92 protein-coding genes, 1 tRNA gene, 1 other RNA gene and 4 pseudogenes (2 of these 98 cut by a window edge) are annotated in these 115,343 nt (G+C 60.2%); 51 read left to right on the forward strand and 47 right to left on the reverse strand.

What is annotated here, in order from left to right:
• Positions 1–3,996, forward strand: partial view of a non-ribosomal peptide synthetase gene (locus CKW29_RS05450; protein WP_095148029.1) — the 3' end only. The gene continues 11,079 nt to the left of window position 1, outside the view; 3,996 of the gene's 15,075 nt are visible here — the last part of the coding sequence; its start codon lies beyond the left edge, outside the window; its stop codon occupies positions 3,994–3,996.
• A gap of 60 nt (positions 3,997–4,056) precedes the next feature.
• Positions 4,057–5,016: an alpha/beta hydrolase gene (locus CKW29_RS05455; RefSeq protein WP_095148030.1), complete on the forward strand. Its 960-nt coding sequence runs from the start codon at positions 4,057–4,059 to the stop codon at positions 5,014–5,016.
• Positions 5,017–5,595: 579 nt separating this feature from the next.
• Here the strand turns inward: CKW29_RS05455 and CKW29_RS05465 are convergent.
• The 5 genes from CKW29_RS05465 to pvdM all read right to left on the reverse strand — a co-directional run bounded on the left by CKW29_RS05465 (position 5,596) and on the right by pvdM (position 13,668).
• A complete protein-coding gene (locus tag CKW29_RS05465; protein ID WP_095148032.1) occupies positions 5,596–8,055 on the reverse strand; it encodes a TonB-dependent siderophore receptor in 2,460 nt (819 codons plus the stop codon).
• Positions 8,056–8,170: 115 nt separating this feature from the next.
• Positions 8,171–9,820: a cyclic peptide export ABC transporter gene (locus CKW29_RS05470; RefSeq protein WP_095148033.1), complete on the reverse strand. Its 1,650-nt coding sequence runs from the start codon at positions 9,818–9,820 to the stop codon at positions 8,171–8,173.
• Positions 9,821–9,944: 124 nt separating this feature from the next.
• Positions 9,945–10,832 carry a formylglycine-generating enzyme family protein gene (locus tag CKW29_RS05475; protein WP_095148034.1) on the reverse strand — a complete coding sequence of 296 codons (888 nt, stop codon included), beginning with the start codon at positions 10,830–10,832 and terminating at the stop codon, positions 9,945–9,947.
• A gap of 188 nt (positions 10,833–11,020) precedes the next feature.
• Entirely contained in the window at positions 11,021–12,301 is a 1,281-nt protein-coding gene (locus CKW29_RS05480; RefSeq protein ID WP_095148035.1) for an aminotransferase class V-fold PLP-dependent enzyme, read from the reverse strand.
• Positions 12,298–13,668 carry a pyoverdine-tailoring dipeptidase-like protein PvdM gene (pvdM, locus tag CKW29_RS05485; protein WP_095148036.1) on the reverse strand — a complete coding sequence of 457 codons (1,371 nt, stop codon included), beginning with the start codon at positions 13,666–13,668 and terminating at the stop codon, positions 12,298–12,300. The genes CKW29_RS05480 and pvdM overlap by 4 nt, the downstream gene beginning before the upstream one ends.
• 319 nt (positions 13,669–13,987) lie before the next feature.
• Here pvdM and CKW29_RS05490 point away from each other — a divergent pair, with 319 nt between their 5' ends.
• The gene (locus tag CKW29_RS05490) at positions 13,988–15,610 is read left to right on the forward strand and encodes a PvdJ/PvdD/PvdP-like protein (RefSeq protein WP_095148037.1); all 1,623 of its coding nucleotides are present in this window, start codon (positions 13,988–13,990) and stop codon (positions 15,608–15,610) included.
• Between the two features lie 227 nt (positions 15,611–15,837).
• Here the strand turns inward: CKW29_RS05490 and CKW29_RS05495 are convergent, their stop codons facing one another.
• The 3 genes from CKW29_RS05495 to CKW29_RS05505 are packed head-to-tail and all read right to left on the reverse strand — an operon-like array spanning position 15,838 to position 20,389.
• A complete protein-coding gene (locus tag CKW29_RS05495) occupies positions 15,838–17,232 on the reverse strand; it encodes an efflux transporter outer membrane subunit (protein WP_095148038.1) in 1,395 nt (464 codons plus the stop codon).
• A gap of 7 nt (positions 17,233–17,239) precedes the next feature.
• Positions 17,240–19,213 (reverse strand): MacB family efflux pump subunit, encoded by a 1,974-nt coding sequence (locus CKW29_RS05500; protein WP_095148039.1) that lies wholly within the window; start codon positions 19,211–19,213, stop codon positions 17,240–17,242.
• Positions 19,214–20,389, reverse strand: a complete 1,176-nt coding sequence (locus CKW29_RS05505; protein ID WP_095148040.1) for an efflux RND transporter periplasmic adaptor subunit — start codon at positions 20,387–20,389, stop codon at positions 19,214–19,216.
• Between the two features lie 318 nt (positions 20,390–20,707).
• Here CKW29_RS05505 and CKW29_RS05510 point away from each other — a divergent pair, with 318 nt between their 5' ends.
• Together CKW29_RS05510 and CKW29_RS05515 are read left to right on the forward strand one after the other, a co-directional pair.
• A complete protein-coding gene (locus CKW29_RS05510; protein WP_095148041.1) occupies positions 20,708–21,190 on the forward strand; it encodes a sigma-70 family RNA polymerase sigma factor in 483 nt (160 codons plus the stop codon).
• 135 nt (positions 21,191–21,325) lie between these two features.
• The gene (locus CKW29_RS05515; RefSeq protein ID WP_095148042.1) at positions 21,326–22,663 is read left to right on the forward strand and encodes a lysine N(6)-hydroxylase/L-ornithine N(5)-oxygenase family protein; all 1,338 of its coding nucleotides are present in this window, start codon (positions 21,326–21,328) and stop codon (positions 22,661–22,663) included.
• A 212-nt stretch (positions 22,664–22,875) separates the two neighbouring features.
• On the opposite strand, the gene CKW29_RS05520 is transcribed toward CKW29_RS05515, so the two are convergent.
• From CKW29_RS05520 to CKW29_RS05530, 3 genes are all read right to left on the reverse strand, one after another.
• A complete protein-coding gene (locus tag CKW29_RS05520; protein WP_095082590.1) occupies positions 22,876–23,847 on the reverse strand; it encodes a magnesium and cobalt transport protein CorA in 972 nt (323 codons plus the stop codon).
• A gap of 121 nt (positions 23,848–23,968) precedes the next feature.
• Positions 23,969–24,691 (reverse strand): 1-acyl-sn-glycerol-3-phosphate acyltransferase, encoded by a 723-nt coding sequence (locus CKW29_RS05525; protein WP_095143038.1) that lies wholly within the window; start codon positions 24,689–24,691, stop codon positions 23,969–23,971.
• 215 nt (positions 24,692–24,906) lie between these two features.
• Positions 24,907–25,596 carry a crotonase/enoyl-CoA hydratase family protein gene (locus CKW29_RS05530; protein WP_095143039.1) on the reverse strand — a complete coding sequence of 230 codons (690 nt, stop codon included), beginning with the start codon at positions 25,594–25,596 and terminating at the stop codon, positions 24,907–24,909.
• 308 nt (positions 25,597–25,904) lie between these two features.
• Between CKW29_RS05530 and CKW29_RS05535 the strand changes: the two genes are divergently transcribed.
• From CKW29_RS05535 to CKW29_RS05560, 7 genes are all read left to right on the forward strand, one after another.
• Positions 25,905–25,994: transfer RNA gene (locus CKW29_RS05535), tRNA-Ser, on the forward strand.
• Between the two features lie 767 nt (positions 25,995–26,761).
• Entirely contained in the window at positions 26,762–27,028 is a 267-nt protein-coding gene (locus tag CKW29_RS25430) for a hypothetical protein (RefSeq protein WP_143496839.1), read from the forward strand.
• Positions 27,029–27,488: 460 nt separating this feature from the next.
• Positions 27,489–28,055 carry a hypothetical protein gene (locus tag CKW29_RS05540; protein ID WP_095148043.1) on the forward strand — a complete coding sequence of 189 codons (567 nt, stop codon included), beginning with the start codon at positions 27,489–27,491 and terminating at the stop codon, positions 28,053–28,055.
• Entirely contained in the window at positions 28,055–28,357 is a 303-nt protein-coding gene (locus CKW29_RS05545; protein WP_095148044.1) for a hypothetical protein, read from the forward strand. The genes CKW29_RS05540 and CKW29_RS05545 overlap by 1 nt, the downstream gene beginning before the upstream one ends.
• Positions 28,358–28,727: 370 nt before the next feature.
• On the forward strand, positions 28,728–30,947 hold the full coding sequence (locus tag CKW29_RS05550) for a tape measure protein (protein ID WP_095148045.1): 2,220 nt from the start codon (positions 28,728–28,730) through the stop codon (positions 30,945–30,947).
• Positions 30,948–30,998: 51 nt separating this feature from the next.
• Complete coding sequence (locus tag CKW29_RS05555; RefSeq protein ID WP_095148046.1) at positions 30,999–31,277, forward strand: hypothetical protein; 279 nt, start codon at positions 30,999–31,001, stop codon at positions 31,275–31,277.
• Positions 31,278–31,596: 319 nt separating this feature from the next.
• Positions 31,597–32,670, forward strand: a complete 1,074-nt coding sequence (locus CKW29_RS05560; RefSeq protein ID WP_143496841.1) for a hypothetical protein — start codon at positions 31,597–31,599, stop codon at positions 32,668–32,670.
• A 419-nt stretch (positions 32,671–33,089) separates the two neighbouring features.
• Here the strand turns inward: CKW29_RS05560 and CKW29_RS25435 are convergent, their stop codons facing one another.
• Complete coding sequence (locus tag CKW29_RS25435) at positions 33,090–33,488, reverse strand: hypothetical protein (RefSeq protein ID WP_143496843.1); 399 nt, start codon at positions 33,486–33,488, stop codon at positions 33,090–33,092.
• Positions 33,489–33,865: 377 nt separating this feature from the next.
• Here CKW29_RS25435 and CKW29_RS05565 point away from each other — a divergent pair, with 377 nt between their 5' ends.
• Together CKW29_RS05565 and CKW29_RS05570 are read left to right on the forward strand one after the other, a co-directional pair.
• Positions 33,866–34,084, forward strand: a complete 219-nt coding sequence (locus CKW29_RS05565; protein ID WP_095148193.1) for a hypothetical protein — start codon at positions 33,866–33,868, stop codon at positions 34,082–34,084.
• A gap of 143 nt (positions 34,085–34,227) precedes the next feature.
• Positions 34,228–34,782: a tyrosine-type recombinase/integrase gene (locus CKW29_RS05570; protein WP_095148048.1), complete on the forward strand. Its 555-nt coding sequence runs from the start codon at positions 34,228–34,230 to the stop codon at positions 34,780–34,782.
• A 309-nt stretch (positions 34,783–35,091) separates the two neighbouring features.
• Here CKW29_RS05570 and CKW29_RS05575 read toward each other — a convergent pair whose 3' ends face one another.
• The 7 genes and pseudogenes from CKW29_RS05575 to phbB form a co-directional block, all read right to left on the reverse strand.
• A complete protein-coding gene (locus CKW29_RS05575; protein ID WP_095148049.1) occupies positions 35,092–35,466 on the reverse strand; it encodes a Rap1a/Tai family immunity protein in 375 nt (124 codons plus the stop codon).
• A gap of 879 nt (positions 35,467–36,345) precedes the next feature.
• Positions 36,346–37,830, reverse strand: coding sequence for a tyrosine-type recombinase/integrase (locus tag CKW29_RS05585; protein ID WP_095148051.1), 1,485 nt, complete (start codon positions 37,828–37,830; stop codon positions 36,346–36,348).
• A gap of 445 nt (positions 37,831–38,275) precedes the next feature.
• Positions 38,276–38,542, reverse strand: coding sequence for a hypothetical protein (locus CKW29_RS05590; RefSeq protein ID WP_095143040.1), 267 nt, complete (start codon positions 38,540–38,542; stop codon positions 38,276–38,278).
• A 384-nt stretch (positions 38,543–38,926) separates the two neighbouring features.
• Positions 38,927–39,043, reverse strand: a pseudogene (locus CKW29_RS05595) (AAA family ATPase); the annotation flags it as partial.
• Between the two features lie 110 nt (positions 39,044–39,153).
• Complete coding sequence (gene phaC, locus CKW29_RS05600; RefSeq protein WP_095143041.1) at positions 39,154–40,857, reverse strand: class I poly(R)-hydroxyalkanoic acid synthase; 1,704 nt, start codon at positions 40,855–40,857, stop codon at positions 39,154–39,156.
• Between the two features lie 161 nt (positions 40,858–41,018).
• The gene (locus CKW29_RS05605; protein ID WP_095143042.1) at positions 41,019–42,197 is read right to left on the reverse strand and encodes an acetyl-CoA C-acetyltransferase; all 1,179 of its coding nucleotides are present in this window, start codon (positions 42,195–42,197) and stop codon (positions 41,019–41,021) included.
• A gap of 65 nt (positions 42,198–42,262) precedes the next feature.
• A complete protein-coding gene (gene phbB, locus CKW29_RS05610) occupies positions 42,263–43,009 on the reverse strand; it encodes an acetoacetyl-CoA reductase (RefSeq protein ID WP_007988010.1) in 747 nt (248 codons plus the stop codon).
• A gap of 272 nt (positions 43,010–43,281) precedes the next feature.
• On the opposite strand from phbB, the gene CKW29_RS05615 reads away from it, so the two are divergent.
• Positions 43,282–44,409: an AraC family transcriptional regulator gene (locus CKW29_RS05615; RefSeq protein WP_095143043.1), complete on the forward strand. Its 1,128-nt coding sequence runs from the start codon at positions 43,282–43,284 to the stop codon at positions 44,407–44,409.
• A gap of 26 nt (positions 44,410–44,435) precedes the next feature.
• Here CKW29_RS05615 and CKW29_RS05620 read toward each other — a convergent pair whose 3' ends face one another.
• On the reverse strand, positions 44,436–46,874 hold the full coding sequence (locus tag CKW29_RS05620; RefSeq protein ID WP_095148052.1) for a DUF3141 domain-containing protein: 2,439 nt from the start codon (positions 46,872–46,874) through the stop codon (positions 44,436–44,438).
• A gap of 252 nt (positions 46,875–47,126) precedes the next feature.
• Between CKW29_RS05620 and phaP the strand changes: the two genes are divergently transcribed.
• Positions 47,127–47,702: a TIGR01841 family phasin gene (gene phaP, locus CKW29_RS05625; RefSeq protein WP_095143045.1), complete on the forward strand. Its 576-nt coding sequence runs from the start codon at positions 47,127–47,129 to the stop codon at positions 47,700–47,702.
• Positions 47,703–47,737: 35 nt separating this feature from the next.
• Here phaP and phaR read toward each other — a convergent pair whose 3' ends face one another.
• The 3 genes and pseudogenes from phaR to CKW29_RS05640 all read right to left on the reverse strand — a co-directional run bounded on the left by phaR (position 47,738) and on the right by CKW29_RS05640 (position 48,955).
• A complete protein-coding gene (gene phaR / locus CKW29_RS05630; RefSeq protein WP_095143046.1) occupies positions 47,738–48,271 on the reverse strand; it encodes a polyhydroxyalkanoate synthesis repressor PhaR in 534 nt (177 codons plus the stop codon).
• A 59-nt stretch (positions 48,272–48,330) separates the two neighbouring features.
• Positions 48,331–48,505, reverse strand: a pseudogene (locus tag CKW29_RS05635) (helix-turn-helix domain-containing protein); the annotation flags it as partial.
• 270 nt (positions 48,506–48,775) lie between these two features.
• Positions 48,776–48,955 carry a hypothetical protein gene (locus tag CKW29_RS05640; protein WP_256576993.1) on the reverse strand — a complete coding sequence of 60 codons (180 nt, stop codon included), beginning with the start codon at positions 48,953–48,955 and terminating at the stop codon, positions 48,776–48,778.
• Positions 48,956–48,968: 13 nt separating this feature from the next.
• Between CKW29_RS05640 and CKW29_RS05645 the strand changes: the two genes are divergently transcribed.
• Positions 48,969–49,151 (forward strand): hypothetical protein, encoded by a 183-nt coding sequence (locus CKW29_RS05645; protein WP_095143582.1) that lies wholly within the window; start codon positions 48,969–48,971, stop codon positions 49,149–49,151.
• A 123-nt stretch (positions 49,152–49,274) separates the two neighbouring features.
• On the opposite strand, the gene CKW29_RS05650 is transcribed toward CKW29_RS05645, so the two are convergent.
• Both CKW29_RS05650 and osmE read right to left on the reverse strand, forming a co-directional pair.
• Positions 49,275–50,840, reverse strand: coding sequence for a PAS domain-containing methyl-accepting chemotaxis protein (locus CKW29_RS05650; protein ID WP_095148053.1), 1,566 nt, complete (start codon positions 50,838–50,840; stop codon positions 49,275–49,277).
• A gap of 193 nt (positions 50,841–51,033) precedes the next feature.
• Positions 51,034–51,387 (reverse strand): osmotically-inducible lipoprotein OsmE, encoded by a 354-nt coding sequence (gene osmE, locus CKW29_RS05655; RefSeq protein WP_095143048.1) that lies wholly within the window; start codon positions 51,385–51,387, stop codon positions 51,034–51,036.
• Between the two features lie 369 nt (positions 51,388–51,756).
• Here osmE and CKW29_RS05660 point away from each other — a divergent pair, with 369 nt between their 5' ends.
• Positions 51,757–52,092, forward strand: a complete 336-nt coding sequence (locus CKW29_RS05660) for a hypothetical protein (RefSeq protein WP_095143049.1) — start codon at positions 51,757–51,759, stop codon at positions 52,090–52,092.
• Between the two features lie 46 nt (positions 52,093–52,138).
• On the opposite strand, the gene CKW29_RS05665 is transcribed toward CKW29_RS05660, so the two are convergent.
• Positions 52,139–52,333 carry a hypothetical protein gene (locus CKW29_RS05665; protein WP_095143050.1) on the reverse strand — a complete coding sequence of 65 codons (195 nt, stop codon included), beginning with the start codon at positions 52,331–52,333 and terminating at the stop codon, positions 52,139–52,141.
• Positions 52,334–52,455: 122 nt separating this feature from the next.
• Here CKW29_RS05665 and CKW29_RS05670 point away from each other — a divergent pair, with 122 nt between their 5' ends.
• From CKW29_RS05670 to CKW29_RS05690, 5 genes are all read left to right on the forward strand, one after another.
• Positions 52,456–52,776: a YbjQ family protein gene (locus CKW29_RS05670; protein ID WP_095143051.1), complete on the forward strand. Its 321-nt coding sequence runs from the start codon at positions 52,456–52,458 to the stop codon at positions 52,774–52,776.
• 141 nt (positions 52,777–52,917) lie between these two features.
• Positions 52,918–53,121 (forward strand): hypothetical protein, encoded by a 204-nt coding sequence (locus CKW29_RS05675; RefSeq protein WP_095143052.1) that lies wholly within the window; start codon positions 52,918–52,920, stop codon positions 53,119–53,121.
• 317 nt (positions 53,122–53,438) lie between these two features.
• On the forward strand, positions 53,439–53,792 hold the full coding sequence (locus tag CKW29_RS05680; protein WP_095143053.1) for a glycine zipper 2TM domain-containing protein: 354 nt from the start codon (positions 53,439–53,441) through the stop codon (positions 53,790–53,792).
• Between the two features lie 23 nt (positions 53,793–53,815).
• Positions 53,816–53,995, forward strand: coding sequence for a hypothetical protein (locus CKW29_RS05685; protein WP_095148054.1), 180 nt, complete (start codon positions 53,816–53,818; stop codon positions 53,993–53,995).
• A 71-nt stretch (positions 53,996–54,066) separates the two neighbouring features.
• Positions 54,067–54,759: an HAD-IA family hydrolase gene (locus CKW29_RS05690; RefSeq protein ID WP_095148055.1), complete on the forward strand. Its 693-nt coding sequence runs from the start codon at positions 54,067–54,069 to the stop codon at positions 54,757–54,759.
• 84 nt (positions 54,760–54,843) lie between these two features.
• On the opposite strand, the gene CKW29_RS05695 is transcribed toward CKW29_RS05690, so the two are convergent.
• Entirely contained in the window at positions 54,844–55,590 is a 747-nt protein-coding gene (locus CKW29_RS05695; RefSeq protein WP_095143055.1) for a 3-oxoacyl-ACP reductase family protein, read from the reverse strand.
• Positions 55,591–55,715: 125 nt separating this feature from the next.
• On the opposite strand from CKW29_RS05695, the gene CKW29_RS05700 reads away from it, so the two are divergent.
• Complete coding sequence (locus CKW29_RS05700) at positions 55,716–56,639, forward strand: LysR family transcriptional regulator (protein WP_095148056.1); 924 nt, start codon at positions 55,716–55,718, stop codon at positions 56,637–56,639.
• An 85-nt stretch (positions 56,640–56,724) separates the two neighbouring features.
• Here the strand turns inward: CKW29_RS05700 and CKW29_RS05705 are convergent, their stop codons facing one another.
• Positions 56,725–57,459: a phosphoadenylyl-sulfate reductase gene (locus tag CKW29_RS05705; RefSeq protein WP_095148057.1), complete on the reverse strand. Its 735-nt coding sequence runs from the start codon at positions 57,457–57,459 to the stop codon at positions 56,725–56,727.
• A 174-nt stretch (positions 57,460–57,633) separates the two neighbouring features.
• On the opposite strand from CKW29_RS05705, the gene thrH reads away from it, so the two are divergent.
• Positions 57,634–58,251: a bifunctional phosphoserine phosphatase/homoserine phosphotransferase ThrH gene (thrH, locus tag CKW29_RS05710; RefSeq protein WP_095148058.1), complete on the forward strand. Its 618-nt coding sequence runs from the start codon at positions 57,634–57,636 to the stop codon at positions 58,249–58,251.
• 52 nt (positions 58,252–58,303) lie between these two features.
• Here the strand turns inward: thrH and pabB are convergent, their stop codons facing one another.
• From pabB to CKW29_RS05730, 4 genes are all read right to left on the reverse strand, one after another.
• On the reverse strand, positions 58,304–59,647 hold the full coding sequence (gene pabB, locus CKW29_RS05715) for an aminodeoxychorismate synthase component I (RefSeq protein WP_095148059.1): 1,344 nt from the start codon (positions 59,645–59,647) through the stop codon (positions 58,304–58,306).
• A 167-nt stretch (positions 59,648–59,814) separates the two neighbouring features.
• Positions 59,815–60,801 carry an alpha-L-glutamate ligase-like protein gene (locus CKW29_RS05720; protein WP_095143060.1) on the reverse strand — a complete coding sequence of 329 codons (987 nt, stop codon included), beginning with the start codon at positions 60,799–60,801 and terminating at the stop codon, positions 59,815–59,817.
• Positions 60,801–62,333, reverse strand: coding sequence for an inactive transglutaminase family protein (locus tag CKW29_RS05725; RefSeq protein WP_095143061.1), 1,533 nt, complete (start codon positions 62,331–62,333; stop codon positions 60,801–60,803). Before CKW29_RS05725 ends, CKW29_RS05720 begins: the two co-directional genes overlap by 1 nt.
• 5 nt (positions 62,334–62,338) lie before the next feature.
• Positions 62,339–62,875 carry an ATP-dependent zinc protease gene (locus CKW29_RS05730; protein WP_095143583.1) on the reverse strand — a complete coding sequence of 179 codons (537 nt, stop codon included), beginning with the start codon at positions 62,873–62,875 and terminating at the stop codon, positions 62,339–62,341.
• Positions 62,876–63,148: 273 nt separating this feature from the next.
• Here CKW29_RS05730 and CKW29_RS05735 point away from each other — a divergent pair, with 273 nt between their 5' ends.
• The 6 genes from CKW29_RS05735 to prpD all read left to right on the forward strand — a co-directional run bounded on the left by CKW29_RS05735 (position 63,149) and on the right by prpD (position 71,778).
• On the forward strand, positions 63,149–63,868 hold the full coding sequence (locus tag CKW29_RS05735; RefSeq protein WP_172736608.1) for a GntR family transcriptional regulator: 720 nt from the start codon (positions 63,149–63,151) through the stop codon (positions 63,866–63,868).
• The gene (prpB, locus tag CKW29_RS05740; RefSeq protein WP_095143062.1) at positions 63,865–64,758 is read left to right on the forward strand and encodes a methylisocitrate lyase; all 894 of its coding nucleotides are present in this window, start codon (positions 63,865–63,867) and stop codon (positions 64,756–64,758) included. The genes CKW29_RS05735 and prpB overlap by 4 nt, the downstream gene beginning before the upstream one ends.
• 173 nt (positions 64,759–64,931) lie before the next feature.
• The gene (gene prpC, locus CKW29_RS05745; protein WP_095148060.1) at positions 64,932–66,059 is read left to right on the forward strand and encodes a 2-methylcitrate synthase; all 1,128 of its coding nucleotides are present in this window, start codon (positions 64,932–64,934) and stop codon (positions 66,057–66,059) included.
• A gap of 143 nt (positions 66,060–66,202) precedes the next feature.
• Positions 66,203–68,794 (forward strand): Fe/S-dependent 2-methylisocitrate dehydratase AcnD, encoded by a 2,592-nt coding sequence (gene acnD / locus CKW29_RS05750; RefSeq protein WP_095148061.1) that lies wholly within the window; start codon positions 66,203–66,205, stop codon positions 68,792–68,794.
• A gap of 54 nt (positions 68,795–68,848) precedes the next feature.
• Positions 68,849–70,039 carry a 2-methylaconitate cis-trans isomerase PrpF gene (prpF, locus tag CKW29_RS05755; protein WP_095148062.1) on the forward strand — a complete coding sequence of 397 codons (1,191 nt, stop codon included), beginning with the start codon at positions 68,849–68,851 and terminating at the stop codon, positions 70,037–70,039.
• Between the two features lie 254 nt (positions 70,040–70,293).
• Positions 70,294–71,778: a 2-methylcitrate dehydratase gene (prpD, locus tag CKW29_RS05760; protein WP_095143066.1), complete on the forward strand. Its 1,485-nt coding sequence runs from the start codon at positions 70,294–70,296 to the stop codon at positions 71,776–71,778.
• Between the two features lie 86 nt (positions 71,779–71,864).
• Here the strand turns inward: prpD and CKW29_RS05765 are convergent, their stop codons facing one another.
• The gene (locus tag CKW29_RS05765) at positions 71,865–72,683 is read right to left on the reverse strand and encodes a pyruvate, water dikinase regulatory protein (protein ID WP_095143067.1); all 819 of its coding nucleotides are present in this window, start codon (positions 72,681–72,683) and stop codon (positions 71,865–71,867) included.
• A gap of 176 nt (positions 72,684–72,859) precedes the next feature.
• Between CKW29_RS05765 and ppsA the strand changes: the two genes are divergently transcribed.
• The 9 genes from ppsA (at position 72,860) to CKW29_RS05810 (ending at position 81,318) form a co-directional block, all read left to right on the forward strand.
• Positions 72,860–75,235: a phosphoenolpyruvate synthase gene (gene ppsA, locus CKW29_RS05770; protein ID WP_095143068.1), complete on the forward strand. Its 2,376-nt coding sequence runs from the start codon at positions 72,860–72,862 to the stop codon at positions 75,233–75,235.
• A 192-nt stretch (positions 75,236–75,427) separates the two neighbouring features.
• Complete coding sequence (locus tag CKW29_RS05775) at positions 75,428–76,417, forward strand: alpha/beta fold hydrolase (protein ID WP_095148063.1); 990 nt, start codon at positions 75,428–75,430, stop codon at positions 76,415–76,417.
• Between the two features lie 99 nt (positions 76,418–76,516).
• Positions 76,517–76,816, forward strand: coding sequence for a Rieske (2Fe-2S) protein (locus tag CKW29_RS05780; protein ID WP_095143070.1), 300 nt, complete (start codon positions 76,517–76,519; stop codon positions 76,814–76,816).
• A gap of 90 nt (positions 76,817–76,906) precedes the next feature.
• Positions 76,907–77,398, forward strand: a complete 492-nt coding sequence (gene rraA, locus CKW29_RS05785; RefSeq protein ID WP_095143071.1) for a ribonuclease E activity regulator RraA — start codon at positions 76,907–76,909, stop codon at positions 77,396–77,398.
• A 27-nt stretch (positions 77,399–77,425) separates the two neighbouring features.
• Complete coding sequence (locus tag CKW29_RS05790) at positions 77,426–78,421, forward strand: zinc transporter ZntB (RefSeq protein ID WP_095143072.1); 996 nt, start codon at positions 77,426–77,428, stop codon at positions 78,419–78,421.
• Between the two features lie 63 nt (positions 78,422–78,484).
• Entirely contained in the window at positions 78,485–78,730 is a 246-nt protein-coding gene (locus CKW29_RS05795; RefSeq protein WP_095082672.1) for a CrfX protein, read from the forward strand.
• A gap of 2 nt (positions 78,731–78,732) precedes the next feature.
• Positions 78,733–79,557 carry a mechanosensitive ion channel domain-containing protein gene (locus CKW29_RS05800; RefSeq protein ID WP_008048604.1) on the forward strand — a complete coding sequence of 275 codons (825 nt, stop codon included), beginning with the start codon at positions 78,733–78,735 and terminating at the stop codon, positions 79,555–79,557.
• Between the two features lie 90 nt (positions 79,558–79,647).
• Complete coding sequence (sigX, locus tag CKW29_RS05805) at positions 79,648–80,238, forward strand: RNA polymerase sigma factor SigX (RefSeq protein WP_095082673.1); 591 nt, start codon at positions 79,648–79,650, stop codon at positions 80,236–80,238.
• Between the two features lie 108 nt (positions 80,239–80,346).
• Positions 80,347–81,318 (forward strand): OmpA family protein, encoded by a 972-nt coding sequence (locus CKW29_RS05810; protein ID WP_095148064.1) that lies wholly within the window; start codon positions 80,347–80,349, stop codon positions 81,316–81,318.
• A gap of 73 nt (positions 81,319–81,391) precedes the next feature.
• Here the strand turns inward: CKW29_RS05810 and cobA are convergent, their stop codons facing one another.
• From cobA to CKW29_RS05835, 5 genes and pseudogenes are all read right to left on the reverse strand, one after another.
• The gene (gene cobA, locus CKW29_RS05815; protein WP_095148065.1) at positions 81,392–82,150 is read right to left on the reverse strand and encodes a uroporphyrinogen-III C-methyltransferase; all 759 of its coding nucleotides are present in this window, start codon (positions 82,148–82,150) and stop codon (positions 81,392–81,394) included.
• A 10-nt stretch (positions 82,151–82,160) separates the two neighbouring features.
• The gene (locus CKW29_RS05820) at positions 82,161–84,878 is read right to left on the reverse strand and encodes a nitrate reductase (RefSeq protein WP_095148066.1); all 2,718 of its coding nucleotides are present in this window, start codon (positions 84,876–84,878) and stop codon (positions 82,161–82,163) included.
• 73 nt (positions 84,879–84,951) lie between these two features.
• Positions 84,952–86,155: pseudogene (locus CKW29_RS05825) on the reverse strand (NAD(P)/FAD-dependent oxidoreductase); the annotation flags it as partial.
• A 348-nt stretch (positions 86,156–86,503) separates the two neighbouring features.
• Positions 86,504–88,177: a bifunctional protein-serine/threonine kinase/phosphatase gene (locus CKW29_RS05830; protein ID WP_095148067.1), complete on the reverse strand. Its 1,674-nt coding sequence runs from the start codon at positions 88,175–88,177 to the stop codon at positions 86,504–86,506.
• Positions 88,178–88,183: 6 nt separating this feature from the next.
• Positions 88,184–89,395, reverse strand: coding sequence for a NarK/NasA family nitrate transporter (locus CKW29_RS05835; RefSeq protein ID WP_095148068.1), 1,212 nt, complete (start codon positions 89,393–89,395; stop codon positions 88,184–88,186).
• Positions 89,396–89,421: 26 nt separating this feature from the next.
• Here CKW29_RS05835 and CKW29_RS26255 point away from each other — a divergent pair, with 26 nt between their 5' ends.
• The gene (locus CKW29_RS26255) at positions 89,422–89,631 is read left to right on the forward strand and encodes a hypothetical protein (protein WP_095148069.1); all 210 of its coding nucleotides are present in this window, start codon (positions 89,422–89,424) and stop codon (positions 89,629–89,631) included.
• Between the two features lie 41 nt (positions 89,632–89,672).
• On the opposite strand, the gene CKW29_RS05845 is transcribed toward CKW29_RS26255, so the two are convergent.
• Positions 89,673–90,248 (reverse strand): ANTAR domain-containing response regulator, encoded by a 576-nt coding sequence (locus CKW29_RS05845; protein WP_095148070.1) that lies wholly within the window; start codon positions 90,246–90,248, stop codon positions 89,673–89,675.
• A gap of 15 nt (positions 90,249–90,263) precedes the next feature.
• Positions 90,264–91,475: a CmpA/NrtA family ABC transporter substrate-binding protein gene (locus tag CKW29_RS05850; protein ID WP_095143080.1), complete on the reverse strand. Its 1,212-nt coding sequence runs from the start codon at positions 91,473–91,475 to the stop codon at positions 90,264–90,266.
• A 245-nt stretch (positions 91,476–91,720) separates the two neighbouring features.
• Here CKW29_RS05850 and CKW29_RS05855 point away from each other — a divergent pair, with 245 nt between their 5' ends.
• Positions 91,721–92,746 (forward strand): quinone-dependent dihydroorotate dehydrogenase, encoded by a 1,026-nt coding sequence (locus CKW29_RS05855; RefSeq protein WP_095148071.1) that lies wholly within the window; start codon positions 91,721–91,723, stop codon positions 92,744–92,746.
• 192 nt (positions 92,747–92,938) lie between these two features.
• Here CKW29_RS05855 and rmf read toward each other — a convergent pair whose 3' ends face one another.
• On the reverse strand, positions 92,939–93,154 hold the full coding sequence (rmf, locus tag CKW29_RS05860) for a ribosome modulation factor (protein ID WP_003223300.1): 216 nt from the start codon (positions 93,152–93,154) through the stop codon (positions 92,939–92,941).
• Positions 93,155–93,700: 546 nt separating this feature from the next.
• Between rmf and rlmKL the strand changes: the two genes are divergently transcribed.
• The gene (rlmKL, locus tag CKW29_RS05865) at positions 93,701–95,971 is read left to right on the forward strand and encodes a bifunctional 23S rRNA (guanine(2069)-N(7))-methyltransferase RlmK/23S rRNA (guanine(2445)-N(2))-methyltransferase RlmL (protein ID WP_095148072.1); all 2,271 of its coding nucleotides are present in this window, start codon (positions 93,701–93,703) and stop codon (positions 95,969–95,971) included.
• A gap of 326 nt (positions 95,972–96,297) precedes the next feature.
• Positions 96,298–96,489, forward strand: a pseudogene (locus tag CKW29_RS05870) (hypothetical protein); the annotation flags it as partial.
• 64 nt (positions 96,490–96,553) lie between these two features.
• Here CKW29_RS05870 and dacB read toward each other — a convergent pair.
• The gene (dacB, locus tag CKW29_RS05875; protein WP_095143083.1) at positions 96,554–98,014 is read right to left on the reverse strand and encodes a D-alanyl-D-alanine carboxypeptidase/D-alanyl-D-alanine-endopeptidase; all 1,461 of its coding nucleotides are present in this window, start codon (positions 98,012–98,014) and stop codon (positions 96,554–96,556) included.
• 232 nt (positions 98,015–98,246) lie between these two features.
• Here dacB and CKW29_RS05880 point away from each other — a divergent pair, with 232 nt between their 5' ends.
• Positions 98,247–98,591, forward strand: a complete 345-nt coding sequence (locus CKW29_RS05880) for a YggL family protein (protein ID WP_095143084.1) — start codon at positions 98,247–98,249, stop codon at positions 98,589–98,591.
• 44 nt (positions 98,592–98,635) lie between these two features.
• Here the strand turns inward: CKW29_RS05880 and CKW29_RS05885 are convergent, their stop codons facing one another.
• On the reverse strand, positions 98,636–99,826 hold the full coding sequence (locus CKW29_RS05885) for a benzoate/H(+) symporter BenE family transporter (protein WP_095143085.1): 1,191 nt from the start codon (positions 99,824–99,826) through the stop codon (positions 98,636–98,638).
• 235 nt (positions 99,827–100,061) lie between these two features.
• Here CKW29_RS05885 and CKW29_RS05890 point away from each other — a divergent pair, with 235 nt between their 5' ends.
• On the forward strand, positions 100,062–100,826 hold the full coding sequence (locus tag CKW29_RS05890) for a GntR family transcriptional regulator (RefSeq protein WP_095143086.1): 765 nt from the start codon (positions 100,062–100,064) through the stop codon (positions 100,824–100,826).
• A 131-nt stretch (positions 100,827–100,957) separates the two neighbouring features.
• Here CKW29_RS05890 and guaD read toward each other — a convergent pair whose 3' ends face one another.
• The 4 genes from guaD to xdhA form a co-directional block, all read right to left on the reverse strand.
• Positions 100,958–102,262, reverse strand: a complete 1,305-nt coding sequence (gene guaD, locus CKW29_RS05895) for a guanine deaminase (RefSeq protein ID WP_095148073.1) — start codon at positions 102,260–102,262, stop codon at positions 100,958–100,960.
• Positions 102,263–102,285: 23 nt separating this feature from the next.
• On the reverse strand, positions 102,286–103,128 hold the full coding sequence (xdhC, locus tag CKW29_RS05900; RefSeq protein ID WP_095148074.1) for a xanthine dehydrogenase accessory protein XdhC: 843 nt from the start codon (positions 103,126–103,128) through the stop codon (positions 102,286–102,288).
• A 69-nt stretch (positions 103,129–103,197) separates the two neighbouring features.
• On the reverse strand, positions 103,198–105,597 hold the full coding sequence (gene xdhB, locus CKW29_RS05905) for a xanthine dehydrogenase molybdopterin binding subunit (RefSeq protein ID WP_095148075.1): 2,400 nt from the start codon (positions 105,595–105,597) through the stop codon (positions 103,198–103,200).
• Entirely contained in the window at positions 105,590–107,044 is a 1,455-nt protein-coding gene (xdhA, locus tag CKW29_RS05910) for a xanthine dehydrogenase small subunit (protein WP_095148076.1), read from the reverse strand. Before xdhA ends, xdhB begins: the two co-directional genes overlap by 8 nt.
• Positions 107,045–107,310: 266 nt before the next feature.
• On the opposite strand from xdhA, the gene CKW29_RS05915 reads away from it, so the two are divergent.
• From CKW29_RS05915 to ffs, 5 genes are all read left to right on the forward strand, one after another.
• The gene (locus CKW29_RS05915; RefSeq protein ID WP_095082707.1) at positions 107,311–107,970 is read left to right on the forward strand and encodes a GntR family transcriptional regulator; all 660 of its coding nucleotides are present in this window, start codon (positions 107,311–107,313) and stop codon (positions 107,968–107,970) included.
• Between the two features lie 2 nt (positions 107,971–107,972).
• Positions 107,973–111,461: a chromosome segregation protein SMC gene (gene smc / locus CKW29_RS05920; RefSeq protein WP_095148077.1), complete on the forward strand. Its 3,489-nt coding sequence runs from the start codon at positions 107,973–107,975 to the stop codon at positions 111,459–111,461.
• 256 nt (positions 111,462–111,717) lie between these two features.
• Positions 111,718–112,572 (forward strand): cell division protein ZipA, encoded by an 855-nt coding sequence (zipA, locus tag CKW29_RS05925; protein ID WP_095143091.1) that lies wholly within the window; start codon positions 111,718–111,720, stop codon positions 112,570–112,572.
• Between the two features lie 91 nt (positions 112,573–112,663).
• A complete protein-coding gene (gene ligA / locus CKW29_RS05930) occupies positions 112,664–115,021 on the forward strand; it encodes an NAD-dependent DNA ligase LigA (RefSeq protein WP_095143092.1) in 2,358 nt (785 codons plus the stop codon).
• A 314-nt stretch (positions 115,022–115,335) separates the two neighbouring features.
• Positions 115,336–115,343: signal recognition particle sRNA small type (ffs, locus tag CKW29_RS05935), an RNA gene on the forward strand; it runs 89 nt beyond the window's last position.

Below are 115,343 nucleotides of genomic sequence, written 5' to 3' on the forward strand. Positions count from 1 at the left end.
CAACCGACGCCATTGCCCGATCTGCCGCTGCACGGTTTGAGCGACGCACAGGTGGCCGGGTTGCCGCTGCCCGAAGGTCGGCTCGATGGCCTGTACCGCTTGTCACCGATGCAGCAAGGCATGTTGTTCCTCGGCTTGAACTCGCCGGACGTCGACCTCTACATCAACCAGCTGTGCATCCCGGTGCAAGGCCTGGAACCGTTGCGCTTCAAGGCCGCGTGGGAGGCGGTGAGCCAGCGTCACGACATTCTGCGTACCGGCTTTCTGTGGCAGGACCTGGCCGAGCCCTTGCAGTTCGTGCTGGCCGATGCGGCCCTGCCCATCAGCCTGCTCGACTGGCGCGGGCAGGACACCTCGGCCCAAGCCTTGCAGGCACTGGCCGACCGTGAGCGGGCCAAGGGTTTCGACCTCGACCGTCCACCCTTGCAGCGCCTGGTGCTGGTGCGCCTGGGTGACGACAGCTATCAGTTGATCTGGACCTATCACCACCTCCTGATCGACGGCTGGAGCAGTTCCCGGTTGATCGGTGAAGTGCTCAGCCACTACTCGGGTCAGGCATTGGCCGAGGCGGTGCCGTACCGGCGCTATATCAACTGGTTGCAACAGCAGGACGCCAACGCCAGCGAAGGCTTCTGGCGCCAGCACCTGCTGCCACTGGACCAGCCGACGTATCTGGCCGACGCTGTGCCACGCACCGGACAGGGCGGGGAGCATGCAGCGCTCTACAGCCGTTTGGGGCAAACCCGTACCGAACACTTGAAGGCCTTTGCCCAGTCCCAGCGCATCACCCTCAACACCTTGGTGCAGGGGGCCTGGCTGGTGCTGCTCAGTCGTTACAGCGGCCAGCGCTGCGTGGCCTTTGGGGCCACCGTGGCCGGGCGACCGGCGAGCCTGCCTGCGTCCGAGTCGATCATGGGGCTGTTCATCAACACCTTGCCGGTGATCAAGGACGTGCCGCCTGAGCAAGCGGTGGGCCAGTGGCTGCGTGATGTGCAGGACTACAACCTGGACATGCGCGAGCGTGAATACACACCGCTGACCGACGTGCAGCGCTGGGCCGGGCGTGCCGGGCAATCATTGTTCGACAGCATCATCGTCTTCGAAAACCACCCGATCGATCAGGCCTTGCGCGAGTTCCGCGATGACTCCCTGAGCTTCGGCGACAGCAGCAGCGCGGGCCTGACCAACTTCCCGATGGACCTGATGGTCACCCTGGAAGACGGCCTGGTGATCGAATACATGTTCCTGCGCGAGCATTTCGATCCGGCGACGGTGGAAGGTATTCGCCGCAATATGGAAGGCCTGCTGGACGCGCTGTCGGCTGACGCCACGCAGCCGCTGGGGCGAATGGGGCTGGTCACGGGGCAGGTCGAGGCTGTTGCCGCACCGGCGGTGCAGGCAATGGCGTTGCCGGTACACCAGCGCATCGCGCAATGGGCGCGGCAACACGCGCAACAGCCTGCGGTGATGTTCGCCGGTCAGTCCTTCAGCTACGGGCAGATCGAGGCGCGCGCCAACCGTCTGGCCCACGCGCTGATTGCCGAAGGCGTCGGCCCGGACGTGCGGGTCGGCGTGGCCTTGTCGCGCAGCGAGCAGATGATTGTCGCCTTGCTGGCAGTGCTCAAGGCCGGTGGCGCTTATGTGCCGCTGGACGCGACCTACCCACGGGAGCGCCTGAGCTATCTGATGCGCGATTCGGGCATCGCCCTGTTGCTCAGCGATTCGAGCTTGAGCGGTGTATTGCCGGTGCAGGACAACCTGCACGTGATGCACCTGGACCGCCTGAACCTGGATCAGCAACCGGGCCACGCACCACAGGTGACGGTGCAACCGGACAACCTGGCCTACGTGATCTACACCTCCGGTTCCACCGGCCTGCCAAAAGGTGTCGGCGTGGCCCACGGGCCGCTGGCGATGCATTGCCAGGCGATCGGTGAGCGGTATGCGATGACGCCGGACGATTGCGAACTGCATTTCATGTCGTTCGCCTTCGACGGTGCTCATGAGCGCTGGTTGACCACCCTGACCCACGGTGCGCGACTGTTGATCCGTGATGACAGCCTGTGGACGGCCGAGCAGACCTACGCCGCCCTGCATGAGCACCAGGTGACCGTCGCGGCCTTCCCGCCGGTGTACCTGCAACAGCTGGCCGAACACGCCGAGCAGCAGGGCAACCCGCCCGCGGTGCGCATCTACTGCTTCGGCGGTGATGCGGTGCCGGTGGCGAGTTTCGAACTGGCCAAGCGTGCGCTGAAGCCGCAACACATCATCAATGGCTATGGCCCGACGGAAACCGTGGTCACGCCATTGATCTGGAAGGCCGGCCCGGCGGATGAATGTGGCGCGGCCTACGCGCCGATCGGCAGTCTGGTGGGAGAGCGCAGCGGTTATGTGCTGGACAGCGACCTCAACCCCTTGCCGGCCGGTATTGCCGGTGAGCTGTACCTGGGTGGCAGCGCGCTGGCCCGGGGGTATCTGGGGCGTAGCGGTGGCACGGCCGAACGCTTTGTCGCTGACCCGTTCAGCGCCACGGGCGGGCGTCTGTACCGTACTGGCGACCTGGTGCGCCAGCGCGAAGACGGCACCCTCGATTACCTGGGACGGATCGACCATCAGGTGAAGATCCGTGGGTTCCGCATTGAACTGGGGGAGATCGAGGCCCGCCTCAAGCAGCAACCGGGGGTGCGAGATGCCGCCGTGGTCGCCCGCGAAGGCGGCAGTGGCAAGCAGCTGCTCGGGTATGTGCTGGCCAACGCCGACACGGACACCGACGGTTTGTGCGAGCGCTTGCGTGAACAACTCAAGGCCTGCCTGCCGGACTACATGGTGCCGGCCCACCTGACGCTACTTGCGCGCATGCCGCTGACGCCCAACGGCAAGCTCGACCGCAAGGCCCTGCCGGAACCTGGGGTTGAACAGCAACGTCAGGACTACGTGGCACCGGTCACCGAGCTGGAAAAAGCCCTGGCGACAATCTGGCAGCAGGTGCTGAAAATCGAGCGCGTGGGCGTCACCGACAACTTCTTTGAACTGGGGGGCGATTCGATTCTCAGCCTGCAAGTGATTGCTCGCAGCCGCTCACTCAAGGCTCAGGGCTTGAGCCTGAAGCTGCGCGACCTGATGCAGAAGCCGAGCATCGCGCAACTGGTGACCAGTGTGCAGGGCACGACCCTGAAAAGCACCGGGTTGCTGGCCATGAATGGCGAGGTGTCGGTTGTGGCGCCGCTGTTTTGCGTACACGCCGGCTTCGGCACGGTGTTCGACTACGAACCGCTGGCGCGGCGTTTGAGCGGTCAGCGTCAGGTGCTGGCGATCCAGGCGCGGATGCTGCTCGATCCGACCTGGGACGATGCCTCCCTGCAGGGCATGGCCAGTGATTACGTAGCGCAGATCCGTGCCCATCAACCGCAAGGGCCGTATCACCTGTTGGGCTGGTCCCTGGGCGGAACGTTGGCGCTGCTGATGGCCGCGCAGTTGGAAAGTGCCGGTCAGCAGGTGGCGTTTGTCGGGCTGGTGGACGGCTTCGTGCCGTCGGCGGCGGTGAATGCCGGTGTGCGGGATGACTGGCACAGCGACCTGCGCGAGTTCGTACAGGCGACGCTGCCGGATGTGGCGCAGCACCTGGCGGTGCAGGGCGAAGAGACCAGTACCAACGTGCGCGGGCTGTTGTCCGCGGCACTGGCCGGCAGCCGCGAAGGATCGACCTACGTGGCACTGGGGGCTGATGAACTGGCCCATGTGTTCAGCGTTGCGCGCCGGCTCAAGCAGTTGTCACTGCAACTGGATCGTTGCAGCGCACTGAGGATTGCACCGACCTGTTGGTGGACCCCCGGCCGTGACGACGAAGCCATGGAGCTGGCGGCGCAACTGGGGCAGCCGGATCTCGGCGGCGAGCTGATCGACTGCGGGCACTTCCAGATTCCCCGTGATGAAAAGTGCCTCGCCGGGGTTGAAGAAGTGCTGGTCGAGATCGTTGAACGGGTAGCGCTCTGCTGAATCTGAACCCATCTGTGAGACCGGCCGGGCCCTGGGCCCGACCGGTTGGAGGTTGTTGTGATGTCGTTGAACCCTGATATTGCGGCGTTTCTGGAACTGGTCGGCAACGGCCGGGCCAGTGGCAAACGCCTGCCGATGCATGCCCTGACACCCGAGCAGGCCCGTGAACAGTTCGATCAGTCGTCCTTGATGATGGAGGCGGGAGCAGAGGACCTGGAGCTGGTTGACGAGTTGCAGGTTCCGACCCGTGACGGTGCCCGGCTCGACGCGCGGATCTATAGCAACCATGCCCTGAGCGAAGGTGCGGGGCGTGCGGCGTTGTTGTATTTCCACGGTGGTGGCTATGTGGTCGGCAGTCTCGATTCCCATGATTCGGTGTGCCGGGCCCTGGCGGCCATGGCCGATTGCGTGGTGCTGTCGGTGGCCTATCGGCTGGCGCCGGAGTTTCGCTTTCCGACCGCCGCCGACGATGCGCAGGATGCGTGGCACTGGCTGGTGGCCAACGCGCCCCGACTGGGCATTGATGCGCGGCGGCTGGCGGTGGGCGGTGACAGTGTCGGCGGCAGCCTGGCCACAGTGTTGGCCGCGCAACCCTTGGCCACCGAGGTGCAGCCGTTGCTGCAGGTATTGATCTACCCGGTGACCGATGCCAGCCAGGGCAGCGCCTCCATCGAGCGCTATGGCGTTGGCCACTTGCTGGAAAAGGACTCGCTGGCCTGGTTCTACGGGCATTACCAGCGAGACGCGGATGATCGTCTGGACCCACGTTTTTCGCCGTTGCTGGGCAAGGTTGGGGCGAACGTGCCGCCGGTGTTGCTGATCCTCGCCGAATGCGACCCGCTGCACGATGAGGGCGTGGCTTATGCACGGCATTTGCAGGCGGCAGGCGTGGCGGTGGAGCTCAAGGTCTACCCGGGCATGACTCACGACTTCCTGCGCATGGGCGCGATCATCGATGAGGCTGAGCAGGCACAGCAGCACATTGCCGAGCGGCTGATGCGGGTGTTTGCAGCGGGATAAACCGCAGGCCTGCCCCCCAAGGGCTATGCACAACAAAACGCCGCTTCCCCATTCGGGCAAGCGGCGTTTTACTTGGCGCACGGTGAGTGTTCAGCTGCATGCGCCTTCTGTAGGAGCGAGCATGCTCGCGATGACCGTGAGAGCGATGTGGGGGTGTCAGGCAGTACGTGTCATCGTTGGCGACCATCGTGAGCGCGCTCGCTCCTACAGGCAATGCAGGTTGGCGCACGGTGAGTATTCTGCTGCATGCGCCTTCTGTAGGCGCGAGCATGCTCGCGATGACCGTGAGAGCGACGCGGGGTGTCAGGCGGTACGCGTCATCGTTGGCGACCATCGCGAGCGCGCTCGCTCCTACAGACAATGCAGGTGGCGCACGGTGAGTATTCTGCTGTATGCGCCTTCTGTAGGCGCGAGCATGCTCGCGATGACCGTGAGAGCGACGTGGGGTGTCAGGCAGCACGCGTTATTGTTAGCGACCATTGCGAGCGCACTCGCCCCTGAAGGGCAATGCAGGCAGCGCCCACAAAAACGCCGCTTACCCAGCGCAGGGTAAGCGGCTTTGCATTGCAGGCGTAGTGCTTAGAAGTTGTAGGTCATGTCAGCCGTAACGGTGCGACCTTCGCCGTAGTAGCAGTCCAGTGTACCGTTGCAGCTGGCGACGTACTTCTTGTCTTCGATGTTTTCCAGGTTCAGTTGCACTTTTACGCCCTTGACGCGCAGTGGCGATTTTTCCAGGTCATAGGACAGCATGCCGTCGTATACGGTGTAGGACGGAATCTGGAAGGAGTCTTCCTCGTAGTCCGAGCCGTAGCTGCTGCGCACGTAGCGCACACCCAGGCCGGCGCCGAAACCGGACAGGACGCCGTGGTCGAAGGTGTAGTCGACCCAGCCGGACGCGGTCAGTGGCGGACTCATGGCCAGGGTGCGACCCTCGCGACCATCGTTGGTGCTTCTCCACTTGATGTCGTTGCGCGACACCGCGGCCAGCACCCGCAGGTTCTCGGTGACGTTGACCTTGCCTTCGAGCTCCACACCCTTGGAACGAACCGAGCCGCTCTGGACGCTGAAGCCCGGATTGATCAGGTCGGTGGTCAGCATGTTGTCCTGGTCGATCTGGTACACCGACAACTGGATGAAGCCATCGATGGTGGTCGGCTCGTACTTGACGCCGACTTCATATTGCTTGCCGGTGCTTGGCTCGAACGGACTGGCATTGACGTCGGTGCCGGACTGCGGCAGGAACGACTCGGAGTAGCTTGCGTACGGCGTCACGCCATTGTCGAACAGGTAACCGAAGCCGGCCCGGCTGGTGAACTTCTCATCCGTTGCCCGGGTGCCTGGGGTGTCGCTCAATGGTTGCTTGTTCTCGGTGATGGCGTAGTCGTAACGGCCACCCAGGGTCATGAACCACTTGCCCCACTTCATTTGGTCCTGCATGTACAGGCCGGTCTGCTTGATGGTGTTGTCCCAGCGATAAGGCTGGGAGAAGGTGAACTCACTGCCGTAGACCGGATTGAACAGGTCCAGGGGTGGTCCGTTGCGGTCATACAGGCCGTAGAACTGGGAGTTGTAGTGGTAGTAGTCCACGCCCAGCAGCACGGTGTGGTCCAGCTCCGCGGTCTTGAATTTGGCCTGCGCGGTGCTATCGATGCCGTACACCTTGTTGGTCTGCGACCAGTCCACGCCAAAGCGGGTCTGGTAGCGGTTATCTTCCAGACCGGTGGCCGGATTGGGGACATAGGAGTAGCCGTGCAGTGGCGCGACGTACCGGTCGTCGAGGTAGGCGTAGCTGGTGCGTTGCTTGAGGGTCCAGATGTCGTTGAGCTCGTAGGCCACGTCATAGCCGACCACGAATTGCTCACGATCGTACTTGTTCAGGCCCGGTTCACCGAGGAACAGGTCGCGGCTGATCTTGCCGTTCGGGGTGTCGAACACCGTGCCTGCTGCTGGCAGGCCCTGGGCTTCCGGAGTGTCACGGTCTTTCTGGTACTGGGCGAACAGGGTGACGCTGGTGCGGTCGTTGGGCAGCCAGGTCAGGCTGGGCGCCAGCATCATGCGGTTGGTGTCGGCGTAGTCGATGCTGGAGTTGGCGTCGCTGGCCAGACCGGTCAGGCGATAGAGAAACTCGCCCTGGTCGTCGATGGGGCCGGCGAAGTCGAAGGCGCCATACTTGCGGTCGTAGCTACCGGTGCCCAGCACCACTTCGTGCAGCGGCGTGGCGGTTGGACGCTTGCCGACCAGGTTGACGATACCGCCGGGCTGGTTCTGGCCGTACAACACAGAGGCCGGGCCCTTGAGCACTTCGATGCGTTCCAGGGAGTAGGGGTCGATCTGCAGCGAACCACCGGTACTGCCGCCGCCATACGGCAGGTGCAGGCCGTCGAGGTACACCGGTGTCGGCGTGAAGCCACGGGAGGTGGGCTCGTCGAAAATCCCTACCCGGTCGGAGAAGCCGCCACCGGTCATGCCCGCGGTGTAGCGCAGGGCTTCGGTGACGGTCTGCGCGCCACGGGATTTGACTTCATCGGCGGTGATGACGTTGACGGTCTGCGGAATCTCGTTCAACGGTGTATCGGTCTTGGTGCCGGTGCCACTGCGCTTGGCCACAATCCCGTCAACCGGCCCCCATGCCGATTCCTGGGTGGCGGAAACAGTGGTCGGCGCCAGGTCCACGGAGTTCCCGCCATTGCGCGAGCGCAGCGTCACGGTGTTGCCCTGCACGCTGTACTGGATGCCGGTGCCCTGCAGCAACTGGGCGATTGCGGCATTGGAGTCCAGGCTGCCCTTGACCGCCGTGCTGCGCAGGCCAGCGACATCGTCCGGGCTGTACAGCACTTGCAGGTTGGTCTGGTGACCGAACTCCTGCAGGGCGTTGGCCAAGGGCTGGGCCTGGATATTGATGTCCACCATTTGGGCCTGGACCTGGCCGATCAGCGGCGTAGTCAGTGCCAGGGCGCAGAGGGTTGGCAGGCGTGAGCGAAGTGAATGGCGGATCAGCAGCGCCTTGGCGAGTGGGTTAAGACCGTGTGGTGCGGGCATTATTCTTTTACTCTTCAAAGTATTGACTGAGAACTATTTCTATTTGCTGTAAGTGAGACGTTGAGCCTTTCGGAAACCGGAAAGACTCCACGACTTTTTTACGAAATTTTCACAATCAGGCGGGTTGAAGCTCGGTCACCACATTGCCAGCGTGCATGCGCACCAGTTGGTCGGCGACATCGAAATAACGATCGTCGTGGGAGATCACGATAATGGTCTTGCCCAGGCGCTTCAGGTCGGGCAGCAGTTCGGTGTAGAAAATACGGCGGAAGGTCGGGTCCTGGTCGGCGGCCCACTCGTCGAACACCAGCACCGGGCGCTCCTCCAGCCAGGCGTTGACCAGTGCCAGGCGCTTGCGTTGGCCGGTGGACAGGTCGGTGGTGGTGAATGAACCGTCGCGCACGCTGACCTTGTGGCCGATTTCCAGGCGCTGCAGGTACTGGTTGGCGTCCTCGGGGATGTGCTGGTCGCCTTGCACCACATCGTCGAACAGGTAGTAGTCGGCGAAGATCGTGGTGAACAGCTGGCGATAGTCATCACGGGTCAGTGCCGTCACAGGCTGGCCGTTGAGGCGAATCTCACCCTGTTGTGGCGCGTACAGGCCCAGCAGCAGCTTGATCAGGGTGGTTTTGCCGCAGCCGTTTTCGCCGACGATGAAAATGATCTCGCCCTGGTCGATCCTGAGGTTCACCGGCCCCAGGCGAAACGGCGCGCTGCCTTCGCTGGCGGGGAAGCCATAGGTCACCTCGCTCAGTTCCAGGCTGTGCACCGGGGTTTGCCGATTACCCTGGTCGCTGAGTAGCAAGTGTGGCTCCGGGGAGGAAAACTGCTCCGACAGTTCGGCTATCCGGCGGAAGGCGATCTGTGCGCGGCTGACAATCGGCAGCGTGCTGATCAGGTGTTCCAGCGGGCCTTTCATGTACAGCAGCACTAGCACAAAGCCGCTCATCACTGCCTTGTCTGCGCTTGGCCAGTAGGATTGCAGGGCCAGGGCCAGGCCGATGACCACGAAGAACAGCATCGAGCCGAGGGTCTTGGCGACCACGAAAATGTTCACCGAGCGGATCTGCGTATCGCAGATTTTCTCTGCGGTTTTCTCGATGCCCGAGACGAACATGCGATGCCGGCGGGGGCGATGGATGCGCAGTTCCTTGGCGCCTTCGGCGACGGCGTTGTAGTGCTTTTGCAGCTCGTCTTCGTAATCCCGGGCTTCCATGAACCCCAGCATGCCGCGTCCGCGGGCGATGTACTGAATCACCGTGCCGATGACAATCGCCACCACCATCATCAGAAACATCGGCCACGACAGCATGGCCAGGTAACCCATGCAGCCCAGGGTGACTGTCAGGGAAATGGCCAGCGGCGCGAAGGCGAAGGCAAAATCGCTGATGGTGTCGACGTCGTGGGTCAGCACCGGGATCAGTCGGTGGCTGCGATAGCGCTCGATCTGTTCGATGGGCGCCGACAGCACTTTCTCGCCCAGCTCTTTGCGCAGTCTGGCGATGATGTGCTGGCCGACGTAGTTGGTGCCGATGTCGGAAAAGATCGAACTGGCCAGCGCCAGCAGGCACAAGCCGGCAAAGGCGCCGACCACGGTGTTGGTCAGGCCGCTGTCGGCGTACAGCACGGTGTTGATGGTCGCCAGCAGCGCCGTGACACTCAAGCCACCGACCATGCCCAACAGGATGGAGGCAGCGACGATCAGGCGAAAGGGCTTGAGCAGGGCGAACAATTCATTGATCACCCCGCGTGTTGGTTTGCTCATGGAGGTTCCCTGCTTGAAGAAGTGGCGAAAGCCAGGAGGACGTAGGGGGCGGTGGTGCGCGCAAGGACTGCGCGCACACCTTTAGGACGACTGGTGGGAAGGCGAATTTAGCGGCCGGCGAGGGTTACAGGTCACGGGCAACGCGAAAGCCGATCCAGTCACCACGCTCAAGGGGAGCCAGGGCATTGCGGTTGCCGGAGCGGGAGAACACCGGCGCTTCACCCCAGTCATTGCCGCGAATGCGCTTGAACTCGCATTTACCGGTCAGCCAGGCACTGCCGTCACCGGGGGCACCGACGTAGTTTTCGTTGTAGCAGTCGGCGGTCCACTCGTAGACGTTGCCGTGCAGGTCATACACGCCGAATGCGTTGGCCGGGAAGCGGCCGGCCGGTGAGGTGAAGTTATAGCCATCGGCCGCGCCATAGGTGTTGGCGTGCCTGGCGATGCTGTATTCCTTGCCTTCATCGAAGGGGAAAGGGAAGGGGCCGCTGGTGCCACCCCGGGCGGCGTATTCACGCAGGGATTCGCTGACCAGGCGGTACGGTTTGCCGGTCTTCTTCGACAGCCAGGCCACATAGGCATTGACCTCGGCAAAGTCCATGCACACCGCCGGGTGCCGGGTCGTGTACTCATAGCGCGGCACACCGGCCTTGCACTCGCGCCCCGGGCGTTCGTCGCCGTCGGGCATCTGGTAGCCGGTGTCGCGCAGGTAGGCGTCCCATTCCCCTTTGAGCACCTGGAAGCGGCTGATGGCCAGGGGGGGGGCGAAGGTCACGGGGTGCATCGGCGACTCGTCGGGTTCGTGGCCGACTTCATCGTCCGGGGTGCCCATGGTGAAGGTGCCGGCCGGCAGCACCACCATCTGTGGGCAATCCTTGCAGTCCTTGAACACCTTGCCCGGCGCCAACGGGGCAGCCGCCTGGGCCACCCCCGGCAGCAGGCTGGCGGTCAGGGCGGCGAAGGCCAGTGCGGGGAGTGTTTTCAGGGAAAAACGACGCAGCTCACTGTTCATCTTGGTTCTCGATAAAGGTAAAAAAAGCGGACTAAAACGAACCCGAATCCTCTGCAGGCGCGGGCTTGTTCCGGACGGCGTTCCGACGATGAACTCAGGGGCCCCGCATTTCATCTGGTGCCCCGTGTCAGCGTTGATCTCCATCGCGAGCAAGCTCGCTCCTACAAAGGGCATTCGGCACAGCCCCGTCAAAGTGTCTGGGTGAGCACCGCCATCAAGCGGTCGATCTCGGCTTCGTTGTTGAGCAGGCCGGGGGCGGTGCGGATCACCGGGCCGACATCGCGGTGCACGGCATCGCTGACCACACGGTTGGCCATGAGGTAGGCGGCGACCTTGTCGGCGTCCTTGTCCCTGACCCGGAAGAAGGTGAAACCCGATGACAGCGCAGGATTGAGCGGGGTGACCAGCTCGATCTGCGGATGCGCTTGCAGGTGCTGCTTCAGGTAACTGTTGAGTGCATGGATGCGCGCCTGCACCTGAGCCTTGCCCAGTTGCAGGTGCAGCTTGAAGGCTTCATTCAGCGCCCAGCGATGCTCGAATGCGTGGTAGCCACCCGGGGTCATGGTGGTGGAGAAATGCTCGGCTTCGGAGAAGGTCGGCACGATGGGGGTGACGTACTTGACCTCGGTGCTGCGGCTACAGACGATCCCGGTGCCCCGGGGGCCGAACATCCATTTGTGGGTACCGGCGATGAAGAAGTCACAGTTCATGGCCGGGAAACTCAGGTCCTCGACGCCAAAACCATGCACGCCATCGACCACATAGATGATCCGCTCGCTGTCGGCACGGTGGCGGTTGTGCTTGTCCACCAGGGCGCCGATCTCGCTGATCGGCAGCTTCACGCCGCTGCCCGAATGCACCCAGGTCATGCCCAGGACACGGGTCTGCGGGCGGATGTTGCGGTCGATGGCGGCCAGCACCTGTTCTTTGCTGACGCTGTACGCGTCCTCGAACAACCTGACCTTGCGCACCTGCGTGCCCTCACGCCGGGTACGCAGTTCGAGGATGCTGTGGGTGGCGTAGTGTTCGTGCTCGGTGGTGAGGATTTCCTGATCGGGGCGTACGTGGACCCCGCCGTAGATCATCGTCAGGCCGGCGGTGGTGCTGCCGGTCAGGGCGATCTGCCGGGCGTCGGCCTGCAGGTAGCGGCCGGCCCAGAGGCGCACCTCCTGTTCACGCGCCTCGATCACCCCCAGGTCCCAGTCCATGGCCAGTCCCGGGTTGTTGTCCAGTGCGGCGCGGTGCATCGCGATGGCCTCGCGCACCGGTTCAGGGTGGGTGGTGATCAGAAAGTTGGAGAAGTGCAGGTAGTCGGGATCCTGATTGAACAACTGGCGCAGTTGCGCCCATTTGTCCTGTGGCAGCGGGGTCAGGACCGCGGCGTTGGCGACGTTGCTCAAGCCTGCGCCCAGTGGCAGGCTGGCGGCGAGCAGGCCGGCGTGCTTGAGAAAATGGCGGCGACTGGTCATGGCTTGGCTGTTTCCCGGGCAGTGGCCAGCGCCGGTTTGGCGGCCTTTTCAACCTGGCTCCAGACTCGCAAGAAGTTACCGCCCCACAACTTGGCGATGTCGGCGTCCGAGTAACCACGGGAAATCAGTTCCGCGGTGACATTGCGAATCTCGCCAACGTTCTCCCAGCCTTTGACACCACCGCCTTCGTTGAAGTCGGAGCTGATGCCGACATGGTCGATGCCGATCTTGCGTACGGTGTAGTCGATGGCGTCGCCCAGGTCCTTGAGGCTGGCCTTGGGTTCTTCTTCCAGAATGGCGTAGAGCTGGCCGGCGTATTCGCCGAACTTCTGCTCTGGCCAGGCGGCGATGATCGGGTCTCCCGGCATCAGTGCCATGGCCAGGTTCGGTAGCGGCGGCAGGTCGAAGCGGGTGCGCAGGGCGTTGAGCTTGTCCTGGGTGGCCTGTGTCAGAGGGCGCAGGTACTGGGAGAAGCCGACCACCTGAACCACGCCGCCGCTGTTCTTGATCAGCTGCATTTCCTTGTCGCTGAGGTTGCGTGGAATATCCACCATGGCCCGGGGGGCCGAGTGCGAAGCGACCATGGGCGTGCGGCTCAACTGTGCGACTTGTTCCAGGGCCTTGGTCGACATCTGCGATACATCGATGATCACCCCCAGGTCGTTCAGGCGCTGCACCGCTTGCTTGCCCAGGTCCGACAGGCCGTCGAGGGCGTCGGGCGAGTCATTGAAAAACGGCAGCGGACGCGAGGAGTCGGCCCAGTCGTTGTTGCCCACATAACTGAAGCCGAACATGCGCATGCCGCGCGCGGTCCACAGGTCCAGCAGGCTCAGGTCGTGACCCAGCGGATAGGCGTTGAGCATGCTGATGAAGATCGCAAACTTGCCTTCGGCGTGCAGGCGGCGAAAGTCCTCGGGGGTGTAGGCGATGCCCACCTGATTGGGGAAGTCACGGACCATGCCGGAAATGATCTTGTAGCGAATCTCTTGCTGATTGCGCGCTTCGGCGACAAAGCCGGCGGTGGGCTTATGGGGGGCGTTGGGGCCGTTCCATAACTCCGGCCAGCCAAAAATCGTCAGCGCCGCTCCGGACAGGCGTCCCCGGTTGGCCTTGACCAGATCGAACTGGCCCGTGCCGTCCTTGTCGATCTCATTGCCTGCGGTGCCGAAGTCCTGAGGGACGGTAATGTGGCTGTCGAACGACAGCATCTGTTCGTGCAGCGCCTCGGCCTGTTTCATCACCTTGACCGGGTAACCGGGGTTGTCCCGAAAGCCATAGTCCCAGATCGCGTAAGCGGTGGCGGCGACGCTTGCCAGGGCCAGCGGCAGGCCGATCAGTAGAGCCTTTTTCGAACGTGGTTTTGTCATTGCCATCTCAGTCGGGTTCGCCGTCAGGGAGCAGGCGTGCAGCCTTTGCTATCAGGGAAGAACGAGCAGGGAGGGCAAAAAATTAGCGGGGATTGATCGCTCCCGATCACACCTCGCCCCCTCTGTAGGAGCGAGCGTGCTCGCGAGGGTCGTCAACGATAACGCGTGCAGCCTGACACCCCACGGCGCTCTCTGGTTCATCGCGAGCCAGCTCGCTCCTACAGGAATACGCGTCGACCCTGACACCCCATAAATTTCCCCGGCCAACACTCGTTCTAGCTTGGATAAAGCCTGCTTCATGGCTGACACAGGTAGCGCAATGACGATTTCCCGACGATGGTTCATGGCCGGCCTGGCGCTGACCGGTGCCGCTGTGCCTGCGGTGTTCTATGGGCATCGCGAACTGACCCGACCCGACCCCACGATCACCCCCGGTGAAGCGTCGTTCGATGTGGCCGATGTGGCCGTCCAGCGTCTGGCGGACAGTTTGCGCGGCGTCTGGGACATTCGTTTCGAAGGTGCCGATGCCGGTCTGCAAGGCTTGCCCCGGGACGGCTTGACGGTGTTTCTCGACATCGGCCACAAGGGGCGTGGCCTGGTGGGCTTTCTCGATACCGAGCAGCGCTTGCTGGCCGATGAAGCGCCACGCTATCGCATCCTCGGTGACCTGGCCGAGGCCAAGGGCGCCAACCTGAGCTGGCGGTTGCTCAGCCGCGAAACGGGGGTGGTGGACTATGAATGCGCCATGAGCCTGGACGAAGTCTGGGCCGATTTCGGTAACGCCGGCAGTGCTACCCTCAGTGGCCGAGTGTTGTGTCTGGACCGCCCTTTGGCATTGCCGGCCCAGGACAACCGCTTCGTTGCCCTCAAGCGCCGCTTCCCGGAGGCCCGTGAGCGAACGGTGCTCAACGAGGCGCTGCTGGCCTGGCTGGTGTCCCCCGAGCACCGCCTGTTTCACCAGCTGTGGCACGCCACGCGCGACAAATGGCACACCCTGGGCGAAGACAAGCGCAAGGCGCTGCGCGGACTCGGCTGGCAGCCCGGCCCACGGGACAAGGAACGTGATGCCCGTGGCCCGCGCAAGGATCGCAACGGTTCGGGCATCGATTTTTTCTTCATGCACCGGCATATGCTCGGCACGGCGCGCTCCCTGCAGGACTTGCCGTCGTGGCAATTTTTCCCCTTGCCGCAACCGTCGCTGGAGCGCGATCGCCCGGGGTTCGCCCGCTACTTCGACAACCACGACGGCAGCGCTTTGCCGCCGACCTGGCTGGCCGAAGGTGATGACGTCTATGCGCAGTGGGTCAGCGACATCAAGACAGCCGAGACCTATCACAGCAACTTTCAAGTCTGGGAGTCGCGCTACCGTGACCCCGGGTACCTGTCGAAGCTGACCCTCGGTCAGTTTGGTTCGGAATTGGAACTGGGCCTGCACGACTGGCTGCACATGCGCTGGGCTTCGGTGCCGAGAGATCCGTCCAACGGCCAGCCCGTGCCGTTTGCCCGCGACACCGCCGACTTTGCCCCGCGCTGGTTCGCGGCGGAAAACGATTTCCTGGGCGATCCATTCTCGTCCCATGTGAGCCCGGTGTTCTGGCAGTTCCATGGCTGGATCGACGACCGCATCGAAGACTGGTTCCGCGCCCACGAGCGTTTCCATCCGGGTGAGGTCCGCCGCCTGCACGTCAACGGGGTGCCGTGGTTCGCCCAGGGTCGCTGGGTGGAAGTCGCCGACCCATGGCTCGGCCCGACCACCCACGGCTGCAGCACCGAGCCGGGATTGCAGGCGGGAAAATCAGTGGAGATGGACCCGGAAACCATGAAGCTGGCGCTGCGCATCACCTTTGGCGAAGACGAAGACAAGCTCGTCGATCTATTGCGCAAAGTGCCAAAGCGACCCTGGTATGCCCGGCACTTGCAGGCCAGGGAGCGTCCGGTGTAAGCCACAATGCCGTTCAGTGTAGGAGCGAGCGCGCTCGCGATGGGCGTCAACGATTACGCGTATATTCTGAATAAACGCGTGGTTCTTGAGTTCATCGCGAGCGCTCGAGCGTCGACCGGCTGCGCCTACACGTGCGGTCTCATTTCCTTAACTGAGCGGCATTGCGGTGTGAGCTGCACTGGCGCGTTATCGTTTGATCGTTCCCGCGCGTGGGAACGGTCATCCGTTTACAACACCTGCCAACCCCCGCCCAAGGCCTTGTACAGGGCAATGCTGGCCTGCACCCTGGCTAATCGCAGTTGCACGTTCAGGTCCTGGGCCGCGTACAGCGTTCGCTGGGTGTCCAGTACGCTGAGCAGGTCTTCGGCGCCGGCCTGGTAGCGGCGCTGGGCGATGTTGAACGCGGTTTGCGCCTGGGCCAGTTCTTCGGCTTGCCACTGCCGTTGTTCGTCGAGGCCACGGATGCCGGTGAGGGCTTTTTCGACGTCGGCAAAACCGTTGATGATCGCCCCGCGATAGGTTTCCAGCAGCTCCTGTTGGCGGGCGCTGGCGCGGTCGCGTTCGGCGCCGAGGCGGCCGTTGTTGAAGATCGGTGCGACCAGCCCGGCCGTCAGGTTGTAGAACGGGCTGCGCAGGGTGTCGTTGAAGGTGTCGGCGCCCGAACCGAGGCTGGCACTCAGGGTCACGCTGGGCAGCATCGCCGCACGGGCAACGATGACGTCGGCCTGGGCGGCGGCCAGTTGGGCTTCGGCGCGGGCAATGTCGGGGCGGCGGCTGAGCAGGTCGCTGGGCAATCCGGCGCCGATGCTCGGCCAGTTCAACTGATCGAAACGTTGCTGGCTGCGTGGCAGGGCCTGCACCGGGCGGCCGAGCAAGGCGGCGAGGGTGATCCGCGCTTCTTCGGCCTGTTGGCGCACCAAGGGCAACTGTCGTTGTTGGGCGGCCACCAGGCTTTTCTGCTGGGCCAGTTCCAGGGCGGTGGCCGAGCCTGAGTCGTAGCGGGTTTGCACCAGTTGCAAGACGCTTTGGGCATTGGCCAGATTCAGCTCGGCAATGCGGCTTTGCTCCTGCAATGACAGGCTTTGCGCATAGCTATTGGCGACGCTGCCGAGCAGGGTCAGCTCAACGGTGGCCTGGTCGAACTCGCTGGCACGTACACCTTGCAGGGCGCTGTCGTGGGCGGCGTGTTTGCCGCCCCAGAAGTCGATTTCGTAGCTGGCGCTGAGGTTGGCGTCGAAGGAGTCCACGGCCTTGTTGCTGCTGTCGGCATCCAGTTGGCTGTAGCCGTCGCCACGCAACAGCTTTTGCCGATTGGCATTGAACCCGGCCTTCACCTCCGGTAACAGCGGGCCGCCAGCGATCACGGCGGTGGCTTGTGCCTGGCGCACCCGCGCCACCGCCGCGGCCAGGTCAAAGCTGCCGATTCGGGCCTGTTCGATCAAGCGGTCGAGTTCGGGGCTGCCAAAGCTCATCCACCATTGCCCTGAGGTGTGGCTGGCGTTCCGGGCGGTGGGCGAGTGCCAGGCGGGTGGCGGCGTGAGGCCGCTGTCCGGACGTTGCAGGGGCGTGCCACAGGCGCTGAGCAGCAGGCAGATGGAAAGCAGGGTCAAGGGCGACTTCATGGGTCGATCATTCACTGGTAAGGGCCGTGACCGGGTCGAGCCGGGCAGCTTTACGGGCCGGCATGAAGCCGAAAATTACCCCGGTGACCAAGGCGCAACCGAAGGCGCCCAGCACCGCGAATAAGGAGAACGCTACCGCCACGTCGCTGAGCAGCAACACTCCGCCCACCAACAGGGCCAGGGCGATCCCGGCGATGCCACCGACCACCGAGAGCATAACCGCTTCGGTCAGGAACTGGCGCAGGATGTCCCGCTGACGGGCCCCGGTGGCCATGCGGATGCCAATCTCGCGGGTACGTTCGCGCACGGTCATCAGCATGATGTTCATCACCCCGATGCCACCCACCAGCAGCGAAATGGCGGCAATCGAGCCGAGCATCAGCGACAGGGTGTTTTGCGTGCGGGCTTCGGCCTGGATCATCGCCGCGTTGTTGGTCAGCTCGTAGTCCTTCTTGCCGTTGTGCAGCTTGAGCATCAATTGGTCGATGGCCTGTTCGGCTTCCTTGACCTTGCGTGCATCGGCCGCCGCTATGGCCACGTACTCCGGGTTGTAGGTGCCGAACAGCCGGACGCTGGCGGCGGAGTAGGGGATGGCGATACGGTCGTCGCTGTCCTGGTCGCCGGAGCTGGCGCCTTTTTCGGCGAGCACGCCCACCACCTGGAATGGCACGTTCTCGATCAGGATGTACTGGCCGATGGGGTCGATCCGATCCTTGAACAGCTTGTCACGGACCTTTTTGCCGATCACTGCCACGGCCGCCGCATTGCGCTCGTCGGCTTCGGTGAAGTAGCTGCCTTCCACCACCGGCCAGTTGAAGATCGCCGGGAAGTTAGTGTCGTTGCCGCCGACATAACTCAGGTGGTCCGCATTGCCAAAGCGCACGCCGGCTTCGGCGCCGTTGACCGGCATGATCCGCATGACTTGCGGCAGGCGGGCCAGGGCGGCCACATCGTCGAGGGTGATGATGCCGGGGGGCGTGCGCGGGTTCGGCGCCGAGCCACCGAGGTAAATGATGTTCGAGCCAAAGGCGCCTATTTGCGCCATGACCTGGCGTTTGCTGCCTTCGCCCACGGCCAGCATCACCACCACCGACGCGACGCCGATGATGATCCCGAGCAAGGTCAGGGCGGTGCGAAAGCGGTTGATCCACATCACCCGCCAGGCCGCCTGCACGGCGTCCAGTAACTCGCCTTTCCACGCCCCGGTGGCTTCGCTGCCTTCGCTCAGGCGCTGGCGCAGGTCCACCGCTTGCAGGGCGCCGGGGTTGACCGTGTGTTGTGCATGGGTGGAGTCGACGGCACTGTCGCTGATGATCAGCCCGTCACGGATTTCGATGACGCGCTTGGCCCGTGCGGCGACTTCACGGTCGTGGGTGATGAGAATCACCACGTGGCCCTGGCTCGCCAGTTCATCGAGCAGGGTCATGACCTCGGCGCCGCTGTGGCTGTCGAGGGCGCCGGTCGGTTCGTCGGCGAGGATGATGTGGCCGCCGTTCATCAGCGCCCGGGCAATCGACACCCGTTGTTGCTGGCCGCCGGAGAGCTGATGAGGGCGGTTGCCGGTGCGTTCGGCCAGCCCCAGCCGAGCCAGCAGGGCGGCGGCGCGGGCATGTCGCTCGGCCGCCGGGGTGCCGGCATAGATGGCCGGCATCTCGACGTTTTCCTGGGCCGAGCCCGAGGGAATCAGGTGGTAACCCTGGAACACAAAGCCGAAGGCTTCACGGCGCAGCCAGGCCAGTTCGTCGCTGTCCAGCCGGGCGACGTTTTCCCCGGCGAACAGGTATTCGCCCGTGCTGGGCCGGTCGAGGCAGCCGAGGATGTTCATCAGCGTCGATTTGCCGGAACCGGAGGCGCCGACAATCGCCACGAACTCACCGGCGTGAATCGCCAGGTCGATGCCACGCAGCACGTGGACCTCGGGGGCGTCATCACCGCCGTAGGACTTGCGGATGTCTTTGAGGTCGATCAGCGGCGTCTGCATTCAACCCCCGTTGCCGTCGACCGGACCGATCAGCAGGTGATCGCCCTCATTCAAACCCTCGAGAATCTGCACCTGCAACCGGTCACTGATGCCGGTGCTCACCACGCGCGGCTGGATATCGCCGTTCTTTGCCACGACCCGAACGGTCTGGCTGCCGGGGCGGGGGCCGCTGTGCAGGGCCGAGATCGGGGCCGTGAGGACGTTCTTCGCCTCACTGGCGACGAAGAACACCTGGGTGGTCATTTCCGCCATCAACGCGTTGTCGGCGTTGTCGACGTCCAGTAGCACGGTGTACAGCACGACCCGGCCACTGCCGCTCTTGCCGCTGGACGGGCTGCCACTGCCACCGCCTTCTTTGCTTTGGTCCAGGGGTTTGGGCGGTACCGGCAGAATCTGTCGTACCGTGCTCTGCCAGCGCCGCGTGCCACCGGCGAGGGTGGTGAAATAGGCCTGCATGCCGGGTTTGACGTGGCCGATGTCGGCTTCCGAGACCTCGGCCCAGACGGTCATGGGAGACAGCTTGGCGATCCGCAGAATCAACGGGGTTTGCTGTTGGGCATTGAGGGTCTGGCCGGCGCGGGCGTCCAGCGCTACCACGGTCCCGGACATCGGCGCGTAAATGCGTGTGTAGCCAAGCTCAGCCTGATCACTGCGCAGACTGGCTTCGGCCTGGCGGATCTGTGCCTGGAACATCTGAATGCGGGCCTCGGTGGCGCGCAGTTCGGCGCGGGCGGTTTGCACGTCCTCCTCGCGGGTGGCGCCGCCAGCGGCGAGGTTCTGCTGGCGCTGGTATTTCTGTCGGGCCAGGTCGTGCTGTGCGCGTTGCTCCTGGAGCTGGGCCTTGAGGTTGTCGATGGAGAAGCGCCCGGCATCGAGCCTGGCATTTTGCGTCGAGGGATCGATCTCCACCAGCAACTGGCCCTGCTTGACCACGTCACCGACCTCGACGTGGATTTTCTGGATTTGCCCCGAGGCCTGGGCGCCCACGTCGACATAACGTCGCGGTTGCAAGGTGCCCAGCGCGGTGACGCTGCTTTCGATGTCGCCCCGGCTGACGGGCACGGTCGCGAGCGTGTCCCGGCCAGGCGGGATGATGTGCCAGGCAGCCACCGCGATGGCCGGAATCAGGCAAAGAGCTGCAAGCAGGGCGCGTCGGGTCTGTCGGGGGCGTTTCATGCAGGGTTCCGGCCAGTGGAAGTCGGCCCGTTGCTCGAGGTTGCGGCCACATCCGGGCCGCGGCCGAGCGCTGCCAGAACACCGGCAGACACGGGAAGCTGTCCTGTATACGAGCCATCAAGGGGCAAATTTAAGCGTCGACACAAAGGGTTACAGCTGTAGACGAGGAATATTTCCCGCGCAAGTCATGGGGTACTTTAAATCTATATGAGAATTACTATAAATTACGCGCCTGTGATTGCCATCATCGTGCCGCTATCGTTTTGAAGGCGCCGGTTGGGTTCAAGGTCAGTACCGTTGCGTAAACGGTCGGGAGTCATGTTGGAAAACTACTATCGAGAGCTGGTGTGTTTCCTCAACGCCAAGCTGGGCAACCGCCAGGTGGCCGAAGATGTGGTGCATGACGCCTATGTCCGGGTGCTGGAGCGCGCCAGCGATACGCCCATCGAGCAACCCCGCGCGTTCCTCTATCGCACTGCGCTGAACCTGGTGATCGACGCTCACCGGCGTAACGTGGCGCGCCAGACCGAGCCACTGGAAGTGCTCGACAGCGAAGAGCGCTTCTATGCGCCTTCACCGCAGAACCACTTCGATGACAGTCAGCGCCTGGACCTGTTGCAGCGTGCGCTGGCCGAGTTGCCGCCGTTGTGCCGCGAGAGCTTTATGCTGCGCAAGCTCGAGGGCCTGTCCCACCCGCAGATCGCCGAGCGCCTGGGGATCTCCCGCAGCCTGGTGGAGAAGCACATCGTCAATGCGATGAAGCATTGCCGTGTGCGCATGCGCGAGTGGGACGCCCACTGAGCGCTGGCCGGTAAATTTTTTTTCATGGTCCTCGTTCCTACTCAACAGACGATCTGCTGTCCTGCCTAGGGCCGGTCAGGTCATTGCGGCTTACATCTCCCCACTGTTGAGGGGCTTATCCAGAGGACCCTGGAAATGACAAAGGCAATTGCATCGCCCATCGTTCACGACCTGATCGGCGTTGGCTTCGGCCCGTCGAACCTGGCATTGGCCATTGCGCTGCAGGAGCGTGGACAGGCCCATGGCGAGCTTGATGTGTTGTTTCTCGACAAGCAGGCCGACTACCGCTGGCACGGCAACACCCTGGTGACCCAGAGCGAATTGCAGATTTCTTTCCTCAAGGACCTGGTGACGCTGCGCAACCCGACCAGCCCTTACTCATTCGTCAACTACCTCAAGGCCCATGGCCGTCTGGTGGACTTCATCAACCTGGGCACGTTCTACCCGTGCCGCATGGAGTACAACGATTACCTGCGCTGGGTGGCGGGACAATTTGCGCAACAGAGCCGTTATGGCGAAGAAGTGCTGGCCATCGAGCCGGTGCTGCGGGACCAACAGGTTGAAGCGCTGCGAGTGATCTCCCGTGATCGCGACGGCCAGGAGTGTGTGCGCGCCACCCGTTCGGTGGTGGTCAGCGCTGGCGGTACCCCGCGTATTCCCGAGGCGTTCAAGCCGCTCAAGGACGATGGCCGGGTGTTCCACCACGCCCGGTATCTTGAGCGCATGGCCCAGCAGCCTTGCGTCAACGGCCAGCCGATGAATATTGCGATCATTGGCGGCGGGCAGAGCGCGGCAGAGGCCTTCATCGACCTGAACGACAGTTTCCCTTCGGTGCAGGTCGACATGATCCTGCGCGGTTCGGCCCTGAAGCCGGCGGACGACAGCCCGTTCGTCAACGAAGTGTTCTCGCCCCAGTTCACCGACCTGGTGTTCCAGCAGGCGAGCAGTGAGCGCGAGCGGCTGGTCAACGAGTACCACAACACCAATTATTCGGTGGTCGATATCGACCTGATCGAGCGCATCTACGGCATCTTCTATCGGCAGAAGGTCTCCGGGATTGCGCGTCACGCATTTCGCACCCTGACCACCGTGGAGCAAGCCCGGGCCACCGAGCGCGGCATCGAGCTGGCGCTACGCAACACGGCCACGGGTGAGCTGACCGTTCGGCACTACGACGCGGTGGTGCTGGCCACCGGTTACGAGCGTCAGATGCACCGCCAATTGTTGGCACCGCTGGAGGCGTACCTGGGCGACTTCGAGGTCGATCGCAACTACCGGGTCATCACCGACGAGCGCTGCAAGGCCGGTATCTACATGCAGGGCTTCTGCCAGGCCAGCCACGGTCTGAGCGACACCTTGTTGTCGGTGTTGCCGATCCGCGCCGATGAGATTGCCGGCTCCCTGTACGCCCATGGCAAGCCGCAGGGCAACAGCCATTCGGTACGGGACCTGATGTTGGCGGCGGCCAGTTGAGGGGCGTATTGCAGAACTGTTAGTCGGTCTTCGCGGGTGAGCCCGCAGTTGTAGGAGCAGCCGGTCGACGCTCGAGTGCTCGCGATGAACCCGAGAGCGTCGCGTTTATTCTGAAAGCACGCATTATCGTTAACGTCCATCGCGAGCGTGCTCGCTCCTACAGATTCACGTGCGTCTGCAAGAGCAGGGAGGCGCCCAGTCCTTGGCCGCTGTTACAACCACCCCGAGCGCTTGAAGCTGGCCCATAATCCGACACAGCCGACGGTGATGAACGCCAGCACCCCGAAGTAGCCGTAGTGCAGTTTCAGCTCCGGCATGTTCTCGAAGTTCATCCCATAGATCCCGGCCACGGCGGTTGGGAAGGCGAGGATCGCAGCCCAGGCGGCGAACTTGCGTTGCACCACGCTTTGCCGCGCGGCCTCCAGCAGTACACCGATTTCGATGGTCTGGCTGGCGATGTCGCGCAGGGTGGTGAGGTCTTCCATCTGCCGTGTGACGTGGATCTGCACGTCACGAAAGTACGGCCGCATGTTCTTGTCGATGAACGGGAAACTCAGCTTCTGCAGTTCTTCGCTGATCTCCACCATCGGTGCCGCGTAACGACGCAAGCGCAACACGTCACGGCGCAGGCCATGCAGGTTCAGGATGTCGACTTCGCTCATGGCGCTGCACAGGACATTGCGCTCCAGGTCGTCGATCTCGCCGTGAATCGCTTCGCCCACGGGCTGGTAGTTCTCGATCACAAAGTCGAGCAGGGCATAGAGCACGAAATCCTCGCCGTGCTCCAGCAGCAACGGGCGCGCCTCGCAGCGCTGGCGTACGTGGGCGTAGGAGGCCGACTGACCATTGCGGCAGGTAATGATGTAGCCCTTGCCGGCAAAAATGTGGGTCTCGATAAACTCCAGCTTGCCGTTCTCGCGCACCGGCGAGTAGGTGACGATGAACAGCGCATCGCCGAAGGTTTCCAGCTTCGGTCGGCTGTGTTTTTCCAGGGCATCTTCAATGGCCAGTTCATGCAGGTTGAACTGGCGCTGCAGGTTGGCCAGCTCCTGAGCGTTCGGCTCTTCGAGGCCGATCCAGACAAAGTGGCCAGGTTTGGCGGCCCAGGCCGCGCCCTCATCGAGGGTGATATTGGTGACTCTCTTACCGGCGCTGTAGACCGCGGCCGCAACGACTCTACCCATGGTTCCGTTTCACTTCTTCTTGAGCAATGGCAGTGACAAGCAGATGCAGCTTAGCGCGCCCTGAAGCTTGAGAGTCAGTGAAATCGAAGAGGTTCCTGGGTTGTTGCAGGTGTGTGCCGGTTCAGGCGGCTTGCAGTTGCCGGTCCAGCGAGTCGATGCACTCGCGCATTTGCTCGCGGCACTGGTCCATCAGCGCGGGCATGTCGTCGAGCGTCAGCCCGGCCGTGGGAATCGGTGGCAGCGAACGGATCAGGATCCGGCCACTGTTCCAGCGATCCAGGCGCATGTGGTTGATGTAGTTGCTGACGCACACCTGCACGATGGGGACGCCGGCCGCGATGGCCATCTGGAACGCGCCTTTCTTGAACGGCAGCAGTTCCTTGCCCAAATTGCGCGTGCCTTCCGGGAACACCCAGATCGAGGTGTCCTTGTGCTGCAAGGTGTCGGTGGTGGTGAGCATCGCCTTGCGCGCCTTGTGGGCGTTGCCACGGTCGATCAGCACGTTGCCGGCCAGCCAGAACAGTTGCCCGAACAGGGGCACCCATTTAAGGCTCTTCTTGCCGATGCACACGGTGCGGTGCGGCACGACGTTGCCCAGCACGAACAGATCGTAGTTGGACTGGTGGTTGGCGATCACCACGCAGCTTTGCTTTTTGTGGGTCAGCGATTCGACGTCGGTCTTGACCCGTAGACGCAGGATGCACATGGCAGGCCAAGCGTAGAGGCGGGCACACAGGCGGCTGTTGTCCGGATTGAACGGTCGGCACAGGCCCAGGATCACACCCAGCCCACCGGCGATCATAAAATGCAGGCCCATCAACAACATACGAATCAGATACAGCATCTACAGGCCCACCGGAGCAAAAGGTGGCGCAGTGTACGGATGTGCACTGTTTTCGGCAATTGCCGCTCTATAAGTAGGAGATAGGCGATGTTTAAGCGCATGTTTCCGACATCTGTTATCAGAGGCGGGCTAGAGCGCTTGCTGGCTTTCGTGCCCCTTGAGCAAGAAAAAGCCCGACGCGACGGTCGGGCTTTTCAGCATTGCACCTTCAGCACTTAACCCAGGTGTTGCTGATCCTGGATGATGGCGCTGTCCAGTGCCTCGAGCAGGGCCTTGCGCACTTTGAGCTTGGTGTTCTTGTGGGCGGTCATGTTGATCTTCTTCAACTGACGCGCGGCAGCCAGCGCTGCGCCTTGCAGTTCTTCGGCGGCGACCACCTTGTCGAGGAAACCGGCATCCACCGCGCCTTGCGGATCGAACATCTCGCCGTTGATCACCGAACGGTGGAACGCCGACTTACGCAGGCGGTCACGGGCCAGTTCGATACCGGCGTGGTGCATGGTCATGCCGATCTGCACTTCGTTCAGGCCAATGCTGAATGGGCCGTCGACACCAATACGGTAGTCGGCCGACAGCAGAATGAACGCACCCTTGGCCACCGCATGCCCAGGGCATGCGACGATGACCGGGAAGGGGTGGGACAGCAGGCGACGGGCCAGGGTGGAGCCGGCGGTCACCAGGTTCACCGCTTCCTTGGGGCCGGATGTCATCACCTTCAAGTCATAACCGCCCGACAGAATGCCCGGCTGACCGGTGATGATCACCACCGCGCGATCCGTCACCGCCTGGTCCAGTGCAGCATTAAAAGCGGCAATCACGTCCGGCGAGATGGCATTGACCTTGCCATTGCTCAAGGTCAGGGTCGCGATACCGTCTTCGAGGTGGTAGGAAATCAACTCACTCATGACGCTATTCCTTGTATTGAAGTGGGGCAGACGTTACCCATGGCCGCAGGCCAGGTAAAGCGCCGTGACTGACCGGCCAGTCAGCCAATCCGCCCCCGCCCAGCATCGCGGGCCACGCCCACCTCGCGTTGCCTTCTATATAGAAGCGTTCCCTTGGCCGAAGAATGGCAGCTTTGCCATACCCGCCAACCCGCCCGAATCGACAAATCGCTTAACCGCATGAAAATTCTGAAAAAAATGTTTGCCATCGGAAAAGCTTTCGACTACATTAGCGCGCCTCGACAGACAGAACTTGTTTGAAGAGATACGGTGAAGTGTCCGAGTGGCTTAAGGAGCACGCCTGGAAAGTGTGTATACAGGAAACTGTATCGAGAGTTCGAATCTCTCCTTCACCGCCAAATTCAGAAAACCCCTGTAATTCAATGAGTTACGGGGGTTTTTCTTTTAAAGTTGTACTACTCGGTTGTACTACTCATCACGTCTCGCCTTCCGGCGCTCCGTTTCCACAGGGCGCTGTCGCTTTTCGCTCGCATACCCCTGGCCTCACGCCGCCCCCTACCGTTAGTCCGATCACGCCCCCGGCCGTGTCACGCTCTATGCTTCGCCCTACATCTACCGTTCGTCAGGTAATGAGCATGGCGTTACGAGGCGGTGTTGGTACGGAAGCCTTTAAACACGGGGGTATCACGTGTATTGCTATCGGTAAGCGACGTATTGATAGAAAAAATATACTTGCATTAATCAGCGTAAAGTGCTTGACACTGAGTCAAAGTGTGGTAGAATATAGCTGTAGAGAGGGAGAAGTTTCTCTGTCTGCGTTCGGTGCCGATCTCCAAGACAGACCGAACAGCCACCCTAATCCAATTTGGTGGAGGGTTCCATTGTTCAGCCGGTAACATGGCTACATACACGGTAGACAGCCTGATTCCCTGTCGTCGCTCCAGTCGCCAGCGTTAAAGAGTTGTAGGCTTTCAACTCAGCGACAACGAACTTCAAGACATAGCAGCAAACCGAACGGGTAGAAGGCCACAATCTTTTACCCTTTTTTATTGTCTGCGATTTCCTGCGTTACATCACATACACCAACTCACTTAAGGAGGCCGAATGGCACTTACCTACAGACACTGCTGCGTGTGTAATTCACGCTTTGCTTCACGTACACCACATGGACGATTCTGTTCTGGCCTGTGCCGAGTACGGAATCACCGAACACTCAAACAGATTGAGCATGACCAACAATCTCCACCACCAACCCCAACAGAGGTGCCACCAGATGACATTAGCTGAAGAGCAACGCAAGGCAGCGATTGCCGAGCAAATCAGAGATTATGTTTATAAGAACTGTCACTGCATGTCTGCGAGTGCGATTGCTGAAGCGCTGGGGGTCAGTCTTCGTGTGATCGATCTTTACTATCCGCGTGCCAGTCGATAGCCCGTAATCAACAACACAAACCAAAAAGGAGATAACTACAACATGAGAGAGAAGCACAGTGTCAAACTTTATCGTAATTCACGTCGCATCAAGCCTGCTAGTCAACGTCATTAGCTCTACCGAGCTGCCAGCGGATAGCCCTACATTCCGTTTCATCAGAGTATCTGATGCAGTCCTACAGAAGTTCTACAAACTCGCGGGCAAGAAGAGTCGAGACGGAACTCTGGTGTCAGTAGGTGAGCTAGCAAGTGTTAGTCCATCGTTCCTGGAATCATTGGGCTAAACCGCGATAAAAACACCTACCCCTACCTAGGGTACAGGGTCGCTGTTTTGCACCGCTACAGGCCGCTGTTTACGTGGCCTCGATATCGCAATATCACCATATCCCAGCCTACCTTTAGGTTGCGGACAACTATCACCCACATTCGGGCAAACAAACATACATAAGAGGAAACAAAACATGAAACAAGCAGTATTGAAGACCATCACCGCTGAGGATATTCAGGCAGTAAGAGAAGAGGCTGAACGTCTGTACATGTCCAGAGTTGAAGGTAATGACTTTGACTTCCAAGGTGAGCCAAATGAAATGGGTGAGCTTCCTCGCCGCTGGTTCCTTGGTGCACTTGTTGAGTTTGTCGCACACCCAACACCAGACGATCTGTTGAGCTTGGTCTTTGAGAAGGTTGCAGAAGGATGGACACGCTCAACAGCGAGTACAACAAGCTCTAACGGTGGTGGAGTATCGGTCTTCCGTGTGTATCTGAAGAAGCCTATTGCCCAGCAGCAACTGGATTTGGAAATATTGTATGCAGAAGCTGAAGCCAAGCTTCGTGCCAAGGTTGATCAAGAAAATGAATTAATCGTAGAGCGTGAGGTTCAACTTCAAGTTGCAAATGCTGCCCGACTGAAGGCTGAGCAATTGGCCAAAGAAGAGCAGGATGCAGCCGAAGTGATCCGCAAGGAAGTGGAGCAGGCTCTTGGTCGTACACGTCAAACAGTTCGTGCAGCCCTGAAAGGGGCTAAGTGATGCTGGATCTGACAACACGAATTTTGTTGGAGCGGTATGCATCCAATGACCCGCGATTGAATGAGGAAGATGTGAAGAAGCAAGCAAGTTTGCAAGTAAAAAGTGTTGTAGATGGTGGTAAGGCTTTCACGGTGTTGATGTCGTCAGCGGACTATGCCGACAAGGAGATTACCGCTGCGTGTGATGACTACAACAGGAAGTACCCTGAACACATGAGTTATAGCTTCCAGCTTCCAGCAACGATGTTCGGTATCCCGGCTAATAGTTGGGTGCTGGCATTACCAGAGAGAGGAACACAATGACATACACCCTACAGCAACACCTAAGCCGCTTAGACGGCCATTCACACAGAAGTGCATACCTGCTATCAGTTACAGACAGCTTCAGTCCACGCAAGCTTAACAAGGCCCTCAGGGAGCGTATGCGTTTGATGTCTAGCGTCTCTCAGTACACTTCTGTCTGGGTCAAAGTCGAGAGTGGTTTCCTACTCGCAGTGAGTGGCCCGCTTGTAGTTGCAGAGATTGTGTCTAGTTTCCTGTCGGAATACAGAGAGACAGGCGGTTATACAGAGTCTCTGTTGTATCGTGGTGCGGCTCGTAGGCTGTTCCACGGAGTTGTGCAACAAGAGTTGAAGGGGTACGTGCAGCAGGGGCGTAGTTATGGTGCTAGCCGATGAACGCAGAGACAATCGCCAAACTCACAGGTTTACTCAGTTTCCAAGTTGACCTGTCCGGTCTACATCGTTTTAACGCCAGTCTGACCCAAGTTGAACGGCGTATGAAGTCAATGTCACGACAGGCTGACCAACTGGCAACAAAACTTGGTAATGGCCCGAAGGCAACAGCACAGAAACATGATACATCCTTACGTCATAACCTGAACCGTGAGTTGCAGCTTGAAACAGCTGTAGCCAAGGCTAAGCGGTATACATTCGCTGCTGAGTTGGCCCAACAGAAGTTGCAGTTTGCTGGAGCCAAGCAGAGTGCATTCCTTGCCACTACTGCCGTTAGAGCCAAACAGGCGTCCGCTGTAGCTGATGCCAAGGCCCACAAGGCCACTCTGGAACGCTTGAAGGCACAAGGGCAGGAGATTAAGAACACTGCCACTGTAGCGGCTGCAAAGACTCGACAGGCAGGCTTAGAGCAGCGACTGGCCCAACAGCAGGTTAGGACTGCAACACTGCAACAGAAGCACGTACAGAGTTTGACAGTCACGCAGCGTCTTGAGTTGGCACTAAATGAAGCCCGTGAACGTGGCATGAGGGCAGCACAGAAGTTTGCAGTGTCTCAACAGCAGGCAAGGTTACGTGACCAACGCCAGATAGAGGCACACCAGCAAAAGTCTGAGCGCTTCGAAGGCTGGAAGGCTCGCCAGAGCCATTGGGAGGCCACACGTAATAGCCCTCGTGGTGGTGATGGTTTCGGTCTTGGCTCCTTCTCAATCGCCCTGGGGGCGGCTGGTGCAGCCTTGTACGCACTCACAAGTGCAGTGGCATACGCTGGTGAGCGCATCAAGCTACGTCAGGAGAGTGCTAGTGGTGCCGAACAGTTCAACACAGCTTTGGAAACGAGTGGGGGGAAGAACCCACTGAACCAGAAGTTCAGCCGTGACAAGTTCGTAGAGATTTCCAACAAGTACGGTATGGAGCTGTCTGTAGAGGCAGTCAAGGTATATGCCAGCTTTGTTCAAGGGCAGATTGCACTAGGTAAGACTCTGGAGCAAGCCACGAAGATCTATGAAGATCAGTCTGCCGTGTTCCGGGCTGCTGCACTTGATAAGGAAGCCCAGAAACGTGCGGCATATCAACTTGGTCAGATTCGCGCGAAGGGGCGTCCCGAAGGGTCTGATGTAAACGATCTGTTCGATGCTGTTGGTGGGCCTGTTGCTAGTGCAATTCGACAGGCAGCGGCTACACGTTTGAAGTTTAAGGGCAAGGTTGAAGAGCATGCGGGCTGGTTCAAGGCCCAAGTGACCAAGGGCAACATCCTTGCCAAAGACTTCGATCAGGGCATGACTAACTACCTGACCGCTAATCAAGATGTCTTATCGAAACAGATGAAGTCTATCGACGCCGACCAGACCAGAGCCGATAACCAGAAGTTCATGAATGACAACCAACTGAACTCCAGCCAAGAGTTGAAGGATGTTATCCATGAGCGTATTCAAGCTGATCGTGAGTTGAACGAAGCCATGCAGCCGGTTAACGCTGCATTGGCAGGTATGGATATCGGGCTAACCAAGTTCAAGACGGCTCTAGTGCGATTCATCACCGGCAAAGATGCTGATGGAACAGATAATACTCCAGAAGAGCGAGCTGCATCTCTTGCATCTGCTGGTGGTGCTGATGGAGTTATCACATTACCTAATCAGGGTGCAGCATCAATTACCGAACAACAACGGTTGGATGCCAATGCCGCTGATCCTGTTAGCAACCTTTGGAACTGGGTGTTAGGCGGTAAGGATGCCAAAGAAAAGGCAGAAGAGAACAAGGCTCGCTGGGCTGATGTGAAAGTTCCAGAGAAGAGCCTGTTTGGGTTTGATAATCCATCGCTCAACTTTGAGAAGCTATTCAAGAGTCTTGAAGTTGGAGATGTGGCTGATGGTCAGTATCGTAGGTTTCGACCTGATGTTCTGGAGCCACTTGATGTATCTAATATCCTGGGTGGTTATGAGTCTCAGGCGAAGTTGAAGTATCCTGAACCAGAGCAGCGTCCAGTTGAAGCCCCGGTGAACACTACAACGAACAACATCACCGCCCCTGTGACGGTAAATATCACAACAGAGACAGATGCCTCGGCTGAGGATATTGCAAGACTTATTCGCCGTGAAGTTAATGATAGCTTTGGTCTAACGCTCCAAAGGACTAACGCTGGCCTGTCAGAAGCCAAATAAATAAGCCTGTGCAATGCAGGCTCCCAACAACACATAACTAAAGGAATCCTAGTGAACTACATAATTAAGGCGGTGGTAGCCGCCTGCATAATCCAAGTGGTCGCCATGTTAACAATGTCGGCATATGTTTATGATCGTAGTAGTCACGAGGCTAGGTTCTTCGCTGCCATCGCAGAGAACAACGCAAGGCTCTCAGCCACTGCGTTAGTGCTGGAACACCGCACAGAAGTGCAGCAACAGTTCTCACAAGAGCGTGAGCAGATGAAAGAGTATGTAGATAGAACAGTGAATCGTAAGCTCAGCCAATCAAAGCACACAGGAGATAAATAATGAATACAGTCTACGACAATCCAAACACGGCAATGCATGATGCATAGGCCGCGTAACCAACGAACTTGTCACTGCCGCCATTGCGGTGTTGGCTTTCTGTCATTCAAGGCAACTGCATTCTGTAGTTCTCATTGCAGACAAACATTCATCGCCATTCACGGCACAACTCATTCAAACACAGGAGCGACCGAAGATGGCGCCAGTAAAACGAACATCAACAAAGACTAAGAAAGATACGCGTAAGACATGCACTGTATGCAAGAAGAAGTTTCAACCCGAGCACAGGGCTACTAAGACTTGCAGTGAAGAGTGTAAGCGTGTGAAACGTAACAAGGGTAAGAAGGGCGCACGGAAGAAGCGTGAGCCAAAGCCATTGCAGATGTCCAATGCGTTCATCCGGTTGTTACTTCGTCATGCAAAAGAAGCAGGTACAGTTCAAATCGTCGAGGGCATTACTGCTGAACAGTTGGATGAGTTGCATGAGATGCATAAGTTGCAAGTGCGGGCCAATCCATCCAGTGCAAAAGTGTTCGGTGCATATCACTTCAGTCATGTGTACCCAGTGAAAGGCCAGAAGCACACGGGGAAGTTTGTTCCATGCAATCTGGTGATAGCTAGTGCTTCCCTGAACCGCTCTTTCAAGAATACTCATCTTGGCGGCGGTGCATATATTCACTTCTCCGAAAAGAACAGTAAGTGGGATGTTCAAGTTGGTATGGATGACAAAGCCATCATGGAACTGATGATTGAGTGCATCACTCGCCCTGTATGGGAAGCGTTCACCAAAGTCACTAAGTTGTTGCCTAGCACTCGACAAGCTCGCTTGGACACTTTGGGAAAACTTCTTGATCCGACGAACCCAGAACATGCCGCATACTTGAAGGCATTAAATACACCGGGTATCAGTACGCAAGATCTTGGAATGCTTGTTGAGGCTGTGACAGGGAAGGAGATTTTTCAAGTTGGTGGTGGCTGTTACGTTAGCCCCATGATGATGCTCATCGTTGAAACGGAGAGAATGTCTGCGTATCGGTCTGAGTTGTTGCAAGTGTTGAAGGTGCTGGAACAGGTGCAGCAGATGTCTTCATACTTCGCTCACGATTCGTTCGCCATCACTGAGTTTGATGAGGGTTTGTTCTTCGATTTCCTTCATGGTAAGACAATCACTGAGACAACAGTGGAAGTGCTTAATGACTTCTTGGTTGAGAGTCTGACCAGTATCTACGATGCTGCTGCAATTCGACCAATGTTCGGCCCTGCACCAATCGACTCCTACAGTCCGGCACAACTCGCTGAGTACCGTGCAATGAATGTCGGGGCGGTAGCAAGTCGGGAAAATCCTGGGGCTTCAGACTTCTGGGATGAGGTGATGGAACAACAGTTAGCCGCATAACATGAGCCCGCCAGTGATGGTGGGCTTTCTCATGCTCGAAAGAAACTCACGGGGAGGGGGTATTGCTTCTAGAAAGTGTCCCACTGAAATGGTGTCCAAGTGCCCTGCAGGCCGCTGTTTCCGTGGGCTGTAGCCCGATTGAAGGTGGGTAATACACTGGGCAAACTGATTGTGCAGAAGCGTTGATTAACCCCATAGCGTGAGCTATGAATAGTGGTCCTAGATAGCGTCCGCTATCAACAGTAGTCCCGGTGAACGGACGTTCATAGTGGTCTCCATCCTAGGTTTACTCTTCTTGGAGTATGTATGTGTTTATTACTCCAAGAGGGAACTGCCGTTACGTGGAATAGTACGAGGGCGAGTGAACGGCAGTTCACAAGGTGAGCCACTGTGTGTGTCTCCGCTCATAGGGCTACTGGCTACTTGTACCAGCTCTCTTGAAACCACGGGTTAGTTCCAAATGGTGTGGCAGTGTTGTTCTTCAGAAACATACGATAGTGTTTATCACCAGTATAACCACCGTAACTGTTCTTGGCATTCACTGAGCAATCCACGATGTAGCCGAATACAGTCGGTTCTCCGCCGCTAATTGGAGCGTCTCGGAGATAGCCTTTATAGGGAGTTCCGAATTTGTACTGAGCAGAGTAGGGGTCTTTGAGGGTTTGTTGAAAGTAGCCTATCACTGTTTCTTGATAGTTGGTCGGAAAGTCACCGTAGTCGCCTCTTGCAACCTTTGACGGATCAACAGGTGATGATGTGCAACCCATGACAGTCATTGTCGTAGTTATCAGTGCGGCGGTAGCCAATCGTCTAAACATGGTGTCTTCCTTGTAGAGAGTGTCTGATGGCACAATGCCCAACGATCAGTGTAGACAGCGCCCAACAAAACTCTATGGAAAGGGTCAATCAACTATGCAGAACCCTACAGCCCATCACTGATCCAACCTGGCCCCCGCGCTGCACATACCGCTGGGGCCCTTATTCTACGGGGCTTCCGGTTAATACGGGTCAAGCAGGATGCGTTCTGATCACTCAGATTCACTTTTTGCTCTAAAGATTCACTTTTTGTCCTGAATCATCGATTTCCCGCAAGGGAAGGGCGTCCCACTACCCTGAGCCACTGTATGCGGTCAGATGTCGGCAGATGCCTGGAGCTGGGCTAGGCTGGTCATTCCCACATTCAAGGATGATCGTCATGCCCACAAACACAGACGCCCATATCGCCACAGCCGATGTGCTGACCCTGCTACTGCATAACCAACATGGGATCGCTGCCGCGTTAGAAGAGCTGGCCTTGTGGGCAACTCGCCAAGGAGGGGCTTACGTGGCGGAGAATGTGTTGGGTTCGCTTCAGGTACTAGACACCAATGCCCAAGCCATCACGGACGCCATCAATCGACTACGGCTAGCCTGAGAGGGATGCCTTCCTAATTAACAGAATGCAGTTGTGTAAATTAGCCAACCCCTATGGTTGTTGACTTCCTGCCGATTTCGGGTAATCTCTGCCTCAAGAGGATATTTTGTTAATTAGCCAAGCCAGTAAACACGGGGGGCGTCATGCAATTAGTCGAAGCAGTGAAGACTTCAGCAGAAGTTCAGCAAGTGGCTCACAAGCTGACGTTGAATGCCCGTGGCAATCCTCTGTACGCCGATCTGTGGATGTTCGGTCTGCAAGTGGCACTCCGCATTTCCGACCTGCTGACGATCACCTACGAAGAAGCTTTGCAAGGTCGCGTCATGATTAAGGAGTCGAAGACTGGCAAGGTGCGGAACATTACGTTGAATGAAAAGGCTGTGGCTATCGTCAGGAAGCGTAGGGATGCCAACCCACACCACCAGTACCTATTTGAAGTGCAGAGCAACCGGGCGAAGGACAAACCCGTTAGCCGTATTGCCGTAGCCACGGCATTCAAGGCTGTTGGTGATGAGTTGGGTATCAGTCTTGGCACCCACTCAATGCGAAAAACCCGTGGGTGGTTGATGCACAGCAGCGGCGTGTCCATCGAGATGATATGCAAGGTGCTGAACCACAGCAGCCCCGCTGTAACCATGGCGTACATCGGCATCACTCAAGATCAGGTTGACGCGACATACCATGAGTTTGTGATCTGACGTCGCGCCTTCCACACTGCCTACAGGCCCGCCACAGAGCGGGCTTTGTCACATCTATGACCTGGCTAACTGCGCGATTGATCGTCCGTAAACGGCTTCACAGACTGCTCCAGAAGGGCGGACAACTTATTTACAGATTTCAGACGTTTCCATTCACCCTGTCAGCACACCGCTCAACACCTCGGGTAGAACCGAGTGTTTCTGTGCACAGTCGCCCCAGCTTATATTTCTGGCCTGAATCTGGATCACACCAAGAGTTGCCCCCTTTTTTCGGGGCGGGGCATGGGATTCTGTGGAGAACGGCCTTGGTTACTTGCAGGGGTACGCCGTTTTGTATGCAAGTACGGCAAGGAGGGAGGCGTCTTCATTCAGTAGCTGGGGGTGTGCTTCAAGGTATTGGATAACGATCCGTATGCCTTGACCATTTTGAGTTCCAGTTTCAGGGAAGCAAGTCTGCATGTCCGGGCTGAGGCTTGGATTCAGAACAAGCATTGTGTTTCGTGCGCCTTCCGTTAATCCGATGCATTGACCTAGTTCAAGCTCACTCACCCCAGTGCTGATTCTTGGATTATCTGCTGCTGCAAGCATCGCCTTGCACGATCTTAGCAACTGATTTCCATCTGCCATTACCTGACCACTTGCCAGAGTCCCCGCCAGTGCAACAGCCCCGATCCATGCCTTCATGATGTCTTCCTTCTGAGTGAGCGAGGCATGTTACCGGGTGCAGTGGCCTAGTGCCATCGACTGCAAGTCGTTACTGTCGGCTATTTCGGGAGGTGGTTCTCTACGCGCTCCACGACTTCAGCTACCCACATCTTGGCCTCGTTCCAGCTCTTGATGTGTTCGCCGCATACAGGGCAGGACAGGTCGTCTTTGTCCCGAACCCTAAGCTTGATGCAGCGAATTTCAAGGGTCGATCCACATTTACTGCACGTGCTGCGTTCGGTAGCCATCTTGATTCCTTGGAAGGGCGTCGGTTGTCTAGGCATAGTGTCACACGTTCGCCCTAGGGCGGAATGCTGCGCCGGGGAGGGCGGTCTGATCCAGCGAATACAGGGCCTAGAGGGGTGTGAGTTGCGCGGAATTAACGTCGCAATATACATACACAGAGGGAACACTCGGAGAGGGATGCACGGTTAGCGTGAGCTAACGACAAGGTTACACGCTGGAGAGTAGAAGAGGATTACATTGATATTGTCCTCAATCCTCCAAGGGTTGTTGCCGAATGCTCACGCATTCCTACGTACCAATCTTGAGCGTTGCTCAACGTGTGACCCTGTTGAATGCTCACGCATTCGGTTGTGCACCACCCACAAGAGCAAAGGCAGAAGCGAAGCGGGATTGTGGGATATTGGGTATGGGTATCCGTCTGATCGAAGATCAAGGGTGTTACGTCCTACGCTGGGTACTGTTGAAAGCGTTCGCTTTCGGATTACCGTCAACGTGTATCCCTGTCTACAGCTCACGCTGTGTGTTCACTCCCCGCAGAGTGCGAGGGTGCCCCTCCGGTATACATATTAGGTCGTTAATTCGGCGCACTCTGCACCCTTGTGCACCCTGTATTCATTGGCCTTCGTCTGGTGTGCTGGCGCGGGTTTTGTCTAGTGAAGGAAGTTTGGAGATCGCTGCCAGCTTCTGGGCCGTACTCGCACCCTTCGAATACACGTCATGCGTCACTGAGCCTTCTTTGTGCCCGACCAGCTCCTTCGCCAAGGGGTCTGGAACGTCCGCCCTGACCAGATGAGTGATTACGGTGTTACGGAAGCTGTGGAAGACGTGGAGCAGGCTGAAGCCTGCTTTCTTACGCAGTCTGCCGAACGCCTTGGAAGCTGCGTGCGAGCGCTTGCCATACTTGTCACCTGAGTCTGTGGGGATCAGGAAGGTGTCTGTGGTGTCTTCAAGTAGGCGGTCAATGGTCGGCAACAGACTTGGGTGAATCGGTAGGACACGCTTGCTCACCTTGCTCTTACTTCGCGGGAAATCGAAGCATCGGATGCCATCGACAGTGATCACGTTGTTTTTGTTGAGCTGGCAGAGTTCTTCGATCCTGGCCCCGGTGTACCAGCCCAATGTGATGAGGTCGGCAAGCGGTTTATCCTCGTTATCCAGTGCGGCTTGACGTAGCTTCAGGGTGTCGTCTCGTGTGTACATCTCCCTGCTTTGTCCCGCTAATTCGGAACCACCGCCCTGAGGCAGCTCGTGCCCTACGAACGGATTCACCTTGTCTTTGTATTCTTCACGCCAAGCCGGGTCGTACTTCGTTGCCCACTTCCAGAACGCAGTGCCCGCCATGAGGTACTGACCTAGTGTTGCTGGCGCGCGATTCAATGACTTGAGCCATGTGTCTATCGTGTCGAAGTTCAGCACCAGTCCCTCTTTCTTGAGAAAGTCCGACAGCCGTTCCATCTTGCCCACTTGCTGATCTACGTGTTTCGGGGCGCCACCACGACTCTCCCTGAACTCTCGGAAGGATTTCACTCGGGCTGTGGTGATGGGGGATCTGGCCTTGTGATCAGCGATCAGGGCGTCAGCTTCAGTGTCTTGTTCTGGCGTGACGTTATACCCGCTCGTGAGTAAGGTCTTGGCGATCACCTTCGACATCTGGCCTATGTCCTCAATGAATCTGAAGTCGCCTCTTGGCTGTTGTTGCCTCATCCGATAGACCTCAGCGAGTCCCGATAAGACCTCAGGCCCGAGTTCTTTAAATGCCTCCAGTTCTTCGTCTGTGACTTCCTCTGTGTTGTCCAGTAGCCCGTCCATCTCTGCCAGCTTGGCCTTGACAGTGTTCTGGTCTATCTCGTGGAGCTTCGTGAGGAAGTTGTCTTGCCAGTCGGCTGGCATCGGTGTGCCTTCACGCGCTGCCTTGATACGAGATTTCCACGTCGCGAGGATTGGAAGGCGTAGGTCCATGGCTTCTTTACGTAGCCCGGTCTTCAGTGACTGGATGAACGCGGCCTTTCCGCCGAAGGCTTGTCGGACGTCAGAAGGGATTGCCAGCTTCACATACCAAGTGGATTCGCCTTTCTTCTGGATCAGGTTGTCTGCCATTGGAGCGCCGTGGAGAGGGGAGTGGTACAGCGGATTGTACTACTCAATTGTACTACTATGCACGCTGAAAGCCCCGGAATACGGGCCTTGCTGGTCGAAAAGGTCGCTTAATTCGAATCTCTCCTTCACCGCCACATTTAAACGTTAGAGCCCTGATTATTCGGGGCTTTTTCGTTTCTGCGGTTCTGAAAAAACACAGCCCATACTTTGGCCCATACCCTGGACGGCTCAGTGCTTTGCGACCAAAGGCTGATTTTTCGACAGTTTCTAAGCGGTGTACATCATTCGACGCGCTGTATTTCAGTGATGACCCCCGCATCGCGAAAGCCGAAGGCATAGCCCTCTGCACGACTGGCTGATTCCAACACCTGGTGCATGAGGCTGCCTTCGATGATCTTGAGAGTGGAGTATTAGGCGGATCACCGGTAGCGATCCGCGAGAATGCTTACTCTGGCATTGTCCAGGATTGTAGCTTGTAGCCCTCCTGGCTCAACTCGGCGCGCACCTCTTCCAGCAGGCTTTCCAGCTGCGCCGGGTCGGAATAGGTACTGGTTGGAATCTGTTTGCGACAAATACGAGTGTGGGCCCGGTCGATGATGGTCAGGCTCAGTTCGCCATTACCGTCTTGCGGAGCCCAGGCGACGCATTGAAAAGGTTCGAATGCGTGGCCGGCAATCAAAAGTGCTTCGTTGATGCGAAACGGAGTGCTCATGGGTCGTCTCTCCTTGTACCCAAACAGATGATGTGCCGTCGGTTGGGCTTACCGGTCGGCTGTTTATTAGTAGGGGGGGGGGCGGGTCACAAGTAGTAATAAGTATGTTTAAACTTTATTTCATTCACGGAAATTAACCCGCGATTGTGAAAGTTGAATGGACGGTAGTAATTCATTAGGGAAGCTCTGAAAAAGACTTCCAGATTTGGTGAAATTGTTGGCGCTAATTGAAAACTCACACACCCTGCCGATTGAAATTTTACCCAGGGCGGATTGCTGATTTCGCAGCAGCAATTTTGGATAAACTTAGCAGCGTGCCGATCACATGAGTCGCGGAAGACCTGCTACATGCAGTCATGCAGCAGGGCATTTCCACAACAACAGTCAAAATTGCTGGTCTTCCTCCCTACCAACCTCGTCCTTGAGCTTACGTTCGCGTGATTTGATCTTCGTCTGTGCAATCAAACTGCTGTGTTGCAGGCGGTACGACTCGTTGCCAGTTCCCGATCAATCATACTTCGGCACAACCCACAATATCTCGACGCTGCCGTCATCCAGGAAGTTGAGCGTCACGTACCAGAAAGTGTCGCGCTCTGGCCCGCAGCAGTCTTTCATTGCTTTACATAACTGCCTGGCGCCGGCTCCAGAGGCGGGAATTTGTTATTTCCTATGTGCGGAACCGCTGGTTGGCGCTCGCCGGAGTGTCCCACCAGCCAGTTGAACCAATCATTCCACCAGCTACCGGGTTGCTGCTCAGCATTCTTGAACCAGGTCTCCGGGTTTTTCGTGACCCGATTATTGGTCCAGTAATGGCGCTTCTGCTTGGCCGGTGGATTGATGACGCCGGCAATATGCCCTGAAGCTCCTAATACAAAACGCTTGGCCCCGGAGAGCAGGTTGGTGCTGGCGTAGGCGCTTTTCCAGGGCACGATGTGATCGTCATGGGTGGCGAGGATGTAAGCGGGAGCGTCAATTGCACGCAAATCAAGCTTGACCCCACAGCACTCCAGCTCGCCTGATTTCAAATCGTTCTGCAGATAGGTGTGGCGCAGATACCAGCAGTACATCGGCCCCGGAAGGTTGGTGCTATCGTTGTTCCAGAACAGCAGATCAAGCGGGATCGGCTTCTGCCCCTTGAGGTATTTGTCGACGTTGTAGTTCCACCACAGCTCGTTGGGGCGCAGTAGGGAAAAGGTATTGCCCATGTCCTCACCACGAAACAGACCGATGGGACCATTCATGCCGCCGATAGTGCGCTCTCGATAGGCCACCAGTTCTTCGTCGACGAATATGTCGATGGGACCGGTATCCAGGTAGTCAAGGAACGTGGTGAACAGGCTCACGCTGGCGATCTCCCTGTCGCCGCGTGCAGCAAGTACTGCCAGCGCCGTGCTCAGCAGGGTGCCGCCGATGCAGAAGCCCACGCAATTGAGTCGCTGCTCGCCACTGATATCGCGGGTCACCTGCAAGGCGTCGATTACCCCGTGCTCAATCAGGTCATCCCAGGTGGTGCCAGCGTGTTCCTCGTCAAAGTTGCGCCAGGACATCAGGAATACGGGATGTCCCTGTTCCAGCAGGTGGCGGACCATCGAGTTGTCCGGGCGCAGATCAAGGATGTAGTACTTGTTGATCGACGGAGGTACGACGAATACCGGGTGTCGGTACTGGGATTCGCTTTGCGGGTAGTACTGAATTAGCTGGAATAGGTGATTCTCAAAGACGATTTCGCCGGGGGTGTTAGCCAGATCGACGCCAACCTTGAAGGCGCCGCTATCACACTGGCGCATTTTGCCTTCGTTCATGTCGCTGGCCAGATGCTGCATACCTGTGAGCAGGCTGGCACCTTGAGTCTCAACCACACGCTGGAGCGCATCAGGGTTACTGACCAGGAAATTGCTTGGCGCACTGGCGGCAATGGCTTGCTCCACCAGATAGCGCAGGCGTTGGCGCGGTTTTTTTTCGTCGATCGGCAGTTTGTCGAGCAGTTTCAGGAGAAAGCTGGAGTTGAGCAGGTAAAACGCAGCGAGGGAGCCGAACAGTGGCTCGCTCCAGTTGCCGCTGGAGAAGCGTCGATCATCGAAGCTGAAGGGTTGGCCGGTCAGCAGTTTTTGGCCGAGTTGGCACCATTGAACCTGGTAGTCCGTTTGTAGACTGTCCAGGGTTTCGCGAGGCAACTCGAACCAGGCGCCGTGCTCATGCCCGGAAAACCACGGATTAGTGCTGACCCATAGGCGTAATTGTTGCACTGCAAAGGAAGCGATGAACGGAGCCTGGCCTGACCAATAGGTTTTGAATGTATGCGCGTTGTTGTCCATAAAGTTCCTTGCCCATACAGATGAGCCGGGCAGAAAAAAAGCCGCGCTTTGCCGGACTCCGGCGTAGCGACGGCAGGAATGCGGGCAGCGTTGTCTGACGCCAATCTGATGCGTGGAACAAGGGTCCCAAGTCCGCGCATGGGCTACTCAGATGCCGTTGGTTAGCGCTCGATAGCCAGGCCGACGCCTTGTCCGCCACCGATGCACAAAGTGGCCAGTCCCTTCTTGCCGTCGCGACGGATCAGCTCGTGCACCAGCGACACCAAAATCCGTGCCCCTGACGCGCCGATCGGATGGCCAAGGGCGATCGCGCCGCCGTTGACGTTGACTTTTCTGGTGTCCCAACCCAACTCTTTGCCAACCGCCAGCGCCTGGGCGGCGAAGGCTTCGTTGGCTTCGATCAGGTCCAGGTCCTCGACGCTCCAGCCGGCCTTTTGCAGGGTCAGGCGTGTAGCCGGGACAGGGCCGATGCCCATGATCGACGGGTCTACACCGGCGCTGGCATAGGCTTTGATCCGTGCCAGAACCGGGAGGCCCAGCGCTTGTGCTTTTGCAGCGCTGGCCAGCAACAGTACGGCAGCACCATCGTTGAGGGTCGAAGCGTTGCCGGCGGTCACGCTGCCGTCTTTCTGGAATGCCGGTTTGAGTTTCGCCAAGGTTTGGGCAGTACTGTCGGCACGCGGCTGTTCGTCGGTGTCGAAGACCAGCGGTTCGCCCTTGCGCTGAGGAATCAGGATCGGGGTGATTTCGCTCTGGAAGCGTCCGCCCTCAATGGCTGCTGCGGCTTTCTGTTGCGAGGCGATAGCGAAGGTATCCTGTGCTTCACGAGAGATCTCGTACTTCTGCGCCAGATTCTCAGCGGTGATACCCATGTGGTAGTCGTTGAAGGCGTCCCACAGGCCATCCTGGATCATGCTGTCTTGCAGTTGCGCATGGCCCATACGCAAGCCGGTGCGTGCCTTGGGCAGAACATAGGGGGCCAGACTCATATTTTCCTGACCGCCAGCGATTACCAGTTCCGCGTCGCCGCAACGGATTGCCTGGACGGCAAGATGGACCGCCTTGAGACCAGAGCCGCAGACCTTGTTCAAGGTCAGGGCAGGGGTGGTGTGTGGCAAGCCAGCCTTGATCGCTGTCTGGCGTGCCGGGTTCTGCCCAGCGCCGGCAGTGAGTACCTGGCCGAGTATCACTTCATCAATTTGAGTAGCATCGATACCCGTCTGCTCCAGCAAGCGGCGAATCACTGCGGCACCCAGTTCGGTCGCGGGAATTGCAGACAAAGCACCCTGGAAACTGCCAATGGCGGTACGAGTTGCGGCAACGATTACGACTTCGTTCATGCGTGACCTCATGGAAAAGACAAAATTCGGCGAACAAACCAGGGCATTTATGCCTTGGTTGGGGGTTATTGCATGTTCATGCCGCCGTTTACCGAGAAGTCGGCACCGGTGCTGTAGGCGGACTCATCGGAGGCCAGCCAGGCCACGATTGAGGCAATCTCTTCGGGTTGGCCAAGGCGGCCGACCGGTGTTGCCGCGATCATGCCTTCGAGAATGTCCGGGCGTATTGCTGCGGTCATGGATGTCTGGATGTAACCTGGGGATACGGTATTGACGGTCACGCCCTTGCCGGAGACTTCCCGGGCCAGTGCCATGGTGAAACCATGGATGCCAGCCTTGGCGGCGGAGTAGTTGGTCTGGCCGAACTGGCCACGCTGACCGTTGATGGAGGAGATATTGATGATCCGCCCCCAGCCTTTGGACAACATGCCTTCAATGACCTGCTTGGTGGTGTTGAACAGGCCCGTCAGGTTGGTCCCGATCACGCTGTTCCAGTCTTCCGGGGTGAGCTTGCGAAAAGACGCGTCGCGGGTGATGCCGGCGTTGTTGACCAGCACATCGATCGGGCCGAATTGTTCACGAGCCATCTCGAAAGCCTTGCGGGTTGACTCCCAATCGGTGACGTCACCATAGATGAACTCGAACTCATAACCCGCCTCCAGTTGACTGGCACGCCAGTCGTTCTTGCGGCTTGAATCAGAGCTGCAGCCGACGATTACCTTGAATCCTTCCTTGTATAGACGTTGGCTGATTGCCGTACCGATACCGCCCATACCACCCGTTACCAAAGCAATGCGACTACGCGATTCCATACATCTACTCCATTTTTTTTTGCGCTGCAGGAGAGAAGATTGTTCGACATCGACGGGCCGTGCGGAAGTGTTTGTAGGTGACGTTTTCGTGTCCATCGGTGCCACCCGGGCGTTTTGGCCCGCTGGCAAAAAATGAGGAGTACCTATACTGGGATCAATACCTGAAACTCCACAGGCAGTTAATATTTGTGCAACAAAATTGAAATATGTTCAGCGTAGGTCAATATTGGCTCCGGACAGGATGTTCGGTTCCACAGGTTATTGAGGGAGCTATGTATAGAATGAGTTCAGGTTATGCCGGCGTGCTGGCGAAGACGCTTTTGGCTCAAGGACTGGATTTTGCCAGTCTGTGCGAGGAGGCTGGACTTGATGTCACGCTCGTGAATAAACCGGGAGTATTCTGCGAGCGAAGCGTTATCTATCGTTTATGGGACCTGGCCGCTCAGGCCTCGGATGATCCGAACATCGGTTTGAAAGCCTACGGAAATTTCCATCCCAGCGTTTTTCAGATCGTGGGCTACACGATGATGTCCAGTTCGAATTTGAAAAGGGCGCTCGAACGTCTGGTTCGTTTCAGCCCGTTGATTAGTACTGGATTCAGCCTTTTCTTTATCCGGGAGCAGCAGAATTACCGTCTTGCCGCGCTCGATCATCAGCAACATGGCTCGGTCAGACCCCGGCAACATACGGATGCAGGGCTGGCTTCGCTGCTGGGTTTCTGCCGTTGGCTGGCGGGTGGCAAGTTGCCGCAACCGTTGAGTGTGGAGTTCGCTTATCCCGAACCTGAAGACACGTCGGAGCATCAGCGGCTTTTTGGCTGTCCACTGCGTTTTGGGGCTGCTTATGACAGCATCGTGTTCGATGGCCAGGAGCTTCTGAGTCCTTTGAGTATGGCCAACGAGGCGTTGGCCACGCTCCATGACAGTTTTGCCGAGGCTCAGCTGGACCTGTTGTCCGGCAACTCTATTGTTGCCAGGATTCGCGCGCTGATTACCGAGCGCCTGAGTCAGGGGCAAGGGCAATGTGATATGGAATCGATTGCTGCGGCACTGAGCATCAGCAAGCGAACGCTTCAACGAGGCCTTGAGAAGGATGGCGCGCAATTCAAGGATGTCCTGAACGATGTGCGCCGGCAGTTGGCCGACTTCTATTTGCGCCATTCTCATTTCAGCATGAAGCATGTGACGTATCTGCTCGGTTTTCATGATCACAGCAGCTTCCATAAGGCTTGCACCCGTTGGTTCGGTATGACCCCCGGTCAATATCGGGTCGACGAGTCGTTGTTTGCGGTCGAGGAAGCCGTGCCGATGCCTGTCCGAGTCATGAACCCCGCCGGTCTGCGCAGAGATCAAAAGATCGGAGGCTTCGCCAACTCTTACGCCGAACGGATACACCGGTAATTCCTTGTGAAGGCTCATTGAGGCGTTCATTGAGGCTTTGGACCTTTTGTCCTTTTGCTCGCTTTGCGTTTTGGGGCTTTAGCTACGATGACGGGGGCGGGCGCCGGTGTGATCTCCGACGGCAGCACTGCCACAAACGGGGATGGCTCCAGAGGGGGCGCCAGCTGAATGACATCTGTTTCACTGGGCGGTTGGGTCAGGCTAAAACTTGGCAAGGGGACTTCGAGTAGCGCGTGCAGTTCACGCCAGAATTCGCCTTCAGCTCCAGTAATTGTCAGCAGTTCGGGCATCAATTGCCCAACGGCTGCGAGGACCTGTTGGCGTGCCTTGGTGTCCGGGAGTAGCAAGGGCAGGCTGCGTAAGCTTTCTTGTGGGTGGGCAAAAACCAGCAGGTTCTGCAACCGGATGGCTTCGCGCAGGGCAGCAGGCTCATTGCTGTAGTCCTGGACCAGCAGATGCACCTGCTGGATCAGTTTTTCAATGCTTTCCTTGCCCGCCTTATCGCTGTCGCGGCCCAGCAAAAGCAGAATCCGCACCAACGCTTCCAGCGGGCCGCCATGGGGCAGTGCATCCTGCAGGCGTTCGATCAGGGCTTGGTCTTGCTGATCAGCATGTGCCTGGAGATTTCGCACAGGCTTGTTGCTGGTGAGGACACTCAGTGCGCCGTAAATGCCATAGAAACACAGCTCCTGGGTGGCATCGCGGATATCGCGATAAGCATTCAGGGCGTCTTGCGTCTGGTTGGAGAACAGCTCCTGCCAGGCCAGCAACGGGTTATCTTTGCGTGCAGGACGACGATCACTTCTCACTTGGGAGGCGGTCCTGGCCAACCACCATAGCGCCGGATTCAGGCTGCTCCATAGCACTTGCTGCTGATGGAAGGGATGCGTCCTGCGCATCAGTTCGGCAACGGGCTCGTTGACTATCTGACGTAGCCACGGGCGTATGAACCCGTCGTAAAACGTGCTGTTGATTTCAGACGCACGCTCCACCAGAGAGAATTCGCGATCGTCATCACGAGTCGGCTCGACGTCATCATGGATATCGGCGATTCGCCTTGATTCGAAACGCACTCGGTATTGCACGTCACCGCTGCCTGAGGCAGCCGGCAGATCGTCGATCAGCATTTCGTATAGCCCTGCCGGCAGCGCATTGATGGCTTCGACCGCACCGAGCAACCCACGGTGTTCACGTTGCGCCACCTTGCCGGAAACAAAAATGCCCAAATGGCCGATGCTAGCGTGCCGCAGGTAGACGATGGTACGTCCTGCGTCATGCAAAGCGAGATCGCTGGGATAGACATCGGTGATCCAGTTCAATGCCTGCTGTGGAGGGGTGATGTTGTCTCCGTAGGAGCAGAATACCACCACCGGTACTTCGATCCGTTTCAGGTCAATGCCGGAGCTCTTGCGGCCGAGACCGCCGGACAACTGGTTGCCGATGAAAAGGTCATCGACAATCATCTCGATTTCTTCGCCATTGAGCAGGGTCGGGCTGCCCCACCAGCGTTCGAAGTCGAGAAAGCGCGCAGCCTCGCTGTCGACCTGGCTGAACAGCTGGTAGTACTTGCCCCAATAGGTGTTGGCCGGGTCCAGGTTTTCGAAATTGCTGACCAGCCAGGTACCGTCGAAACGGTCATTGCCCAAGTCGCTGCCCAGGCGAGCCATCCAGCCGCCACCCAGCAGGCCACCGGTATAGCGCATCGGATTGCGTCCATTGACACCGGCCCAGTACGACAAGGGGGCACCATTGATAATGATCAACCCTGGCAGTTCCGGCCGTGTTGCCGCCAGTCCCATCAAGGCCCAGCCGGCCTGGCAGTTACCGATGATGATCGGCTTGCTGTTGGCCGGGTGAAGGGCACTGACGACTTCGATGAACCGGGCCTGGGCTTCGACGATATCGGCCAGGGTTTGCCCGGGCTGTGGCGAGTGACTGAAAGAGATGAAATAGGTGGGGTGGCCGGCTCTGAGGCTTTCACCTAATACCGAATCCTGTTTGAAGCCGCCGATTCCCGAGCCGTGGCCGCCGCGTGGGTCAATGATGATCACCGGCTGGCTATTGCTGTCGATTCTTTGCTCTGGTCCGGGGAGGATTCGCAACAGTGAATAGTTGACCGGGCGTGGGAGATCGGAGCCTGCGACCAGGGTTTCATGATCGAACTTGAGCAGCAGAGGATACCCGGCGCGTTCATGGGCCAGCGTATTGTCGCCACGCTGGCGCAGTGTGTCCCAGAACAGCAGGCTGCGTTGGCCGAGGTCGGTGAAGTATTCCTGCCAGTCAGTGGGCGTGGGTTGTTTGAGTTGACCCCGCTTAAGAGGCGCGAGGGTTTTTTCCTGGCGCTGGCGCAAAGCATCAAGGACGTTCAGGGTATTGAGGTGCTGCAGATGACTCAGGTGTTCGAACAGGCTGCGTTGAGAGGAGAGTCTGTCATATTGCGATGCAATAATATCTTCCTGGCCCATGGTGATCTCCTGGCTTCATGCATGAGAAGCAGCTCGCCTGCATCTCATCATTAAAAAGAGCTTGGCTGGCCGTTCGCCTTTCAGGAGTCTATAGCGAATAACGGTGGGAGGTGAAGGATTGTTGTGCGGCGCACAAAAAAACATTGCCAAACGAATTTGTGCACTGCAATATCAAGGCTAACGCGATGCTCGGCAGGATCGCTATCGCGTCCTCAGGCTCATGTCGGCCTTTCAGAATCAGGAGATTCAAGCATGACTTTTTTTAACTCGGAAAAATTGCAAGACGCTCAGAAAGCCAATCTAGACCTCCTGCAGCAAATCAGCGGCAAAATCTTCGCCAGCGTTGAACAGCTCACCCAATTGCAGATCAAGACTCTGCAGGCCTCCACCGAGGAGCAGTTCGACGGTTTCCGCAAACTGCTGGCAGTCCGTGATCCACAAGGGTTCGCTGAGCTCCAGGCTTCTTTCACCCAGCCAAATGTGCAAGCCGAACGCCTTGCTGAGTTCAATCGTCAAGTACACGCGCTGATTGTTGGCACCCAGTCGGAAATCGCCCAACTGACCACGCGTCAGGTCGAGGCGGGCACCAAGCAGGTGCAAGAGTTCGTTGAAGTGATCAGCAAGAATGCACCGGCTGGCTCCGAGCCTGTTGTGGCAGCGTTCAAGTCGTCGCTGGCCAATGCTGGCACCGTTTTTGAAAGCGCACAGAAAGCCGTAAAACAGGCTACTGACGTTGCCCAGAGCGGTTTCGAAGCAGCGACTGCAGCGACTGCCGCAGCCGGGAAAACCGCGCCAGAGACTGGCAAGGCAACAAGCGGTAACAAGTAAGTCACGTTAAAACGGTTACACCGATGGCGATGGGTTTATTCCCCATCGCCATTTTTTTTCGACCCGCCACCCGCGCCTGGCTTGCCTGACGGTGTGCCGCCGAACAGGCCAAAGAGGTTCTGAGTGTTCAGGTAGAGGGCTTTTGACTGGTCGACGTACTGGCGCATCAAATCCTGCATGACCGGTGCTTGTTGATGCATGAACTCACCCCAGGCTTCAGAGGACTGAGCGCCGGTCTGGGACTGGATGTCGATGACCGTCTGGATGCTTTTGTCCAGGTAGCTGCCGAGGACGCCCTGGTAAGGACCGTAGAACTGGATAATCCCCACGAGCATCTCAATGGAGAAGATCGGCTCACCACCACTTTCGGCTTCCAGAATGACCTGCAGCAAAATACTTCGGGTCAGATCCTCGCCAGTCTTGGCGTCGACCACCTCGAAGGGGATTTTATCGATGACCAATTGACGAATATCCGCAAGGGTCAAATGACTGCTGGTGTGCGTGTCATACAGACGGCGATTCGGGTACTTCTTGATCAGACGGGTGGTGTTCCGACTGTTATCTGTCATGCGGGGCTACTCACAGCAAGCCTGATTTACAGGCATCTTATCCTACTCTGACCACTGCCACTCCAATGCGTTGCCTCGCGCGGCACCCGCGGGGTGGTCAGCATAAGAACTTTCTTCATCTTTTGAGTGCTGAGTTTGCGAGGTTGGCCACTTCGAGGCAGGGTCGTTCAATCCCTCAAAACCCGCCTCCGGATAGCGCTTTCGCCATTTGAACACCACAGATTCTGAGATCTGGGCTGATTGCAAGCCTCGCGTTTGAATTCAGCGGAAAAGCAACGACTTTGCTTGGCCATCAGACACCTCGAACTAGTGAGTATTCCCGCCTAAATGGGTGTCCGGTCTCATCAGGCCACTACACTAACGCTTTGGAGACGAAAAAACTTGTCCTTCGGCTAACTACTTAATTCAGGCCTACCGGCCAGGTCACCTTCCGAACTCCAGCACTAAGGGCGAGTGCTGCCGCTATTCTTCAGCGTTTTAACAGGCCCCACGAGCTGAAAATTGCTAAGACGTTTGAGCAATATCCTCTTCCAGCTCACGTACCGCCTTACTGATCTTGATGGCAAACCGCCGCTCAACCTCAGTATCGCTTAAAAGCTTGGCGTCAGCGCCAAGCCAAATCTCAAGCACCTGGCGCTTCTTCACACTTGAAATGCCCCCGTTACCCGAAAGGATGAGTGTCATGCAGGCGCAGACCATGAAGCAGGCCAAGCTGGAAAAGATTCACGTGGAAATCGTCAAGCGGATGGCCGAGCAGATCAAGCTGAACGCCGAGGCCGGGAAGGTGACCTGTGAAACTTCCTGGTATCCAGTTGCTGTTGCCACGGGGTTGATCGGCACGGTGGCCGCTGTCACAGCGGTATTGGTCAAGCTTCTTTAAGGCCTCCCGGCAGTGGAGTGCCATTACTCACGACAAAACCCCTGACGTGCTCGGCGCACGCCAGGGGTTTTGTGTTGTTCGGTGGCGGGTGAGCCGGGCCCGTTGCCTGGGGCCCTGTACGCTCTATCGATTGAATCGCTCGACCAGGGAGTACTGGGTGGACGCTGTCTGGGTCAGTTCCTTGCTCAGGTCCGCGGAGTGGCGGGCCTGTTCCGAGGTTTGGTCGGCCAGGTGGGCGATGGTGGTGATGTTGCGGCTGATCTCCTCGGCGACGGCTGTCTGCTCTTCGGTGGCGGCGGCGATCTGGGTGGTCATGTCGGTGATGTTGGCCACCGCCTCGCTGATGCCCACCAGGGCTTTGTCGGCCTCAAGCACCCAGGCCACGCCTTCCTCGGCCTGGCGATGGCCGCTTTCCATGGTCTGTACAGCGTTGTGGGAAGAGGTCTGGAGTTTGCTGATCAGGTCATGGATCTGGGTCGTGGATTGGGAGGTGCGCTGCGCCAGCTGGCGAACCTCGTCGGCCACCACCGCGAAGCCCCGGCCCATGTCGCCGGCGCGTGCGGCTTCGATGGCGGCATTGAGGGCCAGCAGGTTGGTCTGATCGGCGATGCCTTTGATGACGTCGACGACGGTGCCGATTTCATTGCTATCCCTGGCCAGTTGCGCGACGGTTTGCCCAGTCTCCCCGACGACGGTGGAAAGACGCTCGATGGCCGCGCGGGTGTCCCGGGCCACGTCGCGTCCGCGTGCGGTCAGCAGGTTGGCTTCCTGGGTGGCGTCCGCCGTGCGCTGGACATGGCTGGCGACTTCCTGGGTGGTCGCGGCCATCTGGTTGACGGCGGCGGACACTTGCTCGGTTTCGACGCGTTGGCGATCAAGGCCTCTTGAGCTGTCGGCGGCCAGTACGTCGGATTGTCCAGCCAGCCCGCTCAATTGCTCGGCAGTGTCCTGCAAGCGAGTGAGGCATGTTTTCAGGCGTGCCGCCTGGCTGACGAAGGCGGCTTCCAGGCGCCCCTGGGGTCCGCGCTCATCGCTGTACATCTGCGCGATCAGTGCGTCGGAGGTGGAAGGCTCGGCCATTTGCAGCAGGCGCAGGGTGCCTTGTTTCTGCCAGCGTGAGGTGAGCAGACCGAGCGGTACGGCGACACCGGCGGCCACGGCAATCGCCACGGGTGCGCTGAGAAACAATCCGCTCACCGTGCCCGCCAGGCCCATGGTCAGGTACGGCAGGCAGTCCAGCAGGGCCGGTAGCCAGGTGTCCTGGCGGGGGATGGCCGGTTTGTCCTGGGTGATGCGTTTATAGAGGGACTCGGCCCGGCGGATCTGATCGGCTGTCGGCTTGACCCTGACCGATTCAAAGCCCACCACCCGGCGGCCTTCGAATATTGGCGTGACGTAAGCGTTGACCCAGTAGTGATCGCCGTTTCGGGAGCGGTTCTTGACGATCCCCATCCACGGACGCCCTTGCTTGAGTGCGCCCCACATATGGGCAAACACGGCCGGGGGCACGTCGGGGTGGCGGACGATGTTTTGTGGCGCGCCAATCAGATCCGCTCTGTCAAAACCACTGATGTCGACGAAGGCGTCATTACAGTAGGTAATGACACCGCGAGCGTCGGTCGTGGAGATGAGCTTCTGTTGCGGGGCCAGCGCAATTTCGCGTTGGGTGACGGGCTGGTTGTTTCTCATTCCTGATGCTCCCTGGGTCCGGTAGAAGGCCATCGGCATGCATCGGGAAAATATGAGCGAATGTTTCAAAAAATCATTAGATAACAATGAGTTGTATTTACTGTTTGTCCGTGACCTGGCTCCTGGCAGGAATATTTCCCATGCTATTGAATGGCATGGATAACGGTTTTGGAAGGGGGGGGCGTTCTATCCCTTAGTACCCGCCACCCCCACCGCCGCTGGAGGGCTCCCGTGCTTTTTGCTGTGCATGACTCCATTCGGCGCAGGTCATGAATCCCGTGTGATCGACCTTGCCGTAACTGTCAAAACTGACGCTATAGGTGTGTTTGTGTTCTGCCTGGGTCAGCAGGTAGTCATAGCAGCTGCCAAGCTCGACGGTGCGTTCGCTGATGGACAGGGGCTTGCCGCCGATCTGCTGGACCTGATCCTTGCTCATACCGTTTTCGACGTTGGCGAACAGTGGTTGGTCCTGATAGATCTGAGCGTAGGAGGTGCATCCCGCCACTGTCGAAAATCCGACGAGCAGTGCGAGTAGGAGTATGTTCATGGTCGGGCTCCCGGAGTGAGTGCCGCGAAGAGACACCTGGGTGCATCAGTTCAAGTAAAGTCGAGTTCGGTGGGGTTCGCCAAATCGTCTCGGGGCTCCGAGGGGCGGGAAGGGCAGGCAACAAAAAGCCCGCGCAATGGCGGGCTGTCTGTTTGGGGGGCTGGTTCCATCAGCGGGGCAGAGTGTGCTCCGTGGACCCTGCTCAAGCAACGGTCAGGCGACGAAATGCCAAGGTAGACGGCAAGGTCGATGAGTGGCGCCCGGGCGGTATTCACCCACGCCTGGCGGGTACGGCCTCAAGCTTTCGCAGAGGCTGGATGTCTAACCGATGTGGAGCTACATTTCTCCTTTTGACGACAAGGAATCATCATGCGGATATGGGCAGTGGCGCTTGCAGGCGCGGTGTTGGCCGGATGTTCATTGCCGGCGTCCCTGGTGCCGGGCGAGCCCAATGTCAGCAAGGTGTCGGCCAAGCCACCCAAGGAATACGCCGCTTGTGTGCTGCCGCTCTGGCAGCGGGAGATTCCGAAGACCACCCAGGTCTCGATCTCCAACGGATTCAGGATCAACGCCCCCAGTATCATCACCGCCGATGAAATCCTGGACATCGTCAAGTACAAGGACGGTAGCCGGGTATCGCTCTATCAAGGGCCGCCATGGGCCAAGACCGATGCGCTGCGAAAGGCGGTGCGCGACTGCCTGTAGCTCGCAGGCCTTGCCCGGCGGCAAGGTGAAGGACGTTTGCTGCCGGTCAAGGGTTCTCTTGCGTTTCACAGACGAAGTAATTGCTCTTACGGTTCTTGGCGGTGAGGTCTTTTGTCAGCTTTTTGGCTGCCGCGACACACTGAGCATAGCCATCGGGCTGGGCCCAATGCTCAAGGGGGATCACCTGGCAATCTGTGCGCGATGCGTCCGTGCACAGGTACAGCAGTAAAAACACCGTCATACAGACCCCTGCACGCTCGATATCGCAATCGGTGGCGCAATTCGTGCCTCAAGTCTCCAGTATGTACGTCTCCATGACTTCGGCCAGTTCGCGGCCGATTTCCAGCCCATCAAGGACAGTTCATGATTATCACCACGACCCACTCCATCGAAGGCCGGCAGATTGCGGCGTACCTGGACATCGTCAGCGCGGAGTCCGTGCAGGGCATCAACGTCGTACGGGATATATTCGCCGGGATGCGCGACTTTTTCGGTGGGCGTTCGCAGACGCTGGAACGCGCGTTGAAGGATGCGCGGGCCCAGGCAACGGAAGAACTCAAGGAGCGCGCGCGGAGCGTGCAGGCCGATGCCGTAGTCGGGGTGCACTACGAGATCAGCATTCCTTCCGGCAAGGGCAGTATGTTGATGGTCTTTGTGACGGGGACGGCGGTCAGTCTCAAGTAGACGGGCTGACCGTTCGTCGGGTGTTAAGCTTTTGAAACAGTAGTCTAGTAATGACCGGCTAGTCTCAGAATGCTTGAGGGTCAGTGCTTTTTTAGGCAATCCGTTGCTTGCCGGTATTGACCTGTCTGGAGGAGCAGGGAAATGAGCAATCCTTACATCGAAGATGATGGCGCGGAGTATCCGGTCAATAATTGCGTGCGCTGCGGGCAGACGGATTACGTTTCGGGTTTTGCTGAAACACCGGCAGGATCGGGCAATGCCCGCTCGACAGTGACCAGGAACACGGCAAAGCCGTTTATGCCCAAGGTGGCGGCCCCTGTGCGCAAGCCAGTCGCTAAAGTGTAAGCAGGCCCAGCCAAAGAACGGTTTTCCGTGGGTGGAGGTCGTTGTGTCAAGCGTGTGCCACACTTTGTATCAGGTTTGTCGGACGAGGTTTTTTTTCACGTTTCTTTCACAAGCGCATCCGTAGGCTCAGGTCATCCGTTAAAAGCAATCTTCTCAGCCCGTTCCCCAGCGGGCTTTTTTTTGCCTGCGATAAAACTCTTGGCGTAAATGCTGTCAAACTTGGGCGCTCAGGAAGGAGGGCCGGGTTCCGGAGTGAACAACCCTCTTTCCAGGCATCCCGTTTTTTACTGTTCAGTACACTGTTTGAGGTTTATGTCATGCGTTTAACTCTGCCTGCTCTGGTTATGGGGCTTTTGGTCGCTCAAGGTGCAATGGCCAGTGACGGCACCGCAGCACTGGGTGGCGGTCTTGGCGGCGCGCTGGGTAACGCAGTGGGTCACAAACTGGGCGGTAGCACTGGCGCGGCGATCGGCGCCGGTGTTGCGGGCGCGGCCGGTGGTGCTGCTGGCGCAAGCAAAGGCAGCCGTACCGAAGCCGCCATTGGCGGTGGTATCGGTGCTGCCGGTGGTTCGGTGATCGGCAACAAGCTGGGCGGCAAGTCCGGCTCCACCATCGGTGCAGGCATCGGCGGTGCGGCGGGTAGCGCAGTGGGTAGCAAAATGGCCAAGTAAGGATCACTGATCCTGGCGGCTCGATGTACGAAAACCCGGCGAATGCCGGGTTTTTTTATGACGTCCTACAAGGCATCCCGCACGCCATGGCAGTGATCACCGCTCGTGACTTGCTGGACCACGATCTGAAGGGCGGGGGCGGTAAACAGTTGCTGGATGTAAATCAGGCTCGCTATGCTGCTGAACCCTTTAATCGATGGTGACAAGGGGAATCATGACCATGGCCGTACCTGAGCCGTTCCCGGAATGTTGTGTTGATAACGGATCAGATGCGATGAATGCACCGCTGGATGTGGGCCCGATAAAGGCCGTGATATTCGATATGGATGGTCTGTTGCTCGACACCGAGGGCATTTACACCGAGGTCACGCAGATCATTGCGCAACGCTACGGCCGCACGTTCGACTGGAGCGTCAAGCAAAACATCATCGGCCGTGGTGCGGAGGACCTGGCGCGCTATGTGGTGAAGGCACTGGAGCTGCCGATCAGCGCCGAAGAGTTTCTCGTGATCCGCGAGCCCTTGATGCGCGAGCGTTTTCCACGTGCGCCAGCGATGCCGGGGGCGCGAGAGTTGGTGGAGCACCTGAAGGCCAACAACATTCCAATCGCCGTGGGCACCAGTTCTTCGAGCCAGTCCTTCGCGCAGAAAACCACGCAGCACCGTGACTGGTTTGCACTGTTCGATACCATCGTGACCGCTGACGATCCCGAGGTGGGCGCGGCCAAGCCGGCGCCGGATATTTTCCTGACGGCAGCCCGACGCTTGGGCGTGGCGCCTGAAGACTGTCTGGTCTTCGAGGACTCACCCTTTGGTGTCACCGCCGCGAAAGCCGCAGGGATGACGGCGGTTGCGGTACCGGACGCGGCCATGGCGGACGAAAAATACGCCCATGCCGATCGTATCCTGCGTTCGTTGAAGGCCTTTGAGCCACAGGCTTATGGCCTGCCGGTACAAGAGCCAGCGTGACGGGCAAAGCCTCGACAGCAAAACGCCGGGTGACCTGATAAAGGTGATCCGGCGTTTTGCTTTTGGAGGAACTAGGAGCGTGGGTCAGGCGCCAAACCCACCGTCGATGGTCAGGCTGGCTCCGGTGATGTATCCGGCTTCGGGGCCAACGAGGTAGGCGACAAAGCTGGCGATCTCGGCAGCGGTGCCGTAGCGCCCTACAGCCATCAGCGGAATCAGGCTGTCGGCGAATTCGCCATGGGCCGGGTTCATGTCGGTGTCGACCGGGCCGGGCTGCACATTGTTGATGGTGATCCCCCGTGGGCCCAGGTCGCGGGCCAGGCCTTTGGTCAGGCCGACCAGTGCGGCCTTGCTCATGGCGTAGGGGCCGCCACCGGCGAAGGGCATGCGGTCGGCGTTGGTGCTGCCGATATTGATGATGCGACCCCCTTCGGTCATGTGCCTGGCGGCTTCCTGGGTGGCGATGAACACGCTGCGCACGTTGATGGCCAGGGTCTGGTCGAAGTCTTCGAGCTTGAACTCTTGCAGTGGGGCAATCGCCAGCACACCGGCGTTATTGACCAGGATGTCCAGTCGGCCAAAGGTTTCGGCCGTGGTGTTGACAGCATGGCGGATGGCGTCGGCATCGGCACTGTCGGCCTTGATGGCCAGTGCTTTGCCGCCGCTGGCGGTGATGCTGTCCTGCAGTTCCTGGGCCTTGGCGCTGGAGCTGACGTAGGTGAAGGCGACGGCGGCGCCTTCAGCGGCCAGGCGCTTGACGATAGCGGCACCGATGCCGCGGGAGCCGCCCTGGATCAGAGCAACTTTACCGCTGAGGTGTTGAGTGGTCATGTCGATCTCCAATGTCCCGGGGCGAGCTGCCTCGGTTGATGGCGACCAGTATCGAGGGGCGATTACCTGCTGTGTAGAGGGTAATTGCTATAGTCTGTGTAAACCAAAAGTTTAGAATGATGGCCATGGAAACCTTTAGCAGTATTGAATGTTTCGTGCGCAGCGCCGAGGTCGGCAGCTTTGCCGAGGCCGCGCGGCGCTTGAGCCTGACCCCGGCGGCGGTCGGCAAGAGTGTCGCCAAGCTGGAAGCGCGCCTGGGCGTCCGGCTGTTTCAGCGCAGCACCCGCAGCCTGACACTGACGGAGGCCGGTCAGTTGTTTCTCGGCGAGGTCAGCGCGAGTCTACAGACGATCCAGAATGCGGTGGCCAATCTGGCCAGTGCCGAAGGGCAGCCGGTCGGGACCCTTAAAGTCAGCATGGGCACGGTCTTCGGGCGCCTGTACATCGTGCCGTTGCTGGGTGAGTTCTTGCGGCGTTTCCCGGCGATCAACCCGGATTGGCATTTCGATAATCGCCAGGTCGATTTGATTGGGCAGGGGTTCGACGCCGCGATAGGCGGTGGCTTTGAGCTGCCCCAAGGGGTGGTGGCGCGCAAGCTGACCCCGGCCCATCGCGTGCTGGTGGCCTCTAGGGAGTACCTGGCGCGCCATCCCGAGGTGATCGAACCAGACGATCTCAAGCACCACGACGGCATCCTGATTCGCTCGCCGCAAACCGGTCGCGTGCGCTCCTGGCAACTGACCCATCAAGGCCAGCAGCACAGCCCGTTGGTGCTCAAGGCGCGGATGACCATGAGTGACTCGGAAGCGGCCTGCGCCACGGCGACCCAGGGCCTGGGTATCGCCTTGGTGAGCATGCCGTTTGCGGTGGGTTACCTGGCGGCGGGGACCTTGCAGCGGGTGTTGCCGGACTGGTACGTCGATGACGGCAACATCTCGATCTATTACGCCGAACACAAGCTGCTGCCGGGCAAGACCCGGGTCTTTGTGGATTTCATTATCGAGCAATTTGCCGGGCAGCAGCTGGCGCAGCGCTTCAGTGCGGTGTGAACCGGGCTCGAAACCGAGGTGAGGCGTTTGCGAGCAGGCTCATACCCACAGAGGGCGAGCCTGCTTCTGCGGGAGGAGAGAAGGGTCAGGCTTTTTTGATGATGTTGCCGGCGTGCAGGCCGCACTCTTTCTGGGTGGCTTCTTCCCACCACCAGCGGCCTTCGCGTTCGTGCTGGTTCGGCAGCACTGGGCGAGTGCAGGGCTCGCAGCCAATGCTGATGAAGCCGCGCTCATGCAGGCTGTTGTACGGCAGTTCCAGCATGCGGATGTAACCCCAGACTTCTTCGCTGGTCATTTGCGCCAGCGGGTTGAACTTGTACAGGGTACGTTCCGGTGTCGAGAACGCGCTGTCGATTTCCAGCACCGCCACCTGGCTGCGGGTCCCCGGGCTCTGATCGCGACGCTGGCCCGTGGCCCAGGCGCGAATGGTGGACAGCTTGCGGCGCAGCGGTTCGATCTTGCGGATGCCGCAGCATTCGCCGTGACCGTCCTTGTAGAAACTGAACAGGCCTTTTTCCTTGACGAATGGTTCCAGCCTGGTGTGGTCCGGCGAAACCAGTTCGATCTGGATGTTGTAGTGCTCGCGCACCTGGTCGATGAAGCGATAGGTTTCCGGGTGCAGGCGCCCGGTGTCGAGGCTGAAGACCTTGACGTTCTTGTTGAGCTTCCAGGCCATGTCCACCAGCACCACGTCTTCGGCGCCGCTGAAGGAGATCCACAGGTCGTCCCCGAACTCGGCAAAGGCCAGTTTGAGAATGTCCTGGGGCGATCGGGTGGCATAGGTCGCGGCGAGTTCAGCGACGTCGAACGATGGGCTCATCAAGGCGGTTTCCTACAGGTCGGTGGCGCTAAGCGCTCTCTATAATGGCGATGGTAGCAAAAACCCGGGTCAACGGGTGCGCTCGTCTGCGTTGCGCCCGTCGGTTCGACTCGCTAGAGTTCGGCAGTCCTTTTGCTCGCTCAACTCAATAATCAGTACAAATGGGAGTGTGTTGTGGAAATTGCCTGTCTCGACCTGGAAGGTGTGTTGGTCCCGGAAATCTGGATCGCGTTTGCCGACAAAACCGGGATTGAATCCCTCAGGGCAACCACCCGGGATATTCCCGATTACGATGTCCTGATGAAGCAGCGGCTACGTATTCTCGACGAGCATGGCCTGAAGCTGTCCGACATCCAGGAAGTGATCGGCACCCTCAAGCCGCTGGACGGCGCCATCGAGTTCGTCAACTGGCTGCGTGAGCGCTTCCAGGTGGTGATTCTGTCCGACACCTTCTATGAATTTTCCCAGCCACTGATGCGCCAACTGGGTTTCCCGACCTTGTTGTGCCACCGCCTGGTGACCGATGACACCGGTCGAGTGACCGGCTACCAGTTGCGCCAGAAAGACCCCAAGCGTCAGTCGGTGCTGGCGTTCAAGAGCCTTTATTACCGGGTGATCGCGGCCGGCGACTCGTACAACGACACGACCATGCTGGGTGAGGCGGATGCCGGGATCCTGTTCCATGCCCCCGACAACGTGATTCGAGAATTCCCGCAGTTCCCGGCGGTGCACAGCTTTGCCGAGCTCAAGCAGGAGTTTCTCAAGGCGTCGAACCGCGAGTTGAGCGTGTAAACCCGCTTCTGTGGCGAGGGGGGGCAAGTGCCCTCGTCACAAAAATTCCGGCCTACAGGCCCTGCAAGGTATCGAGCAACACCTTCACCTTGGTGATGGATTCCTGATACTCGGCCTGCCAGTCCGAGTCGGCGACGATACCGCCTCCGCCCCAGCAGCACACCTGGCCGTCCTTGACCAACAGGCTGCGGATGGCGATCGAGCTGTCCATTTCCCCGCGTACGTCCAGATACATCAACGAGCCGCAGTACAGGCCGCGACGGGTCGGCTCCAGCTCGTCGATGATCTGCATGGCGCGGATTTTCGGTGCGCCGGTGATCGAGCCGCCGGGGAAGCTGCCGGCGATCAGGTCCAGGGCGTCTTTGTGGTCGGCCAGTTCGCCGGTGACGCTGCTCACCAGGTGATGGACATTGGGGTAGCTTTCCAGGCTGAACAGTTCCGGGACGCGCACCGAGCCGATGCGGCAGGTACGACCGAGGTCGTTGCGCAGCAGGTCGACAATCATCAGGTTTTCCGCGCGATCCTTGGGGCTGGCCAGCAGCTCGGCGGCGTTGGCTGCGTCTTGCGCGGCATCCTGTCCGCGTGGTCGGGTGCCTTTGATGGGGCGGGTTTCCACATGCCCGGCGCTGACTTTGACGAAGCGCTCGGGCGACAGGCTCAGCACGGCCCCGCCGTCGGGCAGGCTTTGAAAGCCTGAGAACGGCGTCGGACAGGCTGCCCGCAGGGCGCAATATGCCGCCCAGGCATCGCCTTGGCAGGGGGCGCGGAAACGCTGGGCAAAGTTGACCTGATAGCAGTCTCCGGCCTGGATGTAGTGCTGGATGCGCTCGAACGCTTGCCGGTAGTCGTCGGCGCTCAGGTCGGGCTGCATGGCGCCGTCCAGGTTGAACGCGGCGTCGGTCGCTTCAGTGTCCTGGCTGAACAGCTCGATCAGGCGCTGGCGCTCGGTTTCGCTCTGGTCGGGATGACACACCAGCTGGCTGGTGCCGTGCAGGTGGTCGCTGATCAGGGCCCAGTCATACAGGCCGAAGCGTGCATCGGGTAACTGAAGGTCATCCAGGGCGCGGGAGGGCAGGGCTTCGAGGTGACGACCGAAATCGTAGCTCAGGTAACCGATCAGCCCGCCAGCGAATGGCAGTTCGAAGGGGGCCGGCAGGCTGGCTTCACCCAGTCGGGTCAGGGTGTCGCGCAGGCGTTGCAGGAACGCACTGCCGCTTTCGTCCGGTGCCACTGCCAGCGTTGCCAGTGGCCAGGCACTGAGCAGGTCATAACGGCCGCGCTCGGCACTTGGCCGACCGCTGTCGAGCAGCACACTGCCCGGGGCATGGCGGATCGCCGCAAAATAGTGGGCGGGGTTGGCGTGATAGGGCAGCGGGTATACGGAGCAGGTCGACATGGGCGGGGTAGATCAGCCATCGAGGCGGGGTGGCGATTGTAGTCCTCTGCAGGAAATGCCTCTAGAGGATAATCAAGATCGTTCCCACGGGACGCAGTACCTCACGCGAGCATGCCCGCGCAGAGCGTGGGGAACGATCACATCGCGAGCAAGCTCCCGGTCTCGGCTCAACCCTCGACCGGAGGAATATGCCCGAACATCTCCTGGACAAAGCGCACGCGCTCTTCCACGGTTTCGCTGATGCCCTTGGCCTTGAGTTCTTCCAGGCGTGCCTCGACCGCATGGGTGCGCAGTGTCAGCCCGCAGTCGTTGGCAATCTGAATGTTCAGCCCCGGTCGCGCGTTGAGCTCGAGAATCAGCGGGCCTTTCTCCTGGTCCAGCACCATGTCGACACCGATGTAGCCCAGGCCGCACAGTTCATGGCAGCCGGCGGCCAGCTTCATGAAACCGTCCCAGTAGGGCAGTTGCACGCCATCGACCGCGTTGGTGGTGTCCGGGTGCTTGGTGATGATGTTGTTCAGCCAGGTGCCGCGCAGCGTCAGGCCAGTGGCCAGGTCGACACCGACGCCGATGGCGCCCTGGTGCAGGTTGGCCTTGCCGCCGGACTGGCGGGTCGGCAAACGCAGCATGGCCATGACCGGGTAGCCCATCAGTACGATGATGCGAATGTCCGGTACGCCTTCATAGCTGATGCTTTTGAAGATCTGGTCGGGAATCACCCGGTACTCGATCAGTGCGCGGTCGCGGTGACCGCCCAAGGAGTACAGCCCGGTCAGGATGCTGGAAATCTGATGCTCGATTTCCTCATGACTGATGATCTTCCCCGACACGGTGCGATAGCGCCCCTCGAAGCGATCGGCGATCACCAGGATGCCGTCACCGCCGGCACCTTGTGCCGGCTTGATCACGAAATCGCTGCGCTCGCCGATGATCTCGTCGAGCTTTTCGATTTCCTTCTCGGTGGAGATCACGCCGTACAGTTCGGGCACGTGAATGCCGGCCTGGATCGCCCGTTCCTTGGTGATGATCTTGTCATCGACGATCGGGTACAGGCTGCGCTTGTTGTACTTGAGCACGTAGTCGGCGTTACGCCGGTTGATGCCCATGATGCCCCGCGCTTCCAGGGCCTTCCAGGTCTTCCAGAAACCGAACATTACGAATCAGCCTTGAGGAAGGCTTTGAAGCGCACGAGCTCGGTCAGGCGATAGCCGCGATAACGACCCATGGCCAGCATGAAACCCACCAGGATCAGCAGGATCGCCGGGAACGTGAACACGAAGTACACCAGTTCCGGCACGCTCATGATCAGATGCGCCAAGGAGGCGGCGAACAGGGTACCGATCGCGACTTTCATGGCATGGCCACCACCGCGCTCTTCCCAGGTGATCGACAGGCGTTCGATGGTCATGGTCAGAATCACCATCGGGAACAAGGCCACCGACAGCCCGCGCTCCAGGCCCAGCTTGTGGCTGAACAGGCTGATGGCTGCAATCAGCACTACCACGAAGGTCAGCACCACCGACAAGCGCGGCAGCATTTGCAGCTTCAGGTGTTCAAGGTAGGAGCGCAGTGACAGGCCAAGGGCGGTGATCACCGTGAACAGCACGATGCCGAAGCCCAGCTGGGTTTCGCGGAAGGCCAGGGCAATCAGCACCGGGGTAAAGGTGCCAAGGGTCTGCAAGCCGATCAGGTTGCGCAGCACCAGGATCACCAGCACGCCGATCGGGATCATCACCATGATCATGAAGGTCTGCTGGGTTTCCAGGGGCAGGCCGTACAGCGAGTACTCGAGGAAGTTGGCGTCGGTGTTTTCGTCGGTCAGCTTGGCCAGGCGAATGGCGTTCATTTCGCTGTTGTTCAGGCTGAAGGTGACGGTGGCTTTCTTGCCGCCATCGACGGTTATCAGGTTGTCATCGCCGGTCCACCACAGCAGGCGGTCGGTCGGCAGGCCCTGTTCGCCGGTTTCCGGGTTGAAGTACAGCCAGTCGGTGCCGTTGAAGCTACGCAGCCACAGTTCCGGTGTTTGCGGCTGGTCGGCCACCAGGCGAATGGTGTGGACCTTTTCCACCGGGACGTGGGCGATGGACAGCAGCAGCTCGACGATCTTCGCCTTGTGCGCCGCTGACGGGTCGCCGGCCCAGAGCATCTTGGCGTTGTCGTCGTTGCTGTTGTTGACCCGCTTGATTGCTTCGCTGATGAAGGTCTCGACGTCGGCCGAGTGCTGGCGAATCGGCGCGAGCAGGGCTTCGGCGGCGACTTTTTCCGGGCCTTCGATGGCGATGCTGTCGCGGAAGGTCGGGCCTTTGATCTTGGGCTTTTCAGCGGTGTAGCGCTTGGTCAGCACCAGCCGGTAATAAAGGGTCTGGTTGCCCTTGGCGCGGCGAGCCGACCAGGTGACCTTGCGGTTGCCGTCGACACGGTTGACCGCCACGCCGTAGTTGTTGGAGATGAAGCTTTCATTGAGGCTGACGTAGTCGCGGCTCAGGGGCGGCACGAACATCTGGATCTTGACCGGGTCCTTGGCGCTGGCGACGAACTCGACCTTGGCGTCGATGTTCCACAGGTCGTCGGTGGCGTCTTCGGTCACCGGGATGCCCAGCACGAAAATCTGATAGGCCGTAACTGAAATGCCCAGCACCACCAGGATGGCGATCAGCATTTTCAGATGAAGGGTAAGAGCGCGCATGGGTATTACTCTGCGGTGTGAACGTCGGTGGCGCAGGCGGGTTTGCCAGCAGCGTATTTAAGGCTAGGGTCGACCAGTGCATCAAAGCGTTTCAGTGCTTCGGAGCCGATCAAGAGCGGGTATTGGAATGCACTTCGGTCGGTCAAGTTCACTTCTATGCTGCGCAAAGCCGATCCCATGCAGATATCCAGCTCGATCACCGGGCGCGCCGTGTACTTTTTTCCCTCCTCGGGATCGTAGTCGCCAGCGCGGCGCTTGATCTTGCTGACCCGCGCCAGCGGGCGTTCGATCGGGTGCGAGTGGGCGGCGTCGATGGCCAGGTAGAAGCGTACCCAGGATTCGCCGTTGCGTTTGAAGCGCTTGATGTCGCGGGCACTGAGGGAGGCGGTCTTGGCCCCGGTGTCGAGTTTGGCCGCGACTTCCAGGTCGATGCCTGATAACTGCGCGTACTCGTTCAGGCCGTACACAGTCTTTTCTCCGGCGTGGCCGAGGCCCGGCAGGCAGAACAGACAGAACAAAATAGGGAGGTGCTTGAGTCTCATAAATCCTGGCGCGTTGCTGTCCATTCTTCAGTTCAAGGTGACTGGCATTACTGCGCAAGCGCCCTCGGGTGTCTGTCATAAGAAGATGACAGGCAAATGCGGGCGGCATTCTAGCACGGTGTTTTTCTGGTGCCAGCGCCGGGGACGTCCTTTACTTTAGTTTTACCAACGGCCTTTATTAGACGATTGTCGACAATCTCCAGAATTACTTTGACGAGTGGCGGGATATTGGTTAGTTTTTGTCGCACTGACTTGCAAGGTGTCGACAATATGCTGGATCAACTCGATCCCCCGGTGATTGCCCCGGACGATTCGGAAACCCTTTCCGAGAACGTCTTCCGGCGTATCCAGGCGGCCATTGTCAAAGGCGAGATCGCACCGGGCAGCAAAATCTCCGAGCCTGAGCTGGCGCGTACCTATGGCATCAGCCGCGGACCGCTGCGTGAGGCGATCCACCGCCTGGAAGGCCAGCGCTTGCTGGTTCGCGTCCCCCATGTCGGCGCCAGGGTGGTATCGCTGAGCCATGCCGAACTTCTGGAACTCTACGAAATCCGCGAATCCCTCGAAGGCATGGCCTGTCGCCTGGCGGCCGAGCGCATGAGTCGCGAAGAAATCGACGAGCTGCGCCAGGTGCTGGAAACCCACGAGCGCGACGCTGCGTTTCAGGCAGGCGTCGGCTACTACCAGCAGGAAGGCGATTTCGACTTCCACTATCGAATCATTCAGGGCAGTGGCAACCGCACGCTGACGCAGATGCTGTGCGGCGAGCTGTATCAACTGGTGCGCATGTACCGCATCCAGTTTTCCGCCACCCCCAATCGGCCGCGCCAGGCGTTTGCCGAGCACCACCGGATTCTCGATGCCATCGCCGACCGTGACGGCGAACTGGCCGAGTTGTTGATGCGTCGACACATCGGCGCTTCAAAACGCAACATCGCCCGTCACTATCAGGACGGCGCCCATCAGACAGTCACTCCACGAGGTGAGTCATGAGTTCCAACAAGAGCACACCAGGCCAGCGTTTCCGTGATGCGGTTGCCAGCGAGCAACCGTTGCAAGTGGTCGGCGCGATCAACGCCAACCACGCGCTGCTGGCCAAGCGCGCCGGTTTCAAGGCCATTTACCTGTCCGGTGGCGGCGTCGCCGCCGGTTCCCTCGGTGTACCGGACCTGGGCATTACCGGCCTGGACGACGTACTGACCGACGTGCGCCGTATCACCGACGTCTGCGACCTGCCGCTGTTGGTCGACGTGGACACCGGTTTCGGTTCCTCGGCCTTCAATGTGGCACGTACCGTGAAGTCGATGATCAAGTTCGGCGCTGCGGCAATTCACATCGAGGACCAGGTGGGTGCCAAGCGCTGCGGTCACCGCCCGAACAAGGAAATCGTGACCCTGCAGGAAATGGTCGACCGCATCAAGGCGGCTGTCGATGCGCGTACCGATGACAGCTTCGTGATCATGGCCCGTACCGACGCCCTGGCGGTGGAAGGCCTGGAGTCGGCGCTGGACCGCGCCGCCGCGTGCATCGAGGCCGGTGCCGACATGGTGTTCCCGGAAGCGATCACCGAGCTTGAGATGTACAAGCTGTTCGCCAGCCGCGTGAAAGCGCCGATCCTGGCCAACATCACCGAATTCGGTGCCACGCCGCTGTACACCACCGAACAGCTCAAGGCCGCCGACGTGTCCCTGGTGCTGTACCCGCTGTCGGCCTTCCGCGCCATGAACAAGGCCGCGGAAAACGTTTACACCGCGATCCGCCGCGACGGTACGCAACAGAATGTCATCGACACCATGCAGACGCGCATGGAGCTTTACGATCGCATCGACTACCACACCTTCGAGCAGAAGCTCGATGCGTTGTTTTCCCAGAAGAAGAGCTGAGTCAAGCCCTGTAGGAGCGAGCTTGCTCGCGATGGACGTCAACGATAACGCGGGGCCCCTGATACACCGAGGTGTGCCGTCCACCATCGCGAGCAAGCTCGCTCCTGCAGGGTCGGGTAATCCCGACCAATGTATTTGCCGATTCCCTAACAAATTCAAGATTGGAGAGAGCAATGGCCGAAGCAAAAGTATTGAGTGGCGCCGGGCTACGTGGCCAGGTTGCCGGGCAAACCGCCTTGTCCACCGTGGGCCAGGAAGGTGCAGGCCTGACCTATCGTGGCTATGACGTGCGCGAACTGGCGGCTGAGGCACGCTTCGAAGAAGTGGCCTACCTGCTGCTGTACGGCGATCTGCCGACCGAAGCCCAGCTGGCGGCCTACGTCAGCAAGCTGAGCAAGCTGCGCGACCTGCCGCAAGCGCTGAAAGAAGTGCTCGAGCGGATTCCGGCCGACGCCCACCCGATGGACGTGATGCGCACCGGTTGCTCGTTCCTGGGTAACCTGGAACCCGAGCACAGCTTCAGCGAACAACACGACAAGACCGACCGCCTGCTGGCGGCGTTCCCGGCGATCATGTGCTACTGGTATCGCTTCAGCCACGATGGCAAGCGCATCAACTGCGTGACCGACGAAGCGTCCATCGGCGGCCATTTCCTGCACTTGCTGCATGACAAGAAGCCGAGCGAGTTGCACGTCAAGGTGATGAACGTGTCGCTGATCCTCTACGCGGAGCACGAGTTCAACGCCTCGACCTTCACCGCCCGCGTCTGCGCCTCGACCCTGTCCGACCTGTTTTCCTGCATCACCGCGGCCATCGGTTCGCTGCGCGGCCCGCTGCACGGCGGTGCCAACGAGGCTGCGATGGAAATGATCGAGCGTTTCTCGTCGCCGGAGGAGGCCATCAAGGGCACCCTCGGCATGCTGGAGCGCAAGGACAAGATCATGGGCTTCGGTCACGCGATCTACAAAGACAACGACCCGCGCAATGAAGTGATCAAGGGCTGGTCGAAAAAGCTGGCTGACGAAGTGGGCGACACGGTGTTGTTCCCGGTCTCCGAAGCCATCGACAAGACCATGTGGGAGCAGAAGAAGCTGTTCCCGAACGCTGACTTCTACCATGCCTCGGCGTACCACTTCATGGGCATCCCGACCAAGTTGTTCACGCCGATCTTCGTCTGCTCGCGCCTGACCGGCTGGGCGGCGCATGTGTTCGAACAGCGTGCCAACAACCGCATCATCCGTCCGAGCGCCGAGTACACCGGCGTTGAACAGCGCAAGTTCGTGCCAATCGAACAACGCTGAATGGTGGAGGCTTGACGCGGGGATCTGAGTTCAACGCAGATCCCTGTAGGAGCGAGCAAGCTCGCTCCTACAGGGATGGTGTGAACTTCAAGTCTGGCGCCAGGCCCCACCCTTTGAAACTACCGTGACCCGAGTCCTGACCGATGAACACAGAATTCCGTAAAACGCTGCCCGGCAGCCACCTGGATTACTACGACGTCCGCGCGGCGGTCGAGGCCATCCAGCCCGGCGCCTACGACACCCTGCCGTACACCTCCCGCGTGCTGGCGGAAAACCTGGTACGCCGTTGCGACCCGGCCACGCTCACCGAATCCCTGAAGCAATTCATCGAGCGCAAGCGCGACCTCGACTTCCCCTGGTTCCCGGCCCGCGTGGTGTGCCACGACATCCTCGGCCAGACCGCGCTGGTCGACCTCGCCGGTCTGCGCGATGCCATTGCCCTGCAAGGTGGCGACCCGGCCCAAGTGAACCCTGTGGTACCGACTCAGTTGATCGTCGACCACTCCCTGGCCGTCGAGCGCGGTGGCTTCGACCCGGAGGCGTTCGAGAAGAACCGCGCCATCGAAGACCGTCGCAACGAAGACCGTTTCCACTTCATCAACTGGACCAAGAAGGCGTTCAAGAACGTCGACGTGATCCCGCCGGGCAACGGCATCATGCACCAGATCAACCTGGAGAAAATGTCTCCGGTGATCCAGGTGCGTGACGGCGTGGCATTCCCTGACACCTGCGTCGGCACCGACAGCCACACCCCGCACGTCGATGCCCTGGGTGTGATCGCCATCGGTGTCGGTGGCCTGGAAGCCGAGAGCGTGATGCTCGGTCGCGCATCGTGGATGCGTCTGCCGGAAAGCGTCGGTGTCGAACTGACCGGTAAGCTGCAGCCGGGCATCACCGCCACCGACATGGTGCTGGCGCTGACCGAGTTCCTGCGCAAGCAAAAAGTGGTTGGCGCATGGCTGGAGTTCTTCGGTGAAGGCGCCTCCGCGCTGACCCTCGGCGACCGCGCGACCATCTCCAACATGGCCCCGGAATACGGCGCTACGGCGGCGATGTTCTACATCGACCAGCAGACCATCGACTACCTCAAGCTCACCGGCCGTGAAGACGAGCAGGTGCAACTTGTCGAGCAATACGCCAAGCAGGTCGGCCTGTGGGCTGACAGCCTGAAGGGCGCGCAATACGAGCGCGGCCTGACTTTTGACTTGTCCTCGGTTGTGCGCAACATGGCCGGCCCGAGCAACCCGCACGCCCGTGTCGCGGTTTCGGATCTGGCGGCCAAAGGCATCTGCGGCCAATGGGACGATGTGCCGGGTCAAATGCCGGACGGCGCGGTGATCATTGCCGCCATCACCAGCTGCACCAACACCAGCAACCCGCGCAACGTGATCGCCGCCGGCCTGCTGGCGCGCAACGCCAACAAGCTCGGCCTGACCCGCAAGCCATGGGTCAAGTCGTCCCTGGCTCCAGGCTCGAAAACCGTGGCGCTGTACCTCGATGAGGCCGGTTTGACCGATGAGCTGGAGCAGCTCGGTTTCGGCGTCGTGGCCTTCGCCTGCACCACCTGCAACGGCATGTCCGGCGCACTGGACCCGGTGATCCAGCAAGAAATCATCGACCGCGATCTGTACGCCACTGCCGTGTTGTCCGGCAACCGTAACTTCGACGGCCGGATTCACCCTTACGCCAAGCAAGCGTTCCTTGCTTCGCCGCCACTGGTGGTCGCCTACGCCATCGCCGGGACCATCCGTTTCGACATCGAAAAAGACGTGCTGGGCGTGGTTGACGGCAAGGAAATCCGCCTGAAGGACATCTGGCCGAGCGACGAAGAAATCGACGCAGTGGTGAAAGCTTCGGTCAAGCCGGAGCAGTTCCGCCAGGTGTACATTCCGATGTTCGCCATCCACGAAGACACCGGCCCGAAAGTCGCGCCGCTGTACGACTGGCGCGAAATGAGCACCTACATCCGTCGTCCGCCGTATTGGGAAGGCGCGCTGGCCGGGGCACGTCCGCTCAAGGGCATGCGCCCTCTGGCAGTACTGCCGGACAACATCACCACCGATCACTTGTCGCCTTCCAACGCCATCATGCTCGACAGCGCCGCCGGCGAGTACCTGGCGAAAATGGGCCTGCCGGAAGAGGACTTCAACTCCTACGCCACCCACCGCGGTGACCACCTGACCGCGCAGCGCGCGACCTTCGCCAACCCGAAACTGTTCAACGAAATGGTTCAGGAAAACGGCAAGGTCAAGCAGGGCTCGCTGGCCCGTGTCGAGCCGGAAGGCCAGGTCATGCGCATGTGGGAAGCGATCGAGACCTACATGGATCGCAAGCAGCCGCTGATCATCATCGCTGGCGCCGACTATGGCCAGGGTTCGTCCCGTGACTGGGCAGCGAAAGGCGTGCGCCTGGCGGGTGTGGAAGCGATTGCCGCCGAAGGTTTCGAACGCATTCACCGCACCAACCTGGTGGGCATGGGCGTGTTGCCGCTGGAGTTCAAGCCGGGCACCGACCGCAAGACCCTGGGCATCGACGGCACTGAAACCTACGACGTCATCGGCGAGCGCACGCCGCGCGCCACCCTGACGCTGGTCATCACTCGCAAGAATGGTGAGCAGGTCCAGGTACCGGTGACCTGCCGTCTCGACACCGCTGAAGAAGTCTCGATCTACGAAGCCGGCGGCGTGTTGCAGCGCTTCGCACAGGACTTCCTCGAATCGGCTGTTGCCGTCTAACGCGACCTGCGGGGGCAGGGCGCCGACGCCCTGTCCCGGCACACAAGGAATACTATGGCTCACGTACCTCAGATAAAGATTCCCGCGACCTACATGCGTGGCGGTACCAGTAAAGGCGTGTTCTTCAGCCTGCAGGATTTGCCTGAATCGGCGCAGGTGCCGGGCGCGTCCCGCGATGCCTTGCTGCTGCGCGTGATTGGCAGTCCCGACCCTTACGAAAAACAGATCGACGGCATGGGCGCGGCGACCTCCAGCACCAGCAAGACGGTGATCGTGTCCAAGAGCCTCAAGGCCGATCACGACGTCGATTACCTGTTTGGCCAGGTGTCCATCGACAAGCCTTTTGTCGACTGGAGTGGCAACTGCGGCAACCTCTCGGCGGCCGTCGGTTCGTTCGCCATCAGCAGCGGTCTGGTCGATGCTGGTCGCGTGCCGGACAACGGCGTGGCCGTGGTGCGAATCTGGCAGGCCAACATTGGCAAGACCATCATCGCCCATGTACCCGTCACCGACGGTGCGGTGCAGGAGACCGGTGATTTCGAGCTCGATGGCGTGACCTTTCCCGCCGCTGAAGTGCAGTTGGAGTTCATCAGTCCGGCGGCCGAGGAAGAGGGCGCGGGCGGCTCGATGTTCCCGACCGGCAACCTGGTGGATGACCTGGAGGTGCCTGGCGTCGGTACCTTCAAGGCCACCATGATCAATGCCGGTATCCCGACCATCTTCGTCAATGCGCAGGATATCGGTTACACCGGTGCCGAGTTGCAGGGCGACATCAACAGCGACCCGAAAGCGCTGGCCATGTTCGAAACCATTCGTGCCTACGGCGCATTGCGCATGGGCCTGATCTCGAACCTGGACGAAGCGGCCAAGCGTCAACACACCCCCAAGGTGGCGTTCGTTGCGCCGGCTGCCGGCTACGTTTCTTCCAGTGGCAAGGCGGTCGCGGCACAGGACATCGACCTGTTGGTGCGTGCGCTGTCCATGGGCAAGTTGCACCACGCGATGATGGGCACCGCAGCCGTGGCCATCGGTACGGCCGCGGCCATCAACGGCACGCTGGTAAACCTGGCGGCCGGTGGTGTTGATCGCAATGCCGTGCGTTTCGGGCACCCGTCGGGCACCTTGCGCGTCGGCGCCGAAGCCCGTCAGGTTGACGGCGAATGGACCGTGACCAAGGCCATCATGAGCCGCAGCGCGCGGGTGTTGATGGAAGGGTTTGTACGGGTGCCGGGCGACTCTTTCTGAACCAGGCAACAAACCCCTGTGGGAGCGTAATGCTGTTCAGTTAAGCGAACGCCGACCTTTTGTAGGAGCGAGCGGGCTCGCGATGGACGTTAACGATAACGCGTGTTTTCTGATTAAACGCGCTGCTCTTGAGTTCATCGCGAGCCTGCTCGCTCCTACACTTGGATCACATTCCAAAATAAGAACGTAGTTGCCGACTGAGATTTATCTGAACCGAGGTCCCATCAACGAACCACTTGCCGAGTGAATCGAACATGAGCGCCAACGTTGACCTGAACACCCGCCCTGACTACGACAAGGTCCTGCAGGACATTGCCGACTATGTACTGGGTTTCCAGATCGAGTCCCAAGAGGCTTTGGACACGGCTCGCAATTGTCTGATGGACACCTTGGGCTGCGGCCTGTTGGCCCTGCGCTTTCCCGAATGCACCAAGCACCTGGGCCCTGTCGTCGAAGGCACCGTCGTGCCCTGTGGCGCGCGTGTTCCCGGTACGAGTTACCGCCTGGATCCAGTCAAGGCTGCCTGGGACATCGGCTGCATCGTACGCTGGCTCGACTACAACGACACCTGGCTGGCCGCTGAGTGGGGCCATCCCTCGGACAATCTGGGGGCGATTCTGGCGATCAGCGATCACCTGTCGCAAAAACGCGTCGCCAATGGCGAGGCGCCGTTGACCATGCGGGCGGTGCTGGACGCAATGATCATGGCCCATGAGATTCAAGGCGTGATTGCACTGGAGAACTCCTTCAATCGGGTCGGTCTCGATCATGTGCTGCTGGTCAAAGTCGCGTCTACCGCCGTGGCGGCCAAACTCATGGGCGCTAACCGCGAGCAACTGTTGTCAGCGTTGTCCCACGCCTTTGTCGATGGCCAGGCGTTGCGCACTTACCGTCATGCGCCGAATGCCGGCTCGCGCAAGTCCTGGGCGGCGGGCGATGCGTCCAGTCGAGGCGTGCGCCTGGCGGATATCGCACTGCGTGGCGAAATGGGCATCCCGGGTGTGCTGACCGCACCGCAGTGGGGTTTCTACGATGTGCTGTTCAGCCACACCAACAAGGACCTGGCGCTCAAGTCCGAAGACAAGCGGGCCTTGAGCTTCTCGCAGCCGTACGGCATCTACGTCATGGAAAACGTGCTGTTCAAGATCAGTTTTCCGGCCGAATTCCACGCGCAAACCGCCTGCGAGGCCGCGGTGACGTTGCATCCGCAGGTGCGCAATCGTCTGCATGAAATCGACAAGATCGTCATCACCACTCACGAGTCGGCGATCCGCATCATTTCCAAGGTTGGTCCGCTGGCCAATGCCGCTGACCGTGACCACTGCATCCAATACATGACCGCCGTCCCTCTGGCCTTCGGCAACCTGGTGGCGGAGCAGTACGAAGACGCCTTTCATGCAGCGCACCCGATCATCGATGTGTTGCGCGAGAAGATGGAGATTATCGAAGAGCCGCGCTACACCCGCGAGTACCTGGAGGCCGACAAGCGTTCCATCGCCAATGCACTACAGGTGTTCTTCAAGGACGGTTCAAGCACGGAGCAGGTGGTGGTCGAGTACCCGATCGGACATCGTCGCCGTCGTGCCGAGGGTATTCCGCTGCTGGAAGACAAATTCAAGGCCAACCTGGCCACCCGGTTCACCGCCCAGCGTTCGGCGCAGATTCTTGCCCTGTGCAAGGATCAGGCTGCACTCGAAGCGACACCGGTCAACCGTTTCATGGACTTGTTCGTGATTTAAATGCAGCGTCAAGCTTAAAGCTGCAAGTCAAGGCCGGAGCGCCATAGAGCTTGCCGCTTGAAGCTTGTGGCTTGCAGCAGCCCCTATTATTTGAAGCGCCGCTCCACGCCTCTTTCCACCAGGATCTTCGCGGAAATCTCTTCCACGGAGAAGTGGGTGGAGTTGATGTGCGGGATGTTCTCGCGGCGGAACAGGTTTTCCACCTCGCGCACCTCGAACTCGCACTGGGCGTAGCTCGAATAGCGGCTGTTGGGCTTGCGCTCGTTGCGGATCGCGGTGAGGCGGTCCGGGTCGATGGTCAGGCCGAACAGCTTGTGCTGGTGGGCGCGCAGGGCATTGGGCAGTTGCAGGCGCTCCATGTCGTCTTCGGTCAGCGGGTAGTTGGCCGCGCGGATACCGAATTGCATGGCCATGTACAGGCAGGTGGGGGTTTTGCCGCAACGCGACACGCCCACCAGGATCAGGTCGGCCTTGTCGTAGTAGTGGGTACGGGCGCCGTCGTCGTTGTCCAGGGCGAAGTTCACCGCCTCGATACGCTCCATGTAATTGGAGTTGTGGCCAATGGAATGGGACTTGCCGACCGAGTACGAGGAGTGCTCGCTCAATTCCTGCTCCAGCGGGGCGAGGAAGGTCGAAAAAATATCAATCATGAAACCATTGGAGGTGGCGAGAATCTCACGTATGTCCTGATTGACGATTGTGTCGAAGATGATCGGGCGAAAGCCGTCCTTTTCGGCGGCTGCGTTGATTTGTTGTACCATGGCCCGCGCTTTGTCGGCGTTGTCGATGTACGGACGAATGACTTTGCTGAAGGTTATGTTTTCGAACTGCGCCAACAGGCTTTGACCCAGAGTTTCGGACGTAATGCCCGTGCCATCGGAGATAAAGAAAGCAGATCGTTTCATTTGCGCCTTGGGCCTTAAGCTGGTGACGAATCTTGGATATGATAGGCGCGATTTGTCGGCCTGGATTGGCTGGCATTCTCACTTATTTTCCAGGTCCAGGCCATATTGCTGGCAAATGCTCATGAAGAGCGGCCAGTGCCCTGAGCTTTTCCAACACAGTTAGTGGAGAGATCACCTTGGTAGAGTACGTAGTTTCCCTCGATAAGCTCGGCGTCCATGATGTGGAGCATGTGGGGGGCAAGAACGCATCCCTGGGCGAGATGATCAGTAACCTTGCAGGTGCCGGTGTATCGGTCCCGGGTGGCTTCGCCACGACAGCTCAGGCTTATCGTGATTTTCTCGAATTAAGTGGTTTGAACGACCAGATCCACGCCGCGCTCGATGCGCTGGACGTCGATGACGTCAACGCCCTGGCCAAGACCGGCGCGCAAATCCGTCAATGGATCATGGAAGCCGAGTTCCCGGAGCGTCTCAACGCCGAGATCCGCACCGCGTTCGCCAGCCTGTCGGCCGGTAACCCGGACATGGCGGTTGCCGTGCGTTCTTCGGCCACCGCCGAAGACTTGCCGGACGCGTCCTTCGCCGGTCAGCAGGAAACCTTCCTGAACATCCGCGGTGTCGAGAACGTCATCCGCGCCGCCAAGGAAGTGTTCGCCTCCTTGTTCAACGACCGCGCCATTTCCTACCGCGTGCACCAGGGCTTCGACCACAAGCTGGTGGCCTTGTCTGCCGGTGTGCAGCGCATGGTGCGCTCGGAAACCGGCACTGCCGGCGTGATGTTCACCCTCGACACCGAATCGGGTTTCCGCGACGTGGTGTTCATCACCGGCGCCTACGGCCTGGGCGAAACCGTCGTACAAGGCGCGGTGAACCCGGACGAATTCTACGTTCACAAGCACACGCTGGCAGCCGGTCGCCCGGCCATTTTGCGCCGCAATCTGGGCAGCAAAGCCATCAAGATGATCTACGGCGAAGTGGCCACGGCCGGCAAGTCGGTCAAGACCATCGATGTCGACAAGGCCGATCGTGCACGTTTCTGCCTCAGCGACGCCGAAGTCAGCGAGCTGGCCAAGCAGGCGATGATCATCGAGCAGCACTACAAGTGCCCGATGGACATCGAATGGGCCAAGGACGGTGACGACGGTAAGCTGTACATCGTTCAGGCCCGCCCTGAAACCGTGAAGAGCCGCAGCCAGGCCAACGTCATGGAACGTTACCTGTTGAAGGAAACCGGCACCGTGCTGGTGGAAGGTCGCGCTATCGGCCAGCGTATCGGCGCCGGCAAGGTCCGCATCATCAAGGACGTTTCCGAGATGGACAAAGTCCAGCCGGGCGACGTGCTGGTGTCCGACATGACCGACCCGGACTGGGAACCGGTGATGAAGCGTGCCAGTGCCATCGTGACCAACCGCGGCGGCCGTACCTGCCATGCGGCGATCATTGCCCGTGAGCTGGGTATTCCGGCCGTAGTCGGTTGCGGTAACGCCACCCAGCTGTTGAAAGACGGTCAGGGCGTGACCGTTTCCTGCGCCGAAGGCGACACCGGTTTCATCTTCGAAGGCGAACTGGGCTTCGATGTGAAGAAAAACTCCGTCGACGCCATGCCGGACCTGCCGTTCAAGATCATGATGAACGTCGGCAACCCGGATCGCGCATTCGACTTCGCGCAGCTGCCGAACGCCGGCGTGGGCCTGGCCCGCCTGGAGTTCATCATCAACCGCATGATCGGCGTGCACCCCAAGGCGTTGCTGAACTACGACGGCCTGCCGTCAGAGATCAAGGACAGCGTCGACAAGCGCATCGCCGGCTACGATGATCCAGTCGGTTTCTACGTCGAGAAGCTGGTCGAGGGCATCAGCACCCTGGCCGCTGCGTTCTGGCCGAAGAAGGTCATCGTGCGTCTGTCGGACTTCAAGTCCAACGAATACGCCAACCTGATCGGCGGCAAGCTGTACGAGCCGGAAGAAGAGAACCCGATGCTGGGCTTCCGTGGCGCTTCGCGTTACATCAGCGAATCATTCCGCGACTGCTTCGAGCTCGAATGCCGTGCCCTCAAGCGCGTGCGCAACGAGATGGGCTTGACCAACGTCGAAATCATGGTGCCGTTCGTGCGGACCTTGGGCGAAGCCAGCCAGGTGGTTGACCTGTTGGCTGAAAACGGCCTGGCACGCGGCGACAACGGTCTGCGCGTCATCATGATGTGCGAACTGCCGTCCAACGCGATCCTGGCTGAAGAGTTCCTCGAATTCTTCGACGGTTTCTCCATCGGTTCCAACGACCTGACCCAACTGACCCTGGGCCTGGACCGTGACTCCGGCATCATCGCGCACCTGTTCGACGAGCGTAATCCTGCGGTCAAGAAGCTGTTGGCCAATGCGATTGCCGCCTGCAACAAGGCCGGCAAATACATCGGTATTTGCGGTCAGGGCCCTTCCGACCACCCTGATCTGGCCAAGTGGCTGATGGAGCAGGGCATCGAAAGCGTTTCGTTGAACCCCGATTCCGTTCTGGAAACCTGGTTCTTCCTGGCCGAAGGCCAAGCTTCGGCTTGATGGTGTGAACAGGTCGCTCACTGTAGGAGCGAGCTTGCTCGCGATGGTCGTTAACGATAACGCGCGTTTGCTGGATAAACGCGTTGTTCCGGCTTCCATCGCGAGCAAGCTCGCTCCTACATAAGCGGCCTGTTTTGAGATTCAAGTAGGGCGGGCTCCTCCGGATGCCGCCCTTTTTTGTGCAAGAACATTATGCAAAGCAGCAGCAACCTGTTTCCTGTCGCCTTGATCAGCGCCGAGCGTCGCGGCGATCTGAGCGAGGACGTCTATCGCCTGAAGCCGGGCAACAGCCCGGACGGCACCGTTGAGCTGGCCGTTACCCGCCTGGGCATGGCTGATGAACCCGCCGTGCGCGGTGTTCCGGTCATCTTGCTGCACGGCAGCTTTTCCAACCGGCGTTTCTGGTTTTCACCCAAGGGCCTTGGGTTGGGCGCCTATCTGGCGCGCGCCGGTTTTGATGTGTGGATCCCGGAAATGCGCGGCCACGGCTTGTCGCAGCGCAATCAGCAGTACCGCAAGAATCGGGTGGCCGACTATGCCCGTTACGACCTGCCGGCGATTGCCGCGTTCGTCCGCGAGCAGAGTGGGCAAGTGCCGCACTGGATCGGCCATTCACTGGGGGGCATCACGCTGGCAGCCGCCTTGGGCGGTCAGTACCTGGGCGAGCCTGCGGTTGCCTCCGCGGCCTTTTTCGGTACCCAGGTCAGCCGTACCTACTGGCCGTTGAAGATACCGCCGGTGGAGTGGAGTGGGCGCTTCATTCTCAAGCGTTTCGCCCAACTGTCGGGTTCTCGTCTCAAGCGTGGGCCGGAGGACGAGCCGATTGGCCTGGCCCTGGAGGGCATGCGCTGGTATGGCCTGTTCGGGCGCTTCGGTGACGCCGACAAAGACTGGTGGGCAGGGTTGTCCGAGGTTCAGGTGCCGGTGCTGGCCGTCAGTGCCAGCAGCGATCATCAGGATCCGGACTGGGCCTGCCGCAAGTTGTTCGAGCAGATTGGCTCACCGCACAAGCAGTTCATCTGCCTGGGGCGGGAGCAGGGCTTTGCGGACAATTTCGGGCATGTCGAGATGCTGGTCAGCAAGGCCGCGCAGGCCGAGGTCTGGCCGCTGGTACGGCGCTGGCTGACGGATCAGCAGGCGCCCTTGCTGGCACAAGGGCCGGATCTGGCCGCGGCGATCTGAAGCAGACGCTCTAACAAGGGCGTTTCGTTCTTATTCGCGAACGGCTAAGATATGACGAATTGAGCTGTTCTGGTCACAAACGGTTGCTGAGACAAGCTTATGTTCGTGCCACTTGAGCGTCTGATTAATCTCAATGAGGGGTATCGGCGCACATTTCAGGTCGATGGGCGTAGCCTGCTGTTGCTGGTCGTGGATAATCAGCCATTGTTGCTGGTGGACAGCTGCCCGCACAAAGGCGCGCCATTGAACACCGCAACGCTGGCGGGTAATGTCTTGCGCTGTCAGCGGCATGGTGTCGAGTTTCAGTTGCCCGATGGATTGCCCCTGCAGGCCTCATGCCCCGGCTTGAGCATGCTGAAGGTGGCGTACGAGGGAGATCGTATCGGCATCGATGTATAAACATCCCGTGCCGATGCTCGTTTCAAGTACGGTAACCTTGGGGTTTTCGACAGCCCACAATCGTGTTCTTTCTCTTGCAGGAGTTTCTCGATGGACCATTACCTCACTCCCGACCTGTGCGATGCCTACCCGGAACTGGTGCAGGTGCTGGAGCCGATGTTCAGCAACTTTGGCGGCCGTGATTCCTTCGGTGGTGAAATCGTCACCATCAAATGCTTCGAGGACAACTCGCGGGTCAAGGAGCAGGTTGAGCTCAAAGGCAACGGCAAGGTGCTGGTGGTCGATGGCGGTGGTTCACTGCGCCGTGCGTTGCTGGGCGACATGCTGGCCGAGAAAGCGGCGAAGAACGGTTGGGAAGGGCTGGTGATCTACGGCTGCATTCGCGACGTCGACGTCCTCGCACAAACCGATCTGGGCGTGCAGGCGCTGGCCAGCCACCCGATGAAGACCGACAGGCGCGGCGTTGGCGACCTCAACGTGGCGGTCACGTTCGCTGGGGTGACCTTTCATCCCGGGCACTACATTTATGCGGACAACAATGGCGTGATCATCTCGCCAAGTCCGTTGAAAATGCCAGAATAAGCGCCGAAAAAAACGCCAGGGGTGAGGATGTTCGAGGAAGATAACGCGCAATGGGGGCTGGTGCATGCCCTTGTACTCGATGGAAAAGGCGGTGCGCGTTCGATTGCCCGGACTGAACTGGATGACCTGCAGCTGCAACCCCATGAAAGCCTTTGGCTGCACTGGGATCGCAGTCACCCGCAAACCCGCACCTGGTTGCGCCAATCCAGTGGCCTGAGCGAGTTCAGCTGCGACTTGCTGCTCGAGGAAAACACCCGGCCGCGCCTGCTGGCGCTGCCGGACTCGGAGCTGTTGCTGTTCTTGCGCGGGGTCAACCTAAACCCCGGAGCCGTGCCGGAAGACATGGTCTCGGTACGGATTTTTGCCTCTGCCCAGCGGGTCATCTCCCTGCGTTTACGCCCCCTGCGAGCCACCGAGGAGTTACTGGCACGGCTGGAGGAGGGCAAGGGGCCGAAGACCGCTTCCGAACTGATCCTCTATCTGGCCCAGTACCTTACCAACAAGGTGCAGGATCTGGTGGGCGATCTCTCGGAAGTCGTCGATACCGAAGAAGAAAAACTGGATGCCGACGAACGGTATGCTCCCGAGCATGACTCGATCTTGCAGATCCGTCGGCGAGCGGCTGGGTTGAAGCGTTTCCTGGCGCCCCAGCGAGATATTTTCGGCCAGCTGACGCGGATCAAGCTGCCGTGGTTCGTCGAGGACGACGGCGATTACTGGAACGAATTGAACAACAGCCTGACGCGCTACCTCGAGGAACTGGAATTGACCCGCGAGCGCGTGGGCCTGGTGCTGGAGGCCGAAGACCGGCGTCTGAGCATCAAGATGAGCCGCACGATGTACCGCTTCGGCATCATCACCGGGATCTTTTTGCCGATGAGTTTTCTGACGGGGTTGCTGGGCATCAACGTCGGGGGTATTCCCTTCGCCGAAAGCGCCTATGGCTTTTTGATTGCCTGCCTGACCATGGTGTTGGTGGCGCTGGGTCAATGGTGGCTGTTTCGACGTTTGCGCTGGGTGTGAAGGAAGTTCATGTGACCCGAAGAATCTCGATCGCGTCTTTCACAGATATCACGAGAGGTGCGTATGCACGATCCGTTTGAACAGTCTTTGCGTGACATGCTCAAGGCTTCACCGTCCACTCGCGACGATGACGCATGCCTTGGCCGTGTGCTGAAAACCGCCAACCGCCAGGTCGGTGCCGGTGATCTGTTCAGCTTGCTGGGCCGCTGGCTGCCGGCGCTGATGATCGCCCTGAATAACGGATCGGCCCATGTCTCGCCGGTTTCCCGTCGTAAACCTACCGTTCGCACTGCTGATAAGGCTGATTGAATATGGAACTTGATCTCTGGACTCAGAGCCTCGTCACGGCAATGACTGCGTTGTGGACCAAGGTAGCGAACTTCATTCCGAACCTGTTTGGCGCACTGGTCGTGCTGCTGCTGGGGTTTGTCGTGGCCAAGCTGCTCGACACCCTGCTCTCGAAATTGCTCGCGAAACTGGGCCTGGATCGCCTGATGGGCGGTACCGGCTTGACCAAGCTGTTGTCCCGCGCAGGGCTTCAGGTACCGATCTCGACCCTGATCGGAAAGATCGTCTATTGGTTCGTTTTACTTATTTTTCTGGTTTCTGCAGCAGAATCCCTTGGCTTGGAGAGAGTTTCGGCTACGCTCGATATGCTGGCGCTTTATTTACCGAAAGTGTTCGGTGCCGCGCTGGTGTTGCTGGTGGGTGTATTGCTGGCGCAACTGGCCAACGGGCTGGTGCGCGGCGCCGCTGAAGGAGTGGGTCTGGATTATGCGTCGGGTCTGGGGCGGATCGCCCAAGGCCTGGTGATCATCATCAGTATTTCGGTTGCGATCAGCCAGTTGGAGGTCAAAACCGACCTGCTGAACCACGTGATTGTGATCGTTTTGATAACCGTTGGTCTGGCTGTTGCCTTGGCCATGGGGTTGGGAAGCCGGGAAATTGCCGGTCAGATTCTTGCGGGAATCTATGTGCGTGAGCTGTATCAGGTTGGGCAACAAGTGCGTGTTGGAGAGGTCGAAGGCCAGATCGAGGAGATCGGCACGGTTAAAACTACATTGCTGACCGACGAGGGTGAGCTAGTCTCTCTCTCCAATCGGATTCTCCTGGAGCAGCATGTTAGTAGCCGCTAACCCGGCAAACCCTGCTAATGTATCCCGCCGCAAAATGCCCGAGACCTTGGGCAGCGGTGGACATTGACCTGACTGTCGGCCCGACTTGTTTTGAATAAAGCCCAAACGCTATCCACGCGCTACGACCCCCGCGAGCTCTCTGATGAGGAGTTGGTCGCGCGCTCGCACACCGAGCTGTTTCACGTAACGCGCGCCTACGAAGAGCTGATGCGGCGTTACCAGAGAACATTATTTAACGTCTGTGCACGATATCTTGGGAACGATCGCGATGCAGATGATGTCTGTCAGGAGGTGATGCTCAAGGTGCTGTATGGTTTGAAGAACTTCGAGGGCAAATCGAAGTTCAAGACATGGCTATATAGCATCACGTACAACGAGTGCATCACGCAGTATCGTAAGGAACGGCGAAAGCGTCGCTTGATGGATGCTTTGAGTCTGGACCCCCTCGAGGAAGCGTCGGAAGAAAAGGCGCCGAAACCTGAGGAAAAGGGTGGACTTGATCGCTGGCTGGTGTATGTAAATCCGATCGACCGGGAAATTCTGGTGCTACGATTTGTCGCAGAGCTGGAGTTTCAGGAGATCGCAGATATCATGCACATGGGTTTGAGCGCGACGAAAATGCGGTACAAGCGTGCTCTTGATAAATTGCGTGAGAAATTTGCAGGCGTTGCCGAAACATAGGTTCGGCGCAAATATCTCTTACGTGTAGGCAAGTTCTGATAGACTTGTCGCCGAGTTGTCCCCCGGTTTGCGGGACTGCTTTACAATCACCAGATGGGGATTTAACGGATGAAACTGAAAAACACCTTGGGCTTGGCCATTGGTACTCTTATTGCCGCTACTTCTTTCGGCGTTCTGGCACAAGGCCAAGGCGCAGTTGAAGGCGAGCTGTTCTACAAGAAGCAGTACAACGATAGCGTCAAGAACATCGAAGACGGCTACAACCCAGGCGCTCGCATTGGTTACTTCCTGACCGACGATGTGTCGATCGATCTGAACTACGATCAAACCCACCACACCCGTTCGAACGGCGATACTGGCAACCAGAAGATCAAAGGTGACACCGGTTCCCTGCTGGGTACCTACCACTTCGGTCAGGCTGGCGTTGATTCGCTGCGTCCATACGTTTCGGGCGGTTTCGGCCACCAGAGCCGTACCAGCGTAAAAGCTGACGGCCACAGCGGTCGCGATCAGTCGACCCTGGCTATCGTTGGTACCGGTGTTAAGTACTACTTCACCGACAATCTGTTCGCTCGTGCCGGCGTTGAAGCTGACTACGCAATGGACAACGGCAAGTGGGACTACTCCGCCCTGGTTGGTCTGGGTGTGAACTTCGGCGGCAACGCTGGCGCCGCTCCAGTCGTAGCTCCAGTTGTAGCTCCAGAACCAGAGCCAGAAGCTCCGGTTGCTGAAACCGTACGTGTTGAGCTGGACGTCAAGTTCGACTTCGACAAAGCTACTGTTAAACCAGGCAGCCTGACCGACGTCGCCAACCTGGCTGACTTCATGAAGCAGTACCCACAGACCACCACCGTGGTTGAAGGTCACACTGACTCCGTAGGTCCAGACGCTTACAACCAGAAGCTGTCCCAGCGTCGTGCTGACGCTGTCAAGCAAGTTCTGGTTCAAGACGGCGTTGAAGCTAGCCGTGTTAGCTCCGTTGGTTACGGCGAATCCCGCCCAGTTGCTGACAACAGCACTGCAGAAGGCCGCGCTGTTAACCGTCGTGTAGAAGCACAGGTTGAAGCTCAAGCTAAGTAATTAGCTTCGCAGCCTCGAAAAGCCCGGCTTAGGCCGGGCTTTTCTTTGCCTGCGATTTTCTGGATGTCGACGATTACCGCGCTGCGCTCGACGGCCAGTCTGAAGGCAGCTCGCGTTCAAGCGCTGCACATGCTGCCACTGCACCGATGACCAGGATAGCCGGGCTTTTCAGTTGGAAGCTGTAGGCGTCTTCCTGCATTTGTGTGAGATTGCTACGGCACTCTCGCTGGTGTGGCAGTGAAGCGTTTTCAATCATCGCCACCGGGGTGTCCGCACCCATGCCACCTGCCAGCAATTGCTCGCGAATGTCGCCGAGCTTTGCCACGCCCATATAGATCACCAGCGTTGTGCCACCCTGGGCCAGCGCACGCCAGTTGAGCTCACTGTCGTCCTGTGTATGGGCTGTCACCAGCGTGACCCCGCGTGCGACCCCTCGCAGTGTCAGCGAAATATCGCATTGCGTGGCGCCGGCCAGGCCCGCCGTAATGCCGTTGACCAGTTCCACGTCCACCTCGCGCTCGCGCAGCCACTGGGCTTCCTCACCGCCGCGACCGAAAATGCAGGGGTCACCGCCCTTCAGGCGCACCACGCATTGGCCTTGTCGGGCGTAGCGCAGCATCAGGCGATGGATGAACGCCTGCGGGGTAGAGCGGCAGCCGCCGCGCTTGCCGACGGCAATGATTCGCGCCTTGGGGCAGTGCACCAGTACCGCTTCGTTGACCAGGTCGTCGATCAATACCACATCGGCTTCGCTCAGGGCCCGAACGGCTTTGAGGGTCAGCAATTCCGGGTCGCCGGGACCTGCGCCTACCAACCAGACTTTTGCGCTCATGTTCTGTTCCTCACGAGGTGATTGCGACGGGCTGCACAGTGGCCGCCAGCAGACGCTTGATTTCCGGGACACACGAGCCGCATTGCGTGCCGCAACCCAGTTGTTGTTTCAGGCCTTGAAGATCCAGCCCTCGACGAATGCCTGCGCACACGGCGCCCAGGCTGACGTTTTTGCAGTTGCACAGGGTTTTTTGCGTACTTGATCCAGCGCTCGCGGCACCGGGTAGAGTACTTAACGGTGCCAGCAGCCAGCGCCGCAGGTGCTCGTCGATACGCCCCTCCAGCCAGAGGTTGTGCAACCAATGCCGGGCAAGGGTTTCTCCGGCGAGGCGGATGGCGGTAATACGGCCTTGTTCGATGCGCACCCGTTTGCCAATGGAGCGCCCGGGGTCGTCATACGTCAGGACCGGGCCGTCGACCAGGCCCAGCCGTTGATCGAGCTTGTCCAGCCATTGCGGATCCGGTGCCTGGGCATGGGCGACACGTATCAGCAGCGCTGGGCGCTCACGTCCGGTGAGGCTGAGGCTAACGTAGGCAAAATCCTCACAGAGCGGTCGCAGGTTCTCGAAATGCTGCTGAACATTACCCTCAACCAGAGCGAACAGGCTCCATGGCAAGTGCGCGGGTTCGATACGCACGCCGCTGTGCTTGAGTTCGGGTTGCTTGGACAGCGGGTCGAATGCCGATTGGGTGAGGCTGTTGACGCCGCCCTTGAGAAAGCGGTCGCCCCAATGCATGGGTAAAAAGGCCTGGCCGGGGCGTACGCTGTCATCGCCGACGACCGATACGATCACATTGCCGCGACGGCTCTTGAGGTTGACCAGATCGCCACTGTCGAGCCGATGCCGACGCAGTTCATCGGGGTGCAGGCTCAACAGGGCTTCGTTGACATGGCCGAACAGTTGCGCCGCCGTGCCGGTGCGGCTCATGCCATGCCATTGGTCGCGCAGGCGTCCGGTGATCAGGGTCAGCGGAAAACCTGCATCGGGTTGCTCTTTGGCAGCCTGGTAAGGCTCGGCGACAAACTGCGCACGACGGTTTGGGGTGGGGAACAGCCCGTCGACGTAAAGCCTCGGTGTACCGCTTGATGCTCCTTCCGGGAAGGGCCATTGCTGCGGGCCGAGGGTGTCGAGCAGGGCGTAACTGATCCCGGACAGGTCCAGGTCGCGTCCGCGGGTCAGTTGCTTGAACTCGTCAAACACCTGTTCAGGACGTTTGAAGGCGAACAGAGGGGGTTGCCCCGGGCGCAGGTGCTTCTCCAGGCGTTGTGCGAAGTCCACCGTTATTGCCCAGTCCGGACGCGCTTCACCGGGCGCGGCGATGGCACGACGAACGTGGGAGACGCGACGTTCCGAGTTGGTCACCGTGCCTTCCTTCTCGCCCCAACTGGCGGCCGGCAGCAGCAGATCGGCAAAGGCGGCGGTTTCGGTGGTGCGAAAGGCTTCTTGCAGGACCACGAACGGACAAGCCTGGAGGGCTGCGCGCACGCTGTTCTGGTCTGGCAGTGACTGCGCGGGGTTGGTGCAGGCGATCCACAACGCCTTGACGGTGCCGTTCCTGACCTGCTCGAACAGTTCGATGGCGGTCAGGCCAGTGGCCTCTGGCAGTTTGTTCACGCCCCAGTACGCCGCGACCTCGGCGCGATGCTCGGCGTTGGCCGCTTCGCGATGACCCGGCAACAGGTTGGCCAGGCTCCCGGTTTCGCGTCCGCCCATGGCATTTGGTTGACCGGTGAGGGAAAAGGGGCCGGCACCTGGCCGGCCTATTTGTCCGGTGGCCAGGTGCAGGTTGATCAGCGCGCTGTTTTTCGCACTGCCGGCGGTGGATTGATTCAAGCCCATGCACCACAGCGACAGGAAAGCGGGCGAGGTACCGACCCACTCGGCACACAGCCGCAACTGCTCAATGCTGATGCCACACAGTTGCGCGACCATGACCGGGCTGTAGTCATGCACCAGTTTTTTCAGTTCGGCCAGGCCGTCGGTGTGTGCCCTGATGAAGGCAGGGTCGATGCGACCTTCCCACAGCAGCAGATGCAAAATCCCATGGAACAGCGCGACATCGCTGCCAGGCAGTATCGCCAGGTGCAGGTCGGCCAGATCGCAGGTGTCCGTGCGCCGAGGGTCGATGACGATGACTTTCATCCAGGGGCGACGGGATTTGGCTTCTTCCAGGCGGCGAAACAGCACGGGGTGGGCGTAGGCCATGTTGCTACCGACGATCATCACGCAATCGCTCAGCTCAAGGTCTTCGTAGCTGCATGGCGGGGCATCGGCCCCCAGGCTGCGCTTGTAGCCGACCACGGCCGAGGACATGCACAGCCGGGAGTTGCTGTCGATGTTGTGGGTGCCCACCAGTGCCCGGGCCAGCTTGTTGAAGACGTAGTAGTCTTCGGTCAGCAATTGTCCCGAGACATAGAACGCGACACTGTCCGGGCCATGTTCGGCAATGGTGCTGGCAAACACGTTGGCGGCGTGGTCGAGGGCGGTGTCCCAATCGGTGCGGCCGCGCGCCAGGCTTTTGCCCAGCCGCAGCTCGGGGTACAGCGCGCGGGCAGCGAGGTCGCCGGTCAGGTGCAGCGTCGAGCCCTTGCTGCACAGCTTGCCAAAATTGGCCGGGTGCGTAGGGTCGCCGCTGACACCGAGGATCTGCTCGCCGTCATGTTCGATCAATACGCCGCAGCCTACGCCGCAGTAACAACAGGTCGAGGCGGTCGTTTGGCGGTTCATCAGCAGGCTTCCTGCAAGGCCGGCATGGCCTGTCCGTTCTCCACCCGGGGCGCGGGGGCTACTTGTGGTACCAGGGCCTCGCCGAACATCAAGTGATCACGGATGTCTGCAATGTTCCGGCTGTCACGAATCTGGCGTATGTACCAGCCACCGTCGGTGGTGTCGCCATACAGGCAGGCGCCCACCAGAACGTCATTCTTGATCACCAGCTTTTTGTAGATCCCGTCGATGGGGTCGGACAGGGTGATGGTCTCGGTGCCTTCCGCGCCCATGAAATCGCCGGCAGAGAACAGGTCGATGCCGGTGACTTTCAGCTTGGTGGATGTCACCGATCCGCTATAGCGGGCAAAGCCCAGTTGTGCGAGGTGGTTGGCGCAGACCTTGGCCTGTTCGAACAGTGGTGCCACCAGGCCATAGGCAATGCCGCGATGGCTGGCGCATTCGCCAATGGCATAGATGCGTGGGTCGTAGGTTTGCAGGGTGTCGTTGACCAGGATCCCGCGGTTGCACGCAATGCCGGCTGTTTCGGCCAGTTCGGTATTGGGGCGGATGCCGGCGGCCATCACCACCAGGTCAGCCGGGATGCAGTCGCCGTTCTTGAACTGGACTGAACCGACCCGGCCATTGCCAGCGTCGTGCAGGGCCTGGGTCTGTTCGCTCAGGCGAAAATTCAAGCCCCGGGCTTGCAGCGCGGATTGCAGCAGCTGACCGCTGGTTTTGTCCAGTTGCCGCTCCAGCAACCACTCGCCAATATGCACCACGGTCACGTGCATGCCGCGCAGCATCAGGCCGTTGGCCGCTTCAAGGCCCAGCAGGCCGCCGCCGATGACCACCGCGTGTGTGTGGGTCCTGGCGGTGTCGATCATGGCCTGGGTGTCGGCGATGTCGCGATAGCTGATCACGCCCTGCAAGCGGTTGCCCGGAATCGGCAGGATGAATGGCGCGGAGCCGGTGGCGATCAGCAGGCGATCGTATTCGGCTTCGCTACCGTCTTCGGCGATGACTCGCCGATTGACCCGGTCGATCGCCACCACTTTACGGTTGAGCAGCAGCTTGATGTGGTTGTCCTGGTACCAGCCCAGGTCGTTGAGCACGATCTCGTCGAAGGTCTGCTCGCCGGCCAGCACCGGCGACAGCAGGATGCGGTTGTAGTTGGTATGGGGCTCGGCACCGAAGACCGTGATGTCATACAGTTCGCCGCTGAGTTTGAGCAGCTCTTCCAGTGTGCGAACCCCGGCCATACCGTTGCCGATCATCACCAGTTTTAGTTTTTTCATCAGCTTCTCCGCAAGCTCAGGCCGTGTCATCGGGCCGGTGGGGCTGGCTCGGTTTATTGGGCGCAAACAAAAAAAGCGTCCCGCTAGTGATCTAGCGAGGACGCCTTTGTCCTGGTCCCGTTCTCTCGGGGGAGCGCACCCTTCGTCGTTGAAGGTTGCGCTTTATGTAGGGTGAAAATGCTAATGCAGTGGTTGTGCCAAGTTATCCAACGGTGCGGGTTTGTTTGGGTGGCGGGCGGGGATCGGGTCTTCGCTGTCGACTTAACGCACCGATTGGAGGCGCGATGCCCGGTCGTGGAGCGGTGCAGGCCGGTGGCGAGGGTGCCGGCCATAAAACGTGGGATCTGCTCAGGGGGCGCGCAGCCATGAAAACAGCAACACCAGATTGAGCATCAGCAGCGCCAGGGCCAGCGTGCGCCACACTTTCACCGGTTCGCGCTCGAGCAATGGCCTTGGCCGCACACTCAGGCTGCGCCGCTCTCCTTGCTCCAGTACCAGGAGCCATTGCTCCGCTGTTTCATAGCGTTGAGCCGGGTTGGCGCACAGGGCGCATTCCAGGCTTTGTCCCAGCCAGTCCGGCCAGTCCGGCCGATAACGGCTGGCGCTGACGGACAGGCCGAAGCGCGGGCGCTGGAAGGCTTCAATCTCGCCGTAGGGGTAGTGCCCGGTGGCCAGGTAATACAGGGTGACGCCGACGGCATACAGGTCCTGTTGCGGTGTCGGGGCCTGGCCATTGAACGCTTCGGGCGCAATGTAGCTGGGCGTCCCGGGCAGCGCGTGAGCCTGGTCTTCGGACAGGCCTGGGCAGTAGGCGAGACCGAAATCCAGCAGGCGCAATTCGCCGTCGTCCCCCAGCAGCAGGTTCTCCGGTTTGATATCCCGGTGCAGGATCTGCCGCCGGTGCAGCAGTCCTACCGCCCGTAGTAGCCGTTCCGCCAGTGCCTGCCATTGGGCCAGAGGCAGGGGGCCGGTTTGCAGGAACAGTTCAGCCAGGGTCACTCCCGGGTATTCGCGCATCACGTAATACAGGTGCTGGCGTTGAGTCGCCGGGTGTATTTCAGGGAAGCTGCGCCCGGCCACGCGCTTGAGAAACCATTCTTCGGACAGCAATGCCTGGGCTGCCGCGGTGTCGTTGCTCGATGAGGCGGCCAGGGTCTTGAGCAGCCAGGGTTGTTGCTGCCCGTCGCGGACGCGATAGATCAGCGATTGCTGGCTGTGGCCCAGCAGCTTTTCGATGTGCCAGCCCTCGAAGGAGTGGCCGGCCTTGAGCGATGGTGGCAAGGGCCATTGTTGCAACTGGATCAGCGCGTCGCCGATGCTGCTCTCGCCGAGGGCGTCGATCCGCACCAGCAGCGCGCTGGCATTGTCCTGGCTGCCTGCCAGGTGAGCAGCGTTGACCAGGGTGTGTGCTGCACGATCGAGGTCGGGCTGGTCGCGCAGGATGGCCGCGATGGCCGTGTCGCCCAATGTCGACCAGACGCCATCGCTCAGCAGCACGAAACTCTCACCGGTGCGCAACTCACCATCGAGGAAATCCAGCACCAGGTGTTGATCCAGTCCCAATGCGCGCTTGAGCACATGCTGCATGCCCGGCTGCTCCCAGACGTGGTCCTCGCTGATGCGTTGCAATTGATCGGCGTGCCAGCGGTATACCCGGCAATCGCCGACATGGGCCAGGGTGAAGCGTCTTCCGCGCAGCACCAGCGCGCTGACGGTGGTCAGCAACGGCAGGCCGCCGCCGTTGGCCTGCAACCAGCGATTTTGCGCCAGCAACAGACGGTCCAGCGCCTGCGCCACGCCCCAGGTCTGCGGCGTGGCGTAGTAGTCCAGGGCCAGAGCCTGCAAGGTGGTCCGGGCCGCGAGCCCGCCGTCGGCACATTGACTGACACCATCGGCGATGGCGAACAGGCAGCCCTTGCTGGCCGCCAGTTCAGCCGTTGGTGTGACCAGGCGCAGAGCATCCTGGTTTTCCGGTCGAGGGCCGATGGCGCTGGCCTCGGCGAAGCTCAGTTGCAGGCTCATCGAAGGTCAGACCCGTGCCGCGGTCATGGCCGCCGAACCCCAGGTGGTTCTCCAGCGGCGCTTGACCCCGTGCAGACCAAACCAGGCCAGGACGCCCAGGCTGGCGAACAACCACAAGGCCAACTGATAGCTACCCGTGCTCTGCTTGATCGCCCCCATGCCGGCCGCCAGGGCGAAGCCGCCGATGCCACCCGCCATGCCGATCAGGCCGGTCATCACGCCGATCTCGCGCCGAAAGCGCTGCGGTACCAACTGGAACACCGCGCCATTGCCCGCGCCGAGGCCGAGCATGGTGCACACGAACAGCGCCAGTGCCGCGTAGGAGCTGGGCAGGTTGAAGCCGACGGCCGCGATGCACACGGCGGCGACGGTGTACATCACCAACAGGGTGCGGATGCCGCCAAAACGGTCCGCCAGGGCGCCACCCAGAGGCCGCATCAAGCTGCCGCCGAATACGCACGCGGCGGTGTAGTAACCGGCGGTGACCGGGTTCAGGCCGTACTGGTCATTGAAGTAACCGGGCAGGGCGCTGGCCAGGCCGATGAATCCGCCAAAGGTCACGCAGTAGAAGAACATGAACCACCAGCTGTCACGATCCGCCAGGGCCTTGAAGTAGTCGCTCATGGATTTGGCCTTGGGCCGCTCAGGTGCGTTTTTTGCCAGCCAGGCGAACACGATCAGGGTCAGGATCAGCGGGATCAAGGCGAAGCCGAACACGTTGCTCCAGCCAAACGCGGCCGCCAGGACCGGCGCGATCAGGGCGGCGAGCACGGTGCCCGAGTTACCCGCCCCGGCGATGCCCATGGCCTTGCCCTGGTGTTGTGGCGGATACCATTGCGAGGCCAGGGGCAGGGCGACGGCGAACGAAGCACCGGCCATGCCCAGGAACACGCCCAGCAACAAGGCTTGCTCGTAGGTGTGGATTCCCAGTTTCCAGGCGACGAACAGGGCGCAGATGACAATCACCTGGCCAATCAGCCCGGCGGTTTTCGGTGATAGGCGATCGGCGAGCAAGCCCATGGCGAAGCGCAGGAAGGCGCCGGCCAGAATTGGCGTGGCCACCATCAGCCCGCGCTGTTGCGTGGTCAATTGCAGGTCGGCGGCGATTTGTACCGCCAGCGGGCCGAGCAGGTACCAGACCATGAAGCTCAGGTCGAAATACAGAAAGGCTGAGAACAGTGTCGGGGTATGGCCGGATTTCCAGAAGCTTGTGTTCATCGCGCACCTCAGCGGTTAAGAGTCTCGTGGCAAGTCGTGAGCTTTGCGGTGGGCGCCGCGACGGCCGCACCACCGACCCCGGGCTGTGGGGCCAAAACGAAAAAACGCCGCTACCCGATTCGCCAGGGGCAAATGAGGTGAGCGACGTCTTTGTCGTGGGTGGGGCAACCGCCGTTGGTTACCTGTACCAATTACTTAGCGAGATCTGTGCCAGATCCGGAATGTGTACGCGATGATCGTTCCCACGCGGGAGCGTGGAAACGATCAGGCGTGGGGCTTAGCCCAGCAACTCGCTCATGGCAATGATCTGCTCCGCCACCTGGATCAGCTTTTGCTGGCGGCTCATGGCCTGGCGGCGCATCAGGGTGTAGGCCTGCTCTTCGTTGCACGCTTTCATTTTCATCAGCATGCCCTTGGCCAGCTCGATGCGCTTGCGCTCGGCCAGTTGCTGGTCCCGGGCGTGGAGTTGGGCGCGCAGGGCCTGGTCGCTTTCAAAGCGTGCCATGGCCACATCCAGGATCGGCTGCAGGCGTGCGGCATGAATGCCTTCGACAATGTAGGCACTGACACCGGACTTGATGGCCTGGCGCATCACGCCCGGGTCGTGTTCGTCGGTGAACATCACAATCGGCCGTGGCTGGTCACGGCTGACCAGCACCACTTGCTCCAGCACATCGCGGCTGGGTGACTCGGTATCGATCAGGATCACGTCCGGGCGCACCGTTTCGACGCGCGCGGGCAGGTCGATGGTCAGGCCGGATTCGTCGATCACGTCGAAGCCGGCTTCGGTCAGCGCGGTCTTGAGGCGACCGACTTTTTTCGCGGTGTCGTTGATCAGCAGGATGCGTAACATGGTCGTGGCCTCCTGTCAGCGGCGGGCGAGCAGGGTGGGGGTGTCGGTCATGGCGTGCAGCGCGAAGCTGCGGGCATAGGCCGCAGGGTCTGAACCGTCCCAGACTTTGCCATCGATCAACTGGCTGCTGCGCATTGCCTGGCCCTCGGTACGGATTCCCAATGCGCTGGCCGCGTCCCGGTACAGCGCCAGTTGCTGGACCTGGCGGGCGACCGCCAGATAGTCCGGATCTTCACGCAACAGCCCCCAGCGCCGAAATTGGGTCATGAACCACATGCCGTCGCTCAGGTACGGCACATTCACCTCGCCATTGCCATGGAAGCGCAGCGCGTGCGGGTCCTGCCAGCGATTGCCAAGGCCGTCGGCATAGTCGCCCAGCAAGCGCGGCTCGATGCAGTCCAGCGGCATATCCAGGTAGTCGGGGGCGCTCAACAGTTGCGCGGTACTGCGGCGATTTTCCGTGCTTTGCTCGATGAAACGACTGGCCTCCAGGATCGCCATCACCAGCGCCCGGGCTGTGTTGGGGTATTGCTCGACGAAGGCGCGGGTGCAGGCGAGGACTTTCTCCGGGTGATCGGGCCACAGGGCTTGGGTGGTTGCCAGGGTGAAACCCAGGTTCTGCTTCACGGCGGCGGCGCTCCAGGGTTCGCCCACGCAAAAGCCGTCGATACGACCGGCCTGCAGGTGCGCGATCATTTGCGGCGGCGGTACCACGACGCTGTCGACATCGTGCAGCGGATGGATACCCTGGCTGGCCAGCCAGTAATACAGCCACATGGCGTGGGTGCCGGTGGGAAAGGTCTGGGCGAAGGTCAGTTTTGGGCGACTTTGGTGCACGTGGCGATCCAGCGCCTCAGGACTGCTCACGCCCAGCCGGTGCAGGCCGTGGGAGAGGTTGATGCTCTGGCCGTTCTGGTTCAGGCCCATGAGCACCGCCATGTCGGTTGCCGCTACGCCACCGATGCCCAGATGCACGGCATACACCAGCCCGTACAGGCAGTGGGCGGCATCCAGCTCGCCACTGACCAGTTTGTCCCGCAGGCTGGCCCAGGACGTTTGGCGCTTGAGATTCAGGGTCAGGCCGTAGGGCTGGGCGAAGCCCTGAGTGGCGGCGACCACCACCGAGGCGCAGTCGCTCAGGGCCATGAAGCCCAGGTTGATCGAGGTTTTTTCCGGGGCATCGCTGCCATTGACCCAGGCCAGAGGGCCGGCTGATGGTTCATTCATCGAGTGTGCACCTTTCAAAAAAAACGTCGTCCCGGGCCCTTGCCAGAGCAAGGCCGGGGGACGACGCCATTGTCCTTCCCATCAGCAACGCGGGACTCATCCCGTCGTTGGCATGAGTGCTGATGCCAATCCCGGTGCAAGGCATATGCCATTGACGGCTGATTTCGTCGTGCGCCTCGCTTGCAACCCCGATGCCCGGCTATAATCGCCGCCTCATTTCGCCGCCAATCGAGTCAAGTCCGCCCATGTATACCCTGGCCCGCCAACTGCTGTTCAAACTCTCCCCGGAAACCTCCCACGATCTGTCCCTGGACCTGATCGGCGCGGGCGGGCGTCTGGGCCTGAACGGCTTGCTGTGCAAGGCGCCGGCGCACGTGCCGGTGAATGTCATGGGCCTGGACTTTCCGAACCCGGTAGGGCTGGCAGCCGGCCTGGACAAGAATGGCGCGGCCATCGATGGCTTTGCCCAACTGGGTTTCGGCTTCGTGGAAATCGGCACCATTACCCCGCGTCCGCAGCCGGGCAACCCCAAGCCACGCATTTTTCGCTTGCCGCAGGCCGAGGCGATCATCAACCGCATGGGCTTCAACAACCTGGGCGTCGATCACCTGCTGGCGCGCGTTGCCGCCGCCAAGTACAAAGGCGTGCTGGGGATCAACATCGGCAAGAACTTTGACACTCCGGTCGAGCGTGCCGTCGACGACTACCTGATCTGCCTGGACAAGGTCTACGCCCATGCCAGCTACGTGACGGTCAACGTCAGTTCGCCCAACACCCCGGGCCTGCGCAGCCTGCAATTTGGCGATTCGCTCAAGCAGTTGCTCGAAGCCTTGCGCCAGCGCCAGGAAGACCTGGCCCAACTGCACGGCAAGCGCGTACCGCTGGCGATCAAGATCGCACCGGACATGACCGACGAAGAAACCGTTGAAGTGGCGCGGGCCCTGGTCGAAACCGGCATGGACGCGGTGATCGCGACCAACACCACCCTGAGTCGCGTCGGTGTCGAAGGCATGGAGTTCGGTGACGAGGCGGGCGGTTTGTCCGGCGCCCCGGTACGCGACAAGAGCACGCACACGGTCAAGGTGCTGGCGGCCGAGCTGGCCGGACGCCTGCCGATCATCGCCGTCGGCGGGATCACCGAAGGCAAGCACGCGGCCGAGAAAATCGCCGCGGGTGCTAGCCTGGTGCAGCTCTACTCCGGGTTCATCTACAAAGGCCCGGCGCTGATTCGCGAGTCGGTGGATGCGATCGCGGCAATGCGCCAACGGTAGAGGTTTGTGCTGAGGGGATTGTGTGGCAAGGGGGCAAGCTCTCTTGTCACGGCCAGCGTTTGCAGGTGTCGATTGCAGGCATAAAAAAGGGCTCCTCGAGGGAGCCCCTGGGCCGAAGCCCGCCGTCCGGAGAGGACGTGCGTGGTTAAGTCGTTACCTGATCAAGTTGTCGTGTCGGAATGTGTGCCCTGTTTAGCCGACGGCGTGAAGTTCGTTGAGTCTATGGATTCCCGCAGTGCCGGTCATACCGTCCCAGTTGTCGCCGCGTCCTTCTCGCCAGCCGTTAATCCAGGCTTGGCGTACCGACGGTAGAGTAAATGGGCAAAGCTCACGGGATTTGCCACCAACGCCATATTGATATCCGCGCAAAAATGCTCTTTCCAACGGATCACGCTTAAGTCTTCTCATAGGGTGTTTCCCTCACTTGTTGACTGTATTTGTCGCGTCGACCTCTATCGAGGTCAGGCAGGAAAACTCCTGCCGTTGGGGGCTCGCTGCCGGCGTCGCGAGCCAAGGTGTTGACGTCGTTGCGGCGTCAACCTGAGTTGAGTTCTAACCAATGAGTCACATCGAGGGAATGATCGTTTTGTCATAAGAACGTAACGATAAAGATGCTAAGGCCATAAGTAACACGACGTGATTTGTGTCGTATTTGGCCAAAGCCCCCTGTGATCGGCCTCTCACTGGATGATGAGGTTAATGCTTTAGAAAAAATGTCCACCCGTTGTACTCGGGTACTATTCGACGAAGGGTCGAGTTATGACATTTTGTTGCATCGATTTTTTTATCTGCCCGGGCATCTAAGCTCATTCCAGTCCATCGACTGGTTGAGCGGCCAGGGTGGGACGGCACACCTTCGTGCCACGCGAGCGCTCTTTTAGAAAAGCGCTTGATTGAAAACCGAGCGGTCAATGCGTTGCCCGTTCACTTATTGCCAAAGGCCCTGGAACCCCCATGTCGGATCGTTACGAACTCTTCCTCACTTGCCCTAAAGGCCTCGAAGGCCTGCTTATCGAGGAAGCCGTCGGGCTTGGCCTTGAGGAAGCGCGCGAGCACACCTCGGCCGTGCGTGGCATGGCCACCATGGAAACCGCCTATCGCCTGTGCCTGTGGTCGCGCCTGGCGAACCGGGTCCTGATTGTCCTCAAGCGTTTCGCGATGAAGGACGCCGAAGACCTGTATCACGGCGTGCTGGATGTCGAGTGGCAGGACCACATGCTGCCTGACGGCACCCTGGCGGTGGAGTTCAGTGGCCACGGTTCGGGCATCGACAACACCCACTTCGGTGCGTTGAAAGTCAAGGACGCCATCGTCGACAAGCTGCGCACCCCGTCGGGTGAGCGCCCGTCCATCGACAAGCTCAACCCGGACCTGCGCATTCACCTGCGCCTGGACCGTGGCGAAGCGATCCTGTCCCTGGATCTGTCCGGCCACAGCCTGCACCAGCGCGGCTACCGCCTGCAGCAAGGTGCTGCGCCGCTGAAGGAAAACCTCGCGGCGGCGATCCTGATTCGCTCCGGCTGGCCACGCATCGCCGCTCAAGGTGGCGCACTGGCTGACCCGATGTGCGGTGTCGGGACCTTCCTGGTCGAAGCGGCGATGATCGCCGCCGATATGGCGCCGAACCTGCGCCGTGAGCAGTGGGGCTTCACCGCCTGGCTGGGTCACGTGCCGGCGTTGTGGAAAAAGCTCCACGAAGAAGCCTCAGAGCGCGCCGCTGCCGGCCTGGCCAAGCCACCGCTGTGGATTCGCGGGTACGAAGCCGACCCACGGCTGATTCAACCGGGCCGTAACAACGTCGAGCGCGCCGGCCTGAGCGAGTGGATCAAGATCTACCAGGGCGAAGTCGCGACGTTCGAGCCGCGCCCGGACCAGAACCAGAAAGGCCTGGTGATCTGCAACCCTCCATACGGCGAGCGCCTGGGCGACGAGGCGAGCTTGCTCTACCTCTACCAGAACCTAGGCGAGCGCCTGCGCCAGGCCTGCCTGAACTGGGAAGCGGCCGTGTTCACCGGCGCGCCGGACCTGGGCAAGCGCATGGGCATCCGCAGCCACAAGCAGTATTCGTTCTGGAACGGCGCGCTGCCGTGCAAACTGCTGCTGATCAAAGTCCTGCCGGACCAGTTCGTCACAGGCGAGCGCCGTACGCCGGAACAGCGCCAGGCCGAGCGTGAGCAAGCGGTCTACGATCAGTTGCCGGTCGAGCCGCAAGAGCGTCAGTACAACAAGAACGGCAACCCGATCAAACCTGTGCCGGCACCGGCACCTGTGGTTGAGCAGGCGCGCCTGAGCGAAGGCGGGCAGATGTTTGCCAACCGCCTGCAGAAGAACCTCAAGGCCATGGGCAAGTGGGTCAAGCGCGAAGGCATCGATTGCTACCGCGTCTACGATGCCGACATGCCTGAGTACTCGATGGCCATCGACCTGTATCACGACTGGGTCCACGTCCAGGAATACGCCGCGCCGAAATCCATCGACCCGGAAAAAGCCTCGGCGCGCATGTTCGATGCCCTGGCGGCCATTCCGCAGGCCTTGAACGTCGACAAGAGCCGCGTCGTGGTCAAGCGCCGCGAGCGTCAGAGCGGCACCCGCCAGTACGAGCGTCAAAGTGCCCAGGGCAAGTTCGTCGAAGTCAACGAAGGCGGCGTGAAGTTGCTGGTCAACCTGACCGACTACCTCGACACCGGCCTGTTCCTGGACCACCGTCCGATGCGCATGCGGATCCAGAAAGAGGCGGCCGGCAAGCGCTTCCTCAATCTGTTCTGCTACACCGCCACCGCCAGTGTGCATGCGGCCAAGGGCGGCGCACGCAGCACCACCAGCGTCGACTTGTCGAAAACCTATCTGGACTGGGCGCGTCGCAACCTGTCGCTCAATGGTTTCTCGGACAAGAACCGCCTGGAGCAGGGTGATGTCATGGCCTGGCTGGAAGCCAACCGGGATGAGTTCGAGATGATCTTCATCGATCCGCCGACCTTCTCCAACTCCAAGCGCATGGAAGGCATCTTCGACGTCCAGCGAGACCACGTGCAGTTGCTGGACCTGGCCATGGCGCGCCTGGCGCCGGGCGGCGTGTTGTACTTCTCCAACAACTTCCGCAAGTTCCAGCTCGAAGAGAACCTCGCGGCGCGCTATGCCGTCGAGGAAATCACCGCGCAAACCATCGACCCGGACTTTGCCCGTAACGGCAAGATCCACCGCGCCTGGAAAATCATGGCGCGCTAAGGGGGCTCGGCCCCATGGAACCTCGATGTTTCGAGGCGCCATGGGGGCTGAATTTCCTGGCTAACCACATGGTAAATAGCTGTAACGTCTGCAAAGCCAAGGTGACGCCTACGCTCGCTGGCGTTCAGGGTTTTTGCTTATGTCGCTGTACACCGCACGCCCAAAAATCCTGGGCTTGATCAGTGAAGACGTATCGGCCTGGCTCGTGGCACTGCTGGTTCTGCTAGCCGGACGACACTGACTGCGCACCACTAGCAGGTGGCGCAGCGTTTTCAATCCGTTCCTCGTCGAAACAGCTCAGCCATTGGCGCGAAGAGTATCGCGTGCTGTTGGCGGTCGAGTTGTGGCAAAGCCTGCGTCATCTGCCGGTCGATGGATTGGGCACGGTGATGGCCAGTTTCGGCATCGCCAGCTGGCGCCGCGGCGAAGGGGCGGACGCCTTGCTGTTGCGCGCAGACTCGGGGGTGTATGCCGCCAAGCAGGCGGGAAGGGATCGGGTCGAGGAAGCGTTGGTGTAGCACGCCGCTGCGGCCAGGGAACAAAGGTCCCTGGCCGCGTGGGTGCGCAGACTGTCGGTAAGGCTTACAGCACCGAAGCGGTCGCCGCCAGTTTCGGTTGGCGGTACAGGTCCAGCAGCACTTGATCGAGTACTGACGAGGCGCCAAACGGTGCCTTGTCGTTGAGGATCGCCACCACGGCCCAGGTGTTACCGTTGTTGTCGCGGCTGAAGCCGGCAATGGCGCGAACGGTGTTCAGGGTGCCGGTCTTGACGTGGGCCTCACCGCGCATGGCGGTGGTCTTGAGGCGCTTGCGCATGGTGCCGTCCATGCCGGAAATCGGCATCGAGCTGACGAACTCGGCCGAGTACGGGCTTCTCCAGGCGGCCTGCAGCATGCTCGCCATCTCCCGGGCACTCACCCGTTCAGCGCGCGACAGGCCCGAGCCGTTCTCCATCACCAGGTGCGAGGCGGTAATGCCCTTTTTCGCCAGCCACTGACGCACGACGCGCTGTGCGGCCCTGGCGTCGTCGCCATCGGCATCGGTACGGTATTTCGCACCCAGGCTCAGGAACAACTGCTGGGCCATGGTGTTGTTACTGTACTTGTTGATGTCGCGGATGATTTCCGCCAGGTCCGGCGAGAAGGCCCGGGCCAGGACCTTGGCGTCTTTTGGCACCGACGCCAGGCGATCCTTGCCCTGGATGCTGCCGCCCAGTTCCTGCCAGATCGCCCGTACGGCACCGGCGGTGTAGGTGGCATGGTCGAGCAGCGAGAGGTAGGTCTGCGAGCTGCAGCCCTCGCCGAGCTGGCCGGCCACGGTCACGGCCACGCTGCCGTCGGCCTGGGGCACGGGGTTATAGCGCACGCCACCGGTGCATTGCTTGGAGTTGAGGGCCTTGACCTGGTTATCGATGCGCACGGTGGCGATCGGCGGTTCAACCGACACCAGCACCCGGCCCGAGTCATTGCGGGCCACGAAGCGCAGGGCCTTGAGGTTGACCAGCAGGGCGTCCGGCTTGACCAGGAACGGCTTGTTATCGTCATTGCCGTCGTCATTGAATTGCGGCAATTGCGGCTGGATGAAGAAGCTGCGGTCCAGCACCAGGTCGCCCGTGACTTGTTGCACGCCATTGGCTCGCAGGTCGCGCATCAGCAGCCAGAGCTTTTCCATGTTCAGCTTCGGATCGCCGCCACCCTTGAGGTACAGGTTGCCATGCAGGATCCCGCCGCTCAGGGTGCCGTCGGTGTAGAACTCGGTTTTCCACTGGTGGTTCGGGCCGAGCATCTCCAGGGCGGCGTAGGTGGTGACCAGCTTCATGGTCGAGGCCGGGTTCACCGACACGTCGGCATTGAAGACCGTGGGAGTGCCCGGGCCGTTGAGCGGAATCATTACCAGGGACAGGGCGCTGTCCGGCAGCTTGCTGGCTTTGAGCGCCTTTTGCACATTGGGCGTCAGCGCGGTATTGACCGGCGCGGCAGAAACAGGGAAGGCCAGCGGCACAAGCAGGCTGGCAAGAAGCAATGGACGCAAAGAGTTGATCATTTGAAATAAAACCCTACAGCCGAGGGGAAAAAAATGAGGGCATGAAGATAAATTCCCTCAATGGTCACGAAAGTGTCGGCATTATGCCCAAGGTATAGCGCCTTGTGCCGCACAGGATGTGCCTAATGCGCGTTTTTTTTACCGACGGTAGAGGCCGGCTTCCAGAGAGTCGGGCATTGCGCGGCTTAAAATGTTAAAGTGCCGCCCGTTATTACTTAAGAGGATTGTTCCAATGGCGACTAACCGTTCCCAGCGTCTGCGCAAAAAACTGTGCGTCGATGAATTTCAAGAGCTGGGTTTCGAGCTGAACCTGGATTTCAAAGAAGATTTGGCTGATGAAGCCATTGACGCTTTCCTCGACGCGTTCCTGAAAGAAGCCATGGAAGCCAACGGTCTGGGTTATGTGGGCGGCGACGACTTCGGTCTGGTTTGCCTGCAGAAGCGCGGCTCCGTCAGCGCAGAACAGCGTGCTGCCGTTGAAGCCTGGCTCAAGGGCCGTACCGAGCTGACCAGCGCTGAAGTCAGCCCGTTGCTGGACGTTTGGTACCCGGAAAAGCCAATCAATCCGGTAGCCTGATGTTCAAAAAAACGGCGACCCTGAGGTCGCCGTTTTTTTATGTCTCACGCTTTGCGCCCATTCAGAATCATCAACGTCACCAGCCCCGCGACAATCCCCCAGAATGCCGAGCCGATAGAAAACAGGGTCATCCCCGACGCTGTGACCATGAAAGTGATCAGCGCCGCTTCGCGCTCCTTCACTTCGCTCATGGCAATACTCAGGCCATTGATGATCGAGCCAAACAGCGCCAGGGCGGCAATCGACAGCACCAGCTCCTTGGGCAGGGCGGCAAACAAGGCTGCCAGTGTTGCGCCGAACACGCCGGCAATGCCGTAGAAAATCCCGCACCAGACCGCCGCGGTGTAGCGCTTGTCGCGATCTTCATGGGCATGGGGGCCGGTGCAGATGGCCGCACTGATGGCCGCCAGGTTGATCCCGTGGGAGCCGAACGGTGCCAGCAGCAACGAGGCGATGCCGGTGGTGGTGATCAGTGGCGAGGCCGCAACCTTGTAGCCGTCGGCGCGCAGCACCGCGATGCCGGGCATGTTTTGCGAGGTCATGGCCACCACGAACAGGGGGATGCCGATGCTGATGGTGGCGGCGAGCGAGAAGTGCGGCGTGGTCCAGACTGGCGTTGCCACTTCCAGGTGAAAGCCGCTGAAGTCCAGCAGCCCCATGAAGCCGGACAAGGCGGTGCCGATCAGCAGCGCGGCAAGCACGGCATAACGCGGGGACAGGCGCTTGACCACCAGGTAGGTGATAAACATCCCCAGCACCAGGCCGGTGCGATGCTGGGCGGCGACGAAGATTTCGCTGCCGATCTTGAACAGGATCCCGGCCAGCAAGGCGGCGGCCAGGGACCCCGGGATCCTTTTCACCAGCCGTTCGAAGCTACCGGTCATGCCGCAGATCGTCACCAGGATGGCGCAGGTGATGTAGGCGCCAATCGCCTCACCGTAGCTGACCCCCGCCAGGCTGGTGATCAACAACGCCGCACCGGGGGTCGACCAGGCAATGGTGATGGGGGTGCGATAACGCAGGGACAGGCCGATCGAGCACACCGCCATGCCAATCGAGAGCGCCCAGATCCACGAAGAAATCTGCCCGCTGCTCAGGCCGGCGGCTTGCCCGGCTTGAAACATCAGCACCAGGGAGCTGGTGTAGCCGGTCATCATGGCGATGAACCCGGCGACGATCGCTGAGGGCGAGGTATCGGCCAGTGGGCGAAGTTGCGTGTGCGTGGCGTCGTTCATGACGGTGGTGTTCCTTGTATCCGCGGAAGCAGGCAGGCTGTTTTGTGGGTTCAAGCCTAAACTCAAACCTGACGGATCGTTGCAATACAGCCGGGGGCGTAAACGGCCATACAGTGTGTTGCCACCTCCAGTTGTGTACAATATGCACAGTTTTTTACGCGATACTTGTCAGCGACCCACTGTGCCGTATTACAGTCACGGTCTATTCGCCGCCGTTCTCCCGATTCGAGTGCCCATGAACGAACAGTTGCAGCCCCTCAAGAAACAACCGCGAGCAGGCAAAGCCGGCCGCAGCGGTACCCAGGACGATATCGTCTATGCGCATATCTTCGAGGCCATCCTCGAACAGCGCCTGGCGCCCGGTACTAAATTGAGCGAAGAGGCGCTGGGAGAGATTTTCGGGGTCAGCCGCACCATCATTCGCCGCGCGTTGTCACGCCTTGCCCACGAAGGCGTGGTACTCCTGCGTCCCAACCGTGGCGCCGTGGTTGCCAGCCCGAGCGTCGAGGAGGCCCGCCAGGTATTCATGGCGCGGCGCCTGGTGGAGCGGGCGATCACCGAGCTTGCGGTCGAGCACGCGACCGCCGAGCAGATTGCCGAGTTGCGGCAGATGGTCAACGACGAGCGCGACAGCTTCTCCCGTGGCGACCGTGGCGCCGGCATCCGTCTTTCGGGCGAGTTCCACCTCAAGCTCGCGGAAGCGGCGAAGAACGCCCCGCTGATCAGCTTCCAGCGCAGCCTGGTGTCGCAGACGTCCCTGATCATCGCCCAGTACGAAAGCGGCAACCGTTCACACTGCTCCTACGACGAGCACACCCAGTTGATCGATGCCATCGAGGCCCGCGATGCGACGCTGGCGGTGAACCTGATGATGCACCACATGGATCACATCGACAGCAAGCTCAACCTCGACGAAGAAAGCGCCTCGGATGATTTGCACGCGGTGTTCTCGCATTTGCTGCAGACCAAGAAGCCAGGGCGTTCCAGCGCGAAAATCTGAGACACCGCGGCGCGTCCTTCGCGGGCACACATGCCCTGTGGCTTGATTGAGTTGCCTGAGAAGGCGCTCTCAAGGACAAAAAAATCCCCCGGAGCCTCACGGCACGGGGGATTTTTTCATGACCGAAACCTTTAGCGCTGATGCACCAGGTTCCCCGCCGCATAGGTCTGCAGCACCGTGCGGTCATCCCCCAGGGTCATCAGGACAAACAGGGTTTCGGCGATGGTATTGGCCTGTTTCAGGCGGTAGCTGAGCAGTGGCGTGGCGTTGTAGTCCAGCACTAGGAAGTCGGCGTCGGTGCCCGGTTGCAGGGTGCCGATGCGGTCCTCCAGGCGCAGCGCCCGCGCACCACCGAGGGTGGCCAGGTACAGCGACTTGAACGGGCTCAAGCGTGCGCCTTGCAGTTGCATGACTTTGTAGGCTTCGTTGAGGGTGTGCAGCAGCGAGAAGCTGGTGCCGGCGCCCACGTCCGTGCCCAGGCCGACGTTCAGGTTGTGCTTCTCGGCCATTGGCAGGTTGAACAGGCCGCTACCCAGGAAGAAGTTCGAGGTCGGGCAGAAGGCGATGGCCGAGCCGGTCTCGGCCAGGCGCGCGCATTCGTCGTCACACAGGTGCACGCCGTGGGCGAACACCGAACGCTTGCCCAGCAGCTTGTAGTGGTCGTAGACGTCCAGGTAGCCCTTGCGCTCCGGGAACAGCTCTTTGACCCATTGGATTTCCTGCAGGTTTTCGCTGATGTGGGTCTGCATGTACAGGTCAGGGTATTCGTTGAGCAACTGGCCGGCGAGGGTCAGTTGTTCCGGGGTGCTGGTCGGGGCGAAGCGCGGGGTGACCGCGTAGTGCAAGCGACCCTTGCCGTGCCAGCGCTCGATCAGCGCCTTGCTGTCGACATAGCTGGATTCGGCGGTGTCGGTCAGGTAGTCCGGCGCGTTGCGGTCCATCATCACCTTGCCGGCGATCATCCGCAGGTCCAGTTTGCGGGCGACTTCGAAGAACGAATCCACCGACTGCGGGTGCACGCTGCCGAACACCAGTGCGGTGGTGGTGCCGTTGCGCAGCAGTTCCTTGATGAAGATGTCGGCGACTTCTTCGGCGTGGGCCTTGTCGGCGAACTGGCTTTCACACGGGAAAGTGTAGGTGTTGAGCCAGTCCAGCAGTTGCTCGCCGTAGGCGCCGACCATGCCGGTTTGCGGCAGGTGGATATGGGTGTCGATGAAGCCCGGGGTGATCAGTGCATCCTGATAGTGGGTGATCTCGATGTCGGCGGGCAGGCTGGCGAGCAGTTCGGTGGCGTGGCCGATGGCACTGATCTGGCCGTTTTCGGTCACCAGCAAACCATCTTCGAAGTACTCGTAGGAGGCTTCGATGCCCACCACGGCGGGGTCGGCGATACTGTGCAGGATGGCGGCGCGGTAGGCTTTGCAAGTCGAAGGCATGGGAATTCTCAGTTCGTGGCTTATCAGTTCGACGCGTGGCTGCGGCGTGAAGCGGGAAGCAGTTTGGCAATAGGTTCGGCGCGGGCAGTGTGCTGGCCGAAATTCGCGTTATAGGTGGCGATGATTTCCCCGGCGATGGAGATGGCGATTTCCACAGGCAATTTGCCTTTGACTTCGCCGATGCCCATCGGGCAACGCATGCGTTGCAGCACGCTGTTGTCGACACCGCGCTCGCGCAGGCGGTGTTCGAACTTGACCCGCTTGGTCTTCGAGCCGATCAGGCCGAAGTAGGCGAAGTCGTTGCGCTTGAGGACCGCGGCGGTGAGCTCCAGGTCGAGCTGGTGATTGTGGGTCATGACGATGCAGTAGCTGCCGACGGGCAGGTCGTCGACTTCGTCCACCGGTTCTTCGCTGACGATTTTACGCACGCCATGGGGGATCTGCTCGGGGAACTCGGCTTCGCGCGAGTCGATCCAGCGCACGCGGCAGGGCAGGCTGGCCAGCAAGGGCACCAGCGCCCGGCCGACGTGGCCGGCACCGAACACGGCAATCTGCGCCTGTACCTGGCCCATGGGCTCGAACAGCAGCACGGTCACGCCGCCGCAGCATTGGCCGAGGCTGGCGCCGAGCGTGAAGCGTTCCAGATGGGTGTCCTGCTTGCCACTGGCCAGCATCTCCCGGGCGATGTGCATCGCCTTGTATTCCAGATGCCCGCCACCGATGGTGTCATAGGACTGCGTGGCGCTGATGACCATCTTCGAGCCAGCATTGCGCGGCGTCGAGCCGAGCTCTTCGATGATGGTCACCAGCACGCAGGGTTCACCCTGGGCTTGCAGGTCGGCGAGGGCGTCGATCCAGTTGTACATGTTCACCTCAACATCTCTGTTGTCTGTTCGGGCCCATCGCGGGCAAACCCGCGATGGGCGCGCCCCGGTCTAGAGCGAAGCCAGCTCGGTCTCGGCTTCCACGGCTTTCACCGCCGTCAACTGGCGCATCTGCTCACAACCCCACAACACCCGCTCCGGCGTCGCCGGCGCGTCGATTTTCGGTTGATGGCGGTAGTCGCCCAAGCTGGCCACGGCGTCCTTGATAGCGCACCAGGCGGCGATGCCGAGCATGAACGGAGGCTCGCCCACGGCCTTGGAGTGGAACACCGTGTCTTCCGGGTTCTTGCGGTTCTCCACCAGCTTGACCCGCAGGTCCAGCGGCATGTCGGCCACCGCCGGGATCTTGTAGCTGGCCGGGCCGTTGGTCATCAGCTTGCCCTTGGCGTTCCATACCAGCTCTTCCATGGTCAGCCAGCCCATGCCCTGGATATAGCCGCCTTCGACCTGGCCGATGTCGATGGCCGGGTTCAGCGAGGCGCCGACGTCGTGGAGGATGTCGGTGCGCAGCATCTTGTACTCGCCGGTCAGGGTGTCGACGATCACCTCGGCACAGGCCGCACCAAAGGCGAAGTAGTAGAACGGACGACCACGGGCCTGGCTGCGGTCGTAGTAGATTTTCGGGGTCTTGTAGAACCCGGTGCTCGACAGCGACACCTGGGCAAAGTACGCCTGCTGGATCAAGGCTTCGAAGGTCAGGATCTGGTCGCGAATCCGCACGTGGCCGTTGTGGAACTCCACGTCTGCTTCGCTGACCCCGAACTTGCGCGCGGCAAACTCCACCAGGCGCTGCTTGATGATCTCGGCGGCGTTTTGCGCGGCCTTGCCGTTGAGGTCGGCCCCACTGGACGCGGCCGTCGGCGAGGTGTTCGGCACTTTGTCGGTGTTGGTGGCCGTGATCTGCACCCGGTCCATTTCCACCTGGAACACTTCGGCCACCACCTGGGCGACCTTGGTGTTCAGGCCCTGGCCCATTTCCGTGCCGCCGTGGTTGAGGTGGATGCTGCCGTCGGTATAGACATGCACCAGGGCGCCGGCCTGGTTGAGGAAGCTGGCCGTGAAGGAAATCCCGAACTTCACTGGGGTCAGCGCCAGGCCTTTTTTCAGGATCGGGCTGTTGGCGTTGTAGCGCCGGATCGCTTCGCGGCGTTCGGCGTACTGGCTGCTTTCTTCCAGCTCGGCGGTCATTTCCTCGAGCATGTTGTGCTCGACGGTCTGGTAGTAGTGGGTGACGTTGCGCTCGGTCTTGCCGTAGTAGTTGACCTTGCGCACGGCCAGCGGGTCGAGGCCCAGATGGCGGGCGATGGCGTCCATCACTTCTTCGATGGCGACCATGCCTTGCGGGCCACCAAAACCACGGTAGGCGGTATTCGAGGCGGTGTTGGTCTTGCAGCGGTGACCGTTGATGGTCGCGTCGCCCAGGTAGTACGAGTTGTCCGAGTGGAACATGGCCCGGTCAACGATGGACGCCGACAGGTCCGGCGAGCAGCCGCAGTTGCCCGCCAGGTCCAGGGCAATGCCGTGCAGGCGGCCGGTGCTGTCGAAGCCGACGTCGTACTCGACATAGAACGGGTGGCGCTTGCCGGTCATCAGCATGTCTTCGACCCGGGGCAGGCGCATCTTGGTCGGCTGTCCGGTCAGGTGCGCGATCACCGCGCACAGGCAGGCCGGGCTGGCGGCCTGGGTTTCCTTGCCGCCGAAACCGCCGCCCATGCGGCGCATGTCGACGACGATCTTGTTCATCGACACGTCCAGCACTTCGGCGACCAGTTTCTGCACTTCGGTGGGGTTCTGGGTCGAGCAGTAGACAATCATCCCGCCGTCTTCCGTCGGCATGACGGAAGAGATCTGGGTCTCCAGGTAGAAGTGTTCCTGGCCGCCAATGTGCAGCGTGCCCTGGATACGGTGTTCGGCGGTTGCCAGTGCATTGGCTGAATCGCCGCGCTGGTGAGTGTGGCTGTCGAGGACGAAGTGGCGTTTGCGCAGGGCTTCGACGACGTCGAGCACCGGCTCCAGGTCTTCATATTCGATGACCGCCGCCATGGCGGCCTGGCGCGCGGTTTCCAGGTCCTTCGCGGCGACGGCGAGCACCGGTTGGCCGACGAACTGCACGTCATCGATGGCCAGCAGCGGGTCGCCCGGCAGCAGTGGGCCGATGTCTTTCAGGCCCGGTATGTCTTTGTGGGTAATGGCGATGCGCACGCCTTCGAAGGCGTAGCAGGGTTGGGTGTCGATGCTGATGATTTTCGCGTGGGCACGGTCCGACAGTCGCGCATAAACGTGCAACTGATTCGGGAACTCCAGCCGGTCATCAATGTACTGCGCTTCACCGGACACGTGTTTGGCGGCGCTGTCGTGCTTGACGCTGCGCCCGACGCCGGTGGTCAGGTCCCTGGCAAACAGCTCGGCCAGTTCGGCTTGGGTCTTTTCAACGTTGTGATGGTTAGACATAAGCGGTCACCCGAGTCTCGATGTACGGTGTTTGCAGTTCGATGAAGTATTTGCGCAGCAGGTTCTGTGCACTGAGCAGGCGGTATTCCTTGCTCGCACGGAAGTCCGACAGCGGGGTGAAGTCTTCGGCCAGGGCGGCGCAGGCGCTTTCGACGGTGGCCTTGTTCCAGGTTGCGCCCAGCAGTGCGGCTTCACAGTGCTTTGCCCGTTTCGGGGTCGCGGCCATGCCGCCGAAGGCGACGCGGGCGTCAGCAATCACGCCGTTTTCAATGCGCAGGTTGAACGCTGCACAGACGGCGGAGATGTCATCGTCCAGGCGCTTGGACACCTTGTAGGCACGGAACAGTTGTTCGGCGCAGGCACGGGGCACGATGATCTTTTCGATGAACTCGCTTTCCTGGCGCGCAGTTACCCGGTAGTCGATGAAATAGTCTTCCAGGGCCAGGGTGCGGCGGGTGTTGCCTTTGCACAGCACGATCTGCGCACCCAGCGCGATCAGCAGTGGTGGCGAGTCACCGATGGGCGAGGCGTTGCCGATATTGCCGCCCAGGGTGCCCTGGTTGCGGATCTGCAGGGAGGCAAAGCGTTGCAGCAGTTCACCGAAGTCCGGGTACTCGGCCTTCAGTGCGTCGTAGCAATCGGAGAGGGCGGTGGCGGCGCCGATTTCCAGGCGGTCGTCAAAGCGTTCGATGCGCTTCATTTCGGCGACGTTGCCGACGTAGATCATCACCGGCAGCGTGCGGTGGAACTGGGTCACTTCCAGCGCCAGGTCGGTGCCGCCCGCCAGCAGGCGCGCTTGCGGATAGGCGTCGTAGAGATCGGCCAGGTCGGCCACGGTCAGCGGCACCAGGCAGCGTTTGTCGCCACTGTTGAGTTCACCTGTATCGCTGGGGGCGATGGCCTTCAGGCGAGCAATGGTCTCGGCTTCGCGGGCATCGAACTGGTCAGGCTGCTTGCCACAGCAACTTTGCGCGGCGGCTTGCAGGATCGGCCGGTAGCCGGTGCAGCGGCACAGGTTGCCGGCGAGGGCTTCGTGGGCCTTGTGGGCGTCGGGTTGCTCGCTGTTTTTCTGCAGGGCGAACAGCGACATGACAAAGCCCGGCGTGCAGAAGCCGCACTGGGAGCCGTGGCATTCGACCATGGCTTGTTGCACGCTGTGCAGTTGGCCCTGGTGCTTGAGGTCTTCGACGCTGATCAACTGTTTGCCGTGCAGGGACGACACAAAGGTCAGGCATGAGTTGAGGCTGCGATAGCGAATATGTTCGCGGCCGCTGTCATCGGTGTGCAATTCACCGACCACCACCGTACACGCGCCACAATCGCCACTGGCGCAACCTTCTTTGGTGCCGGGCTTGCCCAAGTGGTCGCGCAGATAGTTCAGCACGGTCAGGTTCGGGTCCAGGGCGTGCTCGCTACGGAGTTCCTGGTTTAATAAAAACTGGATCACGGAAGGCCTCGCAGACTCATTATTGTTGTTGATCGACGTGACCTGAATTTAGCAGGTCTGACTTTTCGGTCAATGATTTTCTGACTTCAAGGTCAGGAAATTGAAATTTGCCGATCAACAGCTGTTTCTTTCATTATTGACCCTCTCGGGATACCGCGCTTTTTGCTTGAATCGTGCCAATTTCCCTGGGTCAGGCCCTGCGCCATCCCCTATCAAGTGCGCTACACTGCGCCGCTTGTGCAGATTGAAGATTTTCAAGGAAAACCATGACGTTCAAGGCGCCGGACAGCCTCGCCGAGCAAATCGCTCACCACCTCGCCGAACGCATCATTCGCGGCGAAATGAAGCCGGGGGAGCGCATCCAGGAACAGAAGGTCACGCTGGCGCTGAATGTCAGCCGCGGTTCGGTCCGTGAAGCCTTGCTGATCCTGGAGCGCCGCCACCTGATCGCGATCCTTCCGCGACGCGGCGCCCATGTCACCGAGCTCACCGCGCACAAGGTACAGAGCCTGTGCACGCTGATGAGCGAGCTGTATATCCTGCTGGGCAACGCGGTGGCCAACGGCTGGCAAGTCCAGGCCGACATGCTGCCGTTCGTGCAGATCCAGCAGCGGCTCAATGCCAGCTTTGAGCGTCAGGACATCCGTACCTTCGTCGATGACAGCTTCAATGTGATGCGGGCGGCGTACCCGTTCGCCAACAACCCGTACCTGCAGGAAACCGTCGAGAACCTGCAGCCGGCCATGAGCCGCGCGTACTTTCTTGCCCTGGAACAGCGCAAGGCCGAGATGAGTGAGTTCCTCGAACTGTTCGAGCGCTTGCTGGCGGCCGTGCTGGCCCGTGACCTGCCGCAGATTCGCATCGTGCTCTCGGCCTATGCCCAGCGCAGTTGCGACCTGGTGCTGTCTGCCTTGCCGGTTGCCTGAACGTGCGGCTCAAGTGCATCAAACTGGCGGGGTTCAAATCCTTCGTCGACCCGACCACAGTCAACTTCCCCAGTAACATGGCGGCGGTGGTCGGGCCCAATGGTTGCGGCAAGTCGAACATCATCGACGCCGTACGCTGGGTGATGGGCGAGAGCTCGGCCAAGAACCTGCGCGGCGAGTCGATGACCGACGTCATCTTCAACGGCTCCACCAGCCGCAAGCCGGTGAGCCAGGCGAGTATCGAACTGGTGTTCGACAACTCCGACGGCACGCTGATCGGCGAGTACGCGGCCTACGCGGAAATTTCCATTCGCCGCAAAGTCACCCGCGACAGCCAGAACACCTATTTCCTCAACGGCACCAAGTGCCGTCGCCGGGACATTACCGATATCTTCCTGGGGACCGGCCTTGGGCCGCGCAGCTACTCGATCATCGAGCAGGGGATGATCTCCAAGCTGATCGAGGCCAAGCCCGAAGACCTGCGCAACTTCATCGAGGAAGCGGCGGGGATCTCCAAGTACAAGGAACGTCGGCGCGAGACTGAAAACCGCATCCGCCGCACCCACGAAAACCTGGCGCGTCTGACTGACTTGCGCGAAGAGCTGGAGCGTCAGCTCGAACGGCTGCACCGTCAGGCCCAGGCGGCCGAGAAGTATCAGCAATACAAGGCCGAGGAGCGTCAGCTCAAGGCCCAGCTGTCGGCCTTGCGCTGGCAGGCATTGAATGAACAGGTTGGCCAGCGCGAGGCGATCATCGGCAACCAGGAGGTCAGTTTCGAAGCCCTGGTCGCCGAACAGCGCAATGCCGATGCGAGCATCGAACGCTTGCGCGACGGTCATCACGAGCTCTCCGAGCGCTTCAACCTGGTGCAGGGGCGCTTCTATTCGGTCGGTGGCGACATTGCTCGGGTCGAGCAGAGCATCCAGCACGGCCAGCAGCGTTTGCGCCAGTTGCAGGACGACCTCAAGGAGGCCGAGCGCTCGCGCCAGGAAACCGAATCGCACCTGGGGCACGACCGGACGTTGCTCGCGACCCTGGGCGAAGAGCTGGACATGCTGACTCCCGAGCAGGAAATCACCAGTGCGGCTGCCGAAGAAGCCGCGGCCGCCCTGGAAGAGTCCGAAACCACCATGCACGGCTGGCAGGAGCAGTGGGACAGTTTCAACCTGCGCTCGGCCGAGCCGCGGCGTCAGGCCGAAGTCCAGCAGTCGCGCATCCAGCAGCTGGAAACCAGCATGGAGCGTCTGGCCGATCGTCAACGGCGCCTGGTTGAAGAGCGTGATCTGCTGTCGGCGGATCCTGAAGATGCGGCGATGCTCGAACTCAGCGAGCAGCTCGCCGCCAGCGAAGCGACCCTCGAAGACCTGCAGGCCAGTGAAGAAGCGCAAGTCGAGCGGCTTGAACAGTTGCGCCAGGAGCTGCAACAGGCCCTGCACAACCAGCAGCAGGCCCAGGGTGACTTGCAGCGCCTCAACGGCCGGCTGGCTTCGCTGGAGGCCTTGCAGCAGGCGGCGCTGGATCCGGGCACCGGTACTGCCCAGTGGCTGCGCGAACAGCAACTGGCCGAGCGCCCGCGCCTGGCCGAAGGCTTGAAGGTTGACGCCGGTTGGGAGCTGGCGGTGGAAACCGTGCTCGGTGCCGACCTGCAAGCGGTGTTGGTGGATGATTTTGCCGGGTTCGACCTGTCCGGGTTCGCCCAGGGTGACCTGCGCTTGCTCAGCCCGGCCGCTGACGGTGTACGCATCCCCGGCAGCCTGCTGGACAAGGTCGAGGCGCAGATCGATCTATCGCCCTGGCTGGGCCAGGTCAAGCCGGTGGACAGCCTTGAGCAGGCCTTGGCACTGCGTGCGCAGTTGGCGACGGGTGAAAGCCTGATCAGTCGCGATGGTTATTGGGTGGGCCGGCACTTTCTGCGAGTGCGTCGTGCCAGTGAGGCCGAGAGCGGCCTGCTGGCCCGCGGTCAGGAAATCCAGCGCCTGGGCCTTGAGCGCGAAGAGCGTGAAGCGACGGTCGAGACCCTGGAAAGCACTTTGCAAAACCTGCGTGCCCAGCAACGCCAGCAAGAAAACGGTCGCGAACACCTGCGTCGATTGCTGCAGGACGAAGCCCGCCAGCAGGGCGAACTCAAGGCGCAGTTGTCGGCCGGCAGAGCCAAGGCCGAACAGCTGACGTTGCGTCGCACCCGTCTCGATGAAGAGTTGGGGGAGCTGGCGGAACAGCGCGCGCTGGAGCATGAACAGGTGGGCGAGTCGCGCCTGCAGTTGCAGGACGCCCTCGACAGCATGGCCTTGGACACCGAGCAGCGTGAATTGCTCCTGGCCCAGCGCGACAGCCTGCGCGAGCGCCTGGACCGGGTGCGCCAGGAAGCCCGCCAGCACAAAGACCATGCCCACCAGTTGGCGGTGCGCCTGGGGTCGCTCAAGGCGCAGCACGACTCGACCCGTCAGGCGCTGGAGCGGCTGGAGTTGCAGTCCGAACGCCTGACGGAAAAGCGCGAACAGTTGAGCCTCAACCTGGAGGAGGGCGAGGCGCCGCTGGAAGAGTTGCGACTCAAGCTTGAAGAGTTGCTGGACAAGCGCATGAGCGTCGACGATGAATTGAGAACGGCGCAAGTCGCACTGGAAGATGCCGACCGCGAATTGCGTGAGGCCGAGAAGCGCCGCAACCAGGCCGAGCAGCAAGCGCAATTGATCCGTGGCCAGCTCGAGCATCAGCGCATGGAATGGCAAGCCCTGACCGTGCGCCGCAAAACCTTGCAGGATCAATTGCTCGAGGATGGCTACGACCTGCACGGCGTACTCGCCACCCTGGTGGCTGAGGCCAGTGAACAAGCCGCCGAAGCCGAACTGGAAAGCATTGCCGCGCGAATCCAGCGGCTCGGCGCGATCAACCTCGCGGCCATTGACGAGTACCAGCAGCAATCGGAGCGCAAGCGCTACCTGGATGCCCAGGACGCCGACCTGGTGGAGGCGCTCGACACCCTGGAAAACGTCATTCGCAAGATCGACAAGGAAACCCGCAACCGCTTCAAGGATACCTTTGATCAGATCAATGGCGGTTTACAGGCGCTTTTTCCAAAAGTTTTCGGTGGCGGCAGCGCTTATTTGGAACTGACGGGCGAAGATCTACTCGATACAGGGGTAACGATCATGGCGCGTCCGCCCGGGAAGAAGAACAGCACCATCCATTTGTTGTCTGGCGGCGAGAAAGCGCTGACGGCATTGGCCCTGGTATTTGCCATCTTCAAACTCAATCCGGCACCGTTCTGCATGCTCGATGAGGTTGACGCCCCGCTGGATGACGCTAACGTTGGACGCTACGCAAGGCTGGTCAAAGAGATGTCGCAAACCGTGCAGTTCATCTATATCACCCACAACAAGATTGCCATGGAAATGGCGGATCAATTGATGGGGGTCACGATGCACGAGCCCGGTTGTTCACGTCTGGTGGCCGTTGATGTCGAGGAGGCGATGGCGATGGTGGACGCTTGAGTCATGGTGTGCGGGCGGTATGTTTGTGGAAAACAAGGGGTTTTTTCCCGATGGATTGCTGGCCAATCGACATATTCGCTGAAGCCATTGTGACAGACGGTGTAAAGTTACCTTTGGTCGTGCTAGTTTAATGTCAATTTTTCGTGTACGTGGGCAAAACGCCTGTCAGAACATAGAGTTGGCGCCACGTTTTAAAGCGGTTTGCGAGTTGTAAACCCCTTATTTTTCAGCATTTTTTATAGAGGCACGGGATTACATGGAAATCGGTCTGCGCGAGTGGCTGATCGTCATCGGCATCATTGTCATTGCCGGTATTCTTTTTGATGGCTGGCGGCGCATGCGCGGCGGCAAGGGCAAACTCAAGTTTCGCCTGGACCGCAGCCTGTCCAACCTGCCGGACGAGGACAGCGGTGCCGAACTGCTGGGCCCGCCGCGCGTACTGGACAACCATAAGGAGCCGCAACTGGACGAGCACGACCTGCCGTCGGTGAGCATGCCTGCCCGTGAGCCGCGCGAGTCGGGTTCCAAGCGTGGCAAGCGTAACCACAGCGAGCCGAGCCAGGGTGACTTGAACCTCAACCTGGACCTGGACGGCGGCCCGAGCTTCAGCAGTCGTGATGACGACTTCCCGGCTGACACCAAGGCATCGAGCGCCGCGGCCGACAAGGACACGCAACAGGCCGAAGAAGTGCTGGTCATCAGCGTGATCTGCCGTGATACCGGTGGCTTCAAGGGCCCGGCCCTGCTGCAGAACATTCTGGAAAGCGGCTTGCGTTTCGGCGAGATGGACATCTTCCACCGCCACGAAAGCATGGCGGGTAATGGCGAGGTGCTGTTCTCCATGGCCAACGCGGTCAAGCCAGGCGTTTTCGACCTGGACGACATCGACCACTTCAGTACCCCGGCCGTGAGTTTTTTCCTCGGCTTGCCGGGTCCGCGTCACCCGAAACAGGCTTTCGACGTGATGGTGGCTGCCGCTCGCAAGTTGTCCCAGGAGCTCAATGGCGAGCTCAAGGATGATCAGCGCAGCGTACTGACCGCGCAGACCATCGAGCACTACCGTCAACGTATCGTTGAGTTCGAGCGCCGCGCCCTGACCCAGAAGCGCTGACGCAAAGGTTGCTCCCGCGCCGGGCGCGGGGCGACCAGCCAATACAGATTGAGCAGCCTCGGCTGCTCTTTTGCTTTATGAGAGAACACCCATGAACGCCGCCGAAAACCGCATCCTAGAGCTGCGCGCTGAGCTGGATCAGCACAACTACCGTTACCACGTGCTGGATCAGCCGAGCATTCCGGACGCCGAGTACGACCGGTTGTTCCACGAACTCAAGGCACTGGAAGCGGACCATCCCGAGCTGGTCACGAGTGATTCACCCACCCAGCGGGTCGGAAGTGCGGCGTTGTCGGCCTTTACCCAGGTACGTCATGAAGTGCCGATGCTCAGCCTGGGCAACGCCTTCGAAGAAACCGACATGCGCGAGTTCGACCGCCGGGTGAGCGAAGGTCTGGACCTGCCGGCCGGTGATTTGTTTGGCGGCGGTGTCGAGGTTGAATACAGCTGCGAACCCAAGCTCGATGGCCTGGCGGTCAGCCTGCTGTACCAGGATGGCGTGCTGGTGCGCGGCGCCACGCGCGGTGACGGCACCACGGGCGAAGACATCAGTGTCAACGTGCGCACGGTGCGCAATATTCCGCTCAAGCTGCAGGGCAGCGGTTGGCCGTCGACCCTGGAGGTGCGCGGCGAAGTCTATATGTCCAAGGCCGGTTTCGAGCGCCTCAACGCGACGCAGCTGGAAGCCGGCGGCAAGACCTTCGCCAACCCGCGTAACGCGGCGGCGGGGAGCCTGCGCCAGCTGGATTCGAAGATCACCGCCAGTCGCCCGCTGGAGTTCTGCTGCTATGGCATTGGCCAGGTGTCGGCAGACATTGCCGAAACGCACATTGGTCTCTTGCAGCAGCTCAAGCAGTGGGGCATGCCGGTCAGTCGCGAGCTGAAGCTGGCCAAGGGTATCGGCGAGTGCCTCGACTACTACCGCGACATTGGCGAGCGCCGCAACGCCTTGCCTTATGAAATCGATGGCGTGGTGTTCAAGGTCAACAGCATTGCCTCGCAGCGCGAGCTGGGCTTCCGTGCGCGGGAACCGCGCTGGGCGATTGCCCACAAGTTCCCGGCCATGGAGGAACTCACCGAGTTGCTCGATGTGGAGTTCCAGGTCGGTCGTACCGGTGCAGTGACCCCGGTGGCGCGCCTCAAGCCGGTGAAGGTGGCCGGTGTAACCGTGTCCAATGCGACCTTGCACAACATGGATGAAGTGGCGCGCCTGGGCTTGATGATCGGCGACACGGTGATCATTCGCCGTGCCGGTGACGTGATTCCGCAAGTGGTACAGGTTGTCACCGAGCGTCGCCCGGACGATGCCCGCCCGGTGCAGATTCCCGAGAGCTGCCCGGTGTGCGGCTCCCATGTCGAGCGCACGCAACTGGTCAAGCGCAGCAAGGGGCGCGAGACCATCAGCGAAGGGGCGGTGTATCGCTGTGTCGGGCGTCTGGCCTGTGGTGCGCAACTCAAGCAGGCGATCATCCATTTTGTGTCGCGCCGCGCCATGGATATCGAAGGGCTGGGGGAGAAAAGCGTCGAGCAGTTGGTGGATGAAGGCCTGGTCGACTCGCCAGCGGACCTCTATGCATTGACGTTCGAGCAGATCGTCGACCTCGAGGGGTTCGCCGAGCTGTCGAGCAACAACCTGCTGGGCGCCATCGCCGACAGCAAGAAACCCGGGCTGGCGCGTTTCATCTATGCCCTGGGGATTCCCGACGTCGGCGAAGAGACGGCCAAGGTGCTGGCGCGCTCCCTGGGGTCGCTGGCCCGCGTTCAGCAAGCGTTGCCGGAAGTCTTGACCTACTTGCCGGACGTCGGCCTGGAGGTCGCTTACGAGATCCACAGTTTCTTTACCGATGGGCACAACCAGCGGGTGATCGAAGCGTTGCTGGGCCACGGCCTGGACATTCAGGACCAGGGTGAGCTGGGTGCCGAGTTCGCCGCCAGCACCACCCTGGGCGGGATGATCGACAAGCTGCACATTCCCTCGGTCGGCCCGGGTGGGGCGCAGAAACTGGCGGACAAGTTCGGTTCGCTGCAGGCGATCATCGCCGCCGACTGGCTGGACATGCGCCAGGCGCTGCCGGAGAAGCAGGCCAACGCAGTGCGCGAGTTCTTCGCCGTCGAGAAAAATCGCCAACTGGCGTTGAGTGCCGAACAGCAGTTGCATGATTTCGGCATGCACTGGCACAGCGAGAAGAAAGTCGTCGAAGGCTTGCCGCTGGCGGGGCAGACCTGGGTGCTGACCGGCAGCCTGGAACTGATGAGTCGCGACATCGCCAAGGACAAGCTCGAAAGCCTCGGCGCCAAGGTGGCGGGTTCGGTGTCGGCGAAGACCTATTGTGTCGTGGCGGGGCCGGGCGCCGGCTCGAAGTTGGTCAAGGCCAATGAGTTGGGGTTGAAGGTGCTGGACGAAGAAGCCTTCGTGGCGTTCTTGAGTGGTCACGGTATATCGGTCTGATGCCCGGACCTGTGGCGAGGGCGTTTTCTGGCGCCGGAGCGCGAAGCGGTCGCCGTGATCCCGGCGCCCGCTGTGCAGGCGAACGGTAGCCAGACTGATTATTCCCCTGTGCGGCGCGGGAATAATCAGCAGCGGCACGTCATTCACCTGATGGTCCGGCAAGCGGGCGGCGGGGCGTTGGCGCAGTAAAACCGGGAGTAACGCAGGTCCTTGACGGGCCTCGTATTTTTAATCCGAAACCAACGGTTGTAACTTCGTCTCAGATAGGTACAATGGCGCGGCTCGCCGACTGGCGAGCGTCGTTATGGTGACCCCATCGGTC

Source organism: Pseudomonas sp. Irchel s3a18 (assembly GCF_900187535.1).
Classification (GTDB): domain Bacteria; phylum Pseudomonadota; class Gammaproteobacteria; order Pseudomonadales; family Pseudomonadaceae; genus Aquipseudomonas.

Excerpts from the sequence above, each read along its gene's own strand:
- CKW29_RS05455 (WP_095148030.1), top strand. The coding sequence starts at position 4,057 with ATGTCGTTGAACCCTGATATTGCGGCGTTTCTGGAACTGGTCGGCAAC.
- CKW29_RS05465 (WP_095148032.1), bottom strand. The coding sequence starts at position 8,055 with ATGCCCGCACCACACGGTCTTAACCCACTCGCCAAGGCGCTGCTGATC.
- CKW29_RS05470 (WP_095148033.1), bottom strand. The coding sequence starts at position 9,820 with ATGAGCAAACCAACACGCGGGGTGATCAATGAATTGTTCGCCCTGCTC.
- CKW29_RS05475 (WP_095148034.1), bottom strand. The coding sequence starts at position 10,832 with ATGAACAGTGAGCTGCGTCGTTTTTCCCTGAAAACACTCCCCGCACTG.
- CKW29_RS05480 (WP_095148035.1), bottom strand. The coding sequence starts at position 12,301 with ATGACCAGTCGCCGCCATTTTCTCAAGCACGCCGGCCTGCTCGCCGCC.
- pvdM (WP_095148036.1), bottom strand. The coding sequence starts at position 13,668 with ATGACAAAACCACGTTCGAAAAAGGCTCTACTGATCGGCCTGCCGCTG.
- CKW29_RS05490 (WP_095148037.1), top strand. The coding sequence starts at position 13,988 with ATGACGATTTCCCGACGATGGTTCATGGCCGGCCTGGCGCTGACCGGT.
- CKW29_RS05495 (WP_095148038.1), bottom strand. The coding sequence starts at position 17,232 with ATGAAGTCGCCCTTGACCCTGCTTTCCATCTGCCTGCTGCTCAGCGCC.
- CKW29_RS05500 (WP_095148039.1), bottom strand. The coding sequence starts at position 19,213 with ATGCAGACGCCGCTGATCGACCTCAAAGACATCCGCAAGTCCTACGGC.
- CKW29_RS05505 (WP_095148040.1), bottom strand. The coding sequence starts at position 20,389 with ATGAAACGCCCCCGACAGACCCGACGCGCCCTGCTTGCAGCTCTTTGC.
- CKW29_RS05510 (WP_095148041.1), top strand. The coding sequence starts at position 20,708 with ATGTTGGAAAACTACTATCGAGAGCTGGTGTGTTTCCTCAACGCCAAG.
- CKW29_RS05515 (WP_095148042.1), top strand. The coding sequence starts at position 21,326 with ATGACAAAGGCAATTGCATCGCCCATCGTTCACGACCTGATCGGCGTT.
- CKW29_RS05520 (WP_095082590.1), bottom strand. The coding sequence starts at position 23,847 with ATGGGTAGAGTCGTTGCGGCCGCGGTCTACAGCGCCGGTAAGAGAGTC.
- CKW29_RS05525 (WP_095143038.1), bottom strand. The coding sequence starts at position 24,691 with ATGCTGTATCTGATTCGTATGTTGTTGATGGGCCTGCATTTTATGATC.
- CKW29_RS05530 (WP_095143039.1), bottom strand. The coding sequence starts at position 25,596 with ATGAGTGAGTTGATTTCCTACCACCTCGAAGACGGTATCGCGACCCTG.
- CKW29_RS25430 (WP_143496839.1), top strand. The coding sequence starts at position 26,762 with ATGGACGATTCTGTTCTGGCCTGTGCCGAGTACGGAATCACCGAACAC.
- CKW29_RS05540 (WP_095148043.1), top strand. The coding sequence starts at position 27,489 with ATGAAACAAGCAGTATTGAAGACCATCACCGCTGAGGATATTCAGGCA.
- CKW29_RS05545 (WP_095148044.1), top strand. The coding sequence starts at position 28,055 with ATGCTGGATCTGACAACACGAATTTTGTTGGAGCGGTATGCATCCAAT.
- CKW29_RS05550 (WP_095148045.1), top strand. The coding sequence starts at position 28,728 with ATGAACGCAGAGACAATCGCCAAACTCACAGGTTTACTCAGTTTCCAA.
- CKW29_RS25435 (WP_143496843.1), bottom strand. The coding sequence starts at position 33,488 with ATGTTTAGACGATTGGCTACCGCCGCACTGATAACTACGACAATGACT.
- CKW29_RS05565 (WP_095148193.1), top strand. The coding sequence starts at position 33,866 with ATGCCCACAAACACAGACGCCCATATCGCCACAGCCGATGTGCTGACC.
- CKW29_RS05570 (WP_095148048.1), top strand. The coding sequence starts at position 34,228 with ATGCAATTAGTCGAAGCAGTGAAGACTTCAGCAGAAGTTCAGCAAGTG.
- CKW29_RS05575 (WP_095148049.1), bottom strand. The coding sequence starts at position 35,466 with ATGAAGGCATGGATCGGGGCTGTTGCACTGGCGGGGACTCTGGCAAGT.
- CKW29_RS05585 (WP_095148051.1), bottom strand. The coding sequence starts at position 37,830 with ATGGCAGACAACCTGATCCAGAAGAAAGGCGAATCCACTTGGTATGTG.
- CKW29_RS05590 (WP_095143040.1), bottom strand. The coding sequence starts at position 38,542 with ATGAGCACTCCGTTTCGCATCAACGAAGCACTTTTGATTGCCGGCCAC.
- phaC (WP_095143041.1), bottom strand. The coding sequence starts at position 40,857 with ATGGACAACAACGCGCATACATTCAAAACCTATTGGTCAGGCCAGGCT.
- CKW29_RS05605 (WP_095143042.1), bottom strand. The coding sequence starts at position 42,197 with ATGAACGAAGTCGTAATCGTTGCCGCAACTCGTACCGCCATTGGCAGT.
- phbB (WP_007988010.1), bottom strand. The coding sequence starts at position 43,009 with ATGGAATCGCGTAGTCGCATTGCTTTGGTAACGGGTGGTATGGGCGGT.
- CKW29_RS05615 (WP_095143043.1), top strand. The coding sequence starts at position 43,282 with ATGTATAGAATGAGTTCAGGTTATGCCGGCGTGCTGGCGAAGACGCTT.
- CKW29_RS05620 (WP_095148052.1), bottom strand. The coding sequence starts at position 46,874 with ATGGGCCAGGAAGATATTATTGCATCGCAATATGACAGACTCTCCTCT.
- phaP (WP_095143045.1), top strand. The coding sequence starts at position 47,127 with ATGACTTTTTTTAACTCGGAAAAATTGCAAGACGCTCAGAAAGCCAAT.
- phaR (WP_095143046.1), bottom strand. The coding sequence starts at position 48,271 with ATGACAGATAACAGTCGGAACACCACCCGTCTGATCAAGAAGTACCCG.
- CKW29_RS05640 (WP_256576993.1), bottom strand. The coding sequence starts at position 48,955 with ATGACACTCATCCTTTCGGGTAACGGGGGCATTTCAAGTGTGAAGAAG.
- CKW29_RS05645 (WP_095143582.1), top strand. The coding sequence starts at position 48,969 with ATGAAGCAGGCCAAGCTGGAAAAGATTCACGTGGAAATCGTCAAGCGG.
- CKW29_RS05650 (WP_095148053.1), bottom strand. The coding sequence starts at position 50,840 with ATGAGAAACAACCAGCCCGTCACCCAACGCGAAATTGCGCTGGCCCCG.
- osmE (WP_095143048.1), bottom strand. The coding sequence starts at position 51,387 with ATGAACATACTCCTACTCGCACTGCTCGTCGGATTTTCGACAGTGGCG.
- CKW29_RS05660 (WP_095143049.1), top strand. The coding sequence starts at position 51,757 with ATGCGGATATGGGCAGTGGCGCTTGCAGGCGCGGTGTTGGCCGGATGT.
- CKW29_RS05665 (WP_095143050.1), bottom strand. The coding sequence starts at position 52,333 with ATGACGGTGTTTTTACTGCTGTACCTGTGCACGGACGCATCGCGCACA.
- CKW29_RS05670 (WP_095143051.1), top strand. The coding sequence starts at position 52,456 with ATGATTATCACCACGACCCACTCCATCGAAGGCCGGCAGATTGCGGCG.
- CKW29_RS05675 (WP_095143052.1), top strand. The coding sequence starts at position 52,918 with ATGAGCAATCCTTACATCGAAGATGATGGCGCGGAGTATCCGGTCAAT.
- CKW29_RS05680 (WP_095143053.1), top strand. The coding sequence starts at position 53,439 with ATGCGTTTAACTCTGCCTGCTCTGGTTATGGGGCTTTTGGTCGCTCAA.
- CKW29_RS05685 (WP_095148054.1), top strand. The coding sequence starts at position 53,816 with ATGTACGAAAACCCGGCGAATGCCGGGTTTTTTTATGACGTCCTACAA.
- CKW29_RS05690 (WP_095148055.1), top strand. The coding sequence starts at position 54,067 with ATGAATGCACCGCTGGATGTGGGCCCGATAAAGGCCGTGATATTCGAT.
- CKW29_RS05695 (WP_095143055.1), bottom strand. The coding sequence starts at position 55,590 with ATGACCACTCAACACCTCAGCGGTAAAGTTGCTCTGATCCAGGGCGGC.
- CKW29_RS05700 (WP_095148056.1), top strand. The coding sequence starts at position 55,716 with ATGGAAACCTTTAGCAGTATTGAATGTTTCGTGCGCAGCGCCGAGGTC.
- CKW29_RS05705 (WP_095148057.1), bottom strand. The coding sequence starts at position 57,459 with ATGAGCCCATCGTTCGACGTCGCTGAACTCGCCGCGACCTATGCCACC.
- pabB (WP_095148059.1), bottom strand. The coding sequence starts at position 59,647 with ATGTCGACCTGCTCCGTATACCCGCTGCCCTATCACGCCAACCCCGCC.
- CKW29_RS05720 (WP_095143060.1), bottom strand. The coding sequence starts at position 60,801 with ATGTTCGGTTTCTGGAAGACCTGGAAGGCCCTGGAAGCGCGGGGCATC.
- CKW29_RS05725 (WP_095143061.1), bottom strand. The coding sequence starts at position 62,333 with ATGCGCGCTCTTACCCTTCATCTGAAAATGCTGATCGCCATCCTGGTG.
- CKW29_RS05730 (WP_095143583.1), bottom strand. The coding sequence starts at position 62,875 with ATGAGACTCAAGCACCTCCCTATTTTGTTCTGTCTGTTCTGCCTGCCG.
- prpB (WP_095143062.1), top strand. The coding sequence starts at position 63,865 with ATGAGTTCCAACAAGAGCACACCAGGCCAGCGTTTCCGTGATGCGGTT.
- prpC (WP_095148060.1), top strand. The coding sequence starts at position 64,932 with ATGGCCGAAGCAAAAGTATTGAGTGGCGCCGGGCTACGTGGCCAGGTT.
- acnD (WP_095148061.1), top strand. The coding sequence starts at position 66,203 with ATGAACACAGAATTCCGTAAAACGCTGCCCGGCAGCCACCTGGATTAC.
- prpF (WP_095148062.1), top strand. The coding sequence starts at position 68,849 with ATGGCTCACGTACCTCAGATAAAGATTCCCGCGACCTACATGCGTGGC.
- prpD (WP_095143066.1), top strand. The coding sequence starts at position 70,294 with ATGAGCGCCAACGTTGACCTGAACACCCGCCCTGACTACGACAAGGTC.
- CKW29_RS05765 (WP_095143067.1), bottom strand. The coding sequence starts at position 72,683 with ATGAAACGATCTGCTTTCTTTATCTCCGATGGCACGGGCATTACGTCC.
- CKW29_RS05775 (WP_095148063.1), top strand. The coding sequence starts at position 75,428 with ATGCAAAGCAGCAGCAACCTGTTTCCTGTCGCCTTGATCAGCGCCGAG.
- CKW29_RS05780 (WP_095143070.1), top strand. The coding sequence starts at position 76,517 with ATGTTCGTGCCACTTGAGCGTCTGATTAATCTCAATGAGGGGTATCGG.
- rraA (WP_095143071.1), top strand. The coding sequence starts at position 76,907 with ATGGACCATTACCTCACTCCCGACCTGTGCGATGCCTACCCGGAACTG.
- CKW29_RS05790 (WP_095143072.1), top strand. The coding sequence starts at position 77,426 with ATGTTCGAGGAAGATAACGCGCAATGGGGGCTGGTGCATGCCCTTGTA.
- CKW29_RS05795 (WP_095082672.1), top strand. The coding sequence starts at position 78,485 with ATGCACGATCCGTTTGAACAGTCTTTGCGTGACATGCTCAAGGCTTCA.
- CKW29_RS05800 (WP_008048604.1), top strand. The coding sequence starts at position 78,733 with ATGGAACTTGATCTCTGGACTCAGAGCCTCGTCACGGCAATGACTGCG.
- CKW29_RS05810 (WP_095148064.1), top strand. The coding sequence starts at position 80,347 with ATGAAACTGAAAAACACCTTGGGCTTGGCCATTGGTACTCTTATTGCC.
- cobA (WP_095148065.1), bottom strand. The coding sequence starts at position 82,150 with ATGAGCGCAAAAGTCTGGTTGGTAGGCGCAGGTCCCGGCGACCCGGAA.
- CKW29_RS05820 (WP_095148066.1), bottom strand. The coding sequence starts at position 84,878 with ATGAACCGCCAAACGACCGCCTCGACCTGTTGTTACTGCGGCGTAGGC.
- CKW29_RS05830 (WP_095148067.1), bottom strand. The coding sequence starts at position 88,177 with ATGAGCCTGCAACTGAGCTTCGCCGAGGCCAGCGCCATCGGCCCTCGA.
- CKW29_RS05835 (WP_095148068.1), bottom strand. The coding sequence starts at position 89,395 with ATGAACACAAGCTTCTGGAAATCCGGCCATACCCCGACACTGTTCTCA.
- CKW29_RS05845 (WP_095148070.1), bottom strand. The coding sequence starts at position 90,248 with ATGTTACGCATCCTGCTGATCAACGACACCGCGAAAAAAGTCGGTCGC.
- CKW29_RS05850 (WP_095143080.1), bottom strand. The coding sequence starts at position 91,475 with ATGAATGAACCATCAGCCGGCCCTCTGGCCTGGGTCAATGGCAGCGAT.
- CKW29_RS05855 (WP_095148071.1), top strand. The coding sequence starts at position 91,721 with ATGTATACCCTGGCCCGCCAACTGCTGTTCAAACTCTCCCCGGAAACC.
- rmf (WP_003223300.1), bottom strand. The coding sequence starts at position 93,154 with ATGAGAAGACTTAAGCGTGATCCGTTGGAAAGAGCATTTTTGCGCGGA.
- rlmKL (WP_095148072.1), top strand. The coding sequence starts at position 93,701 with ATGTCGGATCGTTACGAACTCTTCCTCACTTGCCCTAAAGGCCTCGAA.
- dacB (WP_095143083.1), bottom strand. The coding sequence starts at position 98,014 with ATGATCAACTCTTTGCGTCCATTGCTTCTTGCCAGCCTGCTTGTGCCG.
- CKW29_RS05880 (WP_095143084.1), top strand. The coding sequence starts at position 98,247 with ATGGCGACTAACCGTTCCCAGCGTCTGCGCAAAAAACTGTGCGTCGAT.
- CKW29_RS05885 (WP_095143085.1), bottom strand. The coding sequence starts at position 99,826 with ATGAACGACGCCACGCACACGCAACTTCGCCCACTGGCCGATACCTCG.
- CKW29_RS05890 (WP_095143086.1), top strand. The coding sequence starts at position 100,062 with ATGAACGAACAGTTGCAGCCCCTCAAGAAACAACCGCGAGCAGGCAAA.
- guaD (WP_095148073.1), bottom strand. The coding sequence starts at position 102,262 with ATGCCTTCGACTTGCAAAGCCTACCGCGCCGCCATCCTGCACAGTATC.
- xdhC (WP_095148074.1), bottom strand. The coding sequence starts at position 103,128 with ATGTACAACTGGATCGACGCCCTCGCCGACCTGCAAGCCCAGGGTGAA.
- xdhB (WP_095148075.1), bottom strand. The coding sequence starts at position 105,597 with ATGTCTAACCATCACAACGTTGAAAAGACCCAAGCCGAACTGGCCGAG.
- CKW29_RS05915 (WP_095082707.1), top strand. The coding sequence starts at position 107,311 with ATGACGTTCAAGGCGCCGGACAGCCTCGCCGAGCAAATCGCTCACCAC.
- zipA (WP_095143091.1), top strand. The coding sequence starts at position 111,718 with ATGGAAATCGGTCTGCGCGAGTGGCTGATCGTCATCGGCATCATTGTC.
- ligA (WP_095143092.1), top strand. The coding sequence starts at position 112,664 with ATGAACGCCGCCGAAAACCGCATCCTAGAGCTGCGCGCTGAGCTGGAT.